General features: G+C 72.6%; 112 protein-coding genes, 3 pseudogenes and 1 riboswitch (2 of these 116 cut by a window edge). Of the genes and pseudogenes, 51 read left to right on the top strand and 64 right to left on the bottom strand.

From position 1 onward, the window contains the following. Nucleotides 1-187, bottom strand: the beginning of a protein-coding gene (locus tag AB0J80_RS25040) for a LuxR C-terminal-related transcriptional regulator (RefSeq protein ID WP_364709241.1). Its footprint begins 848 nt before the window's first position; only the first 187 of its 1,035 coding nucleotides appear in the window; it begins with the start codon at nucleotides 185-187; the stop codon falls past the left edge of the window. Between the two features lie 235 nt (nucleotides 188-422). Here AB0J80_RS25040 and AB0J80_RS25035 point away from each other — a divergent pair, with 235 nt between their 5' ends. After that, entirely contained in the window at nucleotides 423-1,595 is a 1,173-nt protein-coding gene (locus tag AB0J80_RS25035) for a methyl-accepting chemotaxis protein (RefSeq protein WP_364709239.1), read from the top strand. On the opposite strand, the gene AB0J80_RS25030 is transcribed toward AB0J80_RS25035, so the two are convergent. From AB0J80_RS25030 to AB0J80_RS24990, 9 genes are all read right to left on the bottom strand, one after another. Further along, complete coding sequence (locus AB0J80_RS25030) at nucleotides 1,592-2,140, bottom strand: hypothetical protein (protein WP_364709237.1); 549 nt, start codon at nucleotides 2,138-2,140, stop codon at nucleotides 1,592-1,594. The genes AB0J80_RS25035 and AB0J80_RS25030 overlap by 4 nt on opposite strands. Then, a complete protein-coding gene (locus tag AB0J80_RS25025; RefSeq protein WP_364709235.1) occupies nucleotides 2,137-4,233 on the bottom strand; it encodes a galactose oxidase early set domain-containing protein in 2,097 nt (698 codons plus the stop codon). The genes AB0J80_RS25030 and AB0J80_RS25025 overlap by 4 nt, the downstream gene beginning before the upstream one ends. Then, nucleotides 4,230-5,393 (bottom strand): glycosyltransferase family 2 protein, encoded by a 1,164-nt coding sequence (locus tag AB0J80_RS25020; protein ID WP_364709233.1) that lies wholly within the window; start codon nucleotides 5,391-5,393, stop codon nucleotides 4,230-4,232. Before AB0J80_RS25020 ends, AB0J80_RS25025 begins: the two co-directional genes overlap by 4 nt. Next, a complete protein-coding gene (locus AB0J80_RS25015; RefSeq protein ID WP_364709230.1) occupies nucleotides 5,390-6,973 on the bottom strand; it encodes a phospholipid carrier-dependent glycosyltransferase in 1,584 nt (527 codons plus the stop codon). Before AB0J80_RS25015 ends, AB0J80_RS25020 begins: the two co-directional genes overlap by 4 nt. Then, the gene (locus tag AB0J80_RS25010; protein ID WP_364709228.1) at nucleotides 6,970-8,235 is read right to left on the bottom strand and encodes a glycosyltransferase; all 1,266 of its coding nucleotides are present in this window, start codon (nucleotides 8,233-8,235) and stop codon (nucleotides 6,970-6,972) included. The genes AB0J80_RS25015 and AB0J80_RS25010 overlap by 4 nt, the downstream gene beginning before the upstream one ends. A gap of 495 nt (nucleotides 8,236-8,730) precedes the next feature. Next, on the bottom strand, nucleotides 8,731-9,780 hold the full coding sequence (locus AB0J80_RS25005; protein WP_364709226.1) for an aldo/keto reductase: 1,050 nt from the start codon (nucleotides 9,778-9,780) through the stop codon (nucleotides 8,731-8,733). A gap of 51 nt (nucleotides 9,781-9,831) precedes the next feature. Beyond that, nucleotides 9,832-11,214 (bottom strand): hypothetical protein, encoded by a 1,383-nt coding sequence (locus AB0J80_RS25000; RefSeq protein WP_364709223.1) that lies wholly within the window; start codon nucleotides 11,212-11,214, stop codon nucleotides 9,832-9,834. After that, entirely contained in the window at nucleotides 11,211-12,662 is a 1,452-nt protein-coding gene (locus tag AB0J80_RS24995; RefSeq protein WP_364709221.1) for a M20/M25/M40 family metallo-hydrolase, read from the bottom strand. The genes AB0J80_RS25000 and AB0J80_RS24995 overlap by 4 nt, the downstream gene beginning before the upstream one ends. A gap of 53 nt (nucleotides 12,663-12,715) precedes the next feature. Continuing rightward, a complete protein-coding gene (locus tag AB0J80_RS24990) occupies nucleotides 12,716-12,943 on the bottom strand; it encodes a preprotein translocase YidC (protein ID WP_364709218.1) in 228 nt (75 codons plus the stop codon). A 125-nt stretch (nucleotides 12,944-13,068) separates the two neighbouring features. On the opposite strand from AB0J80_RS24990, the gene AB0J80_RS24985 reads away from it, so the two are divergent. Then, nucleotides 13,069-13,257, top strand: a complete 189-nt coding sequence (locus AB0J80_RS24985) for a hypothetical protein (RefSeq protein WP_364709216.1) — start codon at nucleotides 13,069-13,071, stop codon at nucleotides 13,255-13,257. 46 nt (nucleotides 13,258-13,303) lie between these two features. On the opposite strand, the gene AB0J80_RS24980 is transcribed toward AB0J80_RS24985, so the two are convergent. Continuing rightward, the gene (locus AB0J80_RS24980) at nucleotides 13,304-13,774 is read right to left on the bottom strand and encodes a nucleoside deaminase (RefSeq protein WP_364709214.1); all 471 of its coding nucleotides are present in this window, start codon (nucleotides 13,772-13,774) and stop codon (nucleotides 13,304-13,306) included. Nucleotides 13,775-13,776: 2 nt separating this feature from the next. Next, nucleotides 13,777-14,214 (bottom strand): CBS domain-containing protein, encoded by a 438-nt coding sequence (locus AB0J80_RS24975; protein ID WP_364709211.1) that lies wholly within the window; start codon nucleotides 14,212-14,214, stop codon nucleotides 13,777-13,779. Nucleotides 14,215-14,390: 176 nt separating this feature from the next. Here AB0J80_RS24975 and AB0J80_RS24970 point away from each other — a divergent pair, with 176 nt between their 5' ends. Continuing rightward, on the top strand, nucleotides 14,391-15,635 hold the full coding sequence (locus tag AB0J80_RS24970) for a hypothetical protein (RefSeq protein ID WP_364709209.1): 1,245 nt from the start codon (nucleotides 14,391-14,393) through the stop codon (nucleotides 15,633-15,635). 7 nt (nucleotides 15,636-15,642) lie between these two features. On the opposite strand, the gene AB0J80_RS24965 is transcribed toward AB0J80_RS24970, so the two are convergent. After that, on the bottom strand, nucleotides 15,643-17,079 hold the full coding sequence (locus tag AB0J80_RS24965; protein WP_364709206.1) for an amino acid permease: 1,437 nt from the start codon (nucleotides 17,077-17,079) through the stop codon (nucleotides 15,643-15,645). 134 nt (nucleotides 17,080-17,213) lie between these two features. On the opposite strand from AB0J80_RS24965, the gene AB0J80_RS24960 reads away from it, so the two are divergent. Both AB0J80_RS24960 and AB0J80_RS24955 read left to right on the top strand, forming a co-directional pair. Continuing rightward, a complete protein-coding gene (locus AB0J80_RS24960) occupies nucleotides 17,214-17,900 on the top strand; it encodes a hypothetical protein (RefSeq protein WP_364709203.1) in 687 nt (228 codons plus the stop codon). Then, nucleotides 17,897-18,250, top strand: coding sequence for a transcriptional regulator (locus AB0J80_RS24955; protein ID WP_364709200.1), 354 nt, complete (start codon nucleotides 17,897-17,899; stop codon nucleotides 18,248-18,250). Before AB0J80_RS24960 ends, AB0J80_RS24955 begins: the two co-directional genes overlap by 4 nt. Before the next feature lie 224 nt (nucleotides 18,251-18,474). Here the strand turns inward: AB0J80_RS24955 and AB0J80_RS24950 are convergent, their stop codons facing one another. The 3 genes from AB0J80_RS24950 to AB0J80_RS24940 all read right to left on the bottom strand — a co-directional run bounded on the left by AB0J80_RS24950 (nucleotide 18,475) and on the right by AB0J80_RS24940 (nucleotide 20,447). Then, on the bottom strand, nucleotides 18,475-18,678 hold the full coding sequence (locus AB0J80_RS24950) for a hypothetical protein (protein WP_364709198.1): 204 nt from the start codon (nucleotides 18,676-18,678) through the stop codon (nucleotides 18,475-18,477). A gap of 75 nt (nucleotides 18,679-18,753) precedes the next feature. Beyond that, entirely contained in the window at nucleotides 18,754-19,356 is a 603-nt protein-coding gene (locus tag AB0J80_RS24945) for a response regulator transcription factor (RefSeq protein WP_364709195.1), read from the bottom strand. Next, entirely contained in the window at nucleotides 19,353-20,447 is a 1,095-nt protein-coding gene (locus AB0J80_RS24940) for a histidine kinase (protein WP_364709192.1), read from the bottom strand. The genes AB0J80_RS24945 and AB0J80_RS24940 overlap by 4 nt, the downstream gene beginning before the upstream one ends. 108 nt (nucleotides 20,448-20,555) lie before the next feature. Between AB0J80_RS24940 and AB0J80_RS24935 the strand changes: the two genes are divergently transcribed. The 10 genes from AB0J80_RS24935 (at nucleotide 20,556) to AB0J80_RS24890 (ending at nucleotide 29,402) form a co-directional block, all read left to right on the top strand. Beyond that, nucleotides 20,556-21,173, top strand: a complete 618-nt coding sequence (locus tag AB0J80_RS24935) for an ABC transporter ATP-binding protein (protein ID WP_364709189.1) — start codon at nucleotides 20,556-20,558, stop codon at nucleotides 21,171-21,173. After that, the gene (locus tag AB0J80_RS24930; protein WP_364709186.1) at nucleotides 21,170-21,877 is read left to right on the top strand and encodes an ABC transporter permease; all 708 of its coding nucleotides are present in this window, start codon (nucleotides 21,170-21,172) and stop codon (nucleotides 21,875-21,877) included. The genes AB0J80_RS24935 and AB0J80_RS24930 overlap by 4 nt, the downstream gene beginning before the upstream one ends. Before the next feature lie 144 nt (nucleotides 21,878-22,021). Next, complete coding sequence (locus AB0J80_RS24925; protein ID WP_364709184.1) at nucleotides 22,022-22,579, top strand: sigma-70 family RNA polymerase sigma factor; 558 nt, start codon at nucleotides 22,022-22,024, stop codon at nucleotides 22,577-22,579. Next, nucleotides 22,572-23,048: a hypothetical protein gene (locus AB0J80_RS24920; RefSeq protein WP_364709181.1), complete on the top strand. Its 477-nt coding sequence runs from the start codon at nucleotides 22,572-22,574 to the stop codon at nucleotides 23,046-23,048. Before AB0J80_RS24925 ends, AB0J80_RS24920 begins: the two co-directional genes overlap by 8 nt. Continuing rightward, a complete protein-coding gene (locus tag AB0J80_RS24915; RefSeq protein ID WP_364709180.1) occupies nucleotides 23,045-23,194 on the top strand; it encodes a hypothetical protein in 150 nt (49 codons plus the stop codon). The genes AB0J80_RS24920 and AB0J80_RS24915 overlap by 4 nt, the downstream gene beginning before the upstream one ends. Before the next feature lie 45 nt (nucleotides 23,195-23,239). Further along, nucleotides 23,240-23,656, top strand: a complete 417-nt coding sequence (locus AB0J80_RS24910; RefSeq protein WP_364709177.1) for a nitroreductase/quinone reductase family protein — start codon at nucleotides 23,240-23,242, stop codon at nucleotides 23,654-23,656. A 42-nt stretch (nucleotides 23,657-23,698) separates the two neighbouring features. Beyond that, nucleotides 23,699-24,292 carry an N-acetyltransferase gene (locus AB0J80_RS24905; RefSeq protein WP_364709174.1) on the top strand — a complete coding sequence of 198 codons (594 nt, stop codon included), beginning with the start codon at nucleotides 23,699-23,701 and terminating at the stop codon, nucleotides 24,290-24,292. Continuing rightward, on the top strand, nucleotides 24,289-25,536 hold the full coding sequence (locus AB0J80_RS24900) for a saccharopine dehydrogenase NADP-binding domain-containing protein (protein ID WP_364709171.1): 1,248 nt from the start codon (nucleotides 24,289-24,291) through the stop codon (nucleotides 25,534-25,536). Before AB0J80_RS24905 ends, AB0J80_RS24900 begins: the two co-directional genes overlap by 4 nt. A 24-nt stretch (nucleotides 25,537-25,560) precedes the next feature. Then, nucleotides 25,561-27,642, top strand: coding sequence for an NAD-dependent DNA ligase LigA (ligA, locus tag AB0J80_RS24895; RefSeq protein WP_364709168.1), 2,082 nt, complete (start codon nucleotides 25,561-25,563; stop codon nucleotides 27,640-27,642). Beyond that, on the top strand, nucleotides 27,642-29,402 hold the full coding sequence (locus AB0J80_RS24890; RefSeq protein WP_364709165.1) for an acyl-CoA dehydrogenase: 1,761 nt from the start codon (nucleotides 27,642-27,644) through the stop codon (nucleotides 29,400-29,402). The genes ligA and AB0J80_RS24890 overlap by 1 nt, the downstream gene beginning before the upstream one ends. Before the next feature lie 16 nt (nucleotides 29,403-29,418). Here the strand turns inward: AB0J80_RS24890 and AB0J80_RS24885 are convergent, their stop codons facing one another. Together AB0J80_RS24885 and AB0J80_RS24880 are read right to left on the bottom strand one after the other, a co-directional pair. Continuing rightward, on the bottom strand, nucleotides 29,419-30,108 hold the full coding sequence (locus tag AB0J80_RS24885) for a DUF4232 domain-containing protein (protein ID WP_364709163.1): 690 nt from the start codon (nucleotides 30,106-30,108) through the stop codon (nucleotides 29,419-29,421). A 201-nt stretch (nucleotides 30,109-30,309) separates the two neighbouring features. Continuing rightward, nucleotides 30,310-33,597 (bottom strand): BTAD domain-containing putative transcriptional regulator, encoded by a 3,288-nt coding sequence (locus tag AB0J80_RS24880; protein ID WP_364709160.1) that lies wholly within the window; start codon nucleotides 33,595-33,597, stop codon nucleotides 30,310-30,312. 67 nt (nucleotides 33,598-33,664) lie between these two features. Here AB0J80_RS24880 and AB0J80_RS24875 point away from each other — a divergent pair, with 67 nt between their 5' ends. Then, nucleotides 33,665-34,531: an alpha/beta hydrolase gene (locus tag AB0J80_RS24875; RefSeq protein ID WP_364709158.1), complete on the top strand. Its 867-nt coding sequence runs from the start codon at nucleotides 33,665-33,667 to the stop codon at nucleotides 34,529-34,531. A gap of 9 nt (nucleotides 34,532-34,540) precedes the next feature. Then, nucleotides 34,541-35,218 (top strand): NUDIX domain-containing protein, encoded by a 678-nt coding sequence (locus AB0J80_RS24870; RefSeq protein WP_364709155.1) that lies wholly within the window; start codon nucleotides 34,541-34,543, stop codon nucleotides 35,216-35,218. On the opposite strand, the gene AB0J80_RS24865 is transcribed toward AB0J80_RS24870, so the two are convergent. From AB0J80_RS24865 to AB0J80_RS24850, 4 genes are all read right to left on the bottom strand, one after another. Further along, on the bottom strand, nucleotides 35,215-35,823 hold the full coding sequence (locus AB0J80_RS24865) for an HAD family acid phosphatase (RefSeq protein WP_364709152.1): 609 nt from the start codon (nucleotides 35,821-35,823) through the stop codon (nucleotides 35,215-35,217). The two genes, AB0J80_RS24870 and AB0J80_RS24865, sit on opposite strands and share 4 nt — an antisense overlap. Nucleotides 35,824-35,876: 53 nt before the next feature. After that, nucleotides 35,877-36,491, bottom strand: coding sequence for a TetR/AcrR family transcriptional regulator (locus AB0J80_RS24860; protein WP_364709150.1), 615 nt, complete (start codon nucleotides 36,489-36,491; stop codon nucleotides 35,877-35,879). A 45-nt stretch (nucleotides 36,492-36,536) separates the two neighbouring features. Next, entirely contained in the window at nucleotides 36,537-38,117 is a 1,581-nt protein-coding gene (locus AB0J80_RS24855; protein WP_364709147.1) for an MFS transporter, read from the bottom strand. A gap of 119 nt (nucleotides 38,118-38,236) precedes the next feature. Beyond that, the gene (locus AB0J80_RS24850; RefSeq protein ID WP_364709146.1) at nucleotides 38,237-39,157 is read right to left on the bottom strand and encodes an FAD-dependent oxidoreductase; all 921 of its coding nucleotides are present in this window, start codon (nucleotides 39,155-39,157) and stop codon (nucleotides 38,237-38,239) included. Between the two features lie 108 nt (nucleotides 39,158-39,265). Here AB0J80_RS24850 and AB0J80_RS24845 point away from each other — a divergent pair, with 108 nt between their 5' ends. The 8 genes from AB0J80_RS24845 to AB0J80_RS24810 all read left to right on the top strand — a co-directional run bounded on the left by AB0J80_RS24845 (nucleotide 39,266) and on the right by AB0J80_RS24810 (nucleotide 49,286). Further along, entirely contained in the window at nucleotides 39,266-40,159 is an 894-nt protein-coding gene (locus AB0J80_RS24845) for a LysR family transcriptional regulator (protein ID WP_364709143.1), read from the top strand. An 80-nt stretch (nucleotides 40,160-40,239) separates the two neighbouring features. Then, on the top strand, nucleotides 40,240-42,888 hold the full coding sequence (locus tag AB0J80_RS24840) for a phosphoenolpyruvate synthase (protein WP_364709140.1): 2,649 nt from the start codon (nucleotides 40,240-40,242) through the stop codon (nucleotides 42,886-42,888). After that, complete coding sequence (locus AB0J80_RS24835) at nucleotides 42,885-44,528, top strand: hypothetical protein (RefSeq protein WP_364709137.1); 1,644 nt, start codon at nucleotides 42,885-42,887, stop codon at nucleotides 44,526-44,528. Before AB0J80_RS24840 ends, AB0J80_RS24835 begins: the two co-directional genes overlap by 4 nt. Further along, nucleotides 44,525-45,604 carry an SDR family oxidoreductase gene (locus tag AB0J80_RS24830; protein WP_364709134.1) on the top strand — a complete coding sequence of 360 codons (1,080 nt, stop codon included), beginning with the start codon at nucleotides 44,525-44,527 and terminating at the stop codon, nucleotides 45,602-45,604. Before AB0J80_RS24835 ends, AB0J80_RS24830 begins: the two co-directional genes overlap by 4 nt. Then, the gene (locus AB0J80_RS24825; RefSeq protein WP_364709131.1) at nucleotides 45,601-46,584 is read left to right on the top strand and encodes a nucleoside-diphosphate kinase; all 984 of its coding nucleotides are present in this window, start codon (nucleotides 45,601-45,603) and stop codon (nucleotides 46,582-46,584) included. The genes AB0J80_RS24830 and AB0J80_RS24825 overlap by 4 nt, the downstream gene beginning before the upstream one ends. Then, complete coding sequence (locus AB0J80_RS24820; RefSeq protein ID WP_364709435.1) at nucleotides 46,551-47,465, top strand: hypothetical protein; 915 nt, start codon at nucleotides 46,551-46,553, stop codon at nucleotides 47,463-47,465. Before AB0J80_RS24825 ends, AB0J80_RS24820 begins: the two co-directional genes overlap by 34 nt. After that, nucleotides 47,465-48,334 (top strand): LLM class F420-dependent oxidoreductase, encoded by an 870-nt coding sequence (locus tag AB0J80_RS24815; protein ID WP_364709128.1) that lies wholly within the window; start codon nucleotides 47,465-47,467, stop codon nucleotides 48,332-48,334. The genes AB0J80_RS24820 and AB0J80_RS24815 overlap by 1 nt, the downstream gene beginning before the upstream one ends. After that, the gene (locus AB0J80_RS24810) at nucleotides 48,327-49,286 is read left to right on the top strand and encodes a ScbA/BarX family gamma-butyrolactone biosynthesis protein (protein WP_364709126.1); all 960 of its coding nucleotides are present in this window, start codon (nucleotides 48,327-48,329) and stop codon (nucleotides 49,284-49,286) included. Before AB0J80_RS24815 ends, AB0J80_RS24810 begins: the two co-directional genes overlap by 8 nt. On the opposite strand, the gene AB0J80_RS24805 is transcribed toward AB0J80_RS24810, so the two are convergent. Both AB0J80_RS24805 and AB0J80_RS24800 read right to left on the bottom strand, forming a co-directional pair. Next, nucleotides 49,265-50,092 carry an endo alpha-1,4 polygalactosaminidase gene (locus AB0J80_RS24805; protein ID WP_364709123.1) on the bottom strand — a complete coding sequence of 276 codons (828 nt, stop codon included), beginning with the start codon at nucleotides 50,090-50,092 and terminating at the stop codon, nucleotides 49,265-49,267. The two genes, AB0J80_RS24810 and AB0J80_RS24805, sit on opposite strands and share 22 nt — an antisense overlap. A 130-nt stretch (nucleotides 50,093-50,222) precedes the next feature. Continuing rightward, nucleotides 50,223-50,660: a hypothetical protein gene (locus AB0J80_RS24800; RefSeq protein ID WP_364709120.1), complete on the bottom strand. Its 438-nt coding sequence runs from the start codon at nucleotides 50,658-50,660 to the stop codon at nucleotides 50,223-50,225. 39 nt (nucleotides 50,661-50,699) lie between these two features. Here AB0J80_RS24800 and AB0J80_RS24795 point away from each other — a divergent pair, with 39 nt between their 5' ends. Beyond that, entirely contained in the window at nucleotides 50,700-51,521 is an 822-nt protein-coding gene (locus tag AB0J80_RS24795) for an EamA family transporter (RefSeq protein ID WP_364709118.1), read from the top strand. Nucleotides 51,522-51,575: 54 nt separating this feature from the next. Here the strand turns inward: AB0J80_RS24795 and AB0J80_RS24790 are convergent, their stop codons facing one another. From AB0J80_RS24790 to AB0J80_RS24775, 4 genes are all read right to left on the bottom strand, one after another. After that, nucleotides 51,576-53,801: an immune inhibitor A domain-containing protein gene (locus AB0J80_RS24790; protein WP_364709115.1), complete on the bottom strand. Its 2,226-nt coding sequence runs from the start codon at nucleotides 53,799-53,801 to the stop codon at nucleotides 51,576-51,578. Nucleotides 53,802-53,965: 164 nt separating this feature from the next. Continuing rightward, entirely contained in the window at nucleotides 53,966-54,337 is a 372-nt protein-coding gene (locus AB0J80_RS24785) for a hypothetical protein (protein ID WP_364709113.1), read from the bottom strand. Beyond that, a complete protein-coding gene (locus AB0J80_RS24780; protein ID WP_364709110.1) occupies nucleotides 54,334-54,789 on the bottom strand; it encodes a YbaK/EbsC family protein in 456 nt (151 codons plus the stop codon). Before AB0J80_RS24780 ends, AB0J80_RS24785 begins: the two co-directional genes overlap by 4 nt. A 31-nt stretch (nucleotides 54,790-54,820) precedes the next feature. Then, complete coding sequence (locus tag AB0J80_RS24775) at nucleotides 54,821-55,633, bottom strand: MBL fold metallo-hydrolase (RefSeq protein ID WP_364709107.1); 813 nt, start codon at nucleotides 55,631-55,633, stop codon at nucleotides 54,821-54,823. Between the two features lie 117 nt (nucleotides 55,634-55,750). On the opposite strand from AB0J80_RS24775, the gene AB0J80_RS24770 reads away from it, so the two are divergent. Further along, entirely contained in the window at nucleotides 55,751-56,515 is a 765-nt protein-coding gene (locus tag AB0J80_RS24770) for a SigB/SigF/SigG family RNA polymerase sigma factor (protein WP_364709104.1), read from the top strand. Between the two features lie 39 nt (nucleotides 56,516-56,554). On the opposite strand, the gene AB0J80_RS24765 is transcribed toward AB0J80_RS24770, so the two are convergent. Continuing rightward, nucleotides 56,555-56,791, bottom strand: a complete 237-nt coding sequence (locus AB0J80_RS24765; RefSeq protein ID WP_364709101.1) for a hypothetical protein — start codon at nucleotides 56,789-56,791, stop codon at nucleotides 56,555-56,557. 39 nt (nucleotides 56,792-56,830) lie between these two features. After that, nucleotides 56,831-58,483, bottom strand: coding sequence for a phospholipid carrier-dependent glycosyltransferase (locus tag AB0J80_RS24760; RefSeq protein ID WP_364709098.1), 1,653 nt, complete (start codon nucleotides 58,481-58,483; stop codon nucleotides 56,831-56,833). Between the two features lie 35 nt (nucleotides 58,484-58,518). Between AB0J80_RS24760 and AB0J80_RS24755 the strand changes: the two genes are divergently transcribed. After that, entirely contained in the window at nucleotides 58,519-58,788 is a 270-nt protein-coding gene (locus AB0J80_RS24755; protein ID WP_364709096.1) for a DUF2277 domain-containing protein, read from the top strand. Nucleotides 58,789-58,791: 3 nt separating this feature from the next. Here AB0J80_RS24755 and AB0J80_RS24750 read toward each other — a convergent pair whose 3' ends face one another. Beyond that, the gene (locus tag AB0J80_RS24750; RefSeq protein ID WP_364709093.1) at nucleotides 58,792-59,499 is read right to left on the bottom strand and encodes a hypothetical protein; all 708 of its coding nucleotides are present in this window, start codon (nucleotides 59,497-59,499) and stop codon (nucleotides 58,792-58,794) included. A gap of 83 nt (nucleotides 59,500-59,582) precedes the next feature. Here AB0J80_RS24750 and AB0J80_RS24745 point away from each other — a divergent pair, with 83 nt between their 5' ends. Genes AB0J80_RS24745 through AB0J80_RS24735 form a run of 3 tightly spaced genes read left to right on the top strand, consistent with a single transcriptional unit; the run spans nucleotide 59,583 to nucleotide 60,974 of the window. Beyond that, on the top strand, nucleotides 59,583-59,945 hold the full coding sequence (locus AB0J80_RS24745) for a metalloregulator ArsR/SmtB family transcription factor (protein WP_364709090.1): 363 nt from the start codon (nucleotides 59,583-59,585) through the stop codon (nucleotides 59,943-59,945). Further along, on the top strand, nucleotides 59,942-60,574 hold the full coding sequence (locus AB0J80_RS24740) for an SRPBCC family protein (protein ID WP_364709087.1): 633 nt from the start codon (nucleotides 59,942-59,944) through the stop codon (nucleotides 60,572-60,574). Before AB0J80_RS24745 ends, AB0J80_RS24740 begins: the two co-directional genes overlap by 4 nt. Nucleotides 60,575-60,593: 19 nt before the next feature. Beyond that, nucleotides 60,594-60,974 (top strand): VOC family protein, encoded by a 381-nt coding sequence (locus AB0J80_RS24735; protein WP_364709084.1) that lies wholly within the window; start codon nucleotides 60,594-60,596, stop codon nucleotides 60,972-60,974. Between the two features lie 7 nt (nucleotides 60,975-60,981). Here AB0J80_RS24735 and AB0J80_RS24730 read toward each other — a convergent pair whose 3' ends face one another. From AB0J80_RS24730 to AB0J80_RS24720, 3 genes are all read right to left on the bottom strand, one after another. Continuing rightward, complete coding sequence (locus tag AB0J80_RS24730) at nucleotides 60,982-61,731, bottom strand: YcnI family protein (RefSeq protein WP_364709081.1); 750 nt, start codon at nucleotides 61,729-61,731, stop codon at nucleotides 60,982-60,984. A gap of 88 nt (nucleotides 61,732-61,819) precedes the next feature. Beyond that, nucleotides 61,820-63,178: an ATP-binding protein gene (locus AB0J80_RS24725; protein WP_364709079.1), complete on the bottom strand. Its 1,359-nt coding sequence runs from the start codon at nucleotides 63,176-63,178 to the stop codon at nucleotides 61,820-61,822. A 2-nt stretch (nucleotides 63,179-63,180) separates the two neighbouring features. Then, nucleotides 63,181-63,846, bottom strand: coding sequence for a response regulator transcription factor (locus tag AB0J80_RS24720; RefSeq protein WP_364709076.1), 666 nt, complete (start codon nucleotides 63,844-63,846; stop codon nucleotides 63,181-63,183). 189 nt (nucleotides 63,847-64,035) lie between these two features. Between AB0J80_RS24720 and AB0J80_RS24715 the strand changes: the two genes are divergently transcribed. From AB0J80_RS24715 to AB0J80_RS24700, 4 genes are read left to right on the top strand one after another with little or no spacing between them, the layout of a single operon-like run. After that, entirely contained in the window at nucleotides 64,036-65,352 is a 1,317-nt protein-coding gene (locus AB0J80_RS24715; protein ID WP_364709074.1) for a hypothetical protein, read from the top strand. A 17-nt stretch (nucleotides 65,353-65,369) separates the two neighbouring features. Next, nucleotides 65,370-66,557: an ATP-binding protein gene (locus tag AB0J80_RS24710; protein ID WP_364709072.1), complete on the top strand. Its 1,188-nt coding sequence runs from the start codon at nucleotides 65,370-65,372 to the stop codon at nucleotides 66,555-66,557. Beyond that, nucleotides 66,554-66,991: a response regulator gene (locus tag AB0J80_RS24705; protein ID WP_364709069.1), complete on the top strand. Its 438-nt coding sequence runs from the start codon at nucleotides 66,554-66,556 to the stop codon at nucleotides 66,989-66,991. Before AB0J80_RS24710 ends, AB0J80_RS24705 begins: the two co-directional genes overlap by 4 nt. Nucleotides 66,992-66,995: 4 nt before the next feature. Further along, entirely contained in the window at nucleotides 66,996-68,909 is a 1,914-nt protein-coding gene (locus tag AB0J80_RS24700) for a response regulator (protein ID WP_364709067.1), read from the top strand. Here the strand turns inward: AB0J80_RS24700 and AB0J80_RS24695 are convergent. After that, nucleotides 68,906-70,495, bottom strand: coding sequence for a methyl-accepting chemotaxis protein (locus AB0J80_RS24695; RefSeq protein ID WP_364709064.1), 1,590 nt, complete (start codon nucleotides 70,493-70,495; stop codon nucleotides 68,906-68,908). The genes AB0J80_RS24700 and AB0J80_RS24695 overlap by 4 nt on opposite strands. A 113-nt stretch (nucleotides 70,496-70,608) precedes the next feature. Here AB0J80_RS24695 and AB0J80_RS24690 point away from each other — a divergent pair, with 113 nt between their 5' ends. The 4 genes and pseudogenes from AB0J80_RS24690 to AB0J80_RS24675 all read left to right on the top strand — a co-directional run. Continuing rightward, nucleotides 70,609-71,727 carry a hypothetical protein gene (locus AB0J80_RS24690; RefSeq protein ID WP_364709061.1) on the top strand — a complete coding sequence of 373 codons (1,119 nt, stop codon included), beginning with the start codon at nucleotides 70,609-70,611 and terminating at the stop codon, nucleotides 71,725-71,727. After that, nucleotides 71,724-72,656 (top strand): ABC transporter ATP-binding protein, encoded by a 933-nt coding sequence (locus AB0J80_RS24685; RefSeq protein ID WP_364709059.1) that lies wholly within the window; start codon nucleotides 71,724-71,726, stop codon nucleotides 72,654-72,656. Before AB0J80_RS24690 ends, AB0J80_RS24685 begins: the two co-directional genes overlap by 4 nt. Then, the gene (locus tag AB0J80_RS24680) at nucleotides 72,643-73,482 is read left to right on the top strand and encodes an ABC transporter permease (RefSeq protein ID WP_364709056.1); all 840 of its coding nucleotides are present in this window, start codon (nucleotides 72,643-72,645) and stop codon (nucleotides 73,480-73,482) included. The genes AB0J80_RS24685 and AB0J80_RS24680 overlap by 14 nt, the downstream gene beginning before the upstream one ends. Nucleotides 73,483-73,610: 128 nt before the next feature. Continuing rightward, nucleotides 73,611-73,842 (top strand): annotated as a pseudogene (locus AB0J80_RS24675) (LuxR C-terminal-related transcriptional regulator); the annotation flags it as partial. Between the two features lie 8 nt (nucleotides 73,843-73,850). Here AB0J80_RS24675 and AB0J80_RS24670 read toward each other — a convergent pair. Then, nucleotides 73,851-74,438 (bottom strand): TetR family transcriptional regulator, encoded by a 588-nt coding sequence (locus tag AB0J80_RS24670; protein WP_364709053.1) that lies wholly within the window; start codon nucleotides 74,436-74,438, stop codon nucleotides 73,851-73,853. Nucleotides 74,439-74,488: 50 nt separating this feature from the next. On the opposite strand from AB0J80_RS24670, the gene AB0J80_RS24665 reads away from it, so the two are divergent. Beyond that, nucleotides 74,489-75,304 (top strand): class I SAM-dependent methyltransferase, encoded by an 816-nt coding sequence (locus tag AB0J80_RS24665; RefSeq protein ID WP_364709051.1) that lies wholly within the window; start codon nucleotides 74,489-74,491, stop codon nucleotides 75,302-75,304. Here the strand turns inward: AB0J80_RS24665 and AB0J80_RS24660 are convergent. From AB0J80_RS24660 to trpB, 3 genes are read right to left on the bottom strand one after another with little or no spacing between them, the layout of a single operon-like run. Then, nucleotides 75,261-75,944, bottom strand: coding sequence for a GntR family transcriptional regulator (locus AB0J80_RS24660; RefSeq protein ID WP_364709433.1), 684 nt, complete (start codon nucleotides 75,942-75,944; stop codon nucleotides 75,261-75,263). The genes AB0J80_RS24665 and AB0J80_RS24660 overlap by 44 nt on opposite strands. Before the next feature lies 1 nt (nucleotide 75,945). Further along, entirely contained in the window at nucleotides 75,946-76,782 is an 837-nt protein-coding gene (trpA, locus tag AB0J80_RS24655; protein ID WP_364709048.1) for a tryptophan synthase subunit alpha, read from the bottom strand. After that, on the bottom strand, nucleotides 76,779-77,969 hold the full coding sequence (gene trpB / locus AB0J80_RS24650) for a tryptophan synthase subunit beta (RefSeq protein WP_364709046.1): 1,191 nt from the start codon (nucleotides 77,967-77,969) through the stop codon (nucleotides 76,779-76,781). Before trpB ends, trpA begins: the two co-directional genes overlap by 4 nt. A 93-nt stretch (nucleotides 77,970-78,062) precedes the next feature. Here trpB and AB0J80_RS24645 point away from each other — a divergent pair, with 93 nt between their 5' ends. From AB0J80_RS24645 to AB0J80_RS24630, 4 genes and pseudogenes are all read left to right on the top strand, one after another. After that, nucleotides 78,063-78,938 (top strand): hypothetical protein, encoded by an 876-nt coding sequence (locus AB0J80_RS24645; protein WP_364709043.1) that lies wholly within the window; start codon nucleotides 78,063-78,065, stop codon nucleotides 78,936-78,938. Nucleotides 78,939-79,082: 144 nt separating this feature from the next. Beyond that, nucleotides 79,083-79,400, top strand: a complete 318-nt coding sequence (locus AB0J80_RS24640; protein WP_364709040.1) for a transposase — start codon at nucleotides 79,083-79,085, stop codon at nucleotides 79,398-79,400. 93 nt (nucleotides 79,401-79,493) lie between these two features. Then, nucleotides 79,494-79,649: pseudogene (locus AB0J80_RS24635) on the top strand (IS5/IS1182 family transposase); the annotation flags it as partial. A 131-nt stretch (nucleotides 79,650-79,780) separates the two neighbouring features. Further along, complete coding sequence (locus tag AB0J80_RS24630; RefSeq protein ID WP_364709036.1) at nucleotides 79,781-80,095, top strand: hypothetical protein; 315 nt, start codon at nucleotides 79,781-79,783, stop codon at nucleotides 80,093-80,095. A 1,634-nt stretch (nucleotides 80,096-81,729) separates the two neighbouring features. Here the strand turns inward: AB0J80_RS24630 and AB0J80_RS24625 are convergent. After that, on the bottom strand, nucleotides 81,730-82,353 hold the full coding sequence (locus AB0J80_RS24625) for a tyrosine-protein phosphatase (protein WP_364709034.1): 624 nt from the start codon (nucleotides 82,351-82,353) through the stop codon (nucleotides 81,730-81,732). Nucleotides 82,354-82,495: 142 nt separating this feature from the next. Between AB0J80_RS24625 and AB0J80_RS24620 the strand changes: the two genes are divergently transcribed. Continuing rightward, nucleotides 82,496-82,888, top strand: a complete 393-nt coding sequence (locus AB0J80_RS24620) for an SCO5389 family protein (RefSeq protein ID WP_364709031.1) — start codon at nucleotides 82,496-82,498, stop codon at nucleotides 82,886-82,888. A 45-nt stretch (nucleotides 82,889-82,933) separates the two neighbouring features. Here the strand turns inward: AB0J80_RS24620 and AB0J80_RS24615 are convergent, their stop codons facing one another. From AB0J80_RS24615 to AB0J80_RS24600, 4 genes and pseudogenes are all read right to left on the bottom strand, one after another. After that, a complete protein-coding gene (locus tag AB0J80_RS24615) occupies nucleotides 82,934-83,956 on the bottom strand; it encodes a tetratricopeptide repeat protein (protein WP_364709028.1) in 1,023 nt (340 codons plus the stop codon). Continuing rightward, nucleotides 83,953-84,306 (bottom strand): ATP-binding protein, encoded by a 354-nt coding sequence (locus AB0J80_RS24610; protein ID WP_364709430.1) that lies wholly within the window; start codon nucleotides 84,304-84,306, stop codon nucleotides 83,953-83,955. Before AB0J80_RS24610 ends, AB0J80_RS24615 begins: the two co-directional genes overlap by 4 nt. A gap of 6 nt (nucleotides 84,307-84,312) precedes the next feature. Beyond that, nucleotides 84,313-84,663, bottom strand: a pseudogene (locus AB0J80_RS24605) (AAA family ATPase); the annotation flags it as partial. A 12-nt stretch (nucleotides 84,664-84,675) separates the two neighbouring features. Continuing rightward, nucleotides 84,676-85,176: a tetratricopeptide repeat protein gene (locus AB0J80_RS24600; RefSeq protein WP_364709026.1), complete on the bottom strand. Its 501-nt coding sequence runs from the start codon at nucleotides 85,174-85,176 to the stop codon at nucleotides 84,676-84,678. Nucleotides 85,177-85,318: 142 nt separating this feature from the next. Between AB0J80_RS24600 and AB0J80_RS24595 the strand changes: the two genes are divergently transcribed. Further along, nucleotides 85,319-86,761, top strand: a complete 1,443-nt coding sequence (locus AB0J80_RS24595) for a sensor domain-containing diguanylate cyclase (RefSeq protein ID WP_364709023.1) — start codon at nucleotides 85,319-85,321, stop codon at nucleotides 86,759-86,761. Between the two features lie 47 nt (nucleotides 86,762-86,808). On the opposite strand, the gene AB0J80_RS24590 is transcribed toward AB0J80_RS24595, so the two are convergent. The 4 genes from AB0J80_RS24590 to AB0J80_RS24575 all read right to left on the bottom strand — a co-directional run bounded on the left by AB0J80_RS24590 (nucleotide 86,809) and on the right by AB0J80_RS24575 (nucleotide 90,347). Further along, entirely contained in the window at nucleotides 86,809-87,711 is a 903-nt protein-coding gene (locus AB0J80_RS24590; RefSeq protein WP_364709021.1) for an aminoglycoside phosphotransferase family protein, read from the bottom strand. Between the two features lie 76 nt (nucleotides 87,712-87,787). Further along, nucleotides 87,788-88,777 (bottom strand): C40 family peptidase, encoded by a 990-nt coding sequence (locus AB0J80_RS24585; protein WP_364709018.1) that lies wholly within the window; start codon nucleotides 88,775-88,777, stop codon nucleotides 87,788-87,790. Between the two features lie 14 nt (nucleotides 88,778-88,791). Then, nucleotides 88,792-88,926, bottom strand: a riboswitch (cyclic di-AMP (ydaO/yuaA leader). Between the two features lie 135 nt (nucleotides 88,927-89,061). Next, complete coding sequence (locus AB0J80_RS24580; protein ID WP_364709015.1) at nucleotides 89,062-89,982, bottom strand: M56 family metallopeptidase; 921 nt, start codon at nucleotides 89,980-89,982, stop codon at nucleotides 89,062-89,064. Next, nucleotides 89,979-90,347, bottom strand: a complete 369-nt coding sequence (locus AB0J80_RS24575) for a BlaI/MecI/CopY family transcriptional regulator (RefSeq protein WP_364709013.1) — start codon at nucleotides 90,345-90,347, stop codon at nucleotides 89,979-89,981. The genes AB0J80_RS24580 and AB0J80_RS24575 overlap by 4 nt, the downstream gene beginning before the upstream one ends. Nucleotides 90,348-90,423: 76 nt before the next feature. Between AB0J80_RS24575 and AB0J80_RS24570 the strand changes: the two genes are divergently transcribed. From AB0J80_RS24570 to cydC, 3 genes are read left to right on the top strand one after another with little or no spacing between them, the layout of a single operon-like run. Next, on the top strand, nucleotides 90,424-91,806 hold the full coding sequence (locus AB0J80_RS24570) for a cytochrome ubiquinol oxidase subunit I (protein WP_364709011.1): 1,383 nt from the start codon (nucleotides 90,424-90,426) through the stop codon (nucleotides 91,804-91,806). Between the two features lie 14 nt (nucleotides 91,807-91,820). Beyond that, nucleotides 91,821-92,801 carry a cytochrome d ubiquinol oxidase subunit II gene (cydB, locus tag AB0J80_RS24565; protein ID WP_364709008.1) on the top strand — a complete coding sequence of 327 codons (981 nt, stop codon included), beginning with the start codon at nucleotides 91,821-91,823 and terminating at the stop codon, nucleotides 92,799-92,801. After that, nucleotides 92,798-96,004: a thiol reductant ABC exporter subunit CydC gene (gene cydC / locus AB0J80_RS24560; protein WP_364709005.1), complete on the top strand. Its 3,207-nt coding sequence runs from the start codon at nucleotides 92,798-92,800 to the stop codon at nucleotides 96,002-96,004. Before cydB ends, cydC begins: the two co-directional genes overlap by 4 nt. Before the next feature lie 137 nt (nucleotides 96,005-96,141). On the opposite strand, the gene AB0J80_RS24555 is transcribed toward cydC, so the two are convergent. After that, nucleotides 96,142-96,456: an antibiotic biosynthesis monooxygenase gene (locus AB0J80_RS24555; RefSeq protein ID WP_364709002.1), complete on the bottom strand. Its 315-nt coding sequence runs from the start codon at nucleotides 96,454-96,456 to the stop codon at nucleotides 96,142-96,144. 169 nt (nucleotides 96,457-96,625) lie between these two features. Between AB0J80_RS24555 and AB0J80_RS24550 the strand changes: the two genes are divergently transcribed. Then, nucleotides 96,626-97,255, top strand: a complete 630-nt coding sequence (locus tag AB0J80_RS24550) for a helix-turn-helix domain-containing protein (protein ID WP_364708999.1) — start codon at nucleotides 96,626-96,628, stop codon at nucleotides 97,253-97,255. A 162-nt stretch (nucleotides 97,256-97,417) separates the two neighbouring features. Here AB0J80_RS24550 and AB0J80_RS24545 read toward each other — a convergent pair whose 3' ends face one another. Genes AB0J80_RS24545 through AB0J80_RS24525 form a run of 5 tightly spaced genes read right to left on the bottom strand, consistent with a single transcriptional unit; the run spans nucleotide 97,418 to nucleotide 101,581 of the window. Continuing rightward, nucleotides 97,418-97,891: an N-acetyltransferase family protein gene (locus AB0J80_RS24545; RefSeq protein ID WP_364708996.1), complete on the bottom strand. Its 474-nt coding sequence runs from the start codon at nucleotides 97,889-97,891 to the stop codon at nucleotides 97,418-97,420. 34 nt (nucleotides 97,892-97,925) lie between these two features. Beyond that, nucleotides 97,926-98,405: a PQQ-binding-like beta-propeller repeat protein gene (locus AB0J80_RS24540; RefSeq protein WP_364708993.1), complete on the bottom strand. Its 480-nt coding sequence runs from the start codon at nucleotides 98,403-98,405 to the stop codon at nucleotides 97,926-97,928. After that, nucleotides 98,402-99,880, bottom strand: coding sequence for a protein kinase (locus AB0J80_RS24535; protein ID WP_364708991.1), 1,479 nt, complete (start codon nucleotides 99,878-99,880; stop codon nucleotides 98,402-98,404). The genes AB0J80_RS24540 and AB0J80_RS24535 overlap by 4 nt, the downstream gene beginning before the upstream one ends. A gap of 39 nt (nucleotides 99,881-99,919) precedes the next feature. Further along, nucleotides 99,920-100,648 (bottom strand): methyltransferase domain-containing protein, encoded by a 729-nt coding sequence (locus tag AB0J80_RS24530; protein WP_364708988.1) that lies wholly within the window; start codon nucleotides 100,646-100,648, stop codon nucleotides 99,920-99,922. A gap of 60 nt (nucleotides 100,649-100,708) precedes the next feature. Then, a complete protein-coding gene (locus AB0J80_RS24525) occupies nucleotides 100,709-101,581 on the bottom strand; it encodes an SDR family NAD(P)-dependent oxidoreductase (protein ID WP_364708986.1) in 873 nt (290 codons plus the stop codon). A 71-nt stretch (nucleotides 101,582-101,652) separates the two neighbouring features. On the opposite strand from AB0J80_RS24525, the gene AB0J80_RS24520 reads away from it, so the two are divergent. Further along, entirely contained in the window at nucleotides 101,653-102,549 is an 897-nt protein-coding gene (locus tag AB0J80_RS24520; protein WP_364708984.1) for a LysR family transcriptional regulator, read from the top strand. 5 nt (nucleotides 102,550-102,554) lie between these two features. On the opposite strand, the gene AB0J80_RS24515 is transcribed toward AB0J80_RS24520, so the two are convergent. The 10 genes in view from AB0J80_RS24515 to AB0J80_RS24470 are tightly spaced (at most 30 nt apart) and all read right to left on the bottom strand, a layout consistent with a single transcriptional unit that may run on beyond the window. Further along, nucleotides 102,555-103,160 carry an HAD-IA family hydrolase gene (locus AB0J80_RS24515; RefSeq protein WP_364708981.1) on the bottom strand — a complete coding sequence of 202 codons (606 nt, stop codon included), beginning with the start codon at nucleotides 103,158-103,160 and terminating at the stop codon, nucleotides 102,555-102,557. Beyond that, nucleotides 103,139-103,705 carry a GNAT family N-acetyltransferase gene (locus tag AB0J80_RS24510; RefSeq protein WP_364708979.1) on the bottom strand — a complete coding sequence of 189 codons (567 nt, stop codon included), beginning with the start codon at nucleotides 103,703-103,705 and terminating at the stop codon, nucleotides 103,139-103,141. Before AB0J80_RS24510 ends, AB0J80_RS24515 begins: the two co-directional genes overlap by 22 nt. After that, complete coding sequence (locus tag AB0J80_RS24505; protein WP_364708976.1) at nucleotides 103,702-104,262, bottom strand: XRE family transcriptional regulator; 561 nt, start codon at nucleotides 104,260-104,262, stop codon at nucleotides 103,702-103,704. Before AB0J80_RS24505 ends, AB0J80_RS24510 begins: the two co-directional genes overlap by 4 nt. Before the next feature lie 25 nt (nucleotides 104,263-104,287). Beyond that, entirely contained in the window at nucleotides 104,288-104,698 is a 411-nt protein-coding gene (locus AB0J80_RS24500) for a ChaB family protein (protein WP_364708973.1), read from the bottom strand. A gap of 30 nt (nucleotides 104,699-104,728) precedes the next feature. Beyond that, on the bottom strand, nucleotides 104,729-105,697 hold the full coding sequence (locus tag AB0J80_RS24495; RefSeq protein WP_364708971.1) for a DNA topoisomerase IB: 969 nt from the start codon (nucleotides 105,695-105,697) through the stop codon (nucleotides 104,729-104,731). After that, nucleotides 105,681-106,613: a glycosyltransferase family 9 protein gene (locus AB0J80_RS24490; RefSeq protein WP_364708968.1), complete on the bottom strand. Its 933-nt coding sequence runs from the start codon at nucleotides 106,611-106,613 to the stop codon at nucleotides 105,681-105,683. Before AB0J80_RS24490 ends, AB0J80_RS24495 begins: the two co-directional genes overlap by 17 nt. After that, on the bottom strand, nucleotides 106,610-107,290 hold the full coding sequence (locus tag AB0J80_RS24485) for an SDR family oxidoreductase (RefSeq protein WP_364708965.1): 681 nt from the start codon (nucleotides 107,288-107,290) through the stop codon (nucleotides 106,610-106,612). The genes AB0J80_RS24490 and AB0J80_RS24485 overlap by 4 nt, the downstream gene beginning before the upstream one ends. Before the next feature lie 2 nt (nucleotides 107,291-107,292). Next, nucleotides 107,293-108,690: a PfkB family carbohydrate kinase gene (locus AB0J80_RS24480; RefSeq protein WP_364708962.1), complete on the bottom strand. Its 1,398-nt coding sequence runs from the start codon at nucleotides 108,688-108,690 to the stop codon at nucleotides 107,293-107,295. After that, nucleotides 108,687-109,301 (bottom strand): SIS domain-containing protein, encoded by a 615-nt coding sequence (locus tag AB0J80_RS24475; protein WP_364708959.1) that lies wholly within the window; start codon nucleotides 109,299-109,301, stop codon nucleotides 108,687-108,689. Before AB0J80_RS24475 ends, AB0J80_RS24480 begins: the two co-directional genes overlap by 4 nt. Continuing rightward, nucleotides 109,301-109,887: the end of a glycosyltransferase gene (locus AB0J80_RS24470; RefSeq protein ID WP_364708957.1), read on the bottom strand. Its footprint extends 637 nt past the window's final position; only the last 587 of its 1,224 coding nucleotides appear in the window; the start codon falls outside the window, past its right edge — the gene reads right to left on this strand; its stop codon occupies nucleotides 109,301-109,303. The genes AB0J80_RS24475 and AB0J80_RS24470 overlap by 1 nt, the downstream gene beginning before the upstream one ends.

Below are 109,887 nucleotides of genomic sequence, written 5' to 3'. Positions count from 1 at the left end.
AGCTGACCAGAGGGGGCTGACGACGCCGGTCGGGACGCAGCAGCGTGACGCAGGCGGCGTCGATGGCCATGACGGGGCGCAGGGCTCGGAGCACGGCCTCGGCGCGCTCGGCGAGGCCGGTGGCGCGCAAGGCGATCGTGGAGATCTCGGCCGCCAGCGGCGTAGCGGGCGAGGCCCGGTCACGCATGCGAACCTCCGACGGAGGCCTGCCCGCTTGCGGCGGATCCGGACATCATTGCAGGAAGCGTACTCGAGGAGCCGGGATGCGGATGTGCCGCTCCGCATGACCGGCTCCCGCAGAAGTATGCCAAAGTGCTCGAGACCGATAAAGAGGGACGTTCCAGATCAACGATGAACATCTCGTTGCCATCTTGTAGCGCCTTCGGGCTCAACTTCGGCCCGTTGCGGCCGACGGATCTTGCGTGGAGCGCTTCAACCCGTTCCGGATGTTCCCGAGCATCCGGGCCCTCATGATCTTTTTGGCGATCGCGCTGAGCGCCAACGCCTCGTTCTTCCTCACCCTCGGAGCGGCCCTGCTCTACGAGGGACCGGCGCCGTCCGGGTTCGTGACGCGGATGGCCCTGCTCGGGGTGGGCAACGTCGTATTCTGCTTCCTGGTCGTCCTGTGGGCGGCCCGGGCGATCACGCTGCCGTTCCAGCAGATCCGCTCCTTCATGGCGCGCCTGGTCGAGGGCGACCTGCGCGGCAGCATCCAGGTCGCCGGCCGCGACGAGGTGGCGCAGACCGCCCGGTCGCTGAACGAGCTGACCGAGCTGCTCGGCGAGTCCATCGGCGCGCTGCGGACCAACGCCGCCGAGCTCGTCGAGTCGGCCGACCGCCTCGGCACGGTCAGCACCGACCTCGACGGTGACGCCGCCCAGGCCTCCGGCCGCGCCTCGGCCATGGCCGAGTCCGCCGCCCGGGCCACCGCCAGCGTCGCGTCCATCGCCGCCGGCGCCGAGCAGGTCGAGGCCAGCATCGCCGAGATCGCCCGCAGCTCGGCCACGGCCGCCGAGGTCGCCGCGCAGGGCGTGCGGACGGCCACCGAGGCCAACCAGACGGTGGCCCGGCTCGGCGCCAGCACCGCGGCCATCCAGGACGTGGTCCGCGCGATCACCGCGATCGCCCAGCAGACCAACCTGCTGGCGCTCAACGCCACGATCGAGGCGGCCCGGGCCGGCGAGCAGGGCAAGGGATTCGCCATCGTCGCCGGCGAGGTCAAGGACCTGGCTCTGCAGACCGCTACGGCCACCGAGGACATCAGCGCCCGGATCGCCGCCATCGGCACCGACAGCGCCGCCGCGGCCGAGGCGATCAGCGAGATCGGCGAGTTCATCGGCCGGGTCAGCGAGCTGCAGAGCACCATCGCCGGCGCGGTCGAGGAACAGAGCGCCACGTCCCGGGAGATCGGGGCGGGGGTGCGGGGCACCGCCGGCCACTGCGACGCGATCGTGGCCGACGTCAGCGACGTCACGGAGGCGGCAGGCAGCACCGCGACCGGCGCGTCCCAGACCCGCCAGATGGCCGGCACGCTGCGCGAGACGGCACGCAGCCTCAGCGCCATCGTCGACCGGTTCTCCGTCTCCGGCTCCTAGGAGTTGCAGGCGATCCGGTCGCCGTCGGGGTCGAGCCTCTGCCGGTCCCTGCCGACGACCGCGACGTCCTTGAAGCCGTGCTCCGCCAGCCAGGCGCACTTGTCCGTCGTACCCGGCGGGAACACCAGCGGGATGCACTGGTTGCGGTCGCCGTACGCGTGATCGCAGCCGTCGGCGAACGCCGGCATGCTGAGCTTCGCCTTCGGTGAGGGTTTCCGGGGCAACGGCTTGACTCCGGGCTGCCGGGCGAAGTCCTGGACGAAGGGTGCCGCTCCCCCGTCCCGCGGCGCCTCCGGCGTGCCGGCCCCGGCCGCCCCGGTGGCGGCCGGGGCGGCCGGGGACATCGAGGTCCCCGCGGGGGCGGACGGTGCGAGCGGCGGGGCGTTCAGCGGCCAGGTGCTGTCGCTGGGCCGCGGCGCCCCCGCCACCATCGTGCGAGGCGCCGCGGAGTCCGGGCCGGCCAGCGCGGCGACCGCCAGGCCGCCGACGACGACCAGCACGCCGAGCCCGCCCAGGACGCCGAGGATCAGCTTGAGGCGGCTCATCCGACGTGCACCCACTGAGCCACCGACGGCACGCCGTTGGCGCCGGTCACGAAGAGCATGTACCAGCCGGGCGGGGCCAGGTTGGGATTGCTCGTCAGGTTGAGGCCGACGGTGGTGCCGGACACCGACATCGGCAGGTCGACGTACCGCTGGTTGGGGTCGCTGGAGTGGGTGACGGCCTCCGGCCGGATCAGCGCGGCGCGGGTGATGGGCCCGTCCACGGTGATCTGGTTGGTGCTGCCGTACGCCCACTGCCTGGTCGCGACCGTGAGGATCTGCGGCCGGCCGCCCTTGAACAGGTACGGCGGCGAGTACACCGAGATCCGCATGTCGAACGAGCCGTCGCCGGGGTTGTTCCCGACCGCCATGACCCGCCCGTCGGGCAGCAGGAACGCCGACGAGTGGTAGGTACGCGGCACCGGGTCGGTGGCCATGCCCGCGGTGAACTTGTTGGTCACCGGGTCGAACATGGACGCCTCGTACACCGGGTCGGCGCGGTTGTGCAGGCCGCCGCCGGTCTCGAAGACCTTGCCGTCCGGCAGGAGCACCGCGGACACGTACATCTTGCCCTGGGTGGCGGTCTGCGGGACCCCGCCGGTGAGCTTGCCGGTCGGCAGCAGCGGGCCCGGCTGGTAGACCGGGTTGGCCTGCTTGAGGTCGATGAGGTCGGTGAGCCGGCTGGCGTCGGGGTTGCTGTCGATGTTGCCGCCGCCGAGGGTCAGCACCCGCTGGTCCTGGGCCGGGGGCAGCAGCACGCTCATCGACTGGTCGCGCTCGTCCTTGCGCTGCAGCCCGATGACCGGGGTGATCGCACCGGTGCCGTAGTGGTAGATGGAGGCGCCGCTTCCGGGCAGGCCGTTGCCGAAGACGTGGCTGCCGGAGTAGAAGAGCCGGCCGTCCTGCATGAGGATCATCGACGGGTACAGGCCCCAGAAGCTCCAGGTCTGGTTCGCCTCGCCGATGCCCAGCCACCGCTGCTGCGCGGCGTTGAAGTACTGGGTGGCGACGGTGCCGGAGGAGTCCTCGCCGAGCCCGCCCAGCGCGATGACGTCACCGTTGCCCATCACCGTCGCCGACGGGTACCAGCTGCCGGCCGACATGTCGTTGACCTTCTGGTACGCGTTCGTGTCCGGGTCGAAGATGTACGAGTCCTTCAGGCCCTTGTACCCGTGACTGCCGTCGGCGGCCGGGTAGTCCTTGTTGCCGCCCATGATGAGCACCCGGCCGTCGGAGAGCTGGACGTGCCCGGCGCAGAACAGGTCGGCCGGCGTCGCCACGTTCGTGAACGTGCCGGTGGACGGGCGGTAGACCGCCGTCTTGAAGGTGCCCGAGGCGAAGGCGTCCGGGTCGTTGCCGGAGCCGGCCACCAGCAGGACGTCACCGTTCTTGAGCACCACCGCATGGATGCCGCGGACCGGGGAGTCGAACGGCATGACCTGCCACGCCCCGGCGGTGCACGCCGCGCCGGCGCTGCAGGAGGTGCCGGGGGCGGCCTGGGTGGCGTCGGTCAGCGCGTAGTCGTCGGTCTGCAGGGTGCCGACGCCGTAGATGGTGACGCCCCAGACGATCTGGTCGGTGTTCGGCGGGACCGCGGGCGTACGGACGGTCTTCTGCGTCCACGCGCTCGTGACGGGCAGCGTCGCCAGGTCGGTCCAGTACACCCAGCCCTGGGCGACATCGTGGCGGAACACGGTCATGACGGTGTTCGCGGTGGTCGTCTTGTACCAGACCGAGGCGTCGTACTGGTGTCCCGGCGTCACGTTCGGGGCGCAGGACGGGTTCTCCAGCATCATGGCCTTGCGGTCACCGCTGCTGATGGCGCTGACCGTGATCTTCATGGCGTTGCGTCCGCTGTGCGGCGCGGTGTGCGTCACCTCGAAGGTGTGCGCGCTGTCGCCCCAGCCGGACTTCTCCCAGCACACCGGGAAGCTGGTCGCGTCGACACTCTCGAGGCCGCCGTTGCTCAGCAGGTTGGCGGCCGCCGACGAGCGCCCGGGCACCAGCAGCGCGAGCACCAGGGCGAGAACCAGCACCTGCGCGATGCGTACCCGGTCCTTGCGGCTGAACAGCGGCAACGGTCTGGTCCGGCTCATGCCTTCGCCTCCGCGAGGTAGATGACCCTGTCGAGGATGAGAAAGCGCACGACGAACGAGGCGACGAGCGTGACGAGGTTGGCGATCAGGACGCCGACGTGCAGGCCGTCGACGAGCAGCGCCAGCAACGGGATCCGCAGCAGCAGGTCGGCGTTGCCCATGACGAAGAACCGCGCGAGCCGGCCGGCCAGACTGCGGTGCCGGCGGTTGCGGTAGAGCAGGGTGTCGGTGAGCGCGAAGTTCCAGCCGACGGCGATCATGTTGGCCGCTATCGCCGCCGGCACGTAGTGCACGCCGATGACGTGCGCGAGCAGCCAGAGCGCGAGCTGGTTCGGGATGAGGCCGGAGACGCCGATGAGCCCGAAGGCCAGCATCCGGGTCCGCTGCGCCCCGAACCGCAGGATGGCCAGGTGCTTGAGGAAGCGGACACCCTCGGCGACCGTCGACTTCGACTCCCCGGCGTGGCGCTGCTGGAACGTGTACGGCACCTCGACGATGCGCCCCGGCCGGTTGCGCACGACCAGCTCGAGCAGCACCTTGAAGCCCAGCGGTCGCAGCTCGTCCACCTCGAGGGAGCTGGTACGGACCGCGAACAGGCCGCTCATCGGGTCGCTGACGCGCAGCAGCGAGTTGCGGAAGACGAGCTTGGTGAGCAGCGTGGAGCCGCCGGAGACGAACCGCCGGTAGCCGTCGGCGAGCCCGTCGGTGCGGCCGCCGCCGGCGTACCGGGTGCCGACGACGAGGTCCGCCCCGTCGCGCATGCCGGCCGCGATGAGGTCTGGCACGATCTCCGGCGGGTGCTGCAGGTCGGCGTCCATCACCACGACCCACGCGCCGCGCGCCAGCCGCATGCCCTCGACGACCGCGCCGCCGAGCCCGCCGGTGCCGTGCTCGCGGTGGTGCACGGTGATCGGGATCGGGCAGGTCGCCGCGGCGGCGCGGATGACCTCCGGGGTGTCGTCGGTGCTGTCGTCGACGAAGACCAGCTCCGTCTCGTCCGCCGGGAGCACCGCGACGAGGCGCTCCAGCAGGGCGGCGATGTTCTCGCGCTCGTTGAACGTCGGGATCACCACGGTCTGCCGCAGCGTGGCCGGCACCTGGAGCTCACCGAGCTCACCGGCCAGCATGAGCCGGGCGGGACGGGTCATCTCGAGGGTCATGGCTTCTCCTTGTCGACCCGGCGGATCTCGATCGGCCCCGACGCGGGCCCGAACGAGGCGACCACCGTGGAGTTGGTGAGCAGCTTGGCGACTGTCGGCAGGGTGCTGGTGTCCTGGCGCAGAGCCGGGCTGGAGACGATGTAGTCCACGTCGCGCCACCCGGCGGGCAGCCGGGCCGCCACCGCCGTGTCCAGATCGAGCTTGTAGAACCAGATGACGTGCTCCGGTTCGTAGCCGGCGTTCACCGCGTCGAGCCACAGCACGTCGTCCAGAACGATGGTGGTGCGGGCGTGATCCGGCAGCTCGTCGCGCAGATAGGTCGCCGCGGACTGGTATGGAGCGTTGTCGTCGGTGACCAGTGCCCGCCGGTCGCCGACGTACCAGCGCGGCAGGACGACGGCGAGGGCGACGACGACTGCGGCACCGAGGACGGCGAACCGCCACCAGTGCTCGCGCGGCCGCAGCTTGAGCACGCCCGTCTCGACGACACCCGCGATGACGATGGCGAAGAACGGCAGGATCTGCACGACGTACATGGCGGGCAGGTAGCCGCCGGGCCGCAGCGCGACCACGGCCAGGATCAGGGCGGCGAGCGCCGGCGAGCGCAGCCGCCGCACGAAGAGGGCCACGGCGGTGGCCGCCAGACCGGCGAGCAGGATGACCGCGTCGTAGTACAACCAGGAGCCGATCAGCGCCCCCGAGCCGGAGCTGGAGTCGAAGGCACTGCCGGATCCCGAGCGGTTCAGCAGCTGGAACTGCCACGCGCCGATCAGCGAGACGTGTCCCTCGCCGGGGAACAGCTCGCCGCGCAGCATCGCGTACAGCGGGTAGAAGACGCCGACCAGGACCAGGCCGCTGGTGAAGGCGCCGAACGCCCAGGGCCGGGTGGAGGACCGGGCGGCGTTCTGCCACATCGCGACCAGCACGGCGGGCATCGTGATGACCATGGTCTCCTTGGACAGTACGGAGACCGCGGCGGCCGCTCCGGCGGCGGCGTAGTGCCACAGGTGCTTGCGCGGCGACAGCGCCAGGGCCAGCGCCCCGAGCATCCACGTCACGGCGAAGCTGTCGAGGTAGATCTGCCGGTTCATGGTCAGCGACAGCGGGGACAGTCCGAACGCGAGCAGCGCCAGCGCGGAGGCCCACCGGGTGAAGCCGAGCCGCCGGCAGATGACGTACACCAGCAGCAGGGCCGCGGCCTCGATCGGCAGCATCGCGAGCCGGCCGCCCGCCACAGCCAGCAGCTTCGGGGCGAGCAGGGCGGGGATCCACGAGAGTCCGGCGAGCTGCACCCAGGCGAGCGGCGGGTGGTCGTACCAGTAGGTGTAGTGCGCGAGGCCCCGCCCGTGCTGGACCGCCCACGCCTGCGCGAGGTAGGTCCCTTCGTCGTCGGAGGCCATCGGGAAGCCGGTGATGTTCCACGCCAGCAGGACCAGGACCACTGCCGCGAGGCCACCCGCGAGATACCGGTCCGTCCGCGTCGCACGCTGCGGCGTGAAGGCGGCCCGCTTCGACGGTACGGGCGCAGGCGCCTCCGCCGGTGCCGGTGTCCTGGGCTTCAGGAGGTCGATAGTGGTCACGCCGCGACCTCGCTCTTCGCCGGGGTGGTCTGGAGGTGGGCGCCGACGTGGGCGGTCAGCTCCCAGTTGCGCTTGCCGGTGTACTCGCGCCAGACCGCGCGCAGCGCCGCGACGGACAGGACCAGCGCGTAGGGGAAAGCGCCGAGGATGAGGCGGGCGTAGTGGTGCCACCGGATGCGCAGGCCGTACTGCTTGCCGAAGTCGCGCAGCCCGACCGTCTGGAAGACGAGGTTGGCCGCCATCGGCACGACCGGCACGAAGGTGAGCAGCGCGACGAAGACCGGCAGCTGCGCCCAGACCGCGATCGCGATGCCGACCGGGATCACCACGGCGGAGAAGGCCTGCAGGAACGGGCCGGTGAGGGTGTAGCGGGCGAGCATCCGCTGGCCGAAGCCGGGCAGCTTGCGCCACTCCCCCTTGCGGTAGACCTGCAGGAAGCCCTGGTTCCACCGGGTCCGCTGCTTGAGCAGGGCGGTCACGGAGTGCGGCGTCTCCTCCCGGGTCACCACGGAGGAGTCGTACGCGACCACGACCTTCTTGCCGCGGCTGCTGAGCCGCACGCCCAGGTCGCAGTCCTCGGCGAGGCATGTGCCGTCCCACCCGTTCGCCTCACGCAGCACCTCGGTGCGGACGAAGACGGTGTTGCCGCCCAGCGGGATGAACCCCTTGCCGGCGTGCAGGTGCAGCCGGCTGCGGAACCAGAAGAAGTACTCGAGGCAGTTGTGCAGGCTGTACCAGCTGGAGTGGAAGTTGATCAGCTGGACGCCGCCCTGGACCACGTCGGCGCCGGTGGCCCGGAACGCGTGGTCGACGTGCTCGAGCAGCAGCGGGTCGACCTGGTCCTCGGCGTCGAAGACCCCGACGACGTCGCCTCGGCAGTACGGCAGGGCCGCGTTGAGGGCGCGTGGCTTGTTCTTCTGCTCACTGTGGTCGGTCACCACCAGGATGCGGCCGGGCGCGCTCGCGGCGACCCGGTGCGCGACCTCGGCGGTCTCGGGGTCGTCGTGCCCGACGATCACGATGATCTCGAAGCCACTGTGGGTGGACTCGAGCAGGCGGGCGACCGTGTGCTCGAGCACAGCCTGCTCGTGGCGTGCCGGCACAAGCAGCGAGAACGTCAGCTCGTGTTCGCCGTCGGGTGCGGCGAAGCGGGTGGACGCCAGCGTTTCCGGCGTGCGCCAGGCGTGCATCGTCCACCAGAGAGTGACCGCGGCGAAGGCCGCGAGCACCAGGGAGACCAGGATCATGACGGCGGCGGCCAAGGACGTTGCCTTTCGCGATATGGCGGGTCCCATTCGGAGCCCAGCGCGGCAAACCATAGCGGAAAAGCGCGTCGCATATCCAAGCCGACTGACGTCTTTTTTACAGCGTTCGGGGAATCTTTTCCTCGATGGACGGCCCCAGGAAACAGTTGCGTCACATCGACCGCCGCATTAGCGGATAGCCCACGGCAATTGCCGCGGGATCGGACATGGGGTGATCATTGCCGGTATGGCCGGTTCGCCGAGCTTCGTACCAGGGGATACGCGTGGATCATCCGATGTCGACGAACGTACCGCGCGCATCGTACGAACGGTCAATGGCGATGGCCATTTTCCTTGAACCGCGTCCTTTCCGGACGATTACCGGCGCGTCACCGCTCGTGATCCAGACCTTTCGATCGATGACCGTCTCCGGTGGCGAAACACATTCGCATTGCCATTTTCGACGGCCATCGATCTTCCATTGCCGACCATTTGCGCCGGCGTTTGGCGTCGTCAGAGGTGAGGGCCGAGCAAGGTCAGGTCGGCCGGCGAGAGCCGGTCGCGGGCGGTCTTGGCCTGATGCCAGTACGGGTACAGCAACGGCGCGGCACTCGCCTCGTCCAGCCGCGCGCGTTCCTCGTCGCTCAGCCGAAGCTCGGCCGCGGCCAGGTTGTCCGCGAGCTGCTCGGCGTTGCGCGCCCCGATCACGAGCGAGGTGACCGCCGGCCGGCCGAGCAGGTAGGCCAGCGCGACCTGCGCCGCGGACACCCCCCGGTCCTGCCCGATGGAGACCAGGACCTCCACGGTGTCGTAGAGCCGCTCCTGGTCGTGCACGGGAGGCTCGTTCCAGTCGGTGAGCTGCCGCGACCCGGCCGGCGGCCGCTGACCGCGCCGGTACTTGCCGGAGAGCAGCCCGCCGGCGAGCGGGCTCCAGACCAGGACACCGAGCCCCTGGTCGACGGCGGCGGGGATGAGCTCGTACTCGGCGTCGCGCGCCTGCAGCGAGTAGTAGATCTGCTGGCTCACGAAGCGGGGCGCGCCGATGCGCTCCGCCGTGCCGAGCGCCTTCATCAACTGCCAGGCCGCGTAGTTGGAGGCGCCGACGTAGCGCACCTTGCCCTGCCGCACGAGCAGGTCGAGGGCCTCCAGCGTCTCCTCGAGCGGGGTCTGGCCGTCCCACTCGTGCACCTGGTAGAGGTCGATGTGGTCGGTCCGCAGCCGGCGCAGGCTCGCCTCGCACCCGGCGACGACGTGCTGCCGGGACAGACCGGCGTCGTTGGGCCCCGGGCCCATCGGCATGCGGACCTTCGTCGCGACGAGCACGTCGTCGCGGCGGCCCTCGAGCACCTCGCCGACGATCTCCTCGGACATCCCCTCGGAGTAGACGTCGGCGGTGTCGATGAGGTTGATCCCGGCGTCGAGGCACTGGTCCACCTGGCGCCGCGCCTCGTCGACGCCGGTGGCGCCGACGGCGGCGAAGTTCCCCTTGCCGCCGAACGTCATGGTGCCCATGGTGAGGACGGAGACTCTGAGGCCGGACCGGCCGAGCTGGCGATATTCCATACCGCCAACCTATGCCCGGTCGTGGCGCGGCGCCCGGGAAGCAGCGGGACCTCAGCTGACCAGCAGCCCCAGCGCCGCGCCGGTGCTGCTGAGCGCGGCCAGCACCTCGCCGGCCGTCAGCCGGGGCGGCGGCACGGCACCCAGCGGCGACGCGGTGGACAGCACCGCGGACGCATGGGCGGCCGGCAGCGGCACCAGGGGATAGTGGCTCATCGCCAGCGAGTCGACGTGCGGGCGCAGGCGCGCGAAGGCTGCCAGCGACCGCCACTGCGCGCCCGGCGCGTACGCCTCGGACCGTGACCCGGGCGGCTGCGGCAGCACGGTCACCGTGTCGAAGCCCGCGCTCCCCGCCAGCCACCACTCGGCCGCCTCCACCGACGGCCGGGCCGAGGACTCCAGCCAGTACGGCACCAGCCCGGCCGTCAGCGTCAGCCACGGGTCCAGCAGCGTGCCGGAGCTGATGACGCAGTGCTCGCCGCCGCCACGCTCGGCCGCCAGCCAGCGCCGGTAGAGCCCGGCCACGAACGCACTCAGCGCCCAAGGCCGCGCGTAGCGGATCCGCGACGGCGTGGTCGCGCACCGGCGCAGGTCGGTGGCGAAGTCCGGGTCGCCCGCCACCTCGGCGACGGCCCGCGGCACGTCCGGGTACGGCGCGGCCCACCGCACCTCGTCCAGGGCGGCGAGCGTGCGGCGCAGGGCGGGATTGTCCAGCGTGTAGTCGTCCGGCTCCCAGCCGCTGACCGGGCTGCCCAGCTGGAAGCTGTGCCCGGGGGCGAGCTCGAGCACCGGCCAGGTGCGCACGTCGCGGACCATCAGCGCGTGCGCTCCCGGCTCGAGCCGGGAGCGCAGGAAGCTTCGGTACGCCGCCGGCAGCCGTCGCCAGCGCACATGCAGCGTGATGGTGGTGCCGCAGAGGCTGCCGCGCTGCACCGGGTCGTGCACCTGGCGAACCGAGACGTCGGGGTTGGCGGCGACGATGGAGTCGGCCACGACCGAACCCCAGTCCATCGCGGTCTCCCAGTCCCCGACCGCCCCGCCGGGCCACGGCACCGTGACGGTGAAGCCGTCGGGCAGCCACGGCGCCCCGAGCGCGGCGGCGAGGTGCGTGACGGCACCATGCCCCGAGCCCAGCAGCACCCCCGGGTACGCGTCCGCCGGGTACTGCGCGGTGATCCACGAGGCGACCGCGTCGGCGTCGAGCCGGGCCGCCAGCCCCACCGGCAGCGCCTCCTCGGCCGCGTCGTACGCGAGCGCGTCCTGGCGTACGTCCTCACGGACGGTGGGCCGCTGCCCGAGGATCGGCACCCGGTTCATGTCCCGGCAGTCGTGCCCGGCCACCGCCCGTGCCGTGGCCTCCAGCAGGCCGGCGCCGAGGCTGTCAGCGCAGACGACGCGGGTGGCAGCGGGCGTACCTGCGTCCTTGAAGTCCGTCACGGCTGGTCGGCTACCCGCGGCGTACCTCCGGCAACCGTGCCGTTTTCGCCGTAGTCCGGCACTTCGGAAGTCACCCGGGAGTGGGAGAGCCGCTCCCAGAAGGAGGCCATCGTGGCGGCGCCGGCGATGAGAACGTCCAGGCCGGCGCGTTCGTCGCTGTCGTGCCAGCGGTCCTCGGGCAGGCCCGTGCCGAAGAACAGCAGGGGCGCGCCGACCATGCGCACCAGCAGGTCGGCGGGCCCGCCGCCGGCGTTGCCCATCCGCCCGGCGGGCACGCCGAACCCGTCCTCCATGGCGGCGGCGAGGATCTCCACCGCGGGGAGGTCACGCGGCGTCCGGTACGGCTCCTGCCCGCCATCCACGGTCATGGTGAGCTTGTACTCGAAGGTGTCGCTGATCGTGGCCTCGATGTGGCGGCGCAGCTGCTCGGCGACCTCCGGGATCGTCTGGTCCGGCACCGTACGGATGCTCAGCGACGCCGTGGCGACGGCCGGGACCGCGGCACGCGACGGACCCACCGGGTCACCGGCGGCGACGGTCAGCACCTCGACCGACGGCCGGGCCCACAGCCGTTCCAGCACGGTGAAGCCCTCCTCGCCGCCGATGCTGCGGGTGTCGGAGCGGGAAAGCCAGTCCTCGTCGCTGTACGGCAGCGCGGCGAGCTCCGCCCGGGTCTGCTCGGAGGGCTCCACGACCGCGTCGTAGAACCCCGGCAGGGTGACCCGGCCCTTGTCGTCGTGCAGCTCGGCGATCAGGTTCGCCAGCTCGATCACGGGATTCGGCGCCGGGCCGGACACCGCGCCGCTGTGCACGTCCCGGTTCGGGCCGTAGACCTCGAGCTCGCCCAGCATGGTGCCGCGCATGCTCAGGCAGACGGCCGGATGGTCGCGGCGCCACAGCAACGTGTCGGAGAAGACGATCAGGTCGGCCTGCGGGCGGTGCTCCTCGAGCAGGCCCTCCAGGTGCGCGGAGCCCGTCTCCTCCTCACCCTCGACAAGGATCTTGACGTTCACCGCGGGCGCGTCGCGTCCGGTGGCCGCGAGGTGGGCGCGCAGTCCCCAGAGGTGCGCGACGACCTGCCCCTTGGCGTCCGAGGCGCCGCGCCCGTAGACGTAGCCGTCCCGCACGACCGGCTCGAACGGCGCCGTCTCCTCCCACTGCTCGTCCTTCGCGGCCCGCACGTCGTGGTGGCTGTAGATCAGGACCGTCGGGGCGCCGGGGGCGGCGCACCACTCGGCGTACACCGCCGGGGCGTCCCCGGCGGGCCAGATCTCGACGGTCGGGAAGCCGATCCCGCGCAGGGCGCCCGCGAGCCAGTGCGCGGAGCGGTTGACGTCGGCGACATGCTCGGGCATGCCGCCGACCGACGGCAGCCGCAGCCATCCGAGGAGCTCCTCGGCGAGCTGGTCGCGGTGGGCGTTGAGGAAGGAGTGGATCTCGCTGGTCACGGCGGGCCGTCTACCCGCCGGGCATCCGGGCAAACGCCGCCTCCGCCGGGACGCTACCGGGCCGCGTCCGGGTGACCCGGCATCGACGAGCCACCGCCGCTGCCGCCCGACGAGCCCCCCGCGCTGCCGGAACCGTCGTCCTCGGTGACCGTGTCGCTGTCACCGACCGACGGCGGCCGGCGGTCGGCGTCGACCTCTGTCTGCGTCACCGGCACGCCGTAGCCCTCCTCGGCGGCGCCTCGCTCCGCGGGCTGCCCGGTGCTGCGCGTCTCGTCGCCCATGGCGTCCTCCTCAGACTCGGCTGCTCCGCCACGCGGCTACCCGTTTCGCCGCGGGGCTAACGAGTGCGATCGCTGACATATCCGGCGCGGTAGCGGGTACCCGGGTCGCGCCGAAGGGAGAAACCATGACGAACGTCCAGCAACCGGAGATGCGGCGCAGCGAGGAATCGCCGACCAGCAAGCAGCGTACGGAGGACGCGTCGCCGGTCGAGGCGCCGCACGGCAGCCACGACACGTCCGCGGGCCGGCCGGTCCCCGAGGGCCAGGCGTCACCGTACGGCCCGGGCGGCAAGACCGCCGACGACCACTCCTGAGCACGGGTACGCCGCCCGGCGTGGCCCTCGCGGGTCTCGCCGGGCGTCACTGCGCGTTGGCGGCGTGCAGCCGGCGGACCTCCTCCGCCAGCTCGGGCGCCGGACCGTCCACCACCGCACCGGGCACCACGTCCCGCACGGCCAGCGGCAGCACCGGCCCCGGCGGCCGGCCCAGCTCCCGGCGCCACTCGGTGAGCTGGGCGGACGAGGTCGCGTACACGATGCGGCCCAGACCGGCCCACCCGTGGGCCGCGGCGCACATCGGGCAGTGCTCCCCGGAGGTGTAGACCGTCGCCGCGGCGCGCTCGGCCGGATCGAGGTGCTGGGCCGCCCATCGAGCGATCTCGAACTCCTGATGCCGGGTGGGATCGCCCGACGACTCGTGGTTGTGGTCCTCGAACAGCACGGAGCCGTCCGCGCCGACGAGGACCGAGCCGAACGGGTCGTCACCGGCCGCGAGGGCCTGCGCGGCCAGCTCGACGCAGCGGCGCAGATGCTTCAGATCGGTCTCGTCCACGCTCAGGCGCGCTCGCCGGTGATGTAGCCGCTGAGCGCGGTCCGCTCGACCTCCAGCTCGGTGATGCGCTTCTTCACCACGTCCCCGATGCTCACGATCCCCGCCAGCCGGCCGTCGGCCATGACCGGGACGTGCCGGAAGCGGTGCTCGGTCATGAGCCGTTCCACCTCCGCCACGTCGGCCTCGGGGCCGATCGTGCGCACCCGGGTGGTGTGGATGGCCGAGACCGGCCGGGTCAGCACGGCGGCACCGTGCTCGGCGAGGCTGCGGACGATGTCGCGCTCACTGACGATGCCCTCGACGGAGACGCCGTCGGCGGACACGACGGCGGCACCGATGCGATGCTCGGCGAGCGTGCTGAGCAGTTCCTGGACGGTGAGCTGGGGGGTCACGGTCACGACTCGGTCACCCTTGTCGCGCAGTACGTCGCTGATGCGCATCTGTCCTCCCGGGTCCTGCGGAAGTTCCGGCGTTTCCACCCTAGAACGAGAGAACGCTCTCTCCCGAGAGATCGCGGCCATTGATCCGCCGGAGAAGATCAACAGTCTTGCGTACGGTGACGGGGCCGCCCCACGGCGCTAAGTTGCTTCGATGAGCGACTCCCCGAGGAGGCCGGATGAGCCGGGGCGACGGGTCCACCATGGTCACGACGCGGTTCGTGTGGGTGCCGCACGGCAGCGCGGCCGGCTGGCTCCTCCTGCATCGCACGGTCACCGACCGCGCCACCGGTGAGACGACCGACGAGTTCTGGCGCTCGGAGGAGATCTCCCCGGAGGCCGCCACCGCAGGCGCTCTGCAGGAGGCCGACGCGGAATGGCGACGCGTCGTCACGGGCGAGCCGGTGCCCTTCCTGCTCTGGCCGTTCTTCCTCGCCGCCGTGACCGACCGGGAGCTGCCGGCGGTCCGCGAGCAGATCGTCCGCTCCCTGATCCGCCCCCTCGCGGACATCAGCGCCGAGCTGGTCGCCGCGCCCGGCGGCCCCTGCGTGATCACGCCCCGGGTCACGCTGGCAGGTGACCCCTTCGGACCCGCCGCGGCCGACCTCCCGCTCGGCGACGGCTGGGAGTCCGCCGACCTCGACCCCGACGGCCGCCGCGCGGGCCTGCTCGCCGCGGTGGACCGCCGCATCGGCGTCGCCGGCGTTCCCGGCCCGCGGTCACCACGCCACGTGACGGTCAACCGCTTCGTCGCCCGCGCCGGAACCACGCCGGCCGGCCTCGGCGCTGCCCTCGAACGGCAGGACGTCCGGCAGGCGATCGCCGACCTGCTCGCCGACCCCCGCGACCAGGGTCCGCGCGAGGCGCTCACCGGCGACCTGCGAGGCCAAGGCCTCCCGGTCGCCGCGGAACCCCTGCACCTGGCAGGCCTGCCCCGCCCCGGCTTCCTGGGCCGCCTCGTGATCCTCTGCCACGAGGACGCACCCGTCTACCGGATCGCCACCGTGCCGGCCTGCGCGCAGGAGCTGCGGGAACACCCGGACCTCGCCGCGGCGCTGGCGGCGTACGTGTGCCCGCTCGACCCCGCAACCCGCGGCGACGAGCCGGCCCGCGAGTCGCTGCGAGCGGCCCTGGCCGAGCTGCCCCGGGAATGGGACACGCCGTGCGAGCGCGGCGCCGGCCTGGCCCCGCCGGTCTGGGACGAGGTCACCGTCGCCACCCGGCAGGACGGCGTCCCCGCCGGCGGCGGCGGCCCTCGGCGCACCGTCGCGATCAGCCACGTGGAGCTTGTGGACAGTACGGGCGTGCAGAGCTGGCGCATCGACCTGTCGGCGCCGGCCTCCCCCACGGACCTGTCCTCATCGGCCACCCCCTTCACCGACCTGTCGTCGCCGGCGGCTTCCCGGACGGACCCGGACGCCTGAGGGCTGCTCATCGCACGTGGCTGCGGCGCCGCCCGTACCCGACGTAGACGACGAGGCCGAGCACCATCCAGGCGAGGAAACGCAGCCAGGTCTCCACCGACAGGTTCGTCATCAGATAGAGGCAGGCAAGCGCCGACAACACCGGCACGACCGGCGAGAACGGCGCCCGGAACGGTCGCTCCAGGCCCGGCTTCGTGCGCCGCAGAATCGGTACGGCCGCAGACACGATCACGAACGCGAACAGCGTCCCGATGCTGACCAGGTTGGCCAGGGACGACAGCGGCACGAACCCGGCGAGCAGGGCCACACCGACCGTGACCACGACGGTGGTGCGGTACGGCGTACCCCATCGCGGATGCACCGCCCCGGCCGCCGGCGGCAGCAGGCCGTCGCGGGACATCGCGAAGCCGATCCGCCCGATGGCCACGATGTCGACCAGGATGACGCTGGTCAGCCCGGCGACGGCGGCGATCGACACCAGCGCGGAGGCCCACCCGGCCCCGACCGACGAGAAGGCGGAGGCGATGGGCGCGCCCGGGTCGATCTGCCGGTAGTCCACCATGCCGACGATCACGAAGGACACCAGCACGTACAGCAGCGCGGAGATCGCCAGCGTGCCGAACAGCCCCAGCGGCAGGTCCCGCTTCGGCCGGCGCGTCTCCTCGCCGAGATTGGCCACCGCCTCGAACCCGGTGTACGCGAAGAAGACGACGGCGGCGGCGGTCAGCACCCCGGCGATACCGAACGCGGACGGCTCGAGCCCGAACAGGACCTGCGACAGCGGCCGCGTCAGCCCCGACTCCCCCTCACCGGCCGGCCGAGCGGGCGGCACGAAGGGCGTCAGGTTGGCCGCCGTGACGAAGAACGCCCCGGCGACGACGACGAAGACACAGATGGCGACCTTGACGACCACGAGGACGTTGGTGACCCGCGACGACTGCCGGATCCCCACCGTGGCGACACCGCCGAGCACCAGGGTGATGAGCACGGCGCCGAGGTTGACGGTGCTGCTCTCGCCGAACATCGAACCCGGCAGATGCAGCAGCTCGGCGAGGTAGCCGGACCACCCGCGCGCCACGACGGCCGCACCGAGGGCGAACTCCAGCACCAGGTCCCAGCCGATGATCCAGGCGATGATCTCACCCATGGTGGCGTACGCGTACGTGTAGGCGCTGCCCGCGGTGGGGACGCTGGACGCGAGCTCCGCGTAGCACAGCGCGGCGAGCAGGCTGGCGACGCCCGCCAGCACGAACGAGACGATGACCGCGGGGCCGGCGTGGTCGCGCGCCTCGATCCCGGTCAGCGTGAAGATGCCCGTACCGATGACGATGCCGATCCCGAACCCCATCAGGTCGAGCGGCCCGAGCCGCCGGCGCAGCCGCGGCCCGCCGCCCTCGTCGTCACCACCCTGAGCGACGACGTCCTCGATGGGCTTGGTCCGCATGACCGACACTCCGGTGCTCCTCCCACGACATTGATGCGCCGCGGGTGTACCCGTGGGCCGTTGTCCCTAACGCGCCGCCCCTTGGACCCACCAACCCACTAGCGCCAACTGGTTTGTTATGGAAACCTATTGGCATGACAGCAAACGCGCTACCGGCCGGCGACGATCCCCGTCGGCTGCTGACGGACATACGCGCCCTCGCCCACCGCGTCCGGCTCGACCGCCGGGTGACCTGGTTCGCCCTGCTCCTCCTGGCCGCAGTGACACTGGTCGCGATCCCGATCGACTGGCTGTCCCTCGACGCCGACTGCGGGGGCGCGGACGGCCCCTGCCACATCCGGCGCCTGAACCGGGCGTACTACTGGCTGCCGGCGCTGCTGCTGGCATACACGGCGATCGCGGGCTACGCGGTACGGGCCGCCCGGGCGCGAGGGCTGGGCGCCCGGGTCCTGCCATACGTGCTGACCGGCGTCGCCCTGGCCGTCCTGTCCGCCGCAGCCTGGCTGTTCGCCACCCTGTACTGGCGCAGCCACCCGGTCCCGGTGAACCCCTTGCCGACCTGGATGATGGTGATCGACGGCCTCGTGGCCCCGGCCGGCACGATCGGCGTCGCACTGCTGGTACTGGCGTGGCTGGAGCGGCACGTCGCGCTGCTGGTCTTCACCCTCGGATATCTGGCGGTGGTGCTGATGCCGCTCGACGCCGCCTGGGTTCCGCCGTTCGGGTACCTCTCGAGCTTCCTGGTCCCCCAGCTCGTCAACGGCATCGTGCTGCTGCTGGGCGCGGCCTGGTTTGCGATGGCCCACCGGCGGGTCCGATGACCGCGGAGGCCGATGTCCCTGAGTCGCCGGCCCATCCGGTCACCGGGCTGGACGACGTGGTCCACCAGCGGGTTCGGCTGGGCGTCCTCACGATCACCCACGAGGCGCGACGGGTCGAGTTCGGGTATCTGCGGACGCAGCTGCAGCTGACCGCCGGGAATCTGTCCCAGCATCTCGGGGTGTTGGAGTCCGCGGGCCTGATCGAGGTGGAGAAGGGGTATGCGGGCCGGCGCGGACGAACCTGGATCACCCTGACAGCCGCCGGTCAGCAGGCACTCGCGGAGGAGATCGGGCGGTTGAAGGCGCTGATTGCGCGGGTCGAGAGCGGGGAGACCGCGCGGGACAGCTGATCGTTGCAGCCTGCTCGCGAGGATGCGTCGCAAGGTTGACCAGCCACCGAAGCCGGCCGACCGTGGAACCGACCGGCCACCTATTCCGCCCCATCGCGAGGAGCCTCGGAGGCCGCCCGGGAACCGGTCCTCCCGTGGGCCGCCCGGGCGCGACGCCCGTGCTGCCGCGGTGCCCGTGCGGCCGCGGCGGGCTGGCTGCCCGCTGCGGCTTGCAGCTGCCGCCGTCAGCGGCCGAAGGCGAACCGGCGGCGCTTCTTCTGCCGGCCGAAGTGGCCTTGCAGCGTGTCGGCGCCGCGGCGCAGCAGCCGGGTGCCGCGGCTCGGCCCACGCCGCGCCTCCACGGCATCGCTCAGTTTGCGGGCGCCCGCGGCGGCGAGCGGGATCGCGACGGCCATCACGACGTAGCGGCGGAGCAGTGCGAACAACATGTGTCTGATCTCCCTGTGAACTGGGTGCGTGCTCACCTGCTTACCCAGCTCGTGCCGGAACCACCCCCGTCTCCCTCAGATCCATCCCTGCTCCCAGGCGTGATGCGCGGCGGCGTGGCGAGTCGCCGCGTCCAGCTTGGCCATGGCGTTCGACAGGTAGTTGCGCACGGTCCCCGGGGCGAGGTGCACCGTCGCGGCGATCGCCGCCACCGTGGCACCGGTCCGGGCGTGGCGCAGGACCTCGAGCTCCCGGTCGGTGAGCGGGCACGGGTTCTCGGTCATCGCGCTCGCCGCGATCGTCGGATCGACGTAGCGGCGCCCGCCGTGGACCGTACGGATGATCTCCGCGAGCTGCGCCGCCGGCGTCGTCTTGGGCACGAAGCCGGCGATGCCCGCCTCCAGCGCCCGGCGCAGGATCGCGGGGCGGGCGTGCCGCGTCACCAGGACGATCGGGATGCCGAGCCGGCTGCGGATCTCGGTCGCCGCGGTCAGGCCGTCGCCGGGGGGCATCTCGAGGTCGAGGACGGCGATGTCCGGGCGCTCCCGCAGGACGACGCTCACCGCGGCCTGGCTGTCGGCCGCCTCGCCGGCGACCTCGAGGTCGGGCTCGAGGCCGAGCAGCGCCGCGAGGGCCCCGCGAATCAGGTCCTCGTCGTCCGCGAGCACGAGCCGGATCATGCGCTCACCGGAACGGTGGCGTGCACGGTGAAGCCGCCGGGCGTACCGGAGTAGTCCAGGGTGCCGCCCACGGCCGCGAGCCGGTCGGTGAGTCCGGTCAGACCGCCCGCGGGTCCGGGTGCCGGGCTGAGCGGACGGTCGTTGGCGAACCGCAGTTCGGCGCGGGCGTCGTTGCCGGAGACGCTGATCTCGCAGCGCGTCGCTTCGCTGTGCCGCAGCACATTGGTGGTGCACTCGCGGACCACCAGGCCGAACAGGTCCCGCGCCGGCTCCTTGATGCCGTCTGGCTGCGCGGTGACGGAAACCTCGATCCCTGCCGAGCGCAGCACCCGGGCCGCGTTGGCGATCTCCCTGTCCAGGGTGACCTTCCGGTAGCCGTTGACGACCTCCTCGGTCTCCCCCAGGGCCCGCCGCGCCAGGGCCTGAACCTCGCGAAGCTCCGCGGCGGCACGGACCGGGTCGTCGGCGACGAGGTGCCCGGCCAACTCGCTCTTCAGCGCGATCACGTGCAGGCTGTGGCCCTGGATGTCGTGCAGGTCTGACGCGAACCGCAGTCTCTCCTCCGCCACCGCGGCGGCCCGTTCGAGGTGGCGAGCCCGCTCGAGCCGTTCGGCGACATGCAGGACCCAGATCTGCGCGTAGAGTCCGCCGGCGCACAGGGCCGTGGTGGCCGCGTCGACGCATGCTTCGATCACGGAACCGCCCGACCCGGCCAGTGCCGCCAGGAACGCGAGGGCGGAGCCGGCGACGGGCACGGTCGGCCGGGACCAGGTCGGCCAGGCCGCCGCGGTGACACAGCCCAGCGGAAGCACCCAGGGGAAGCCGCCCACATCGTGCGCGCGGCCCAGGGCAACCAATACGGCGCCGGCGAGCGCGCCCACGGCCAGCATGGCGTGGGGAACCGGGCGGGCGAAGAGCACACCCGCCACCGTGAGGGCCAGCGCGGTCGCGGCGAATGACGTCACCGCCGCGAACGACGGCAGCGTCTGGGCGTCCGCGACCACGACGACCCCGACCGCGAGAAGGCAGCCGATAAGCGTCCACCACGTCAGGCGGCGCAGCAGGGGAAGTCCGTCGGGGGGCGCGTTCACGCCACCATCATGCTGCCTGGCCCGGGGTTTGCCGAGATGACATCTGTCATGAAAGGTGCTGAGCTTTCCCACTTCTGGCCAGGGCATCCCGAGCCCGAGACTCGGCTCATGACGACAACGGTGGCCTGCCGCGACGTGAGCTTCTCATACGGTCCCTACGACGCCTTGCAGGGCGTGGACCTCGAGGTGCGGCCCGGCGAGCTCGTGGCTCTCGCCGGGGCGAACGGAGCCGGGAAGACGACCCTGCTCGAGATTCTGCTCGGCCTGCGGCGGCCCGCCTCAGGGACGGTACGCGTCCTGGGCCGCGAGCCTTTCCGCGAGCGGCGCCGGCTCGCCCACGCCGTCGGGGCGGTGTTCCAGGAGAGCGGCTGTGCCCCGGACCTCACCGTGGCCGAGACCGTACGGATGTGGCAGCGCTTGCAGCGGCAGCACTCCAGGGACCACGACCCGTTGGCCGAGCTGAATCTGCGGCACCGGTCACACGTACGGGTGCGGCAGCTCTCCGGCGGTGAGCGGCGCCGCCTGGACCTGGCGGTCGCCCTCATCGGAAAGCCCCGCCTGCTGGTGCTGGACGAGCCGACGACGGGCCTGGACCCGGAGTCCCGGGAGCTGGTCTGGGACCTGCTCCGGCACCGGCGCCACGAAGGGACGGCGGTCCTGCTCTCCACCCATCTGCTCGACGAAGCGTCCGCGCACGCCGACCGCGTCGAGGAGGTCGTCCGATGAGGGCCTTGGCCGGCGCCGAGTTCCGGCTCCTGGCGCGCAGTCCCTTCGCGATCGTGATGGCCGGCCTGCTGCCGGCCGCGGTCGGCATGCTGATCGTCTGGGCCGAGCAGGACACCGGCCGGGCCGGCTGGGGCGGTGCGGCCGGGCTCCTGCTGGTGACGCTGGTGACCTTCACCGCGTACACGGGTGGCACCACGACCCTGGCTGCCCGGCGCCAGCAGTTCGTCCTCAAGCGCCTGCGAATGTCGGGAGCCCGGGACGCGACGATCCTGGGTGCGGTGCTGCTGCCATTGGCGGCGCTCACGCTCGTGCAGACGGCGGTACTCATGGGCATTCTGGTCGCGGCCGGGCGTGGTCCCTCCCGGCCCTGGCTGCTCGTGGCGGCGGCCGTCACCGGTACGGCGGCCGGCTGCGTCCTGGCGGTCGTGACGGCCGTGGTGACGCCCGCCCCGGAGCTGGCTCAGCTCACGACCTCGCCGATTGCGATCGCCTTCCTCGGCGGGGGCTTCTGGGCTGTGCGCACGCCTGCGGACGACGTCTCGTGGGCCATGCTCGCCGTGCCGGGGGTGTCGGTGACCCAGTTGACCCGAGCGGCGTGGGAAGGCGGATCGGGGGTGCTCGGGGCGATCACGGTGGTCGCAGCGCTCAGTCTGGTGGTGGCGCCACTCGCGGTACGGGCCTTCGCCTGGGATCCGCGCCGATGAACCGCCTGTGGGGACGCCTAAGGCGCGGGAGATGCGGCCGCGGTCCAGTTGCCGCTCAAGGTCTCCACCGCGCCGGTTGGAAAGCAGGCCCATTCCGTGCGCGGGTTCGCGAACCTGATGGCGCGCGGACGCGACTGTTGTGAGGTGACCGAAGATGCGGTGGACATGCAGGCAGGCACCGATGCGCTGCTCGTCGTCCGGGCCCAGCTCGGGGAGCGGCCGGCCCTGCACGAGCTGGTCAACCGATGGCACGAGCCGGTGTCGCGGTACGTGCGCAGCATGGTCGGGAGGTCCGGCGCCGCCCAGGACGTGAGCCAGGAGGCGTGGGCAGCAGCGCTGCGGGCATTGCCTCGCCTGGAGCAACCGGAGCGGTTCCGGCCGTGGCTGTTCACCATCGTGCGTCGCGCGGTCCTCAACCACCTGCGCGACCGCTACGCGGAGCCCGCAGCGGCCGAGTCCACCGATGCAGGCTCAGCGGACGAGGTCGCCGCCGTGCTCGACCGGGCGCAGGTCGCGGAGGGGCTCGCAGCGATGCCGGCGGCCGAACGGGATGTGTTGACGTTGTTCTACCTGCAGGACCTAGCGCTGGAGGAGTGCGCCCAGGTTCTCGCCGTGCCGGTCGGAACGGTGAAGTCCCGCCTGCACCGCGCGCGTCGCATGATGCGCGATCAGCTCGTACGCAAGGGGTACACGCATGACTGACCACCTTGACCGGCTGCTGAGCGGCATGTCGCTGCACCGGCGAATCGCTCAAACCTGCACCGGCCTCGCCGGTGCAGCGGGCGCCGCCGTCGTCGCGACCCTGTGGGCGACCGAACCCGCCGGACTGCCGGTTCGCACACAGGCTGCGTTCGCAGTGCTCATCATGATCGGCCTCGGCTGGGCGGCCTGGGCCGGCTGGGTGTGGTCGCGGGGGCCGGTCTTCGCTCTGGACCGCGTGGTAGCCGGCTGGCTCGGCGTGGTCGCTTGCAGCATCACGGCGGCCGGCACCGTCGTCATCGCGGCCGCCCGGGGAAAGATCGGCGTCACCATCGCCGGCGCGGTCGTCGGCATCGCGCTGATCGCCTGTGCCGGCCGGGTTCTGACCAGGGCTCGCGCCCACCGGGCCCGGCTCTTGCGGCAACGCACCGAGCTCGAGCAGCCGTCCCCCACTCCCGAGGAGCCGAGATGAAGTCACGTCGTCCGTTCCCGATCGGCCCGCTGGCCATCGCCCTACGACACCGCGGCGGCGCAACACCACACCGCGTCGTGCTGCTGCTGACCGCGCTGGCGGCGACGACGCTGGCCGCCGGGGCCCTCCTGCTCCCGATAGCATGAAGACTTCGCGACGGCGATTTCCCCCTCGGCGGGAGGCAGACCGGCATGGCATCGTTCAACGACACAGTGATCGAGACGTTCCGTGCACAGAACGGCATCATGGGCGGCCACTGGGAAGGCAAGACGCTGGTGCTGCTGCACACCACCGGGCGCCGCTCCGGCAAGGAGTACGTCAATCCTCTCGTGGCAGCACCGGACGGAGACTCCTACGTGGTCTGTGGAAGCCTCGGCGGGGCCCCGGAGGACCCGCAGTGGGTCACCAACCTGGAAGCCATGACCGAGCCGGTGACCATCGAGCTGGGTGCCGAAACGCTCAGCGCCGACCACACGGTCGTCCGCCCCGGAGAGCCGGAGTGGGAACGCCTCTACGGGATCTGGCGCGACTACTGGCCGGACGCCCTGGAATACGAGAAGAAGACGGACCGCAAGTTCCCTGTGGCCCGGTTGACGGTCCGGAGGTAAACCGTTGGTCGGCCGGCGCGCCCATCACTAGCGTCCGCGGACATGGACGTGCGTAGCGAGGTGCCCGGCGACGACGCCGAGGTGCTCACGGTGCACCGGCAGGCGTTCGGCGACCACGGGACCGTTGTCGCGGGACTGGTCGATGGTCTGCGCCGCGACGATCCCGGTGCCCTGTCACTGGTGGCTGTCGCCGACGGCGCCGTCGCGGGGCACGTCATGTTCAGCCGGAGCCTCCTCGACGCACCGCGCCGGCTCGTCGACGTTCAGGTCCTCAGTCCGCTCGCGGTGCGGCCGGCGTACCAGCGGCGAGGCATCGGGACGGCTCTGGTCGAGGCGGGGGTGCGGCTGTTGACGGAGCGCGGCGTGCCGCTGGTGTTCCTGGAGGGCGATCCCGCGTACTACTCGCGCCTGGGTTTCACCGCGGGCGGCAGTCACGGCTTCCGCAAGCCGTCGTTGCGCATCCCGGACGCGGCGTTCCAGGTGCGGCGGCTGCCCGCCTACCAGCCGTGGATGACGGGCACCTTGGTGTACTCGGCGACTTTCTGGGATCACGACTGCGTCGGTCTGCGCGACACCGCGGCCTCGGAGGGAACGCGTGCCGCCTGCCCGGGAATGCCGGACAATCGACCGGCATGAGGGATCATGACATCGTCGTCTACGGCGCCACGGGTTTCGTCGGCGCGCTCCTCGCGGAGTATCTGGCCGGCCACTCCCCCGACGGCCTCCGCATCGCCTTGGCCGGCCGGTCCGCGGACAGGCTGGGTGCTGTGCGGCGACGGCTCGGTGTGGACTGGCCGGTCATCGTCGCCGACGCGAACGACCCCGACGCCATGGCCGGGCTGGCGTCGTCCGCTCGAGTCGTCGTCACCACCGTGGGACCGTACGCGAAGTACGGCCGTACCCTCGCTCATGCCTGCGCCGCCGCCGGCACCGACTACGCCGACCTGACCGGCGAAGTGCTCTTCGTCCGGCGCAGCATCGACGAGAACCATGAGCTGGCCCGTTCGACCGGCGCCCGCATCGTGCACTCCTGCGGCTTCGACTCCATCCCGTCCGATCTCGGGGTACACGTCCTGCACCAGCGGGTGAGCGCTGACGGTGCCGGTAAGCTGACCGACACCACGCTCGTCGTCACGAGCCTGCGCGGCGGGTTCAGCGGCGGCACGATCGACTCGATGCGTCACCAGCTGGACGCCGTGCGCGGGGACCACGACCTGCGGCGGATCGCGGCGAGCCCGTACTCGCTGAGCCCCGACCGGGCGGCCGAGCCCGACCTCGGCCGGCAGCCCGACCACGGCTCGCTCCGCGGCGCCGACGTCGATCCGGCGCTGCGCGGCACTCTCGCGCCGTTCGTCATGGCCTCCTACAACACGCGGATCGTGCGGCGCAGCAACGCGTTGCGGCACTTCGCGTACGGGCGGAGCTTCCGGTACCGCGAGGCCATGAGCGTCGGCACCTCGCCGTTGTCCCCGCTGATCGCGGCCGGCACGAAGGCCGGTCTGGCCGCCCTGGTCGCCGGCCTGTCGCTGCCGCCGACGCGGTTCGTGCTGGACCGCGTCCTGCCCAAGCCCGGCGAGGGGCCCAGCGAACGCACCCGCCGCGAGGGCCACTTCACGATCGACATCTATACGCGGACCACGACCGGGGCACGCTACACGGCCCGGTTCCGGGCTCAGGGCGATCCCGGGTACGCGGCCACGGCGCTGATGCTCGGCGAGGCGGCGCTGGCGCTGGCGGTCGACCGGGAGACTCTGCCGGCCACCGAGGGCGGGGTGCTGACACCCGCCACCGGGCTCGGCGACGCCCTGGTCGACCGGCTCCGCACCGCGGGCGTCGAGATCACCTCCCGCATTCTGTCGGACCCCTCCGGTAAGAACTGACCCATCACGAGGGGAAGGAACCACATGTCCGCCGTTGACGAGGTCGCGCCGGTGGTCGACGCCGCGCACGCCGAGCCCTATGCCACCCGCGACGAGTACGTGGCGGCCATCGGCCGGATCCGGTCGGCCGCCGAGGCCTACTACGCCGGTGCCGGCCTCGTGATGGACGACGCCATCTATGACGCGCTGCTGGCCCGCGTCGCGGCCACCGAGCGGGCACAGCCGGACTGGGCAGCGGCCGATTCGCCGACCACCACGGTGGCCGCCGGGATCGCCGGCGGTGACATCGTGCACAGCACCCCGATGCTCAGCCTCGACAACGTCTTCGACGGCGAGGGGCTGGCGGCGTGGGCGGCCCGGCTCGAGCGGCTGCTCGGCCGCCCGGCGAACGGGTACACCGTCGAACCCAAGATCGACGGGATGGCCGTCGCCGCCCGGTATGCCGACGGCCGGCTCGCCCAGGTCGCCACCCGCGGCGACGGGCGGGCCGGCGAGGACGTGACGGTCAACGCCCGTTTGGTCGCCGGTCTGCCGCCGCAGCTCGCGCGACCGGTCACCGTCGAGGTACGGGGCGAGGTCTTCATGACCGACGCGGACTTCGCCCGTGCCAACGAGCTGCGGACCGGGCACGGCGGCGCGGCGTTCGCCAATCCGCGAAGCGCGGCGGCGGGCACGTTGCGCGCGCAGGATCGTGCGTACGAGGCGCCGCTGTCGTTCTTCGCCTACGCGGTGCATGACCTGCCCGGCGGTGAGGGCCTGTCCCATTCCGCGGCGATGGCCGCCGTCGCGGAGCTCGGGGTGGCCACCACGGCGGGATCGCCGGCCGGGATGGCGCGGTGCGCCACCATCGACGACGTGCTCGCCGCCATCGAGGCGCTGGGCGCCGCCCGGGGCACCCTGGGGTTCGATATCGACGGGGCCGTGGTCAAGGCCGACGACCCCGCCGACCGGGACCGGGCCGGCTTCTCGAGCCGGGCGCCGCGCTGGGCGATCGCCCACAAGTTCCCGGCCGACACCCGCACCGGCAAGCTCGTCGGCATCGAGGTGCAGGTGGGCCGGACCGGCTTGATCACGCCGGTGGCAGTGCTGGAGCCGGTGCAGGTGGGCGGCGTGGTGGTCACCTCCGCCACCCTGCACAACTTCGACGACCTGGTCCGCCGGGACGTGCGGGTGGGCGACACGGTCTTCGTCCGCCGCGCCGGTGACGTCATTCCCGAGATCACCGGTGCACTGCTCGACGCGCGGCCGGCCGACGCCACGGCCTTCACCCCGCCGGAGGTGTGCCCGCGCTGCGGCGGTGACATCGACCGGTCGCAGAAGCGCTGGCGATGCGTGCGGGGACGAGCGTGCGGCGCGGAGGAGTCGCTGGCCTACTTCGCGGCACGCGACTCCATGGACATCGAGGGCCTCGGCGACAAGGTCATCGCGGCGCTGGTCCGGGCCGGCCTGGTCACCGACCCCGCCGACCTCTACGACCTGGACGCCGAGGCACTGTCCCAGCTCGAACGGCTGGGCCGCACGTCGGCGACGAAGCTCGTCGCCACCATCCAGGCGTCGAAGGCCCAGCCGCTGTCGCGCGTCCTGACCGGCCTCGGCGTGCGGATGACCGGCCGGTCGATGTCGCGCCGCCTGGCCCGGCACTTCGGGACGATGCCGGCCCTGCAGGCGGCGACGGTCGAGGATCTTCAACGGGTCGACGGCGTCGGCCCGGAGCGAGCCGCGACGATCGCCGCGGAGCTGGCCGAGCTCGCTCCCGTGATCGCGAAGCTGACCGCCCGCGGCGTCACCATGAGCGAGCCGGACCTGCCCTCCGCTGCCAGGTCCGCCGGCGCTGCCCGCCTGCCGCTGCAGAAGGACGACGGCAGTCCGATGACGGTGGTGGTGACAGGCTCGGTCCCCGGCCTGAGCCGCACCGAGGGCAACGAGGCCGTCGAACGTCTCGGCGGCAGATCCTCCGGCTCGGTATCGAAGCGCACCGACCTCGTGGTCGTCGGGGACGGGGCGGGTTCCAAGGCCGCGAAGGCGGAAGAGCTGGGCATCCGCATCATGCCCGCCGAGGAGTTCGCCCGGCTTCTCGCCGCGGACGCACCCACTAGGCTCGGCTGATGTCTCGCATCCTGTCGCAGCGCGATCTCGAGTTCCTGCTGTACGAGTGGCTCGACGTCGAGGCGCTGACCGAGCGTCCCCGGTTCGCCGAGCACTCGCGGGAGACCTTCGACGCCTTCCTCGAGGTCTCCGCGCGGATCGCCGAGCGGGAGTTCGCGAACCACAACCGCGAGAACGACCTGCACGAGCCCACCTTCGACGGCGAGCGCGTCACCGTCATCCCCGAGGTCAAGGCGGCGTTGAAGGCGTTCAGCGACACCGGGCTGCTCGGCGGGGCGCTCGACGAGGAGGTCGGCGGGCTGCAGCTGCCCCACGTCGTGCTGCGCGCCTGCTTCGCGTGGTTCCAGGCGGCGAACATCGCCACGTCGGCGTACCCGATGCTCACCATGGCCAACGTGAACCTGCTCCTGGCGTACGCCAAGGAGGATCACGTCAAAGCCTTCGTGCGGCCCATGCTGGAGGGCCGGTTCACCGGCACGATGTGCCTGTCCGAGCCGCAGGCGGGGTCGTCGCTGGCCGACGTGACCACCCGGGCCGTGCCCGTCGGCGAGGGCGTCTACCGGCTGACCGGCAGCAAGATGTGGATCTCAGCCGGCGACCACGAGCTGAGCGAGACGATCGTGCACCTGGTGCTGGCCCGGGTTGCGGGGGCGCCCGCCGGGGTCAAGGGGCTGTCGCTGTTCATCGTCCCCAAGCACCTGCTCGGCCCGGACGGCGCGCCCGCCGAACGCAACGACGTGGTCCTCGCCGGGCTCAACCACAAGATGGGCTTCCGCGGCACGACCAACGCCGTGCTGGCGTTCGGCGACGGCACGCACACTCCCCTCGGTGCGGCCGGCGCGGTCGGCTACCTGGTGGGCGAGGAGGGGCGCGGCCTCGCGTACATGTTCCACATGATGAACGAGGCGCGAATCGGTGTCGGAGCGGGCGCGGTCGCGCTGGGGTACACCGGCTACCTGCACGCGCTGGCGTACGCGCGGGAGCGGCTGCAGGGCCGCCCGGTCGCCGACAAGGACCCGTCGGCGCCGCCGGTGCCGATCATCCGGCACCCCGACGTGCGCCGGATGCTGCTGGCTTCCAAGACCTACGTCGAAGGGGCGCTCGCCCTGATTCTGTACGCGGCCAAGCTGCTCGACGACGACACCCCGGACGCACCACTGCTGCTGGACACGCTGACCCCGATCGTCAAGGCCTGGCCGTCCCAGTGGTGCCTCAAGGCCGACGACTATGCGATCCAGGTCCACGGCGGCTACGGCTACACCCGCGAGTACCCCGTCGAGCAGTTCTACCGCGACAACCGCCTCAACCCGATCCATGAGGGCACCGACGGCATCCAGGCGCTGGACCTGCTCGGCCGCAAGGTCACCATGAACGGCGGGGCCGGCCTCACCCTCCTGCTCCGCACGATCGGCGCGACGATCGCGGCGGCCCCGGCGGAGCTCACCGGCATGGCTCGCACGCTGGAGACCACCTGCTCCCGACTCGCGGACGTGACCCGGAAGCTCTGGGCCACGGGCGACCCCGAGGCGGCCCTGGCGAACGCCACCGCGTATCTCGACGCGGCCGGCCACATCGTCATCGCCTGGATGTGGCTCGAACAGGCGATCGCTGCGGCGGGCAAGGAAGGCGCGTTCTACGACGGCAAGCGCCTCGCGGCGCGGTACTTCTTCGACCACGAGCTGCCGCGCATCGGCCCCTGGCTCGACCTGCTGGCAAGCGGCGACACGCTGCTGGCGGACCTCGACGACGCGGTGCTCTAGGAGGGGGGTGGCACGGTCACGGCAGAGGACCCGGGGATTCCACCGGGTCCGAGGCGGATGCGCCGGGGACCGGCGAGGCGGGCGGGGATGCCGTGGCGCCGGGGTCCGGGATGAGGCGCCACGCGCTGACCGCGATGCGGCCGGTGCTGCCCAGGTCGAGGCCACCTTCAGGACCGACGACCTGGGAGGGGCGGCCGGCCACCGGGGCGATGTCGAGGAAGCGCACCGTCACCGGCGGCTTCCGGATGTCGTCGTAGGTGTTGCGCCAGGCAACGCCCGTACCGGCCGACTGTCCCGGCCGCAGCACCACCGGCTCCGGCGGTCCGTCCCACGGCAGGTCCGTGCCGACGATCTGCTTCACGCCGTGCAGGACCCGGACCTTCAGCGCCGCCCGCAGCTCGTCGAGACACCGCACAGCCGGGTAACCGTTGAGCCGGTAGGTCCGCGACCCGCAGTTGACCAGCGTGATGCTGAGAACCCGCAGCCCCATCGCGGCGTCCCCCTCGCCCACACCGAGGCGAACACCCTCAGGCGGGCACGTCACGGCACTCGCCGACGGCTTGGGGCGCCCGGACGGGAACGGCACCGGATCCGACGGAACCACGGGCGGCTGCGTAACGGGCGAGGTGCCCGGCGCGGCACAGCCTCCGAGCAGCGCCGCCAGCATGAGCGGGACAGCGAAGCGGCGAGCCCGTAATCCGATCATCGGCCCATTCTGCCCGTCGCGGACAAGCCGCAGCTCAGGCGCCCTCTCCACCGGCGAGACGACCCACCAGACCGCCCTGCCCATCGCGGACAAGCCGAAGCTCAGGCCGCCCTCCGCAATCCGACAGACGGCTGCTCAGCCGTCCCCGCCCGATGAGCAACCGCCGCTCAACTGCAAGCCCGTGAGCGGGCGACAGCCGGACTACAGCCCGAGAAGCGGCCGGAGCCGGGCGAGGAAGGCGTCCACCGGACCGAACGACAGGACCCCACTGGCCGCACCCGCAAGCTCACCCGCAGCGGGAAGTAGTTCGGCATACAGGCGAGCGGCAACCTCGCGATCGCCCACCTCGGCAGCGGCGCCCGCCGCGAGGCAGAGACGCGCCTCCCGCAGCAGGTCGTGCGGTGATTCCGGCAGCTCCCGCAGCGCCGCGGCTGCCTCGTCGCCCCGGCCGGCGGCCAGCAGGAGCCCGGGCCGGGCCCAGGGCTCGTAGGGCCCGAGATCGGGGATGCCGGCCGAATCGAAGCCTCCCGCACCGAGACCGTCCGACCCGACACCGCCCGAACCAACACCGCCCGAACGCTGGGCGGCCGGCCGGCCGGAACGGCCGGCTCCGCTGCGGCCACCGCCGTTACGCAGCGACAACAGGCAGAGACCGAGCAGCCCCTCACTCACACCCGGCATCCCGCCGGCCGCAAGACGCGCGCAGGCAGCCCGGTATACCTCCTCCGCCCGCCCGTCCCCCGTCATGGCGAGGCGCAACGCCGCATAGAGCTGGGTGAAGACGCCCACCAACGGCAGGTCGTACCGCTCCGCCAGCCGGTCGGCCGCCTCCGCGTATCCGTCGGCGGCTGCGAGATCGCCGATCGCGCACGCCGACTGGAGCAGGATCAGATGCCCCAGGACCTCGTACGTCACCAGGCCGTTCTCCGCCGCCAGCTCGACCAGCTCCGCCCCGATGCGGGCCCGTTCCGCGGCCATGCCACAGCGCTCGAGCGCGTGCATGTACCGGGCGTTCAGCGCCAGTGCGAGCAGCACCGGGTTCCGGTCCGCGCGGGCGATCGTCTCCGCTTCTTCCGCCGCCCGTCGGCCACGGTCGCCTCGGCTGCCCCGTAGCTCCAGCGCGAGCGTGGTGAGCAGGCGTCCGCGTAGCTGTGGCGGGGCGGTGCCGAGCAGCTCCTCGACCACCGCGACGATCCGGCCGGACAGCGCCGGGTCGTCGTTGCGGGGCCAGACCGCGGGTACGTCAAAAGCGGTCACGACGGTCGCCGCCAGGACCGGATCGCCGAGCCGGCCGACCGCATCCAGCGCCTCGGCGCGAAGGGTGCGGGTCTCCTCGAGATGCCCGGTCACGGCCAGCGCGCGCCCCAAGCCCATGATGGCCACCAGCCGCCCTCGCTCCGCTCCGCCGGAGCTCGTGGTTGCCGCCAGCCGGTCATGGGCCGCGACCGCGTGCCGCCACCAGCTCGCGGCCTCGTGCGGGTTGCTCCGGCGTTCGGCCAGTTCGGCGGCCTCAGTGGCATACCGGGCCGCCTTCTCCGCTGCGCCCGTACCCGAAGCCGATGAGAAGTGGCGGGCCAGCGCGACCGTGTCACCGGGGCTCAGGCGCTCGATCGCGTTCCCGGCCAGTGCGTGCCAGCGCGACCGGCGCAGGACCGACAGGTCGTCGTAGAGGGTGTCCCGGACCAGGACGTGGGTGAACCGCAGTCGCTGATCGTCTTCGGTCAGGAAGCCTGCCTCCAGCGCGGCGTCGAGGGCGTCCGGCGACTGGTCGCCGGCGATGGCGGCCAGCACCTCCGGGTCGATGTCGAGGCCCAGCACCGCGGCTTGCTGCAGGACCGTGCGAGCCGGTTCCGGCAGCCGGTTCAGCCGGTGCCGGATGACGTCGCGGACACCGGCCGGGATGTCGCCGAGCGCCGCCCCGGCCGCCCACAGCCGGGCCAGCTCACGAACGAAGAACGGGTTGCCTCCGCTGCGCCGGTGGATGACGCGTACGGCATCGGCGGGAGCCTTGCGCCGCGCGACGCTGCCGACCAGTTCCGCGGTCGCGGCCTCGCCGAGCCCCGGGAGGTAGACCCGGACCGGCTCGCTGCGGGCGAGCCGCGCCAGGGTCGCGGTCAGCGGCACACCGATCTCTTCCGCCCGGTACGTCCCCAGCACCAGCACCGTCCCCCGCACCGGCGACGCGCCCGTCACCAGGGCCGTCAGCACCTCGAGGCTGTCCTCGTCCATCCGGTGCAGATCATCGGCGACCAGCACGACCGGCGCCCGGGCGGCGAGCCCGGCGGCCACCGCACGATGCCGCCGGAACCGCTCCACAGCCGCATCCCCGGCCCCGGCGGGCGGCACGGTCTCGCCCGTCGTGATCTCACGGCCGTCGCCGTCCCCCGGCCAGGCGACCGGTGCGCCCTCGAACTCCGGGCCGCGCACCCATTCCGCGCCCCATCCGTGGCCGGTGAGCCGATGCGTCAACGCCTCCGCGAGCGCCGTCTTACCCGCGCCCGCCTCGCCCGCCACCAGCGCTACCACCGGCCGGCCGTGCTTCTCGGCGAGCGCGGCCGCAGCGTCGAGCGCCCCCAGCTCGTCGCTCCGCCCGAAAAACGAAGCGGACGCGGGAGGTGATCCGGGCGAAGCGAGAGGCGGTCCGGGCGAATCGAAACCGGAAGCCGGAAAGGCAGTCCCCGCCACGCACGGCCCAGCAGCCACCACAGCCGCCCGGTCCAGACGCGCCCCAGCGACAGACCCGTCGAGGTGCGGGGCCTGAGCGAGAATGTCCGCCTCCAGCCGCCGGAGCCGCGGCCCGGGATCAACCCCCAACTCCGACACCAGAACGTCCCGCGCCCGCCGCAACGCCCCGAGCGCCTCCCCCTGCCGCCCGGACCCGTACAGCGCCCGAGCGAGCAGATGCCACGCGTCTTCACGCAACGGCTGCTCACGGGTATGCGCCTGCAGCTCCGACACCGCCTCACCCGAGCGCCCCAGAGCCAGCAGCGCCTCGGCGCGCCGCTCCACCGCCAGCATCCGCAGCTCGTCGAGCCGGTCGATCTCCGCCCGGGCCCACGGTTCGGCGGCGCATTCCGCGTACGCCGGCCCGCGCCACAACGCCAGCCCCTCGTCCAGCAGCGCCAGCGCAGCGCCTGCGTCGTCCGCGAGCAGTGCACCGGCCCGCGCGACCGCCGCCTCGAACCGCCAGGCGTCCACGGTCTCCGGCGACGCACGCAGCGCATATCCCGGCGGTTCGGTCACGAGGAGCTGAGCCGGCGCGCGCGGGGGCCGGTCGGGTTCGAGCGCCCGCCGCAGGTCCGCGATGAACGTTCGGAGTGCTCCGATCGCCCCCTCCGGCGGGTGCTCCCACAGGTCCGCGACGAGCCGGTCGACCGGCACCACGTGCCCCCGGGCTATCAGCAGCCGGGCCAGCACCGCACGCTGGCGTGCTCCCTTGAGCGCGACGGCTCCGGCGCCGACCGGCCCGAGCACGGAGAACGCCGTCATGCTGGCATGGTAGGCCGCTCATCGAACACTCATCGGCCACTGATCACCGCGCGTCACCCTCGACCGTATGACGATCACCATTCCCGGATTCGCCTACCGTGACGTCCCGGTAGCTGACGGCGTCGTACTGCATACCGCTGTCGGCGGCGGCGGCGAGCCGGTCGTGCTGCTGCACGGCTTTCCCCAGACCCACCTCATGTGGCGCCATGTGGCCGCCGACCTCGCCGCCGATCACACCGTGATCTGTCCCGACCTGCGCGGTTACGGCCGGAGCAGCAAACCCTCCGAGGGGTACGCGAAGCGCACGATGGCGGCCGACGTCGTCTCTCTCGCCCGCGCTCTGGGCCACGAGCGGTTCGCGCTCGCCGGCCATGACCGCGGCGCGCTGGTGGCGTTCCGTGCCGGGCTCGACCATCCGGAGGCCGTCACGCATCTCGCCCTGCTGGACGTCGTGCCGACCCTGGACATGTGGGACGTGCTGCACGGCCGTGACGCCGCGGTCGCGTTCCACCTGTACCTGATGGCGCAGCCGCCGGGCCTGCCCGAGGCGATGATCGGTGGGGCCGCGGACGCGTTCTTCGGCTTCTTCCTCGATGCGTGGTCGCGCGATCCGTCGGCCGTCCCGCCGCCGGTCCGGGCGGAGTATCTGCGGGCGTCGCGGGAGGCGGTGCCGTCGATCGTCGCCGACTATCGGGCGTCGGCCGGTGTCGACGTCGAACACGACGCGGTGGACCGGGCGGCCGGGCGTACGTTGGGCATGCCGGTGTCGGTGCTGCAGCAGGACTGGGGTGCGGCACTGGGGTACGACGCTGCGGCGGTGTGGCGGGCGTGGGCGGACGACCTGGTGCACGAGACGGTGACCTGCGGGCATTTCATGGCGGAGGAGGCGCCCGCCGCGGTCGTGCGGGCCCTGCGCGGCCTGGTGGCGCGATAGCCTCGCGGCATGGACTCGACGATCTTGCCCGTGCCGGGCGTCGACGTGCCGGACCATCGCGGCCGGGTGGGGCTCGACCGGGTGGGGCGGGACCTTACCGGGAATCCCGACGTGGTGGTCCGGGATGTGGAGCTGCTGGCCAGCGGCTGGCATGTGCTGCGCCGGACGACCTTCGACTACCGGCATTCCGACGGCAGCTGGACGACCGAGCAGCGGGAGACGTACGACCGGGGCAACGGCGCCACGATCCTGCTGTACGACGCCGGTCGGCGGACCGTGCTGCTGGCCCGGCAGTTCCGCCTTCCCGTGTACGTCAACGGTCATCCCGACGGCATGTTGCTGGAGACGGCCGCCGGGCTGCTCGACGACGACGATCCGGAGACGGCGATCCGCCGCGAGGCCGGTGAGGAGCTCGGCGTGACGGTCGGCGAGCTGGAGCACGTCTTCGACGTCTTCATGAGTCCGGGGTCGGTGACCGAGCGGCTGCACTTCTACGCCGCGCCCTACACGCCGGAGGCCCGGACGGCCTCCGGCGGTGGGCTGGCGCACGAGGGCGAGGACATCGACGTGGTGGAGCTGCCGTTCGACGAGGCGCTGGAGATGACGTACGACGGCCGCATCGCCGACGCGAAGACCGTCATGCTCCTGCAGTGGGCCGCCCTGCGGGGACCGTTCCGCGGCGCCTAGACCAGCTGGCCGTCGTAGTCGGGGAGCTTGAACGTCCGGTCGGCGTGACCGCCGGAGAGATCGCTGGGGCTGTTGCCGATGTTGGCCACGATCCGGTAGCCCTGCGCCTCGATCGCCTTGCGGGCGTCGGTCTTGAGCTCGGCGTCCGGCTGGGTGTTGAACCAGGGCCGCAGGTAGATGCGCTCGACGGGGTAGCCGACGGACCGCAGGTTCACCTCGGTCTGCCAGCCGAGGATCTCCGGGCGGGCGGTGATGAAGAAGATCGCCGCGCCGTCGTCGCGGGCCTGGCGGGCGAGGTCGAGGATCGGCCCGGTCGCCGGGGACGTCAGGCCCGGCCGGTACGTGGTCTGCAGCGCCGTGTTGTCGATGTCGAGCACGATGGCCGGCCTGGCCGACGGGTTCGGCAGCACGTCGCCGAGGTAGCCCGAGGCCTGGGTCGCGACCGCGGTGACGTCGGCGATCCAGGTCGAGTACGGCGGGAGCGCCTGGGCGACGACGGCGGGGGTGGGTGCCGGTGCGGCCGAGGCGGGTGCCGGGGCGGCGAGGACGAGGGCGACGGTGACGGCAGCGACGGTGCTGAGGCCCGCGCGGGCTCGGAGATTCATGACGCTCAACATAGATAGTCATCCACGTACGGCGCCAGAACGGGATGTGAAGATCAGGCGGCGGCACCCCGCAGGACGGCGTCGACGAGTGCTTCGGCATACCCCTCGACGGGGATCGCGGGGTTCCAGTCGAGCATGTTCTGGGCGATCGACGGGCCACTGATCATCAGCAGGGTGAGCTCGATGTCGAGGTCGGCGCGGAGCTCCCCGGTCTGCACCCCGCGGCGCAGCACCTGGCGCATGACGTCGCGGCGCGGCTCGATCACGGCCTGGTAGACCGCGTGCATCGCCGGGCTCTTCACCATCTCCGGCAACAGGCACGCGGTCACCCGGCCGTACTGCTCCGAGCGCTTGCTGCGGGCGCCGGCGACCAGCATGACCAGGTCGTCGCGGACCGACTCGCCGGCCGGCTCCGGCAACGGGCCCTTCATCCGGGCCACCGCGTCGATGAGCAGCGCCTCCTTGTTGGGCCAGCGCCGGTAGATCGTCGCCTTGCCCACGCCCGCCTTCGCCGCGACCGCCTCGATGGAGAGCGCGTCGGCGCTCTGCCCCTCGCCGAGCAGCGCCGTCACGGCGTCGAGGATGGCCTCCGCGGCCCGGGCATCGCGGGGCCGGCCAGGTGCCTTGCGGCCCTGCCCGGCTCCCGCGTCAACGCTGACCGTCGTCATGAGCTCCATTGTCACCGAGCTTTCACGCCGTGGCCATGGCGACCCTCACGCCTCGACCAGTTCTACAGCCTGCTGCTCGGCGAGGCCCTCGGCGCCGGTGGGCTCGGGTGCCTGCGCGGGCCGCTTGCCGGGCAGCCAGATCACCGCGACCAGGGCGCCGAGCAGCGCGAACACCGTCGTGCCGATGGACGCGTAGTGCATCGCCGAGATGAAGGCGTCGTTGGCGTTCTGGACCAGCGCCGGCCCCGCGGGTCCCGCCTGGGCCGCCACCCCGTACGCGCCGGAGATGCTCTCGCTCGCCGCGTCCCGGGCGGCGGCGGGCAGCGCGGCCGTGGCCCCGGCCATGTCGTCGCGGTAGGCCGCGGAGAGCACGGCACCGAGCGCTGCGACGCCGAGCGCACCGCCGACCTGGCGGACGGTGTTACTCACGGCCGACCCGATGCCGGCCTTCTCCCGGGGCAGCGCGGCCATGATCGCCTCGGTGGCCGGGGGCATCACGTTGGCCATGCCCACGCCCATGACGAAGAACAGCGCGCCCACGATCCAGATCGGGGTGGTGGCGCCGATGAAGAGCCAGCCGGCCAGGCTGACGCCGACCAGCAGCAGGCCGGTCGTGCTGACGGCCTTGGGACCGAAGCGCTTGACCATGGCGGCGCTGCGGGGCGCGAACACCATCTGGCCCACCGCGAACGGGACGAACAGCGCGCCGGAGGCGAGCGGGCCGTACCCGCGGACCAGCTGCAGGTAGAAGGCGCTGAAGAACATCGAGCCCATGGCCGCGAAGAAGATCAGGCCGATCATGCCGGTCGAGGCGGAGAACTGCCGGTTGGTGAACAGCCGTACGTCCAGCGACGGGAACGGGATGCGGCGCTCGTAGAGGACGAAGAGCGCGAGCACCAGGGCTCCCCCGGCGAGGGCGCCCCACGCCTCGGGCCGCCCGAACCCGTTCTCGCCGCCCTCGATCACGCCGTAGGTGACCAGGGTCAGGCCGAGGATGGACAGCAGCACGCCGACCAGGTCGATGCGGCCGGGGCGCGGGTCACGCGACTCCGGGACCAGGACGCTGACCAGCACGATCCCGGCGACGACCACGGGGACGTTGATGAGGAAGACCGAACCCCACCAGAAGTGCTCGAGCAGGATGCCGCCGACGATCGGGCCGATCGCGACGCCGAGGCCGACCGCGCCGGCCCAGACGCCGATCGCCCGGCCGCGCTCGTGCGGCTCGAAGACGTTCGCGATGATCGACAGGGTGGCCGGCATGACCGCCGCCGCCCCCAGGCCCATCAGCGCGCGGGCCCAGATCAGCTGGTCGGGCGACTGAGCGTACGCCGACAGCAGCGACGCCAGGCCGAACAGCCCCAGCCCGACGGTGAGGGTGATGCGCCGGCCGAGACGGTCGGCGAGGATGCCGGCGGTGAACAGCAGGCCGGCGAAGACGAGGGTGTACGAGTTGATCGCCCACTCGAGCTGGCCCTGGCTGGCTCCCAGGCCGGCTCCGGGGTCGGCGATGGTACGCAGGGCGACGTTGAGGACGGTGTTGTCCAGCACGACCACGAGCAGGCTGATCACGAGCACGCCGAGAATGGCCCAGCGCCTCGGGTGTCCCGTTTGCGGAACGTCCATGTGGGTTTCCCCCGAGTCCCAATAGCGATACGGAACTGTTCCGTATCTCTGGACGACCCTACGACCGCCTCCAGCAATACGGAACAGTCTCGTATCGGAAAGTGGCCTCCGCCACTCGTTCACGACCCCGCGAGGTCCGCGACCTCGTCGGCGCAGCCCCACGACATCGTCACGCCCGCTCCCCCGTGCCCGTACGCGTGCACGATCCGCCCGCCCCCGACCTCCTCGGCCTGCACCCGGGGCCCTCCGCGCCGCGCCGGCCGGATCCCGATGCGGTCGCCCAGGACCGGCACGGAGGCGAGCTCGGGCACCAGGGCTGTGCAGCGGCGCACGATGGCGGCCCGCGCCTGCGCATCGGGGGCCAGGTCCGAACGCCCCACCTCGAACGTTCCGCCCAGCACGACGTCGCGGCTGCGCGGGTGGACGTACGCCGGGCCGTCCGGGTGGTCCTCGTCGCGGACCGACTCGCACAGGCCCGGGTTGGCGACGAGCACGATCTGCCCGCGTACCGGAACCATGGCGGGGTCGGCCGCCGCCAGACCGGTCGCGTTGACCACCACCGGGGTGTCCGCCAGCAGCTCCTCCGGCCGGGCGACGCGGCGGTGCACGAACCGGCCGCCCGCCGCCACGATCCGGCGCTGCAGCCACGGCAGGTAGAGGTCCATCTCGGCCAGCGGCGCGGCGAAGCGTAGCTGCTGGGCGTACGGCTCGGGAGCCGCCTGCAGGGACACCTCGCCAGGAGCCCACCACGGCGGCTCGGCGATCGGTGCCCGCAGCAGCATCCGGGTGTGGCGCAGCAGCACCCCGGGCGTTCCCGCCGCCGCCTGGGCCAGCAGCTCGTCGCGCGTACGGGCGACCCAGCGCAGCACCCGCTCGTCGCCATCGGTGTGCGTCGGGTACCAGACCGCCGCGGCGACCGCCGACACCGTGTCGAGCGGGTGCCTGTCGGCCACCACCGTGACCCGGGCTCCGCGTTCCTGCAGGCGTACGGCGGCGGTCAGCCCGATGATGCCGCCGCCCAGCACGGTTACATCCGTCATGCCTCGCATCGTGCGGAGCGGGCCGCGTGCAGGGCCAATAGCCGTTGACGCATCGGCGATAAGAAGCGCCTATGCCACGCGCGCCCGCGCCCGCCTACGCTCGGCGACATGGTGGACGCACGGATGACCGGGGCCGAGCTCGACCGGCTGAGGTCCTTCCGGGTGCTGGCCGAGGAGCTGCACTTCACCCGGGCCGCGGCCCGGCTGCACCTGACCCAGCCCGCGCTGAGCCAGCAGATCCGCGCCCTCGAGCGCCAGCTCGGCACCGATCTGGTACGCCGCGACGCCCGCGGCTGCACCCTCACCGAGGTGGGCCGCCTGGTCGCCGCGGAGGCCGGGCGGGCGCTGGCCGGTGTGGACGCCGCGGCGGCGCGGATCCGCGCGGCGGTACGCGGGCGTGACGGGCGGCTGCGGCTCGCGTACACCCGCTCGGCACGCGGCGGGCGGGTCGACGCGATCGTGGCACGCTTCCGGACGCTGCACCCCCAGGTGGAGGTGGTGCCGGAGACCGCCTGGACGGCCCCGAACGTGGCGGGCCTGCTCTCCGGCCGGTTCGACGCCGCGTTCGTGCGGCCGCCGATCGACGAGGCGTCGCTGGTCTGCCGGCACGTGGACAGCGAGGAGCTGCTGCTCGCCGTACCGGAGAACCACCGCCTCGCCGGGCACCGGCGCATCCAGCGCGCCGACATCCTCGGCGAGCCGGCCGTGATGTGGCCGCGGGAGAACGCCGCGGGCATGTACGACCGCATCATCGCCCAGGTGTGGCCCGGCGGCGGCTTCCACCTGGTCCGGCACGAACCTGACGACGAACAGCTGCTGCGCGCGGTCGCCGAGGGCGCCGCCATCGCGGCCGTGCCGGCGGGCCGGGCCCGCGCGCTCAAGGTGCCCGGTGTGCGGCTGCGCCGCTTCGCCGCGCCGACGCCCACGGTGGACATCGCTCTGGCCTATCCGCGTGACACCACCAACCCAGCTGTGCACCGCCTCGCCGATTTGTTGCACTGATTCACCCTCGCGTGAAACAGGTCATTGTGCGCAAGATCCGCTTCGGCTATCTTCCATCGACGCAGCTCAATGGTGGAGGAATGGTGCCCGTCATCGCCGAGGAAAGCATTGCCGAGAGCCGGCGCAGCGTGGGCGCCAAGGCGTCGAACCTGGCCGCCCTGCAGGAAATGCACGACGTTCCACCGTGGAGTGCCGTTCCCAGTGACATATTCGAAGCATTTCTGAAATATATTGCCGGGCTGGACGCGTCGTTGCTCCTGGCGGCGGACGACCCGGATCGCGCGGCCGCCGAAATCGCCGGCTCGATCCGCGCGACCGCCCTGCCGGCGGACCTCGCCGACGCCATTCGCGCGGCGTACGAGGCGGTGGGCGGCGGCCGGGTGGCCGTACGGTCCTCGGGGCTGGAGGAGGACGGCGGCGAGCACTCGTTCGCCGGACAGTTCGACACGTACCTCAACGTCACCGGGGTGGAGCAGGTGCTGGCCCGCGTCAAGGACTGCTGGGCCTCCGCGTTCTCCGCCCGGTCCCTGACCTACCGCCGGACCCACGGCCTCGCGCTGCGACCGTCCGGCATGGGCGTGCTCCTGCAGCGCATGGTCGCCTCGGAGGTCAGCGGCGTGCTGTTCACCGCGAACCCCACCACGGGCTCGCCCGCCGAGTACGTGGTCAGCGCCGCGTACGGGCTCGGCGAGGGCATCGTCTCCGGTGCCGTCGACGCGGACACCGCGATCCTGGACGCGGCCACCGGCGCGGTCCTCGAGGCCGAGATCGGCGACAAGACCGTGCGCTACGACTACGCGCCCGGCGGCGGCGTGACCGTCACCGAGGTCCCCGAGGCCGAGCGCGACGCCTCCTCACTGGCCAAGATGGACCTCGCGGCCCTGCACGCGGCCGGCCGCACGATCAGCGAGGCGTTCGGCGCGCCGCAGGACATCGAGTGGGCGGTCGCGGACGGCCGCCTGTGGATCCTGCAGAGCCGTCCGGTCACCACGGTCCCGTCCCGGCCGCCGGCCACCGGTGAGCTGCGGATCTGGGACAACTCCAACATCGTGGAGAGCTTCCGCGGCGTCACCTCGCCGCTGACGTTCACCTTCGCATCGATGGTCTACGGCGTGGTGTACGAGAGCTTCGCCCGGTCCCTGCGGGTGCCCGGCAAGCAGCTGCGGCAGATGCAGGCGTGGCTGCCCACGCTGCTCGGCAGCTTCCACGGCCGGGTCTACTACAACCTGGTGAACTGGTACCGCCTGCAGCGGATCCCGCCGTTCTACGACGTCAACCGCAAGCTCCTCGAAGTGGCGATGGGCGTCGACGAGCCACTGCCGGACGAGATCGCCGCGACGCTGTTCCCGTACGAGTTCGACTCCGCCTGGGAGCGGCGCCGGGCCCGGCTCGTCACGGGCGCGACGTTCTTCTGGAAGTACTTCCGCATGGGCCGCGACGTCCGGAGGTTCACGGCGTACTTCTACGAGTCGTACGCGGTCTTCGACAACCAGGACTACGCCGCGATGCCGGCCGACCGGGCGTACCGGGCCCTGCAGGACCTGCAGCGCGACCTGCTGCAGCGGTGGGGGCCCATGCAGATGCTCGACTCCACCATCCTGTTGTCGCTCGGCGTGCTCAGCGCCCTCGGCCGCAGGTGGATGCCGGCCGCGCCGGAGTGGCTGACCTGGGCGGCCGCCCGGCCCGGCGCCGACGTCGAGTCCGCCGAGCCCGCCCGCGCCCTGCGCGCGCTCGCCGCCATGGTCACGGCCGACGACGACCTGCGCCGCATCGTGGTGGAGACGGAACCGGCGGCGGTGCGCGCGGCGCTGGCCGAGGGCGGCCACACCGGGCTGCTGGCGGCGGTCGACGCGTACGTGGCGGCGCACGGCTACCGGAGCCCGGACGAGCTCAAGCTCGAGGTGCCGGACCTGCGCGAGGACCCCGCCAGCCTGTACCTCATGCTGCGCGACGCCCTGCAGGCCCCGCCCGAGACGGCCACGACCGACGAGGCCCAGGAGTACCTGGACCAGCACCTGCGGGGGCCGAAGCGGTGGCTCTACGAGCTGGTCCGCCGCAAGGCGTCCCGGTCGCTGGCCCACCGCGAACGGCTGCGCTTCTGCCGGACCCGCGCGTTCGGCTCCGCCAAACAGATCCTGCGCGCGCTGGGCCGGCATCTGGCGCGTGCCGGGGCGATCGAGCGGTTCGAGGACGTGTTCCTGCTGCGCCTGGACGAGCTGGCGGGTGCGTACGAGGGCCGGATCGCGCACGACGAGCTGCGCGAGATCGTGGCGGTACGCCGCCGTACGCAGCACCGCCAGGAGCAGATGTCGGCGCCGCCGCGGTTCCGGACGTACGGCGCGCCCTACTGGGACGGCAACCTCGAGGCCGCGGGCTGGGTGCCCGGGCAGGCCGCGCGGACCGGAGCCGCCGAGCTGCGCGGCACGGCCTCGGCGCCGGGGATCGTGACCGGCCGGGTCGTCGTCGCGGACCGCCCCCACGACGTGAACGGCGGCATCCTGGTCACCTACAGCACGGACCCGGGGTGGGTCGCGGCCCTGCCGTCCGCCTCCGGACTGATCATCGAGCGCGGCAGCCCGCTCACCCACGTCGCCATCGTGGCCCGCGAGCTCGGCGTGCCGACGGTCGTGAAGGTCAAGGGCGCCACCCGCGAGCTCGAGACCGGGATGACGATCCGGATGGACGGCGGCACCGGCCGGATCACGATCCTCGGGGAGGCCGGCTCATGATCCTGACCGAGGCCCAGGTGGCGTCGCTCGCCGACCGGACCCTCGCCCGGGTGGCTCCCCCACCGGGGTACGCGCTGGTCCTCGAGGGCTCCATCGCCGAGGGGTTCGGCAACAGCCGGTCCGACGTCGACTTCCTGCTCGTCGCCGACCAGGACGCCGACATGCCGACCATGCCGACCATCTTCTTCATCGACGGCCGCCGGGTGGAGATCCGCACCCGGTCGGTCGGCCAGATCGCCGGCCACCTGCGGGAGGTCGCCGGGTACGCCGGCCGCAGCGCGCGGCGCATCGCCACGCTCGACGAGCACCTGCTCAACCGCTGCCAGCGGCTGCTGCACGCGTACGTCGTCCACCGGCCGGAGCTCGTCGCCGAGGTCCGGGGCAACCTGAGCCATGACGACTTCGCCACCGTCATGTCCCGGTGGTGGGCCGAGCATGCCCGGCAGTCCGCGCGGCACGCCGTCCTGCTGACCACCCTCGGTGAGCCGGGCTCCGCCGCGGTGTGGGCGACAGCCGCGCTGCAGCAGGCCGCCAAGAGCTGGGCCGCCCGGCGCGGGGAGACGTATCTCGAACCGAAGTGGCTGTCCCTGCAACTGGAGCGGCTGGACGACGACCCCCTCGCCGGGCGGTGCCGCACGATGCTCGCCGCCGTGCCGCAGGCCGGGAACATCCGGGAACACCTCGACCTCGTCGCGCAGCTCGGCGTGACCGGCTGCGCCGACGACCCGCACCGCCTCGTGGTCGCCCGCGGCAACGAGGTGACCACCTGGCAGATCGACGACCGCGTGCACCTGGTACGCGACCGCCGGGACGTGTTCGTGCTCGGTGAGGACGCCGCCCGCGTGTGGCGACGGGTCGTCTGGGGCCGCCCGGTCGTGGACCTGCTCGCTGACGCGGACCGGCTGGGCGTGCCCGACGCGGGCGAGCTGGTCTCGGCCTTCCACCGCTACGGCCTGCTCCGGGTCACCTGGCAGGGAACGCCGATCGGCCCGAGGCTGCCGATGGCGGCGCCGCTGGGAGCCATCACGCCCGCCCCGTCCACCGCCACGCCGGTGCTGTCCATCGCCGGGGCGCTGCCCGCGCACCGACGCTCGATCGACCTGCTGCCCGTGCCGGCGGGCCGGTTCGCCGCCGCCGCGATGGCGCTGATCTGGGCGAACGTCATGATCGAGAACGCCGTGGAGGACCTGCGCGGCGCCCTCGACCAGCAGCAGTGGGGCGTCGCCGCGCTGACCACCGCCCGTGCCGTCAACGGCGGCCTCCGCGCGCTGCTGAGCGCCCACGGGGTGAGTCCCCTGCCGCCCGACCCGGAGCTGCTGCACCGCCTCGACCTGGTGCCCGTCACGCCCGCCCGGATCCGCGTTCTCGCGGAGCGTCTGTACGCGAGCGCGATGCCGGACATCCGGCTGCTGCAGGACTTCGTCACCGAGGTCCGCGCGGCCTCGGGCGGCGGCGCCTTCCCGTCGTCGTTCGACTCCCCCGACGGCTGGCAGCGCACTCTCGACATCGGCTACGACTGGCTGCGCCTCGGCGCGTACCTGGACCAGGAGCTGCCCCTCGACGAGGCGCAGGACCTGCTGTCCAGCGGCGGCGTGCAGCCCCATGTCGCGGCCGGCGGCCGCTTGCAGGAGGCGTCATGAGCAGACCCAGGACCGTGTTGGTGACCGGCGCCGCCGGCCTCGTCGGCGCCGAGGTCTGCGCCCGCCTCCTGCGGGCGGGCCACCAGGTCCTCGGCCTGGTCCACCGGACCCGGGAGCTGGTCGCCAACGACGGCCGCGCCATCCCCGGCTCCGATGACGGCCGGGCGGGAACGGTACGCCTGGTCAGCGGCGACGTCACCCTGCCACGGCTCGGCCTCGACGACGCGACGTGGGAGCTGCTCGCCGGGCACGTCGACCTGATCGTGCACACCGCCGCCACCACCGACTTCGGCCGGCCCGCGGAGGTCTACGAGTCGATCAACATCAACGGCACCGCCCACGTCCTCGAGCTCGCGAGGCAGCGCCCGGCGCGGCTGGTGCACGTCAGCACCGCGTACGTCTGCGGCGAGCGCGACGGCACCATCCTCGAGTCCGAGCTCGACACCGGTCAGCGCTTCGGCAACCTGTACGAGGAGAGCAAGTTCACCGCCGAGCAGCTCGTGCGCAAGGCCGCCGCCGACGGGCTGCCGGCCGTGACCGTGCGGCCCAGCGTCGTCGTCGGCGCCACGCGCACTGGCGTGACGCGCGACTTCAAGAACATCTACGTGGTGCTGAAGCTGCTGTCGCAGGGCCGGGTCGGCGCCATCCCCGGGTTCTTCGACGCCACGATCGACCTCGTGCCGGTCGACCACGTCGCGGCCCTGATCACCGCCGCCGTCGTCGACTTCGACCGGGCGCGGGACCGCACCCTGCACGCGGTCGGGGCCGCGGTGCGGATGCGGCACATCTCCGACGTGCTGGCCGAGTACCCGTCCTTCCACGTGCCCCGCTACCTCGCCCCGGCGACGTTCGACCCGGAAGACCTGCCGGAGCGCGAACGCAGCTACTGGAACCGGGTGCTGTCGCTCTACGAGAGCTACTTCCGCCGCCGACAGTACTTCGACGACAGCGCCGCCGCCGAGCTGCGTACGCACCGGCGGCTGGCGGCCGGGGAGGCCCACCTGCGGACGATCATCGACCATGCCGTGCGGGCCGGCTACCTCGGCGCGCCCCCGATCCGGGACGTCCGGCGATGAGCGACGCCGCGGCGTACGGGCCGCCCTTCCCGGCGGGGCTCACCCAGGACCCGCAGAAGCAGCGGTACTTCGGCACCGACAGCTACTTCCTGGAGGCGTACGAGCAGCTGGCGGCGCTGACCGGCGACCCGGTGGCGTTCGCGCACCGGCACGCACTGCTGCTGATGAAGCCGGACGCCGTCGCCTCGCGCTCGATCGAGCGGATCGTCGGCTGGCTGCGCGACTCCGGCTTCCGCATCGTGGCGGCGCGGCGGCTGCGGATGGGCCGCGGCGCGGTCCGCGCGATGTGGCACTACCAGCTGAACCGGGCGACACCCCAGCGGTGCCTGCTCGCCGACGCCCTCTGCGGTCAGGGCGACTCGCTGGTGTTCCTGCTCCGGTCCGGCGCGCACACCGACGTGCCCGCGACCGTGGCGCTGAGCGTCCGCAAGGGACCGGCCGACCCGGCCCGGCGGCGGCCCGGGCAGCTGCGTACCCGGCTGGGCGACTTCGGGTTCCTGCTGAACCTGGTGCACGCCTCCGACGAACCCGCCGACCTCGTCCGGGAGCTCGGCATCCTGCTCGAGCACGCAGACCGCAGCGACCTGTGTCACCAGGCCCTGGACGGCACCGACCGCTACGACGAGGCCCTGGGTCTGGCCCACGACCTGTACGCGGACTGTCCGCCGCACGACCTGCGTGTCGGTCCGGCCACCGCGCGCCTGCGCCAGGCTGTCGAGCGCCTGCTCGCGGACGGGTCCACGCTGCCGCACCACGTACGGGCGGCGCTACGGCACCGGCTCGCCGGCACCACCGCGGAACCGGTGAGCTGGGGGCCGCTGATCGAGCTGATCTGGTCCGCCGGGCTGCCGGTGACCGGGTGGGATCCGATCGTCGTGGGCAACGCCGCCCTGCCACTTTCCCGCCCGCAGTACCGGCAGCTGCTGTCCGGCGCCGACCCGCAGAGCTGGCGGTCGCCGGTCGCGGCGGACGCCCTGTGACCGCGATCGCCGGGCACGCGCCGGCTCGCTGTCGCGCTTTCGTCACGGCGGTCTTCGCGCCGAGGGTGCACGTCACCTACGGGGTGCTGTGGGCGTTCGCGTACGAGGCGACGGCGGCCGGCGAGCCGTGGCGCCCGACGGCCTCGTCCGTGATCCGCGCCGCCACGCTCATCGCGATGCTGCTCTTCCTCAGGCTCGTCGACGAACGCATGGACGAGCCGTACGACCGGGTGCACAACCCGGACCGCCCGCTGGTCACCGGGCTCGTCACCGTGACCGAGCTACGCCGCGCCGGATGGGTCGTGGCCGCCCTCGTCATCGCCGCCAACGCCCCCCTCGCGCCGTGGTCGGCCGTCGTGGCGGCGGCGCTCTTCGGGTACGCCGAGCTGCTCGCGCGGCTGGTGCTCCGGTTCCCCGCGCTGCGGGACCGGCCGCTGGCGTACCTCACGGTGGCCTATCCGGTGCAGCTGGCGGCGGGCCTCTACCTGTACGCGTCCACAGTGGGCACCGCATTGGTACGGGCAGGACTGCGGCCGGCGCTGCTCGTGCTGGTGTTCGCCACCGCTTTCCTGCACTTCGAGTTCGCCCGCAAGACGGTCCGCCGGCCGGCCCCGGGCTCCCGGATGTACTCGGCCACCCGGCTGGGCCCGACCGGCAGCGCCGTCGTGACGCTGTGCTGGGCACTGCTGTCCTGTGCGGTGCTGGCGGCGGTCACCCGGCCCCGGGATGCGTCGCTGGTGCCGTACCTGTCGCTGGTCTTCCCGGTATTCGGAGCCGGCGCCTATCTGAGCGGCCGGACCGGCGCCTGGCCCAAGGCGACGGCCATGCTGTTCCTCGTCGTCCTCTATGCGGCGCTGATCCTCGGCGGGGTGCTGGCCTGATGGACATCGGCGTGGTGCTGCCGCAGGGCGAGCTGCACGGCGGCCCGGCGGCTCTGCGTGAGTTCGCGGTCGCCGTGCAGGAGCTCGGGTTCCGGCACCTCATGGCCTACGACCACGTCCTCGGCGCCGACCCGGACGGGCACCCGGGCTGGCGCGGCGTGTACGACGTGGACGACCCGTTCCACGAGCCGCTCGTGCTCTTCGGCCACCTCGCCGCGGTCTGCGACCTCGACCTCGTGACCAGCGTGCTGGTCCTGCCGCAGCGGCAGACGGCACTGGTCGCCAAGCAGGCGGCGGAGGTGGACCTGCTGTCCGGCGGGCGGCTGCGCCTCGGCGTCGGCATCGGATGGAACGCCGTGGAGTACGAGGCCCTCGGCATGCCGATGCGCTCCCGCGGCGACCGGCTGGACCGGCAGATCCGCCTGCTGCGGGCCCTGTGGCAGCAACGCTCCGTCACCGGCGCCACCGACGAGGAACGGCTGGTGGCGGCCGGGATCAACCCGTTGCCGGGGCGCCCGATCCCGATCTGGGTCGGCGGCTCCTCGGCGGCGGCCTACCGGCGTGCGGGCCGCGTGGGCGACGGCTGGATGCCGCGGCTGCAGCCCGGTCCCGAGCTGGACGCCGCCCGCGCCGTGGTGGCGTGGTCCGCCGAGGCTGCCGGACGGTCCCCGGACACGATCGGCCTGCACGGGCGTATCCGTCTCACCGAGGGCGGGCCGGCCGCGGTCGCCGACGCGGCCCGGCGCTGGCGCGACGCCGGCGCCGACCACCTGGCGGTGAGCACGCTCGGCGCCGGCTTCACCTCCCTCGCCGACCACCTCGGCGCACTGACCGCGATCGCTCGGACAGGACTGCTCGCTGATGACTGACACCCGGTTACCGCTGCGCTCCGACAGCCTCGTCGACCCGGTGGTCGTCCACCGCCGGAACGCCGACACCGTCTTCCTCACCGGCGTCCAGCCCAGCGGTACGGGCGGCTACGTCGCGACGGCCGTGGCGCCCGACGACCACCCGTACTACGCGGCGCACACGGCCGAGGGCAACCGGCGGCTCGACCCCATGCTGCTGCTCGAGGCGTGCCGGCAAGGCCTGATCTACCTGGGACACACCGTCTGCGAGGCTCCCTTGGACACGCGCTTCCTGCTCGACACGTGCGCTCTGGACATCTCGGCGGACGCGTACCGGGGCTTGCCCGCCACCGGAGCGTGCGAGCTGACGATGGCCGTCCTGGACGTCGCGGCGCAGCGCACCGGGCGCCGCGTCCGGTCGCTGGCACCGGTGTTCGCGCTGAGCGCCGGCGACGTGCAGATCGGCCGTGTGGAGGTGGGCGCCTCGCTGGCTTCCCCCGCCGCCTACGCCGCCCTGCGACAGCGCGGCCGCAGCGGCCCGCCCTCGTACTCCGACGAGCTGCCGGACCCGGACCGGGCCGGCGCCGTCCCGCCCGCCGAGGTGGGCCGGGTGGATCCCGCCGACGTGCTGCTGGCGGACCTGCGGACCACCGGGGACGGCGCCGAGGCCCGGGTGCTCGTGCCGGGCGGGCATGCCGGGCTGTTCGACCATCCGCTCGACCACATCCCCGGCAGCCTGCTCGTCGAGGCGGCCCGGCAGCTGGGCACCACGATGAGCCCGAAGCCGGCGGACGCGGTGATGACCGGGATGACGGCGGTGTTCCACGCCTTCGCGGAGCTGGAGGTGCCCGTGCAGCTGCGCGCCCGGACGGCCACGGCGGACAACGAAGTGGTGGTGACGGCACGGCAGGGCGACACGGAGGTCGCCACGGTCACGGTGCGGACCCGCGGTCAGCAGGCGTCGTACTTGTAGGTGCCGCTGCCCGGAGCGGTCACCTTCAGGTCGCGCCGGACGACGGACACGGTGGCACCGACGGCCCGGCACGCCTTCCGGAACGTGCTGTCGCTGTACTCGACGTCGATCACGTGGTCGCCGTACACGTCGGTGTAGTCGGTGCATTCGTCCCAGCGACCGCAGTCCTCGGTGATCGCGAAGTCGAGTCCCAGATCCCGCCCGCGGGTGCCCAGGTCGGTGGTGTTCTTCTGGCCGATCGCGAGCCCGGCGGCGTGCGCGTGCGGCGCCAGCAGCGTCAGGTACGCGACGGAGTCCTCGATGTCCAGCTTGCCACCGGAGCGGTCGTACGAGTCGATGTTGTCCGGCTCGACCGCCCGGAAGCCGTCGCGGGCACAGCCGTCGATCCAACCGTTGACGACGGCCGCGACGGCCGTCCGCTTCTCCGGCGTCGAGATGTCCAGCAGGATCTCGTCCCACTCACCGTCCACGACGTACTCGCCGTTGTCGTCGCGCAGCAGCAGGTCGTCGTGCTCAGCCTGCCACCACGCGGCCTCACCAGGCTGAGTCTGGTACGCGTTGACGTAGCAGATGGTGTAGATCCCCGCGGCGACCGGCGCCTCCCTGTCCCGGCTGACGACCGTCACCCCGGACGGCGGCGCGTAGGCGCCGCCGATCTGATAGTCGAAGGCCGCATTCGCCGGCGGCAGCGTGAAACCCGCCTCCGCGGCCGGTACGGAAGCGGCGTCGGCATGCAGCGCGAACACGGTGGTGGCGACGGCCGCAGCGAGAGCGGTGCCGACGGCGAAAACGGTACGCGTGACCACGGCGAACTCCCAGCCTCGAGAACCTGACTGCGCCGATTCAACGGTTCGGCCGAAACGGGGTCAATAGCCGACGCCAGGTACGGCGCTCCCGGCACCCGCACCTGGGCACAACGGGCAACTGTGGCGCCGGTCAGACGCTGGTCAGCAGGTGGGCCGTCGGCGAGTAGTCGATCTTCCAGTCGGCGTAGACGCCCAGGACACCGTCGGCCAGGCAGCGAAGGCCGACGCTCACCCACCGCACCTCCGCGTCGGAGCGGTACGCGAAGCCCACCGCGACTTCGAACCTCTCACCGCCGCACGGGCACTCGCACGGCTGAAGGTCGGCGCCGGCCGCGTACTCGGCGCTGTCCGCCAGGTATGCCGCCATGCCGCAGGTGACGCAGACGCGTTGCACGCAGCTCGCCTCGTCATCAGCCGTGACCCGGAACGTCTCCCCGCCGCAACCGGAGCAGACCGATCCGATGACGTCGCGCACGGGATAGCCCCCGGCCTGGAACTCCCGCAGATAGTCGACCAGGTCCGCCGCGTCTTCGCCACGCCAGTACTGCCCGGTGGTGTCCATGGCCATGCGCGGCACCGTACCCGACGCCTGCACTACGCTGCACCGATGATCGGCGTTCTGCTCGCCCTCGCCGCCTCAGGGCTGTGGGGCAGCGCCGACTTTCTCGCCGGGCAGGCTTCGCGGCGCGTACCGGTACTGACCGTCACGCTGGTCTCCCAGGCCGCCGGGCTGGCCGCGATGGCCGTCGTGCTCGCCGTCCGGGGCGGCGTCTCGACCGGGGCAGCCTGGTGGGGAGTTGCCGCCGGCGTCGTCGGTGTCGCCGCCGTGACGTGCTTCTACCAGGCACTCGCGGTCGGCACGATGAGCGTCGTGGCCCCGGTCGTCGCCACCTCGGCCGCGGTCCCGGTCCTGGTCGGGCTCGTCCGGGGTGACCGGCCCTCGCCCCTGGCCGCGATCGGCATGGGCGTCGCGCTCGCCGGGGTGCTCGCCGCCAGCCGATCACCCGGCACCGCGCGCCCGGCCGACCACGGCCGCAGCCTTGTGCTCGCCGTCGCGGCCGCCCTCCTGCTGGGGCTGCAGCTCGTGTTCCTCGACGGCGCCGGGCACACCGACGCGCTCTCGGGCGTGGCCGCCAGCCGCTTGGCGAGCGTGGTCCTCGTCGGGATGGTGGCGCTGCTGCGCCGGCCGGCCATCGAGCCACGCTGGTTACCCCAGGTCGCCGTGGTCGGGCTGCTCGACACGGGCGCCAACCTGGCGTACGCGCTGGCCAGCGACCGTGGGCTGCTCTCGCTCATCGCCGTGCTCGCCAGCCTGTACCCGGTCCTCACGGTCGCCCTGGCCTACACCCGGCTCGGCGAGAGGTTGAGCCGGACCCAGGCCACCGGTGTGGGCCTGACGCTCATCGGCGTCATCTGCATCGTCGGCTGAACCCGGCAGCCGGATACGAAGGACTCGTACCCGGTCGGGAAGGCGAACCTGGGTTCAGGAGATCTTCACCGTCATGGTGGTCCGCGTTTGCGTGACGACCTTCATCTTCACGCCGGCCTTCGGAAGTTTCACGCCCCACGGCATGCCGTCGAAGTAGTACTGCTGGGTGTCGTCGAACAGGGGTTGGGCCGGCGCTCCCGTGACGGGTGACTCCTTGCCGTCGAGGTGCAGCGTGAGGGAGTCGACTTTCCTGAGCCCGAACGGAGCGTCGTACATCGCGACGCGGGAACCCCAGTTGCTGCCGTCGATCGCCTTCAGTGGCGCGGGATGCGCGTCGATGATCATGTTGTTACCCCCACCTGGGTACATGCCGATGCAGTTACACGGCTTCGACTCATCGTGGTACGCGATCACCAGACCGTGCTGGTACGGGAAGTGCTCCACGAATCGCGGCTTGCTCGACGCCCAACCGGCCTGATGTGGACCGGACGCGAGATTCCTGTCGTACGACACGTCCGCGCGATATCCGGCGATGTAGGACTGGGGAGTCAGCTCCACGCCGGTGTTGTCCTCGACGACGAAGCCCTTGAGTGTCCACGAGGTGTCAGCCTCGGCGCCATCGGTCAGCACAACGGTGTCGTCCTTGGTGATGGTGAGATCGTCGGCGAAGAAACCGGAGCCGATCGTGGCGGCGCCGGAACGGTAGCGCAGCCGTAGCTGCGGTGTACCGCCGGCGTACCTCGTGAGGTCGACGGTGAGGTCGACCCACTTGTCGTCGGTGGACCCGGTCACGGCGGGATGCCCGTCGGCATCCTTACCGAACGCGGCGCCACCGGTTGTGCCGTCCAAGGCGGTCCAGCTCGCACCGTCGTCCGTCGACGCCTCGACGCTCAGGAACTCGAGTTCGCTGTCCAGGTCGTAGCGGGCCTTCATGGCGAGCGTCGCGGCCGACGCGCCGCTGAGATCGACCGTGCGGATCATCGCGGTGTCCGCGTTGGCGTTGTTGCCCGAGAAGTACTGATGTTCCCCGGCCGCGGGACTGCCGATGTCTGTCGGGGTCTGCTTGTCGGGCAGGGTGACGACGACGGCCTGTGGCTTGTCGGTGTGGTAGGCCTGCGGCCCGAGTTCGACAGTGCGTTTCCCGCCGGACTTGACGGTTTCATGATCCAGCCAGCCGAGTTGCAGTTTCTCCCAGGCGCCGAGATCGCCGGGGCGGGTGCCGGGTACCTCGCCCTTGCCGGCGAGTCGGTTGTTGCCCATCAGGCTCCAGAACTCGATGTTGTCGTGGGGGGTTTCGTGGAGTATGTCGTAGGCGTCCGACAGGCCGAGGGAGTGGCCGAACTCGTGCGCGACGACGCTCATGCCGGCGTTCTCCGGTTGGACGGTGTAGTCCTCGATCTTCAGCCCGGTGTCACCGATCTTCACGTCCGCCGACCCGTTGTGCGACCAGATCGCGTCCTCGCCCTGTTGCGGATCCTGGCGGGACTCGCTGCCGCCCGCGTGGAACATCAGGAAGTGGTCGATGACGCCGTCGGGTTCGTTGAACACGCCGTCACCGTCGGCATCGTTCTCGTCGTAGGTGTCGAACGACTGAAGGTGCTGCTTGATCTCAGCATCGGTACGCCCGGTGGCCTTCTGCCCGGCCACCCACTTGTCGATGGCGTCCTTCACCAGAAAGCCCGTGTCCGAATCCGGGCCGCGCCCGTACCGCGCCTCGTTGTAATCCACCTGAACCCAGTCGGCGACCTCGCCTGTCACGCTGTACCGCCCGGAGGACTGCTTCTCGTAGTACGACTTCAGCGAGTTCTCCGAGGAGCCGAACAGTAGATCCTGGTAGAACTCGCGGTTGTAGTCGGCACGCCACAGCGTCGTGTTGTCCACGGCGCGGTCCGGTCGGAGGATCTTGTTGTGCCGAGGCCCGTCGAACACCGTGGGGCCGGGTACGTCGGGTTCGCTGTCGACATCCGGGAAGTCGGGGTGCCGCTTGTCGCCGAACTCCACCAGGATCGCGAAAGCGCGGTCGGTTCTCTCGCGGGCGAGTTCCACATAGTCGCGAGCGCCACCCTTCTTGGAGCCGGTGAGCTCGGCGACCGTGCTTCCACCACGCTGCACCGGCTTGATCTTGCCGCGGAGAACACCGTTGACCGCCTTGTCGCGTAGTGCGCGCCGCCGCTGCTCTCGCGCAGTGGGCCGGTCATCCGGCCGTGTTCGTTCCACGTCTGCGGATCCGGCCACGGGCTTCTGTGGTGTCTCGGCGTACGCCAGGATCGGGACGGTCAAACCGAATCCCGCGACAACCGTGGCTCCCAGCAACCCGACCACTGCTTTTCGCAACGAAACCTCCACGCGTTCGCCTTCGCCCGGCCTGTGCGTTGACGCAGCGATTTTCAACTATTGGTGTGAGGATTCTGTTTGCATCGTTCTTCGCTCGGCGCGCAGATCGCTCAGGCGGCCATGAAGATCAGGCCACCCGCGCAGGAGAGCACCACGCCGGCCGCGGCGGCGGCGAAGCCGGCCCACGCCGGCTTGCTCCACTTGCGGGCCAGGTATCCGCAGAGGGGCACCGTCACCAGCAGGCTCGGGGCCAGGACGAGGACCGCGACCCCGAGGACGCCGCCGACGTCGATCGGTTCCGTGGGGCATCCGAAGTGCCCGGTGCACTCCTGCCACCGGTCGCCGCCGGGCGAGAAGCCGGGCCGGTCGCCCGGGCCGGGGCCATTGGCCAGGACCGCCAGCGCACCCGGCAGGCACCAGAGCAGCGCGTACCAGAACGCGAGCGCCGCGTACGCACGCCGCATCGGACCCGCAGCGCTCACGAAGGGTCGGTCACGTCCGCGTACGTGGCGCCGAGCGCGCCGACCGCCGCGTCGGCCGCCAGCTGCAGGGCGACACCCCGCTCCCCCGCGCCGAGGCTGATCTGCCGGCCGCGCAGGCGTTCGTCGGCGATGACCGGCCACGGGCGGGCCGAGCCGAACGGCGTGATCGTTCCGCGTTCGTAGCCGGTGACGTCCTTGGCCGTCGCCGCGTCCGGCATCGAGAGCCGGTTGACGCCGAGCAGGGCGCGCAGCTTGGGCCAGGAGATCTGGCGGTCGCCGGGCACGAGGACGAACAGGTAGTCGTCGTCGGCGCGGCGTACCACCAGGGTTTTGACCAGGTCCTGGACGGCCACGCCGCGGGCCGCCGCGGCCTCGGCGACGCTGCCGACCGGGCCGTGCCGGACCACCGAGTGGGTGAGGCCGGCGGCTTCCACGGCGGCGAGTGCGGACATGATGATGACGATAGTCGTCGCGGGGAAGGGCTCAGCCCCGCAGCGGATCCGCCCGTACCGGAAGCTCCAACGTCTCCCCGCGCGTGACGGGCCGGATACCGGTGAGGCCCTCCTCGCGGGCGCGCCGCAGGTAGGTGGAGACCGGCATCTTCTGCACCTTGTAGTCGTCGTTGTGGATGGGGATGGTCAGTCCCGGGCGGATCAGCTGCGTGGTGGCGACGCCGTGGCGGTCGTCCATGGTCAGCAGCATGCCGAGCACCTTGGTGCCACCCAGGTGGATGAGCATGGCGTCGATGGCCCCGCACCGCTGGGGGATCTCGGTCAGGTGGGGGCCGTAGAGGGTGTCGCCGGTGATGTAGAGGCGCAGCCGGCATTGCCCGTCGACCTCCAGCTCCGCGACCGTGCCCATCACGTCCGGCAGGAGCTTGTCGATCATGCCGGGGCCGTGCTTGCCGGGTACGGCGGTGACGCGCAGCCGCTGCGGGCCGCGGGTCCACTCGGTGCTCTCCCAGGTGGGCAGGCCCTGCGCCGCGGTGAACCGGCTGCGGCGCAGCCTGCGCTGCGCCTGGACGGTCGTGACGATCGGGAGCTCGTACGGCAGGTCGCGGCGCGCGAACCGGTCGAAGTGGTCGCCGTGCAGATGGGAGAGGAGCACGGCGTCCAGCGCACCGATGTCGAGCACCTCGAGCGCCGGGTCGACCAGGCGCCTGGTCCACATGCCCTTGCCCAGGTAGACCCGGCTGCCCGCCGGGCCGAACGCGGGGTCGGTCAGCAGGGTGAAGTCCCCGAGGCGCAACACGGTCGTCGCGTTGCCGACGAAGGTGACGCTGGCGTGCACGGTCATGGGTGGCGCGTACCCCGGCGGGCCGGGATCATGCTCACACAAGTTGCGTCGATTCTTGCGTCGTTTAGGCCTCGAGGAGGAGGGTAGACATCGTTCGCGTCGGCGAAAGGACGGGCGATGACCACCATGACGAAGCGGGTGCCGCACAACGGTGCCGAGTTGCTGCGGGAGATGGCCTCGGCCCCCGCCGGGCCGCGGCGGGCCGCCTTGCGCGACGCCGCCGTACGGGCGTGGCTGCCCCTGGCACAGCACCTCGCGCACCGCTACGCCGGGCGCGGCGAACCGGAGGACGATCTGCTGCAGACGGCCACGGTGGGGTTGATCAAGGCCATCGACCGGTTCGATCCCGGCCGGGGCATCGAGTTCGCCGGGTTCGCGGTCCCCACGATCCTCGGCGAGATCCGCCGGCACTTCCGCGACCGCACCTGGTCGGTCCGCGTGCCGCGGCGCATGCAGGAGCTGCGGATGGCGATCACCGAGGCGAGCAACACCCTCCTGCAGACGCTGGGCCGCTCGCCCACGGTCGCCGACATCGCCGCCCACCTGAACACCACCGAGGAGGAGGTGCTCGAGGGGCTGGAAGGCGCCCGGGCCTACAGCGCGAAGAGCCTGTCCACCCCGGTGACCGAGGACGGAGCGACGTCGCTGGGCGACCTGATCGGCGAGGACGACCACGACATGGAGCTGGCCGAGCTGCGGGTGGCGCTGGGTCCGGCGATGGCCGCCCTCGACGCGCGGGAGCGGACCATCCTGTCGCTGCGCTTCTTCGGCAACCTGACCCAGGCCGAGATCGCCGAGCGGATCGGCGTCTCCCAGATGCACATCTCACGGCTGATCGCCCGGTCGCTGGCGAAGCTGCGGGCCGACCTCACCGCGGGCTGAATGGGCGCGCCCGCCCCGCGGTCCGGGTCCGAAGCAGCGTCAGTGACGTTCGGGCTCCGGATCACGCGCCGCGAGATCCCGGGCACGGTCCGCGATGTCGCGTGCCGTGTCCGTCATCGAGTCGGCGAGGCGGTGCAGGCGTTCCGCCGCTGCCGGGTTCGCGCGATCCTCGGCGTTGTCGTGCAGGCTCCGCTCGGTCTCCTCCAACGCCATCGCGTTGAGGTGCATGAGGTCCGACGCGCGCTGCCGGCGCTCGTCGGGTCGTTCACCACTCATGACCTCCGGCAGTACCCGGCCGATCTTGCACCAATCCCCTCAGGGGCGCCGGTAGATGCTGATCGAGTGGCCGACCTCGTCGACGGGCTCGCCGCTGGTGCGCAGCAGCGCCGCCAGCCGGCCGGTCGCCTTGGCGACCGAGCTGTCCGAGACCACGAGCAGGCCGTGCACCTCGCCCGGCGGGACGCGCAGCGGGTCACGCGCGCTGATCCCGTACGCGGACGGCACCCCGGCGCCCTTGTAGACCAGCCACACCTGTTCACCCGGATACCGCTCGCGCAGCCGGTCGGCGAGCCGTCCCAGGTCCTGCCCCCAGTCGACGTTCGAGTCGTGCAGCCGCAGGTGGGTGCGGGCCGGCCCGCCGAAGGCCTCGTTCGAGTACGGCAGGTAGTAGGGGAACGTCCGCACCGAGCTGACCGCGACGAACAGTGCCAGCAGCCCCGCGGCGACGGGCGCCCACCGCCACCGGAGCGTCACCACGGCCGCTGCCGCGACGGCCAGGAAGACCGGCATGAAGATCGCGTACCGGGTGCCGAAGTCACGGGCGCCGGTCATCGCCACCGCCAGCAGCAGGGCCGGCAGGACCAGCACGTACAGGGCCGCGGTACGCAGGCGTGGCACGGCGAGCATCGCCACGCTTCCCGCGAGCCACAGCACCAGCATCCCGAGCGGGGTCTTCACCAGCAGGGCGGCGGGCAGGTAGTACCAGAGCGAGCCCTGGTAGTGACGCCCGAACAGGAACCCGCTGAAGGTCGAGTCCTCGAAGCCGAACTGGATGCGCATGCCGTCGCGGTAGGGCTCGGGCAGCGGCAGCCAGCCCGCGAGCAGGCCACGCACGCCGTGGACGACGGGCGTGCCGATGGGCTCGGTCCACCGCAGCGAGGGGTCGACGGCCAGGTAGCTGACCCACACGACCAGCACCGCGACGACCCCCACCCCGGCCACCGCCGCCAGACCGCGCAGCCGGGCACGCATCGGCACGCCCCGGCGCCACGCCGGCGTGGCGAGCAGCGCGAGCAGCAGCACCACCGGCACCGCCGGCAGCACGCTCGCCCGGGTGGCGATGGCTGCACCGAGCGCGACACCGGCGAGCGGCAGATACACCCGCGGACGATCGCGCGCCCGCCAGGTGAGCCACACCGCGGTCAGCAGGAACCCGATCGCGGGTACGTCCAGTGTCGCCAGCGAACCGTGGGTGATGACATCCGGCGAGAAGGCGTAGAGCGCGAGGGCGAGCACTCCGCCAGCGGCGCCGGTGAGGTCGCGGGCGAAGGCGAAGACGACCAGCCCGAACAGCAGCGTCAAAAGGATCATCGGGAGCCGGGCCAGGAGCATCAGCCGGTACGGGTCGTTGCCGGCCTCGTAGAGCACGTGCCGGCCCAGCTGTGTCTGGTCGCCGCGGAAGGCCGGATCCATCCGGGGCGAGGCGAACGCCAGTCCGACGGCGATGAGCTGCTTGCCCAGCGGCGGGTGCTCGGGGTTGTACCGCAGGCTGTGCTGCTCGAGGTAGGTGACCGCGGTGCCGACGTACACCGGCTCGTCGATGGTCGGCGTCTGCTGCACCGCCGTGGTCACCATGGCGGCCGCCATCTGCCCGAGCAGCACCAGCACGAGCAGCGGCACCACCCAGCGCCGGCGGGGTCGGGCGGCGGCCGGCGCGTCGGTCGCGCGCTCCTCGAGGTCCACGGTCACGGGGGAAACCTACCCGGCGGGGATAGGCTCGGCCCATGTGCCGAAACATCCGCCAGCTGCACAACTTCGAGCCGCCGGCCACGCCCGACGAGGTGCACGCCGCCGCGCTGCAGTACGTCCGCAAGGTCGCCGGGTCGACCAAGCCGTCCCAGCGCAACCAGGCCGCGTTCGACAAGGCGGTCGAGGCCGTGGCGGCCGCGACGCGCGTCCTGCTCGAGGAGCTGGTGACCGCGGCGCCGCCGCGCGACCGCGAGATCGAGGCCGCCAAGGCGCGCGAGCGGGCCCGCCAGCGGTACGCCTCCTGAGCCTCACCCGCGCCGCAGCGTCGCCCCCCGCAGCGTGAGATACCACGGCGACGACGTGAAGTCCGGGCCGGTCTGTTCCCCGATGTACGCGTCGACGTGCTTGTCGCCGCCCAGTCCGGGCGTGAACTCGTCGGTCACGGTCCACCGGGCATCCCGCAGCGCCGCACACACCTTGGCGGCCGGGCGCGAACCGTCGTCGGCGTGCCCGCAGTCGGCGATCCTGAACTGCGTCCCCCGCGGCAGCACCCCCGGGTCGGCCGCGGCGGAGACGAAGGGCCGCAGTGCCCGCCCGCCGGCGTCGCGGGGACGGGTGTCGAGCCAGTAGCCGATGTCGTAGGACCAGTTCAGGTACTTGCCTTCGGCCGTCCGCCCGGTGCCCTCCTCCTGCACCGCCTCGACGAAGTCCGCCTTGTACGCCCCGAGGTCCTCGTCGCCGTCGGCACAGTCGAGCCCCGTGCACCCGGTGACGGTCTCGGGCTCGCCGGAGTGGTACTCCTCCACCGCCGTGTAGTACACCGTCACCTCCCAGCCGCCGGTGAACACGGGGACGGTGACGACCGGCAGGCGCAGCGGCGGCCTGGACTTCGACGGCGCCGGAGAGGAGGGCCTGGCTGAGGTGGCACGAGGGGACGCCTGCGGCAAGGGAGGAGGCGCGGACTCCGAGCACCCCGCCAGCAGCAAGCCGCACAGCAGGAGGCCCACCCGTCGCATGCGCCGAGTTTGTCAAGCTTCCGTGGCCGTCCGCGCCGATTTCATGCTTGGCTTATATAAGCTAGACCTGATAGGTTCGCGGTGTGCATGCGTTCGACGTGCTCGGTGATCCGGTGCGCCGCCGCATCCTGGAGCTGCTCGCCGAGGGTGAGCAGTCGTCCGGGGCGGTGACGGAGGTGATCCGCGCCGAGTTCGGGATCTCCCAGCCCGCCGTCTCCCAGCACCTGCGGGTGCTGCGCGACAACGGCTTCGCGACCGTGCGCCCCGACGGCGCCCGGCGGCTGTACGCCGTGCAGGACACCGCCCTGCGCGAGGCCGACGCGTGGCTGGGCCGGTTCCGGCGCTTCTGGACGCCGCACCTCGACGCGCTGGCCACCGAGGTGGCCCGCGGCAAGCGGCAGCGGCGCCTCGCCGCCTCGACCGACGACCCGGAAGGTAACCCATGATCCAGGTGAAGCAGCAGATCAGCGACGTTCGCCGGACGCTCGGCAGCCGGCAGCTCGAGGCGGGCGAGGCGAAGGTGGCGACCATCAGCCAGGTCTACGACACCGGCATCGACGACCTGTGGGACGCGGTGACCAGCGCCGAGCGGATCCCGCGCTGGTTCCTGCCGATCAGCGGCGACCTGCGTGAGGGCGGGACGTACCAGCTGCACGGCAACGCCGGCGGCACGATCACCCGGTGCGAACGCCCGCGCGGCTTCGCCGCCACCTGGGAGTACAACGGGGAGGTCAGCTGGATCGAGGTCCGCCTGACCCCGGAGGGTGATGAGCGCACGCGCTTCGAGCTGGAGCACGTCGCCCATGTCAGCGCCGAGCTGTGGGAGCAGTACGGGCCCGCCGCCACCGGCATCGGCTGGGACTCGGCCCTGTTCGGCCTGGCCAACCACTTCACCGACCCGGCCACGGCGATCCGCCCGGAGGACGGCGCCGCCTGGATGGCGACGCCCGACGGCAAGGAGTTCATGCGGCTCAGCGCCGACGCCTGGATGGAGCTCGCCATCGCCGACGGCGACGAGCCGGAGCGGGCCCGGGCGAGCGCCGACCGCACGTACGCGGCCTACACCGGCGCCTGAGAGGGCTAGCATGAGCCGCGTGATCACCGCGGTGCACACCCTCATCTACGCCGACGACCCCGACGCGGCCCGGGCCTTCTTCCGCGACGTGCTCGGCTTCCCCGCCACCGACACCGGCGGCGGCTGGCTGATCTTCAAGACCGGGCCGAGCGAGCTGGGCGTCCATCCCCGCTCGTGGGAGCACGGCGGGCGCTCCGGCTCGACCGACCAGCGCTTCGACATCTCGCTGATGTGCGACGACCTCGAGGCGACGATGGCCGAGCTGACCGCCAAGGGCGCCCGGTTCGACGGGGAGGTCCGGGACGAGGGCTGGGGCGTCACCATCCAGCTCGCCGTCCCGGGCGCCGGACAGCTGACGCTCTACCAGCCCAAGTACGACCCGCCCGCGACCAGCGGGTGAGATCCGGCTACTTCGCGGCCCCCACGGGCACCGGCTTCGCCGCCTCGGCGCTCGTCTGCGCCCCGGAGCGCCGGTAGGCCAGCAGACCGAGCACGAGGCCCGCGAGCCCGAGCACGATGCCGACGACACCCGCCCACGTACCGTTTCCGTCGCCCTCGGCCTCGCCGGCAGCCGCGCTCGTCACCGTGGGACCGGTGGCGGCCGCGGGAGCCGCACCGGCGGCGGCCGCGGTGAGCTTGAGCACCGGCGCGGGCTTGTCCGGCTCGGTGCCGTCCGTGGTGGGCTCGTCGATCCACCGCACGATGGTGCCGTCGGAGTACGTCTGCAGCGCCTTGAACACGACCTGGTCGACCTTCGGCAGCGGGCCCAGGGACACGTCGAACTCCTGGAACTGGCCCGGCTTGATCGCCGCGTCGCCCGTCGCGGTCCAGGTGATCTTGGAGACCGCCTCGGTGATCGGCGACCCGTGGGCCTCGATCGGCGTGGCCAGCTTCGTCTTGAGGGCGGTCATCGTCCACCCGGCCACCGGCTTGAGCGACACCGACGCGAACGGCGCGTCGGCCGGCAGGGTGACCTCCAGCTTCGTGGTGTTCGCGGAGTCGGTCTCGTTCGGCACCCGGAACGTGACCTTGGTGTAGCCGCCCTGGACGGCGGTGTTCGGGTTCACGGTCACGTGCGCGGCGGCCGGTACCGCCAGGGCGAGGGTCAGCGCGGCAACGGCGCCGCCGACCACGGCCGAACGCTTCAACAGGGACATCTCGGACCTTCCGCTTCGGCCCGGCGGGATGCCGGGACACGGTCATTGGTCGGTACCCGGGGTGGGAAAGTTCCAGGGGTCACGCGGATCAGGCCGCGGGCAGGCGCACCTCGGCGTGCAGGCCCGGCGGCGGGGTGGCGTCGCGCAGGGTCACCGTGCCGCCGTGGCGGCGTACCAGCTCGCGGACGATGGCCAGGCCCAGGCCGGAGCCGCCGGCGTCGCGGGCGCGGGCGTCGTCCAGCCGGGTGAACCGGTCGAAGACTCGCTCGCGGTCGGGCGCCGGGATGCCCGGGCCGTCGTCCACCACCGCGATCCGCTGGTACGCGCCGTCCGCCGCCACCTCCAGGCGCACCGACGAGCGGGCGTGGCGCACGGCGTTGTCCAGCAGGTTCGCCACCACCCGGCCCAGCGCGTCCCGTTCGCCGTGCACCCGCAACGGCACGGCCGGGCGCTCGTACGCGACCTCGGGATAGCGGCCGGCCACCTCGGCGAGCAGCCGGCCGAGCTCGACGTCCTCGGTCTCCGGACGGGCCGGGCGGGTCGTCGCGTCGTCCGCGCGGGCCAGCAGCAGCAGGTCGTCGACGAGGCGGCTCAGCCGGTGCACGTCGGTCAGCAGGTCGCCGGCGAGCTCCGGCCAGTCGGTGGTGTCCGGCAGCCGCTGCGCCACCTCGAGCTCGGTGCGCATGTTCGTCAGCGGGCTGCGCAGCTCATGCGCGGCGTCGGCGACGAAAGCCCGCTGCCGCACCCGCGCGGCGTCCAGGCGGTGCAGCATGTCGTTGAGCGTAACGGCGAGCCGGTGGATCTCGTCGTGGGAATCGGGAACCGGCAGGCTGCCGGGCCGGGCCCCGCCGGTGATCTCCTCGGCACCGGCCCGCAGCGCCTCGACCGGGCGCAGCGCGGCACCGACGACCCGCCACGCCACCAGCGCGAGCAGGGCCACCAGCGGCGGAAACGTCACGAGCAGCGTGGTGCGCAGCAGGTGCACGCTCTGGGTCAGGTCGTCGGTCGAGCGGGCGACCAGCACCGTGACCCGCTTGTCCGCAGGGCCGGCCGCGAGCCGCACCACCCACACCCGCCCCTCGAAGCCGATCCGGGAGCCGTCGATGAACCTGCCCTCGCCGTCGGGCAGCTCCGCCCGCTCCCGTGCGTACAGGATCGGCACCAGCCGGTCGGCCCCGTTCGAGACCGCCAGGATCTGGTCGGCGGCGTTGACGACCTGCACCCGTACGGTGGGAGCAGCCGGCACCGGGTCCGCGAGCGAGCTGGTGTTCACCAGCGACGCCACCTGACGGGCGGTCTGCAGGGCCTCGGTGTCGACGGTGCGCAGCAGCGCGAAGTTCATCGTGGCGACGAGCACGACCCCGCCGCCGGCCAGCCCGACGGCGAGCACGACGACGGACACCAGCAGCAACCGCGCCCGTAGGCTCAGCCGGCGCAGCCAGGGCATCCTCAGCCGCCGGCCACGGCGAGCCGGTAGCCGGCGCCCCGGACCGTCTCCAGCCGGTCCCGGCCGATCTTGCGGCGCAGGTAGCCGACGTACACCTCGACGGCGTTCGCCGCGGTGTCCAGGGCCGCGTCCCACACGTGGTCCAGCAGCTCGGTCTTCGAGACCACCTCGCCCGGGCGGCGGATCAGGTATTCCAGGAGGGCGAACTCTCGGGCGGTGAGCACCACCTCCGCCCCGGCGACGGTGACCTTGCGCACCGCCGGGTCGAGCTCGACGTCGCCGTGGCGCAGCACCGCCGGGCGCTGCGGGGTGCCCCGGCGCAGCAGGGCGCGCAGCCGGGCCAGGAGCACGACGTACGAGAAGGGCTTGGTCAGGTAGTCGTCGGCACCGCAGTCGAGCCCGTCGGCCTGGTCGTACTCGCCGTCCTTGGCCGAGAGCATGAGAACCGGCAGCCATTTCTGCTCGGCCCGCAGCTGCCGCACGACCCGGTAGCCGGAGAGGCGGGGCAGCATGACGTCGAGGATCATCGCGTCGTACTCACCGTGCCGGGCCATCTCCAGGCCGTCGGCGCCGTCCGCCGCGACGTCCACGGCGAACCCCTCGGCCTGCAGCCCGCGCCGCAGGGCGCTCGCGAGCCGCGCCTCGTCCTCCACCACCAGCAACCGCACCCGTCCACCTTGGCACGGGCGGCCCGGATCACGAACCCGATCTCAGCCGCGTCACAGCCAGGGCACGCCGGCAGTCCCTCCTTCCCCATTCGTCACTCGGCTTCCGGGAATGCATCGAATGGGCCCGGGAGAGCGGGCGCAAATATAGCCTCGAATACCGCCCCTACATTTATGAAGGTGGTGGCGACAATGGAACTGCAGCAACTGGGCGCGTGGGTTCTCGACGAGTTGCCGGCATGGAACCGGGCAATTCTGAGCGGGGAGGCGTCAGCGGAGTCGTTCAACGCCGTCATCCGGGAGAATGTGCTTCCCGGGCTGCCGGATCCCGCGCGGCTGGACCCGTCGGAAGCCCGGCGGCAGGTGGTTCATCTGGGGTTGATCGGCGCTTCGACGGCCCGCCACTATCAGGAGCGCATGCCCGACGGGAAGGCGAATCCTGAGCGGGCTTTCGACGGGTTCGCGGCAGGCACCGAGGAGCTGCCCTTCCTCACCTACTTCGCCGCCCTCACCGATCGCACCGGGACCGGACACTGTCACCGGGATTCCTACGCCTCCCTGGTGCGGTGGAACGTCGGCACGGTGGAGGTCCGCCTCGACGGCCGCCCCCTGGCGGTGCTGCCCGGCGAGTTCGACGACGGGCGGGTCCGCAGCTACACCGGCACGGGCGGTGAGGAGCGCTTCTTCGTCCTGGTCAAACGCAGCGAGGCGCTCGAGCTGGCCGTCAACACGCTGCTCGAGCCGCTGGCGGACGGGGACACCCGGCTCGACGGGCCCGACGTCGTGACGCGGGTCCGGCTGGCGACCGGGCTGCTCGACGCACTGCGCCAGGTGTTCGTCGACTTCGCGGCCCAGCCCCCGGAGCGCAGCATGCCGGCGGATCACTTCATGGACGTCTTCCGGCAGTTCGCCGTCCATTGGTCACCCGGCGACGTACCTCCCAGCGGAGCCCTCGATCCGGAGGCGCTCAAACGGGACTTCCTCCTCGGCATCGACATCGAGAACTACGACCAGCACGTCCGGAGACTGTTCCCCGCGCTGCTCGACGACGAGCGCGCCGCACTGGACCGGCTGATGGCTCAGCCCACTCTGCCGGAGAGGCTGCTGGCATCCTGCGCCACCGACGCCGGCCGGCTCGCGACTGCCGGCCCCGCCGACCTTCGCCGGCTGCTCCGGGACAACCCCACGCTGCAGGACTGGTACCGGCTGCTGACCGCGCACGCGCGGGCGGCCGGAGCGCACCTCATGCTGAGCAAGAGGTTCCTGTTCAAGCCGCAGTACCAGCGGGACCTGGCAGGCGTGGGCGACCAGGTGCTGGTGTCCAACCGGGCCGGCACCACCGGCATGACCGAGAGCTTCCTGGAGCGGCTGACGCGGGCCCGGCGCAACCATCCGCTCGCGCCGCTGCGTCGCGTGCTGACCTCCGGAACGCCTGATGACGAACCATTGGACACGGTACCGTCGGATATGTCCCCAGCAGGATCGGTAGCCGTAGCGCTGGTGGCGTGACCGCCAAGGGGTGGCCGGTGGACTCGATCGCAAGCGGCGCGGCACGTGTCGCCGCACCCGACCCGCCCATGATGAGGGTCGGCCACGAGCAGCTCATGGCGCTCGTCGACCACACGTCGGCGGTCATCTACATGCGGGACGCGCTGGGGCGCTATCTCCTGGTCAACCGCGAGTACGAGCGGCTGTTCCAGCTGCACCGCGACGACATCGTCGGGCTCACCGACCACGACCTCTTCCCGCGGGACGTCGCCGACGAGTTCCGGGCCAACGACCAACGGGCGCTGGCCGGAGGCGTTCCGGTGCAGATGGAGGAGCAGGCCCCCGGCGACGACGGGATGCGCACGTACCTGACCGTGAAGTTCCCGCTCATCGACGGCCACGGGCACGCGTACGCGATCTGCGGCATCTCCACCGACATCACCGAGCGCAAGCGCGCCGAGGAACAGGTACGCCGGCTCAACGACGAGCTGGAGCTGCGGGTTCGTGAACGTACAGCCGAGCTGGAGGCCTCCACGCGGGAGCTGGACGCGTTCGCGTACTCGGTGTCGCACGACCTGCGCGCTCCCCTGCGTTCCCTCGCGGGCTTCAGTCAGGTCCTGGTGGAGGACTACGCCGATGTGCTCGACGACGAGGGCCGGCAGTACCTGGGCCGCATCCAGGCGAACGTGGGGCGGATGGCGCAGATGATCGACGACCTGCTGGACCTGTCGCGGGCCACCCGGGTGGAGCTGCGCCGGGAGCGCGCCGACGTCTCGGCGCTCGCCGCCGAGGTGGTCGCCGATCTTCGTGCGGCGCATCCGGAACGCACCGTCGACGTCCGCATCGCGGACGACCTGGTCGCGCACGGCGACCCGGATCTCATCCGCCTGGTGCTGCAGAACCTGATCGGCAACGCGTGGAAGTTCACGATGCACCGGTCCGGCGCCACCATCGCTCTGACGACCGAGCAGCACGACGGCGTGGACGTCTTCGTCGTCCGGGACAACGGCGCCGGCTTCGACATGAAGTACGCCCAGAAGCTGTTCAGTCCGTTCCAGCGCCTGCATGCCGTCACCGACTTCGAGGGCACCGGCATCGGTCTGGCGATCGTGCACCGCATCATCACCCGCCACGGCGGCCGGATCCGGGCGCACGGCGTCCCGGGTGAGGGTGCGACGTTCCGGTTCAGTCTGATGCCGGCACCGGACGGGTGGGAGCTGCCATGAGCGAGGGACCCATTCTGCTCGTCGAGGACAACCCTGATGACGTGATGTTCACTCTGCGCGCCTTCGAGAAGAACCACATCCAGAACGACATCGTGGTGGCGACCGACGGTGAGCAGGCTTTGAACCATCTGTTCCCGGAGGACGGCAGGGCGGCGCTGCGACCGGCGCTGATCCTGCTCGACATCAAGCTGCCGAAGGTCGACGGTCTGGAGGTGCTCCGCCGCATCCGCGGGGCGGACCGCACCGCGGCCCTGCCGGTGGTGGTCCTCACCACCTCGAGCGAGGAACGCGACATCGTGGAGAGTTACCGGCTCGGCGCGAACAGCTACGTCCGCAAGCCGGTGATCTTCTCGGACTTCCTGAAGGCAGCCAACCTACTGGGTATGTACTGGCTGCTGGTCAACGAGCCGGCACCGACGCGGCCCGGAGGCTGACGGCGTGGAAGCGATCTACGCGCTCATCGTGGACGACAACCCCGACGACGCCCTGCTCATCGTCCGCCAGCTGACCCGGGCCGGCCTGCAGGTCGAGCACGTACGGGCGGACACGGCGGCGGGAGTCGCGGCCGCGCTCGAGGAGCGCAGGCCGGACGTCGTCATCTCCGACTACAACATGCCCGGCTTCCAGGCGGAGGAAGCGCTGGAGCTGGTCCGCGCCTGCGACGCCGACATCCCCGTCATCCTGGTGTCCGGCCAGGTCGGGGAGGAGATCGCGACGGCGCTGATGCGCGCCGGCGTACGCGACTTCATCCTGAAGAACCGGCTCACCCGGCTGGCTCCGGCCGTGCAGCGGGAGCTGCGGGAGGCGGCCGACCGACGCAAGCGGCGGGAGGCCGAGGCGGCGCTGCGCGACAGCGAGGAACGGTTCCGGATGCTGGCCGAGCACGCCGAGGACATCATCTTCAGGTACCGGCTGTTCCCCGAGCCCGCCATGGAGTACCTCAGTCCCGCGGTGCGGTCGGTCACCGGATACGAGCCCGAGCGGTTCTACGCCGACCCGGAGCTCATCTTCCGGCTCATCGATCCGGAGGACCGGCCGCTGCTCGAGGAGTCGTGGCAGTCCGGCATCCCGGGGACGCTGACCGTGCGCTGGCGCCGGGACTCGGGCAGTGTCGCGTGGACCGAGCAGCGGGCCGTAGCGGTGACCGACGCCGAGGGCCGGGTGACAGCGATCGAGGGAATCCTGAGGGACACGACCGACCGCGTCATCGCCGAACAGCGGCGCGCCGAGCTGGAGCAGCAGCTCCGTCAGGCGGAACGGCTGGACTCGCTCGGCCAGCTGGCCGGCGGCATCGCCCACGACTTCAACAACCTCCTTGCGGTGATCTCCGGATACGCCGACATGCTGAGCGACGGCATCCCCGAGGACCATCCCTCGTACGCCGACGCGTCCGGCATCAAACAGGCCGCCGCCCGCGGGGCCGCGCTCACCCGTCAGCTGCTCATCTTCAGCAGGCTCGAACCCTCGCAGCCGGAGGTGCTCGATCTCAACGCCATCGTCCTGGACCTGCAGCGGCTGCTGAGCCGCACGCTGGGTGAGGACATCGACGTGAGCACGGACCTGCACCAGGCCCTGCCACCGATCACGATGGATCGCAGCAAGCTCGAACAGGTGCTGATGAACGCGGTGATGAACGCTCGAGCCGCCATGCCGGACGGCGGTCGCCTGACCATCGCCACGACCCTGGCCGGCGACGACACCGGCGCGCCGACGGTCGGCCTCACCGTCACCGACACCGGATGCGGCATGTCACCCGAGGTCGCCGCCCGCGCGTTCGAGCCGTTCTACACCACCAAGGGGCGAGGCCGCGGAACCGGACTCGGCCTCGCCACGGCGTACGGCGTGGTCACCGACGCCGGCGGCACCATCACTCTCGAGTCACGCCTCGGGCACGGGACCACGCTGCGGGTCACCCTGCCGGTCAGTGCCACCGCCGGGCCCGACGAGCGACCGGCGGCGCCGGTGGCGGACGGGGGCGCAGGTGAACGGATTCTCGTGGTCGAGGACGAGGAGGCCGTCCGCGACATCGTCAGCCGCATCCTGCACAAGGCCGGCTACCAGGTCCACTCCGTCGGCGACCCCCTGGAGGCGCTGAAGACGTGTCTCACCGAGGGCCTCGAGGTCGACGCGCTGCTGACCGACGTCATCATGCCCGGCATGTCCGGGACTCAGCTCGCGGCCGAGCTGCGCCGGCACCGTCCCGAGCTCCCCGTCCTGTTCATGTCCGGGTACACCAGCGGCCCGGCGCCCGGGGGCCAGGAGCTTCCGCCCGACGCGCCGCTCATCCGCAAGCCGTTCGACACCCACACGCTGCTGCGGGAGCTGCGTCAGCTGCTGACGCGACCGGCCTAGTGCCGGAAGTCGGCCACCAGTCCGGTCAGCTCGGCGGCCAGGCGGGTCAGGTCGGTCGCCGCCTGCTGGGTCGCGCGGGCGCCGTCCGCGGTCGATCCGGCGACCTCGGCGACGGCCGAGACGGTCCGGGCGACCTCGCCGCTGCTGTGCGCGGCCTCGCCCACCTGCCGGCCCATCTCGCTGGTGGTGGCCGTCTGCTCCTCCACCGCCGAGGCGATGGTCGTGGTGTAGTCGCCGATCTGCCCGATCACGTCGGTGATCTCGCTGATCGCCTGGGCCGCGGAGCCGCTCGACGCCTGGATGTTGGCGATCCGCGCGGTGATCTCCTCGGTGGCCCGGGCGGTCTGCTGGGCGAGCTCCTTGACCTCGCCGGCCACGACGGCGAAGCCCTTGCCGAGCTCGCCGGCGCGGGCCGCCTCGATGGTCGCGTTGAGCGCCAGCAGGTTCGTCTGCTCGGCGATGCTGGTGATCAGCTTGACGACGTCGCCGATCTCCGCGCTGGCACTGCCGAGCTCGGCGACCTGGCTGTTGGTGCGTTCGGCCACGGCGAGACCCTGCTGGGCGAACTCGGCGGCCCGGGAGGCGTTGGTGGCGATCTCGCCGATCGACGCGTTCATCTCCTCGGCGCCGGCGGCGATGGTCTGCACGCCGGCGTTCACCAGCTCGGTGGCGGAGCTGGCGGTGCTCGCCTTCTCCGCGGCGTCGCCGGCACCGGCCTCCAGCTGCGTGCTCACGGCTGAGAGCTGCTCGGAGGCCGCCGACAGTGTCGTGGCGGAACCGCCGATGCTGTTGATCGTGTGCCGCAGGCGGCTGATCGCGGTGTCCAGGGCGGCACCCATCTGCCCCGCCTCGTCGCGCGAGGTCAGTCCCGTGGAGCGGGTCAGGTCGCCCTTCGCGAGGCCGGTGCAGACCTCCTTGACCCGGTTCAGCGACCGGACGATCTGCCGGGCCACCAGCAGGCCCGCGCCCAGGGCCAGCAGCGTGCCCACCACCATGAGGACCAGGGACATCCACCGGCTCTGCTCGTACGCCGACTGGGCGGACTGGGCGGACTGGGCGGACTCGGCCGCCTCGGCCTTGCCGAGCTGCTCCAGAGCCGCGTGGATGTCGGTGATGATCGGCTGGATCGAGGTGTCCCGGACCAGCTGCCACGCGCCGAAGTCGTCACTGGCCCCGGCCGGCAGCTGCTTCTCCTTGGCCACCTTCACCCACGCCCGCCAGTTCGCCTCGAGCCCCGAGACGGTGGCGGGATCACCGGCCGGACCGCTGGCCCGATAGGCGGAGAAGGCGGCGTCGACGTCGCTCAGGTCGTCGGTGAAGGCCTTGGTGTACTGCGCGGTCGTGGGCTCGTCCTGGGAGATCGCCTGGTTGGCCAGGTCCACCCGCGCCTGGCTCATGGCGGCGTTCAGGTGGCCCAGGGCGTCGACGCTGGCCAGGTTGCTGCGGTAGATCTCCTGGGCGGCGTCGCTGGACCGGCTCAGGGCCACCAGCCCGACGACGCCGACCGCCAGGGACACGGCGATGCCGACGAGCACGGCGGCGAGGATCTTGACGTTCACGCTCACGTTGGCGAGGGAGAGGCGCACAGACTATTGATCGGCAGGTTGCGCGCGCCCCTGAGGCTCCCTTAGGGGGCGCTCTCAGCGCCGTCACAGCACCCGCCGAGCACGATGGCTCCAGACAACGGGAGGTGGACATCGTGAGTGTCTTCAAGTCGAGGCCGGCGCTGCGCTGGCTGGTTCCGGCGGCCGCTGCGGTCGTGGTCATCGGGGGCGGCGCTGCGGCCGGCACGATCGCCGCGAGCGCGGACCCGACGCTGCCCGAGCGCAGCGCGGCACAACTGCTGGTGGACGTGCAGACGGCCAAGATCAGCGGGCTGTCGGGCACGATCGTGCAGACCGCGGACCTGGGCCTGCCCTCGCTGCCGGGCGTCACCGGCGGCGCCGGCACCAACGCCGACCTCATGAAGCTGGTCGCGGGCAGCAACACCGCGCGGGTCTGGTACTCCGGCGAGGACAAGGTCCGCCTCGCGGTGCTCGGCACGCTCGGCGAGACGGACGTCATCCGCAACGGCTCCGACGTGTGGGTGTGGCGCAGCAACGACAACTCGGCCACGCACGTCACGATCCCCGCGGACGCGAAGCACGAGCAGAAGACGCTGCCGCAGGGCATCCCGTCGACGCCGCAGGAGGCCGCGGACGCCGCGCTGGCGGCCATCGACCCGACCACGGCGGTCAGCACGACCGGTGCCGCGGAGGTCGCCGGGCGCGCCGCGTACGAACTGATCCTCCAGCCGCGCGACACGGCGTCGCTGGTGGGGCAGGTGCGGCTGGCGATCGACGCCGAGCAGCACATCCCGCTCGGTGTGGACGTCTACGCCAAGGGCGCCACCAAGCCGGCCGTCCGCATCGCGTTCCAGCAGGTCAGCTTCGCCCAGCCGGACCCGGAGCAGTTCACCTTCAACCCGCCGCCCGGCGCGAAGGTCGACACCCCGAGCGGAACCGACCTGGAGAAGCAGCGCGACAAGGCGCGGAAGGAGGCCCCCGGCAAGCCGGAGGCTCCGCAGGGCACGAAGGTCGTCGGCAAGGGCTGGACGTCGGTGCTGGTCACGAAGCTGCCGAAGGGTGACGGCGCCGAGGCCGGCAAGGGTACGCCGGACCTGGACGCGGTCACCGGTGCCCTGCCGAAGGTGAGCGGCACCTGGGGCAGCGGCCGCCTGCTGCAGAGCGCCCTGTTCAGCGCCCTGCTCACCGACGACGGCCGGGTCCTCGTCGGCGCCGTCGCCCCGGAGAAGCTGTACGAGGCAGCGGGCAAGTGACCGACCTCGCGGTCGCTTCCCACGGGCTGACCAAGCGGTTCGGCAGCCAGGTCGCGGTGGACGCCGTCGACCTGGCTGTCCCCCGCGGGGCCGTGTACGGCTTCCTGGGCCCCAACGGCTCCGGCAAGACGACCACCATCCGGATGCTGCTCGGCCTGATCAGCCCGACCGCCGGCGGGCACCACCTGCTCGGCGAGGCCATGCCGGACCGCGCCGCCGGCGTGCTGCCCCGGGTGGGGGCGCTGGTCGAGGGACCCGGCTTCCACCCGTACCTGTCGGGCCGGGACAACCTGCGGCGCCTCGACGCGGCGGACCGCACGGCGCCGCGGCGCACGGCGGAGGCCCGGATCGGCGCGGCGCTGGACCGGGTGGGCCTGGCGGCCGCCGCCGGCAAGCGGTACCGCACCTTCTCGCTCGGCATGAAGCAGCGCCTGGGCATCGCGGCCGCGCTGCTCATGCCGCGGGAGCTGCTCGTGCTGGACGAGCCGACCAACGGCCTCGACCCGCAGGGCACCCGCGAGGTCCGCACCCTGGTCGGCGCGCTCGCCGCCGAGGGGGCCACGGTGCTGCTCAGCACGCACCTGCTCGCCGAGGTCGAACAGATCTGCACCCACGTGGGCGTCATGCACCGCGGCCGGCTCGTGGCCCAGGAACCGCTGGCCCAGCTGCGGTCCGACGCGGCGCCGCAGGCCCGGGTGCTCACCGACCAGCCGGCCGAGGCCGCGCGGGTGCTGCGCACGCTCGGCCTGACCGAGGTCGCCGAGACGGCGTCGGATGCCACCGGCCGGCTCGGCGCGGTGGCCCCGGAGAAGGTCGTGGCGGCGCTGGTGCACGACGGGGTGGCCGTCCGCGGCTTCGCCGTGGAGGCGCCCAGCCTCGAGGACGTGTTCGTCCAGCTGACCGGCAGGGGGTTCGATGTCTCGGACTGACACGCAGGTGTCGCCGCGGTTCCTGCTGTCGGAGCTGCGCCTCATCGCGGTGCGGCGGCGCAACCAGGTCGGGCTGGCGGCGCTGGCGGCCGTACCGGTCGTGCTCGCCGTCGCGATGAAGGTCACCACGCCCGGCGGGCGCGAGGGCGGCCAGGGGCCTGACTTCTTCAACCAGATCACCGGCAACGGCTTCTTCGTCGCCCTGGCGGCGCTCGGCGTCGAGCTCACCCTGTTCCTGCCGATCGCGATCGCCATGCTGGCCGGTGACGCCGTCGCGGGCGAGGCCAACCAGGGCACCCTGCGCTACCTGCTGACCGTGCCGGTGGCCCGGACCCGGCTGCTGGCGGTCAAGTACGCGGGCATCGTCCTGGGCGCATTCGTGGCCCCGCTGACGGTGGCGGTCTCGGGCCTGGTCGTCGGCCTGCTCCTGTTCGGCGGCGGTGACGTCACGACGCTGTCGGGCAGCACCATCGGCTTCGGCCCGGCGGTGCTGCGGCTGCTCGCCGTCTGCCTGTACCTGGGCGTGTGCCTGGCGGCGCTGGGGGCGGTGGGGCTGTTCCTGTCGACGCTGACCGAGCAGCCGATGGGTGCGACCATCGCGCTGACCATGCTCACCGTGGCGAGCGCGGTGCTGGGGCAGGTGCCGCAGCTGGACTGGCTGCATCCGTACCTACTGACGCGGCACTGGCAGGACTTCGGGGAGCTGCTGCGCGATCCGGTGTCGTGGGGGGCGCTCGGGCCGGGGCTGCTCTCGGCGGGCGCGTACATCGCGGTGTTCCTGTCGGCGGCCTGGGCGCGTTTCGCCGGACGCGACGTCACGAGCTGAGCGCCCGGGCAAGCACGGCACGGCGGTCAGCGTGTGCGCCTTCTGCAGCAGCGTGTACTGCGGCACGTCGATCACGATCGGCCGTCATCCGGCAACTGATCGACCACGTGGCCGACCCTGCGGCGGGACCGCGGCGCGACGGTGCTCGCGAGCGCCTGGACCGGCTCACCGACCGCGAGCGCGAGGTGGCCACGGCGCTGGGCAGGGGGGCGGTCCAATGCGGAGATCGCCGCCGAGCTGGGCATGAGCCTGCCGACCGTGAAGGGCCACGTGTCCCGGCTGCCGGCCAATCTCGACCTGAACAACCCGGTCCAGGTGGCGATCCTCGTGCACGACGCCGAGCTGCCCAGCGGCCCCTGACCGCGGGGTCAGCGCAGGGAGCCGGCCAGCACGGTGGTGACGACCCTGCGGACGGCGTCCTGGCCGGGCGGGTCGTCCTTGTGCTCGGTGAACAGCAGGTGCGCGGCGCCGATCACGGTGGGGGCCAGCGTGCCGACGTCCGCCCCGGGCGAGATCCGGCCCAGGTCCCGCTCGGCCGTGAGGTAGCCGGCGACCATGGCCGTGCCCTCTCCGACGAGCGGGAAGCGGGCGGTGCCGGCCGCGCGCAGCCGGGCCCGCAGCTCGTCACGGGCGATGACGAGGACGACGATCGCCACCGTGACCGGGTCGAAGAGGCTGGCCAGGGCGTGGGTCAGGTTGCCGGCGACGGTGCCGCTGCCGGCCGCGTCACGCAGGGCGGCCCCCTGGGCCTCGATCCGGGCGATGCGGTCGCGCACCAGGTCGGCGAGGAAGGCGTCGAAGTCGGCGAAGTGGCGGTGCAGAACACCCTTGGCGACGCCGGCCTCGGTGGTCACCGCCCGGCTCGTCAGGCCGGTGGCGCCGTCGCGGACGAGCACCCGCACGGCGGCGTCGAACAGCTGCTGCCGTGGGTCCTGCAGGGCTACGCCGGTCGGCACCGGGCGCACCTCCGTAGCTTTAGTGGGCAGTCGCCCACTAGAGTGGGCACATGGTCACTCTACCGGAGCCCCCGCACCGGCACCGTCGCGTCGCCGAGTCGTTCGGGGCCGATCCCGCCCGGTACGACGAGGCTCGCCCGGCGTATCCGGACGCCGTGATCGAGCGCATCCTGGCCGCCGCTCCGGGCGGGAACTTCCTCGACGTGGGATGCGGCACCGGGATCGTGGCGCGCCAGTTCCGGGCCGCCGGCTGCACGGTTCTCGGCGTCGAACCGGACCCGCGGATGGCCGGTTTCGCCCGGGCGGCCGGGGTCGAGGTCGAGGTCGCGACCTTCGAGGAGTGGGAGCCTGCCGGACGTGTCTTCGACGCCGTCGTCTCCGGCACGGCGTGGCACTGGATCGATCCGGTGGTGGGCGCGACCGGGGCGGCGCGGGTGTTACGGCCCGGCGGGGTGCTGGCGCCGTTCGGGCATGTGTTCGAGCTCCCGCCCACCGTGGCGCAGGCGCTGGCCGAGGCGTACCGGCGGCTCGACCCGGCCTCGCCGATCGCGTTCGACGGCCGCTCCATCCGGGACGGCTACCGAGCCCTGTACGCCCGCGCCGCCGACGGGATCCGCGAGGCGGGCGGGTTCGGCGAGCCGGAGCTGTGGCGCTACGACTGGGAGCGCTTGTACACCCGCGACGAGCTGCTGCGCCTCGTGCCGACGTCGGGCGGGCTCAGCGGGCTGCCGGCTGAGCGCCTGGCACCGGTGCTGGCGGCCGTCGGCTCGGCGGTCGACGACCTGGGTGGCGTCGTCACGCTCCCATACACGACCTGGGGTCTCACCGCGATCCGCGCCGGGTCCACTGCAGAGAGACGCCCGTAGCGGCGCGTTCCGTGCGGATCTCCATGACCGTGCCGAGGATGGTGGCCCGGTCGAACAGGATGGGGCGGTCGTCGAGGCCGAGCGTGACCCGGTCGGAGACGAACACCGGCAGCCCGGCCGGCTGACGCATCAGCCCGGCGAGCTCCTCCTCGAGCAGGGCCGGACGCAGCGCCTCCGACGCGCGGTGCACCACGACCCCGTGGGCGGCGAACACTGCGTACAGGGAAGCGCCGCTGTAGTCCAGGCCCGCCAGCCCCACCCCGTCGCGATCCGGGGCCCAGGACAGCTGGTGCACCGCGGGCCGGCCGGCCAGCAGGCGCAGCCGCTCCAAGCGCAGGATCCTCCGGGTCGCCGGCACACCGAGGTGCGCGGCCACCCAGGCGGGCGGGCGGCGCAGCTCCTGGCCGAGGATCTGGGTGGTGACCACCTGCCCCTGGGCCTTGAGGTCCTCGGCCAGGCCGCGCAGCGAGTCCAGGCGGTAGGTGAGCCGGGGCGAGGCGACGAACGTGCCGCGCCCCGGCTCCTGGGAGACCAGCCCCTCCTCCTCGAGCCGTTGCAGCGCCTGCCGCAGGGTCGCGAGCGTCACGCCGTACGTGGAGCTCAGGGCCTTCTGCGGCGGCAGCATCGAGCCCGGCGCCAGCTCACCGGCGCGGATCTTCGCGGTCAGGTCGTCGGCGATCGCCTGATACTTCGGCGTACGGCGTTCCAGTGGGCACCCCCAGGTCGAGCGCGGCGCGCAGGGCCGCGACGTCGCGCCGGAGATCATCGGCCGTGGCCCCGCTGAGCACCCTACGCATGAGCGCCGACGCGACGACCACACCGTCCCCGGCGCGTCCCGCCTCGGCGGCCTGCTCGGGTGTCGACACCCCGAAACCGATCAGCACGGGCAGCGCCGTCGTCGCGCTCCGGACGCGGCGGGCGAGCTCGGCGGCGCTGGGCGGAAGGCTCTCCCGTTCGCCGGTCGTGCCCATGACGCTGACGGCGTACACGAAGCCGCGGCTGCGGGCGCAGATCTCCCGGAGCCGGTCGTCGGGGGTGGACGGCGCGGCGAGCAGGATGAGGTCGACACCGGCCGCGGCCGCCTCGGCCTCGAGCCCGGGCGACTCCTCCAGCGGCAGGTCCGGCACGATCAGCCCGGACACGCCGGCCTGCGCGAGCCGGTGCACGCCCACTCGCAGCGCCAGGTTGGCGTAGGTCATCACGATGACCGGCACCCGCAGCCGGTCCGACACCGCGGCCAGGTCGGTGAGGACGCCCTCGGCCGTGGCGCCGCGGGCGAGCGCGCGGTCGGAGGCCTGCTGGATCGTGGTGCCGTCCAGCATCGGGTCCGAGAACGGGAGCCCGATCTCGATCGCGTCCGCCCCGGCCTCCTGGCAGGCGAGGACGTAGCCGGTCCAGTCCGGGGTCAGGCCACCGGTGACGTACGGCACGAGCAGCGGACGCCGGGCGGCCCGGAAGGCGGCCGTGAGCGCGGTCACCCGAGACCTCCCATGTCCCGCAGCTGCGCCATGTCCTTGTCACCGCGGCCCGACAGGGTCAGCAGCACCGTCGACCCGCGGGGCAGGTCCCGCGTGCCGGCCGCCCGCAGCACCCATGCCACGGCGTGCGCGGACTCGAGGGCGCAGATGATGCCCTCGGCCCGGGCCAGGCGCCGGACCGCGTCCAGCACCTCGTCGTCGGTCACGGTGACGTACTCGGCGCGTCCGGCGTCGCCCAGGTGGGCGTGCTCCGGCCCGACGCCGGGATAGTCCAGGCCCGCCGCGACCGAGTGCGCCTCGGCGATCTGCCCGTCGTCGTCCTGGAGCACCATCGACCGCGACCCGTGGACCACGCCGGGTCTGCCGTCGGTCATCGCGGCACCGCCCGCCGCCTCGACCCCGACCAGGCGCGCGCCGGTGTCGACGAAGCCCGCGAACGTGCCGGCGGCGTTGGAGCCGCCGCCGACGCAGGCCACCACGACGTCGGGCGCGCCGGCCGGCAGCTCGGCCGCGCACTGCCGGCGGGCCTCGTCGCCGATCACCCGCTGGAACTCGCGGACCATCCACGGGTACGGGTGGGGTCCGGCGACCGACCCCAGGCAGAAGTGGGTGTCCTCGACGCACGACACCCACTGGCGCATCGCCTCGTTGGTCGCGTCCTTGAGCGTCCGGCTGCCGCTGGTGACCGGCACGACCTCGGCGCCCAGCAGGTTCATCCGGAAGACGTTGAGGGCCTGCCGCTCGATGTCGCGCGAGCCCATGAACACGGTTGCGCGCAGGCCGAACAGCGCCGCGGCGGTGGCGGTGGCGACGCCGTGCTGGCCGGCGCCGGTCTCGGCGATCAGGCGGGTCTTGCCCATCCGGCGGGCCAGCAGCGCCTGGCCGAGCACGTTGTTGATCTTGTGCGAGCCGGTGTGCGCGAGGTCCTCGCGCTTGAGGAGCAGGGTGACGCCCAGCTCGGCGGAGAGGTTCCAGGCGGGGGTGAGTGCGGTCGGGCGTCCGGCGTACACGGCCCGGAACGTGTCGAGCTGCTGCCGGAAGGCGGGATCGGCCCACGCTTCGCGAAAGGCGTCCTCGAGCTCGGCGCAGGCCGGGACCAGCGACTCGGGCACGAACCGCCCGCCGAACGCGCCGAAGCGGCCGCCGGCCGCCGGTGCGCGCATGGCACGGGACAGGGCGAGGGTCATGATGGGCCTCCAAAGTTCTATAACTCTTCCACGAGCATGTCATATCTCCGAGGAGAGTTCTAGAACTATTTCCAGACCGGGGATAATCGCCGGGTGGAGGCGGTCGAGATCGCGTGCGACGAGTCCGGGTACGAGGGCGAGAGGCTCGTGGGCACCACCACCGACGTCTTCGCGCACGCGGGCGTGCACCTGCCCGACGACGTCGCGGTGGAGTGCCTACGGGAGCTGCGGCGGCGGATCCGCTCCCCCGCTACCGAGTACAAAGCCAACCACCTGCTGCGCGAGAAGCACCGCGCGGTGCTGGTCTGGCTCCTCGGGCCTTCGAGCCCACTGTTCCGCAACGCGCACCTGTTCCTCATCGACAAGGTGCGCTACCTCCTCGGCCGGCTCGGCGCGCTCGTGCTCACGGAGGCCGGCGAGCTGCACCACCTGGTCACCGGGAACCGGCTGCTCGTCGCCGCGAACGACCTCCTGCGCGGCAAGGAGCGCCAGGACGTGCGCGGTCCGGTCGACGCCTTCTTCGCCGTGCTCGGGGACGGCATGGGTGCCGCTGCCGCGCGGGACCGGGCGCTGGCTCTGCGCTTACGGATGAAAGAGGATCCTTCGCTGTCGGTCCTCGACCCGTTGATCCCCGCGCTGCTGCGGGCGGTGGCGCGCTGGGGCGGCGACGGGCGTCCGGTGACGATCCTCCACGACCGGCAGACGATGCTGCCCGCCGGGCGGGTGGCAGGGTTGCAACGCACGCTGCGCGAGGATGGGCTGACGCTGCAGCGGGTACGGCTGGCCGCGGCCGAGTCCGAGCCGAGGGTGCAGCTGGCCAACATCCTCGCGGGCACCGTCCGCTCGATCGCGCAGGAGGAGCTGCACGGGCGCGGGGATCCGGAGCTGACCATGCTCGCCGGCCCGTACGTGGACCCATCCTCGATCTGGGGCGACCGTCCGAGCTGGACCCGTCGCAAGCCCTCATGATCCGCTAGGCACCCGCTCAGCCTCCAGCTCCGACCCGAAGCCATCCGGACACGTTCACCGGCGCACCCGCGCCGAATATGCTGTGTGACGCACGGTGATCCAGGCGCGACCGGAACGGTGCAAACCGCGCGTTGTCGGCGGCGGATGAAGACGCCCGATCCGAGGCGTGTTGCGGAAGTGGGTGGCTGGCCCGAAGGTCACGGCGTGACGGTGATCGAGAACCCGCCGGGCAACGGTCGTCCGCCGACGTGGGAGAACGGCAGTCAACAACGGATCCGGTGGCGGATCCGGATCGGCGCACCCTGGCATGACGTCCCGGCCGCGTACGCGCCCTGGCCGACGGTCTACGGGCTGTTTCGCCGATGGCAGCGCGACGGACCCGGGACAAGATCCTCACCGCGTTGCAGGCTCACGGCGACGCCCAATGCCGCATCGACTGGACAGTCAGCGTGGACTCTATGACCAGCCTCGCGCCGGGCCCGGCCGCGTCCGGCACTGATACCAGCCGATAGGGCTTGCACCAACCGAGCCAAGGGCTCCAAGGGAGGACGCCCACCGAAGTTCGACCCCAAGCTCTACCGGCTACGCCACGCCGTCGAGAACGGCATCGTTCGACTCAAACGCCACCGCGGCGTAGCCACTCGCTACGACAAGTTGGCCGTCCGCTTCCAAGCCGTCCTGACCATCACCGTCACCAGCGAGAGGCTCTGACCGGCTCATGAAACACGCCTGAAAGCTCCCAATACAATCTCCTGGCGGGTTGAGTCGGTCAGTCGGCGTCAGCAACTGAGGATGCAGGCGAGACCATGGCGCTTGCCTGCTTGATCGGTCATTGTCGCCCGATGAAGATCTTGCGGTGGTTCGTCGGTAGCTGGATCGCGCGGATCTACCTGACGGCCGTGGGTGCGTCGATCGTGTGGGCTTTCGTGGAGATCGCCAGGTGGGGCCAGCCGACCGCCGACTTCGCCCTCATGTGGACGATGCTCATGACCGCGCCCTGGTCGTATGCACTGTTGACGATCGCTGCGAGATGGGACGGCAACGACGGGGTGTTCATCGGCTGCATCGCGGCGGCCGCACTCGTCAACGCCGCTCTCCTCAACGGTGTGGCGCTTTTAGTACGCGGGCCGGGCTTCCGGAGAACCTCTTCAGACTAGAAGGTATGAGTAGCCCGGTTGACCGAGCCGGGTCCAACTCCCGCAAACCCGATCTACCGAATCGATGTTGATCAGCTCCACTCTATGAAGATCCGTCTCGTTCGACGGGCATGAGCAAGACGTGGATCGTCCATGACGGCCTGCGGGAGTTGATCGAGTCCCTGCTGCCGCCGTGGCCCGACAAGGCTCCGTGACCGCGGCCGGTGCCGGACCGCCTGCGTTCTCATCTGCTGGCGCCGACTGATCAACTGGGCCAGGCCGAGATCTCCGTCGCGTTTTCGTCATGCCGGACATGCTGAGCGTCCAGTCGACTTCGGATCATTTCTGGATATGAAATATCCGCCGCTATTATCGGTGCCTCGGGGAGGCGGCTGGGACAATAGCGGGATGACGCAGCTCGCATTGTTCCCCACGAAGAATGTGCGGGTCCGGGCGCTGCGTCGCAATTACTCGCCGGCGGCTGACGAGTTTCGGCGCGAGCATGAGCGGCACCGCTCGTGGGGCTTGATGCAACGTCATTCCCGACGGTTGCACCGGCTGCGCGTGGTCGCGGATCAGTCCCCGAGCCGTGACCCCTGCCCTGATCACCCCGGCCCCGATGACATCCGCGCCGGAGATCCCCTCCTCGGTGACGGCCACCCCGGGGCGCCAGCCAGGATGACGCATGCGGCTGACACTGCTGATCATCCCGAGCGGCCGGAGAAGCCCGCACAAGACGAGGGGCTGGGGCACGGCCACGTACCTCAGAACGGCAGAGCGGAAAGCGCCAGCACGAATGATCACGGGCCCGAGGCGGTGGCCGCGGAGCAGGCGGCCGGCCCGTCATGTCCCACCGGGAGCGACAGCCGCGGATTCCGCCGGGCGTCCCCCACGACCACAGAGCGGGCGCGGTCGAAGCCTGCCCACCGCTTCCCTGCGTCCGAACATCGCAGGGTGATACAACCCTCGACCATTGCCGAAACGCACCAGCAAGGTGGTCGCCGATCACCCTGGAAAGCCGGACGAGGCCCTCCACGAAAACTGTTACTTGTGGCGCACTGATCTCGGCAGTTCGCGCGTGCCGGCTGCGTCCCCGACATAAAGAGAAAAGACCGTGCTCGTTCCGCTGCCACCGGTCGTCGCCCGATCCTGCGGAACGGTGGTGGCGTGCGGATGGAACGGCGCGCAGCATCTCTGCGCCTCAAGCGGCGGGCCGAAACTGCAGGCATCGTTCTTCCGCGGATGCCCCGCACATGTTGCGGCACACCTTCGTGACCACCACCGCAGCTCGCACTGTGTCACCACGAGGAATGCGCGGGGCCGGACGCTGCGTCACAGCTTTTCACCGACGGCCGAAGACTCCGGCGGCAGTGCGGAAGATCGAAGCGGTGGCCGCGCACCAGACGCGGGCCGATCGGCTTGTCGTGCCGCACCGGCGAGGTAGCCGCCGTCGACCACGGCGGAAAGGGAACGAGGCCCAGGGCGACGCCGGCATGTGCACCTCAATCGCGGCCGCTCTGACTTTCGACGCCAGACGGACTCTCAGATCGGCAGTGCGCCGCTCGTCGCCGCGGGATCTGCCCGGTCACCGACCATGGGCGTAGGCCGACCCGCACCTTGGGCAGAACACCGAGCCGAACTGAGTGGAACGCAAGCTAGGAGGCCGCCGGCTCGCGCAGCCGCTCTCGGACCGCGTCGATCTCGTGCTGGGTGACGCCGATCGTCCGGAGGTACGCCTCGACGCCGCCGTACCGTTCGTCGGCGTACGCCAGCGTGTTGAGCATCGCGACGGCGGGAGTGTCCTCGGTCAGCGCGTAGTCCTCGGCGATCACCTCCGGTGCGACACCGGCGACGGCGAGCGCGAGCCCGACCAGGGCCCCGGTGCGGTCCCGGCCGGCGTTGCAGTGTACGACGACACCGCCGGGCGGCGCGTCGGCGATCGCCCGGAAGGCGCTGGCCACGCGCTGCTGGTTGTGGTCGAGCAGCGGGCCGTACGAGTCCTCGGTGAACTCGTAGCTGATCGGGTCCATCAGCAGCGGCACGTGGACGTAGCCCGGGTCGCCGGCGAACGGGCTGGGGTGTTCGGCGAGCTCGCGCGGCCACCGCAGGTCGAGCACCCGGGCGATCCCGGCCGCCCGGATGCGCTCGACCGTCCCGGGGCTGAGCCGGGCGTGATGGTCCGATCGCAGCAGGGCGCCCGCGCGGATGCGCGAACCGTCCATCGTGGGCAGTCCGCCCAGGTCGCGGGCGTTGCGGCAGCCGGGCCAGTCGAGGATCACGGTGCTCAGCCCAGCACGGCCGCGCCGGGTCGTCAGTTCGGGTCACTCCCGGCGCGGCGTACTTGCTAACGAAAACCGTTGTCAACAAGATGGACGCGTCGCCGGTCGTCCGGCCGGTGACACCCTGTCCGGAAGGAACCGCATGTCCCTGAACGTCTCCCCCGACCTGCTCGCCGTGGCCGAACGTGGCGAGGTCTCCGACGCCGAGTTCGTCGACTGTGTCCGCACCTCGCTGCCGTACGCCTGGGAGGTCGTCAGCTCGGTGATGGCGAACCTGGACCGCGACGGCGGCGAGTTCGCCGACCACGAGGTGCCGCCGCCGTCGGAGACCGAGCGCGGCCAGCTCCTGCGCGCCCTGGCCAGCGACGCCATCCGCGGTGGCCTCGAGCGGCACTTCGGCGCCAAGCTCGCGTTCCAGAACTGCCACCGGGTGGCGGCGTTCCGCTTCGGGGCCGTCGGCGGCGACCGCTACCAGGCGTTCGTGTCGCCCCGGGGGCAGCTGCTGAACCAGTCGCCGGAGCTGCGCAACTGCTGAGCCGCTCCCCTGCCCGGCACCGTCATGCGCGGTGCCGGGCGTGGCTCACCGTCGCTCCCGCTCCACCGCGCGAAGCCCGCCCAGCACCGGCGCCGCCACCAGGGCAGGGATCAAGATCAACCCCAGACCCGTCATCGCGTACGCGCACAGCAGCGCCACCATCGCGACCACGGTGACCGCCCGGCCGACGGTGACCCGGCGCAGCGGCCCGGGCACCAGGCGCAGGCAGCGCCACGGGAGCCGGCCGGCCGGGACGAGCACCCGCAGCGCGAAGCCGGCCACCACGGCGGCGAACAGGGCCGCGAGGAGCCGGCTCGCCCCGGCGGCGGGCGCCCACCACCGTGCCGCGAACGCCACGACCGCCACCAGCGCCACCGCTGCGGGAAGCCAGCGGCGCAGCGCGCTGAGCAGGCTGCGCACCGGCCAGGTCATCGAGATGACGTCCGGGCGGGCCGGATCGTCGCGGGCCACCTCCCGCAGCGCCCGCAGCGAACGGCCGACCCGCAGACGCTCGGCGTCGAGCATCGCCAGCAGCCAGCGGCCGTACGCGCTCTCCGGGTCGATGGCGAGCGCCTCCCGCGCGGCTCGTTCCGCTTCCTGGCGCCGGCCGGCACGGCGTTCCACGTCGGCGACCGTGAGCAGGGCCGCCACCGACTGGGGTGCCAGCGACAGGCCGTGCCGGGCCGCCGCGCGGGCCTCGTCGTGCCGTCCGGCGCCGGCCAGCGCGCGGGCCAGCACGAGGTGGCCGGCGGGCTCCTGCGGCGCGAGCCGAGCCGCCTCCCGCGCGGCGGCGATGGCGTCCGCGTCCCGGACCAGCGCCATCAGGGACTCGGCGCGCTCGGCGTGGGCGTCGGCGAGCGCCGGGCCGGCCGCGATCGCCGCGTCGCAGGCCCGCAGGGCACCCGGATAGTCACAGCGCCGGCGCAACACGTAGCCGAGGAGGGTGAGCAGGTCCGCGTCGCCCGGCTCCTCGGCCAGCGCGGCCCGCAGCTCCGCTTCCGCGTCGGCGTCGCGGCCCGCCTCGGCGAGGTGCCGGGCCCGGCGGTAGGGGTCGTCCTCCCCGGTCACAGGAGCTTGCGCTGCTTCAGGTACGCCGCCAGGTCGTCGTACTCGCCGGCCTGGTTGCCGAACAGCGCGACGTTGCGGGCGGTCGCGAACCAGGCGCCGGTCGACGGGCGGCACTCGCGCACCGCCCGGGCCAGGTCGTCCTGCGTGATCATGCGCGCCTCGCCGGTGGCCAGCGAGTCGCGCATCGCGTACTCGGCAGCGGTCTCGCACACGTGGGCCAGGTCGGCGCCCGAGTAGCCGTCGGTGGCCGCGGCCAGCGTGCGCAGGTCGACGCCGGCGACGGGGCGCTCCCGCAGGTGGTACTCGAGGACGGCGGCGCGGGCCGGCTCGTCCGGGGGCAGGACCAGCACCGTGCGGTCGAGACGGCCCGGGCGGCGCAGAGCGGCGTCGACGTCCCACGGCGCGTTCGTGGCGGCCAGGACGAACACGCCGTCGTTGCCGCCGTCGATGCCGTCGAGCTCGGTCAGGAGCTGGTTGACCAGGGTCCGCATCGCCGAGGAGGACAGCTGGCTGCGCTTGTGCCCGAGCGCGTCGATCTCGTCGAGGAACAGCACGCACGGCGCGTGCGCGCGGGCGGCCGAGAACAGGTCGTGCAGGTTTCGCTCGGAGCTGCCGACCCACATCGCCAGCACGTCGACGATCGACAGGGACAGGAAGGCGGCACCCATCTCCCCCGCCACGGCCCGGGCGAGGAAGGTCTTGCCGCAGCCCGGCGGGCCCTACAGCAGCAGGCCGCCGCGCAGGCTCTTGCCGTAGAGGCCGCGCAGCCGGGGGTTGCGCAGCGGGCCGAGGAACGACAGTTCGAGGCGTTCCTTGACCTGCTGCATGCCGCCGACGTCGGCCAGGGTGACGGCCGGGCGCTCGGCGTCACCGCCCACCGGCCGGGTGGCATCACCGGCCGTCACGAACCGCGGCGGCACGACGCCGCGGAACTCGCTCTCCAGCGCATCCCAGTCCACCCCTTCGGGCGCCGGGGGCACCTGTGCGACGGCTGCCGGACCCCGATCAGTCGCTGCGGGGCTTGGGCCGAGAGCGGCGGCCATCACGCGCCGGGCCGCCTCGTCACCGGGGTGGCGAGCCAGGATGTGGGCGGCGTGCCCGATCGCCTCGGCGGACCGGCCGGCCGCCACGAGCAGCTCCGCCAGGTGCTGCCGCAGCGGCAGGTCGTCGGGCCGGGCACCGACCGCGGCGGTGAGGCTCTCGATCAGGGCGTCGCTCATAACACGCGATTATGCCTCCGGCCGGGCGGCGCTCCCCGGCCCGGCACGGGCCGTCACTTTTCCTTTGGATCCCGGCGGAGCCGGTCGATGGTGGGGCATCGCGCGCCCGACGCGCGGCTCCGGCTCGACAGGCGAGGGCGACGTGAGGAACGGTTACCTGAAGGCGACGCGGTTCGTCCGCAACGGCGTGGAACCCCTGCTCGTGCTGGCCGCCGTCGCCGTGCTGCGCCGTTTCGGGCTGGGCGGGGACGTACCGTTGTGGGTCGTCGCCGTGCCGCTGACCGTGACCACCGTGTGGATGCAGCCGCAGGTCCAGCTCCGGGTCGCCGGCGGTCACACCGGCCGCCGGCTGTGGCTGCGCATCCCCGTGCACATCCTCACCACCACCGCGACGATGTACCTGATCGGGTGGGGCGCGCTGCTGGCCGTCGCGCACCTGCACATCCTCGCCGTGCACCTGCGCCAGTCCGGCTCGCGGGCCTGGAGGCCCGCCGCGGCGGCTAGCATCACCGGCATCGCCGCCGGGCAGCTCCTCGTCGGTCTCGGCGCCCTGCCCAGCTACCTCGGCGGCTACCCGTCGCACGGCCTGGCCCTGCTGGTCGCGCTGGGCGTCGCCACGACGGCGCGGACGCTGGGCGCGTTCGTGTCGGAGCGGGAGCAGGCCGAGGCGGCGACGCGGCTCAGCGAGGACCGCTTCCGGGCGCTGGTGCGCGACGGCTCCGAGGTCATCACGATGAGCAACGCGCAGGGCGACGCCACGTGGGTCAGCCCGGCCGCCCGGACGATGATGGGCTACCAGCCCGAGGAGCTGCGCGGGAAGGTGATGCGCGGGCTGTTCCACCCCGAGGACGAGACGGCGTCGCGGGAGCTCTTCACCCGGCTGCTGGCCTCGGACAGCACCGTCGAGCACTCGGCCGAGCTGCGGGTCCGGCACGCCGACGGGTCCTGGCACTGGCACGAGATCATCGCCCGCAACATGCTGGCCCACCCCGCGGTGCACGCGATCGTCAGCCACCAGCGCGACATCACCGAGCGCCGGGAGGCACAGGACCGGATCGCGTACGCGGCCTCGCACGACGGTCTCACCGGCCTGGCGAACGGCCCGACGCTGCACCGCGACCTGGAACGCGCCCTGGCCCAGGGCACCCGCTACCAGTACCCGGTGGCGATGCTCTACGTCGACCTGGACGGCTTCAGGACGGTCAACGACCTGTACGGCCACGAGGTCGGCGACCGGCTGCTGCAGACGGTCAGCCACGTGCTCAGGCGCATCACCCGCGACACCGACACGGCCGCCCGCATCGGCGGCGACGAGTTCGGCGTGCTGCTGACCCGCGTCCGCAACGCCGAGGAGGCCCTGCAGGTGGCCCGTCGCATCGTCGAGGGCGTGGCCGGCAACGCGGCGGTCGCCGGAGTGCGCATGAACGTCGGCTGCAGCGTGGGGATCGCGCTGGCGTACCCGGGCGGCTCGGACGCCGCGACGATCCTGCGCCACGCGACCACCGCCATGCAGCGCTCGAAGGACCGGGGCCGCAACGGCACCACCCTCTACGTGGAGGAAGAGGTCAGCGCGCCCTGGATGTGAGGCTCCCGTCCGACCTCCCCACCGCCGCCCACAACCGGACTGAAGGCTCAGCGCAGCAGGGGCCGCAGTTTCAGCGCCACGCCGAGGGCCCGCCCGGGAGCCGGGTCACCGTCCTCGGCGTCCCAGACCTCCGACAGCACGGCCTGCGCGAAGCCCCAGGCGACGACGCGGTCGAGCGGGAGGGCGAGGCTGTCGGCGAACTGCTCGACACGGGGCATCAGCAGCTCCAGGGTCGGCTCGTCGCCGTCCAGCGGGTTGTAGAGCACCGGGCCGAGCTCCGCCGCGGGGTCGCCGGCCACGCCGTGCGGGTCGATGACGAGCCACGGCTCGCGTCCGGCGGCGAGGACGTTCTCGTGGTGCAGGTCGCCGTGCAGCACCACACGCTCGGTGGCGGAGGAGCACAGGTCGGCGTACAGGGCCATCGCCTGCTCGACGAGGGACCGTGGGAAGGGATCGTCGCCGGGGTAGCGCCGCAGGTGGCCGGCGAAGTCGGCGGTACGCGCGGCGAGGTCGCCGACCGGCAGGTCCGCGGGTGCCGGGCGGTGCAGCCGGCGCATCAGGGCGATCAGTACGGCCGTGGCCTGCTCGTCGTCGCGGCGCACGAGGCTGCGCAGGGTGGTGCCGGGTTCGGCACGCTCCAGCAGCAGGGCGCCGCGCTCGTCGTCGCGGCCGAGCAGCCGGACGGCGCCGTCGCCGCCGAAGAACGTGAGGGCGGCGGCCTCGCGGCTCAGGTGCCCGGCCCCGGGGACGCCCAGCTTGAGCACCGCCGCGGTCCCGTCGGCCCGGCGTACCGGGGCGACCCAGTTGAAGCTCAGCGGGTACGGCTCGTCCACCGTCAGGTCCCACTCGTGGGCGACCGCCGCGATCAGGTCGGGGAGCTCGGCCAGCCAGGCCTGCCCAGCGGAGCCCCAGGTGCCGGTGACGTTACGGGTGAACGCTGACGGATGCACGAAGATCAGTATCCCGGAACGCGACAAGCCGCCACGCAGGCGTGGCGGCTTGTCGGCGTCGTGCCGGTGGTGAGGATCAGCCCGGCCGGCGGATCCCCGTGATGGCACCGCTGCGATCGATCGACGCCATGCGCACGTGGTCGCCCGTGTGGGGCGCGTGCACCATGGTGTTACCGCCCACGTAGATGCCCACGTGGTGCACCGGGCTGCCGTAGAAGACCAGGTCGCCCGGCTGGATGTCGCTGCGGCTGACCGCCCGGCCCGCATGGATCTGGTCGCCGGTGAAGTGCTCGAGGTGCACTCCCACGGAGGCCCACGCCACCTTCGTCAGGCCCGAGCAGTCGTAGCCGCCCGGCCCTTCCGCGCCGAAGATGTACGGCTTGCCGATCAGGTCGCACGCCTTCTGCGCCGCGCGCCCGCCCTTGTCGTTGGTGTAGGCCACAGGACAGGGGCCGGTGCGCAGCGGGCCGTCGTTCGCACCCGCGGCGCCGTACGCCCTGATCCGCATCTTCTGCAGATCATCGACCTTCTTCTGGATCTCCTTCTTCCGCGCGCCGAGATCCTTGTCGCGGATCGCCACGGCGTCGGTGAGGGTGACCAGGGCGGCCTTGTCCTTCGCGTACTTGTCGCGCAGCTCCGCAGCGCCCGCCACGGCCTGGCGCTGGTGCCGGGCGATCTGGTCGAGGAACGAGAGCTTCTCGGTCAGGCCGGTCGGCGAGCCACTCACGATCATGGCTTTCACCGCGCCGGGCGAGCCCTGCTTGTACGCGTCGGCGGCCATGCCACCCACATGGGACATGGCCAGGTCCACCTCCAGCTGGAGCGGCTCCAGCCGGGCGTTGATCTTCTTGAGCTGTGCACGGTTCTTGATCAGCTGGTTGTGCACGTCGTTGTACTGCTCGATCGTCGACTCGAGCTTGTTCCACTGCTCGTCGATCTGCTTCTCGATGCTCGACGGCGACGGCGTCGCGTGAGCCGCGGTGGGCACCAGCAGAACCCCGACCGCCGCAACCACACCGAGCAGACCGCGCAGAATCGCGGCGCGTCGCGCCCCAACCCGTTTCACGAAGGTGCAGCGTCCTTTCTTCCCTCGGCCGCCGACCGGGTTAGCTGTCGGGTTCGGACGGGAAGAGCGCCCGGCCGCGTCGATGCCGCGGCTTCACCCCAGGTCCTCGGGTCCCCGGTTCGTGATGCACGATTAGGCGGTGGCTCACCGGTTCGCCCGGTCTCGGGCGAGGGGGGACCGACGAGCCGGGCACCACCGTACTCCCGATCTCCGCCGAACTGAACACGGCGGTATCAGGACGACTCACCGCATAACGGTCGTCACTCCTTGTCATTAACGAAGATTTAAAGCGGCCATGCCAGGAGTGCCCGGCCCAGCCAGGGCACCACGACGATCACTGTGGGTAATACCAGCAGGCCGACCGCCATGAGTGCCGCCAGCACCGTCCACATCGACGACCGTGCGTCGGCTCCGGTGAGCCGCTCGAGCCGGCGGTGCCGCTCCATTTCGGCGTCACCGGCAGCCTCCGCGGGCAGGTCAGGGCTGACCGCGTCGCCGAGCACGGCGAGCGCCGTCCGCAACGGCTCGGCCCCGCAGCGGCGCCGGGCCGCATCGTCGGCGACCATCTCGAGCAGCAGATGCACCGCATCGAGCGGCGCCCGGCTGCGCAGCGGCCGCGGGACCGCCCGGTAGAAGGCGGTGAACGACTCCATCACCAGGTCGTGGCGGTGGCGCAGGTGCGCCTGCTCGTGCGCGATGACGGCGGCGACCTGCGCCCGGTCCAGCACCCGCAGCGCTCCCCCGCTGAGCACGACGCGTGGGCTGCGGCCCGGCAGGCAGTACGCGAACGGCAGCGGGCCGTCGAGCACCCGCAGCCCCGGCGGCACCTCGGCCGGCAGCTCGCCGTGGCGCTCCGCGGCGTCGAGCAGGTCCACGAGCATGCGGTGCCGGGAACGCCGGGTCCGCGAGCGGTAGGTCACCCCGACGAGCGAGACGAGCAGCCGGAAGATGATCACGGCCGCCACCACCAGCGCCGCGACCAGGGCCGCCGCACCGACCGGCCGGTCCGAGCCCCGGGCGGCTACCAGCTCCTGCGGGCCCGCCAGGACGACCCCCAGGGCGCAGAGGATGCCGGTCAGGGTCACGCTCTGCCAGAGCGCCACCGCGGCCGCCGGAGCCCGGCCGGGCCAGTCGGCGGCGGCCAGGACGCCCGGCACCACCAGCGACAGCGTCAGGCCGAGCGCGCCGAGCAGCAGGGCGGTCACGATCCGGCGGCCGGTTCCCTTCGGGCCGCCTCGATCGCGGCGGCCAGCACCGACGGGTCGATGCGGCCCACGAACTGGGCCAGCGCGGCGTCGCGCACGCCGTCCGGGGCGGCGCTGAGCGCGTCGAGCATCAGCGCCGCCGTCATCTCCTCGCGCGACTGCGACGGCGCGTACCGATAGGCCCGGTCAGCCTTCTGCTGGGTCACGACGCCCTTCTTGGCAAGCCGGTCCAGCACGGTCATCACCGTCGTGTACGCCAGGTCGCGCTCGCGGGCGAGCCGCTCGTGCACCTGCCGCACGGTCAACGGCTCCGCGGCGTCCCACAACTGCTGCATGACCTCGCGTTCGAGGTCCCCCAAGGCCATGTGACCCACTCTACTGCACGGCGTCGTACTACAGGACGTAGTATCTACTACGAGATGTCGTAGAGGGGATGCCGACGTGGACGTGCTCGACCTGACCCGGCTCCAGTTCGCAGTCGTGACGATCTACCACTACTTGTTCGTACCGCTGTCGATCAGCCTCGCGGGCACCGCCGCCGGCCTGCAGATCGCCTGGCTGCGTACGGGCAGGGAGAGCTACCGCGACCTGACGAAGTTCGTCGGCAAGCTGCTGATCGTCACCTTCGCGGTCGGCGTCGTCACCGGCCTGGTCCAGGAGTTCCAGTTCGGCATGGGCTGGAGCGCCTTCGCCCGCTTCTACGGCGACGTCTTCGGGCCCACCCTGGCCATCGAGGGCATGCTCGCCTTCTTCCTCGAGGCCACGTTCCTGGCGCTGTGGTACTTCGGCTGGGACCGGCTGCCCCGCAAGCTGCACGCCGCCACCATCGTGGTCGTCGCCGTCGGCACCGTGCTGTCCGCGTTCATCATCCTGGCCGCGAACTCGTTCATGCAGAACCCGGTGGCGTACTCGCTGGACCCCGTCACCGGCCGCGCCCGCCTCGACGACTTCGGCGCCCTGCTGCTCAACAAGGTCAACCTCGCCGCCTTCCCGCACACCCTCTCCGGAGCGGTGATGGCCGGCGGGTCGCTGCTGCTCACCATCGGGGTGTGGCGGCTCCGGTCCGGCGGCGAATCCCCGTTCCGTACGCTGGCCCGCCTCGGCGCCTGGCTGACCATGGCCGGCGGGGCTCTCACCGCCCTGACCGGCGACCACCTCGGCAAGGTCATCACCGAGGTCCAGCCGATGAAGATGGCGGCCGCCGAAGCCCTCTACGCCACCACCGCCGGAGCGCCGTTCTCCCTCTTCGCGGTGGGTGGCCCGGACGGCGGCGAACCCTTCCTGAGCATCGAGGTCCCCCGCCTGCTGTCGATCCTCGCCAAGGGCAGCCCGGGCGCCACCGTCCAGGGCATCGACGACCTGCAGGCCCAGTACGCCGCCCAGTTCGGCCCGGGCAGCTACGTGCCGATGATCCCGGTCGCCTTCTGGAGCTTCCGGCTGATGATCGGCATCGGCATGCTCGCGGCCGCCGTCGCCGCCTTCTACCTGTGGAGCACACGCAAGGACCGCCGGGCACACCCGCTGCTCGTACGGTTCCTGCCCCTGATCCCCCTGCTGCCGGCCGCCGCCAACAGCCTCGGCTGGATCTTCACCGAGACCGCCCGCCAGCCCTGGCTCGCCTTCGGCATCTCCCGCGTCGCCGACGGGATCTCCCCCGGTCTCACCCGCGGCGAGGTCATCGGCTCCCTGATCGGGTTCGCCGTCGTCTACGGCGTCCTTGCCGTCGTCTGGCTGCGCCTGGTCCGGCACCTGTCCCGGCAACCACTCACGCCCCCACCCGCCCCGGCCGCGGAGGCCGAGCGCGTACCGCCGCCCGTCTACTGAGGAAGCCGCCACCCATGGTCACCGTCTGGTTCTCCCTCGTCGTCCTCTGCTGGGTGCTCTTCTTCGTGCTCGAAGGGTTCGACTTCGGCGTCGGGCTGCTCGGCCCCGTCCTCGGCCGCGACGACCACGAGCGCGGCGCCATCGTCCGCACGGTCGGGCCGTTCTGGGACGGCAACGAGGTCTGGCTCGTCGCCGCGATCGGCCTCACCTTCGCGGCGTTCCCCGACTGGTACGCCGCCCTGCTCTCGGGCCTGTACCTGCCCATGGCGGCGCTGCTGCTCCTGCTCGCGGTCCGCGGCGTGGCCCTCGAGTTCCGCGGCAAGGGCGACGGCCCGGTTTGGCGGCGCCGCTGCGACACCGCCCTGGCCGCCAGCTCGGCCGGCATCGTCGCCCTCTGGGGCGCCGTCCTCGGGGTGCTCACCCACGGCCTCGCCGTCGGCCCCGGCGGCCAGGTGACCGGCACGGGCCCGGCCCGCAGCCTCGCCCCGCTGGCGACCTGGCCGGCCCTCGCCGGCGCCGCCCTCGCCCTCTTCGCGGCCCTGCTCATCGGCGCCACCTTCCTGGCCCTGCGCACGACCGGGCCCGTGCACGCCCGCGCCCGGCGCTGGAGCGTGCGGCTGGCCACCGCCGGCACGCTGCTGCTGGGCGTGGCCGGCTTCGTGACCGGATCCCGGCTCGTCCTCGCCGCCGCGGTGCTCAGCATGGGCGTCGCCCTGGTCGCCCGCCACGGCCACGAACCGGTCGCGTTCGGCGGCACCGGCCTCGGCATCGCGGGCGCCGTCGTCGCGGTCTTCACGGCCCACGGCGACGTCGTCCTGCGCAGCACCCTCGACCCGGCCTGGTCGCTGACGATGACCGGGGCGGCCGCCACGGACTCGGCGCTGCGGCTGCTCAGCGTGGTCGGCGTGGTGGTCCTCCCCGGCGTCCTCGTCTACCAGGCGTTCTCGTACTGGGTGTTCCGCAAGCGCGTCGCCAGCAAGCGGGTGCCGTCGTGAACCGCGCACCGGTCGATCCGCGGCTGCTGCGGTACGCGCGCTCAGGACGTACCGGAACAGCGGTCCTGTCCCTGATCGGCGCCGGACAGGCGGCCGCCACGGTGACCGTCGCGGTGTCCCTCGCCCGCATCGTCACCGGCCACGACGCGGTCCCCCTGCTGGCCGCGGCGTTCGTGCTGCGGGCCGCGCTGACCTGGGCCGAACAGGTCGTCGCCCAGCGCACCGCCGCCCGCGTCACCGACGAGCTCCGGCGCGCCACCCTCGCCGCCGCCCTCCGCCAAGGCCCCGCCCGGGTGGCGTCCTACGGCAGCGGCCGCCTCAGCTCCGCGCTGACCGGCGGCCTCGACGCCCTGCGCCCGTGGTTCTCCGGATACCTGCCCGCCCTCGTCCTCGGCGTCGCCCTGCCACCCCTGGTGATCATCGCGATGGCCGTCGTGGACCGCACCTCCGCGCTGATCGCGCTGCTCACCCTGCCACTCGTCCCCGTGCTCGGCGCGCTGATCGGCTGGGCCACCCAGCAGCAGGCCCGCCGGGCCTGGGCCGCCGACTCCCGTCTGGCGGGCCACTTCCTCGACGTCGTCCGCGGCCTCGCCACCCTGCGCCTGTACGGCCGCGCCGAACGCCAGACCGACGTCGTGCGCGAGCTCACCGACCAGCACCGCAGCGCCACCGTACGCGTCCTGCGCGTCGCGTTCCTGTCCTCGACGGCGCTGGACCTCGTCGGCACGTTGTCGGTCGGGCTGATCGCCGTCGAGGCCGGGCTGCGGGTGGCGAGCGGCGCACTCGGACTGGGACCGGCCCTGCTGGTGATCCTCCTGGCCCCGGAGGCGTACCGGCCGCTGCGCGAGATGGCGGCCCGCTTCCACGCGAGCGCGGACGCGTCCGCGGTGATCGGAGACGTGGACGAGATGCTTCGTGACGAGGCGGCATACCTGCCCCTGCGGGCCGGCGACGACAACCGGCCGGGCGTGTACGCGACGGCTGTGCGGGTGCGGTATCCGTCGGCGGCGGCCGACGCTCTGGTGTCGGAGGGGCTCGTTGTCCGCGACCACGAGATCGTCGCGGTCCGCGGGCCGTCAGGTGCGGGCAAGACCACGCTCCTGCGGGTCCTCGCCGGGCTGCAACCGCTGACCGCCGGCCGGGTCTCGGTCACCGGCCCGGGGGTGCTGTACCTGCCGCAGCGGCCGTCCCTGCCGCACGTACGCACGGTGGCCGACGTGTTCCCGGGCGCCGATGCGGAGGAGGTCCGGGCGGCGTTGGAGACCGTCGGGCTCGACACGGAGGTCACGGCCTCCACGGTGCTGGGCGAGCACGGCAGCGGGGTGTCAGCCGGGCAGCGGCAGCGGCTGGCACTCGCCGCGCTGCTGCGGGCGGCGGCGCGGGAACCGGTGGTGCTCCTGCTGGACGAGCCGACGGCGCACCTGGACGCGGTGGCGGAGCGGGCGGTGATCCGGCAGCTCCGGGCGGCTGCGGGGCGCGGGTGCGCGGTCCTGGTGGTGGCGCACCGGTCGGCGTTGCTCGGCGAGGCCGACCGGGTGATCGACGTGTTCCCACCCGGCACGGGATCCACTGAGGTCGACCACGATTTCGCGAGCCCCACCGCACACCCCGTAGAGCGTCCTAGGAAGATAGGTAGTTCGCTGCGCGGCGGGACCGCGGCCGTGGTCGGGCTGGGCGGGGCGTCGTGGCTGGCCGGGATCGTGCTGACCGGTGCGGCCGCCTGGTTGCTGGTCCGCGCCTCCTCCCTGCCGCCGGTGCTGAGCCTCTCGACCGCCGTCGTGCTGGTCCGCGGATCGGCCGTCGCCCGGCCACTGCTGCGCTACCTCGAACGTCTCGTCGCGCACGACGTGGCTTTCGCCCGGCTGGGACGGTGGCGCTCGCGGGTGTACGCCGACCTCGTCCCCCGCGTACCGGGTCCCCGGCCGAGGCGGCGAGGCGATCTGCTCACCCGGATCGGCGCGGACGTCGACGCCCGGGTGGACGGGCTGCTCCGCGGCCGGTTCCCCGCCCTGAGCGCCGCGGTCGCCGTGAGCGTCACCGTCGCCGTGGCGGTCCTCGTCGTCCCCGGGCTCGCGCTGCCGCTCGGCGCCGGGCTGCTCGTCTCGGCGGTGCTCGCGCCGGCCCTCGCCACCCGGCTGGCCGGGAGCGTGGAGGCGGCCACCGGACGGGCTCGCGCCGAGCTGCGGGACGCCGTGGTGGAGACCGTGGAGGGGGTCGAGGAGCTGGCGCTGCACGGCGGCGCGGCGCTCGGCGTACCGGATCGGCGCAGCCGGGAGCTGGCCCGGCTCGAAGCACGAGCGGCACGGCGGGCCGGTGCCGCCGCGGCGCTGGGCCTGCTCGGCTGGGGTCTCGCCGTGGCGGGGACCGCGGTCGTGCTCCGGCACACCGGCGGCCTCTCCCCCGAGTGGGCGGCCGTGCTGCTGCTCGCGGTGGTGGCGCTCGGCGAGCCGATCGCCGCGCTGCCCGACGCGGCCGTCGCGCGGACCCGGGCCGCAGCGGCGCGACAACGGCTGGCGGAGATCCGTACGCAGCGCCCCGCGGCCACCCGGGTCCCGTCCGAGTCCGCCGGTGTGGTGATACGGGGGCTGGTGGCCGGATGGGACCCGGGGCGACCGCCGGCTCTCCGTGGCGCCGACCTGGAGCTCCCGCGCGGCGCGAGGGCGGCGGTGCTCGGCCGGTCCGGCGGCGGCAAGTCGACGCTGGCCGCGGTGCTGGCGGGCCTGCTCGACCCGCGGTCCGGAACCGTACGCCGGCCCGCGCGCACGGTGCTGGTCAGCGACGACGTCGATCACGTGTTCGCTTCGACCGTACGGGAGAACCTGCGTCTGGCATGCCCGGCCGCGACGGACCCGCAGCTGCGCGCGGCCCTGACCCGCGTCGGTCTGGGACCCTGGCTCGCCGGCCTGCCGCAGGGACTGGACACGTGGCTGGGGACCGGAGGCAGCACGATCTCCGGCGGGCAGCGGCGCCGGCTCGCCACCGCGCGGGCCCTGCTCGCCGACCCGGAGCTGCTCGTGCTCGACGAGCCGACCGAGGGGCTCGACGAGGCCGGTGCCGCGGCGCTGATGGCCGACCTGCTGGACGCCGCCGGGGATCGCACCGTTCTTCTGCTCACCCACCGCACCGAGGGGCTGGACCGGGTGGACGCCACGTACGAGCTGCGGGACGGACGGCTGTCCGCCCTGGTCGCGGCCGGCCGCTGAGCGCGTCAGCCCGCCGGGCCCGGTAGCGCGGGTACGTCATAGGAGGGAATGGGTGACCTGCAGACCGGCTCCCTGTCCCGGGGCGGCCTTGCGGTGCGCCGGCGTCCGGTGGCCGACGCGACCGAGCGGGAATGCGGTCAGCCGGCGAAAGCTGAGAAGACGGGACGGACCGTGACCCGCATCGGCGGCCCAGCGAGCAGGTCGATGACCTCGTCGTGGCCGGCGTCGACGACGGGGTCGGAGAAGTGGCGTTCGAAGGATGCGTCGTCCTTGTAGAACTCGAACGCCCACAGGGTGTCCGGGTCATCCTCGGCGCGGCACAGAACCCAGTCGGTGGGCCCGTCGGGGTCACCGGTGTAGTGAAGGCTGTTGGTCAGTTCGAACAACCGCTCACCCTTGCCAGGCTTGGCGGTGAACTTCAGAACGGTTCCGGGTTGACGTGCGTCGAGCATGAGATGCCTCCTCGGCGTGCAGTGCCGGAGCGGTGCATGACACCGCTTTGGAACGTTGTTCCAACACCTAGCTTGGAACACTGTTCCACGTGTGTCAACATGAAGCGTGACGACGGATGGGAAGCAGCGAGCAGGGCGCCGCCGGGACGCTCTATCCAAGGAGCGCATCGTGCACGCCGCGATCGAGACCCTCGACGCGGGCGGCGTGGACGCACTGACCTTCCGGTCCCTGGCGTCGCAACTGTCGACGGGTTCCGGGGCTATCTACCACCACGTCGCCAACAAAGAGGATCTCTTGACGGCTGCGGCGGACGCCGTGATGACGTCCGTGCTGGATGGTGCCGCTGCCGCCGCTGGTGCGGACGCGAGTCAGGGCGTCCGGGCAGTGGTGCTGGGCGTGTTCGATGCGATCAGCGCTCATCCATGGGTAGGAACGCAACTCGCAGCCGCTCCGTGGCAGCCGGCTGTCCTGCGGCTCTTCGACCGTGTCGGGGCAGAGCTGGACGCGCTCGGGGTGCCCGAACGTGCCCAGTTCGATGCGGCATCGGTGCTCGTGCACCACGTGCTCGGTGTCGCGAGTCAGTACGACGCGGGAGCCCACCTTGCCAGCGCACAGCCCGGCGGGCGGTTCGACAGGTCGGCGTTCCTGGACGGCGCGACCTCCGCGCTCACCGGCGAGGTCGATGCCGCAGACCTGCCTTTCTTGACCCGCGTCGTCCGCCAACTGCAGAACCACGACGACCGCGAGCAGTTCCGTGCCGGAGTGGAAATCATCTTGGTCGGCATCTCACACCTGTAGGCAGGCGCATGGACCCCAGCCGGCTCCGGCTCTGATCGTCCCCCCTTCAGCGGGCGCCGGCCGCACGCTGAAGCGCGCGGCATACCGTGGAGTCGATCGACACGCCCAGGTGATGATCCGGACCCGCCACCGGATCGCGTTGATCACTGTTCCGAACACTCCCTAGGTGATCGCCGGGCTGCGGCGTTCGATGAGCACGACGTCGCGCCACGTTCCGTGGTGCTTGCCGACGCGTTCGCGGATGCCGACGGTCCGGAAGCCGGACGCGGCGTGCAGGGCAAGGCTGGCGGTGTTCTCGGGGAAGACGCCGGACTGGATGGTCCAGATCCCGGCGGCCTCGGTGGTGGCGACCAGTTCGCCGAGCAGGGCTCGGCCGACTCCGCGGCCGCGGGCGCCGGGGTGCACGTAGACGGAGTGCTCGACGACCCCCGCGTAGACGCGGCGGTCGGAGACGCGGCTGCAGGCGATCCAGCCCAACACCGTCGCGGCGTCGTCGAGAGCGACGAAACGGTGCTCGGGCAGGCGGGTGGTGGTGAACCGGTCCCAGCCGGGTGGCTCGGTCTCGAAGGTGGCATGGCCGGTGGCGATGCCGAGCCGGTAGATCTCCAGGACCTGCGATGCGTGCTGCTCCGTCATCCGGGCGATGATCATCACTGGCCTTCCTGCCGGATCAACGCTGGAGTGGGCGGGCGGTCACCCCGTGACCGACCGTGGAGATCAACATGGGGCCGGCCACGGTCAGCGTGTCCACGGGTCCCGGGGTGGGTGTCGACCACAGCGTGACCCCGGTCGCCGGGTCGAGCTCGTGCAGCACGGAGTCGTAGCCGGCGGCGAAGACGCGCCCGTCCGCGGTCGTCGCGATCACCGGGTTGAGCAGCGGGCGGCGCCAGCGCACCGCCGTGCCGTCGACGGCGGTCACTCCGGAGGAGTCCAGGGTCAGCCGGCTGTCGTGCACGCTCACCACGGCCGCGCTGCCCGCGGCCTTCACGTCGGCGATGTCGATCGGCGAGTCGAGGCCCGGGATGTGCTTCGCCACGCGTACGGCGGGGCCGGGTGCGCCGGTCCGGGCGTCCACCGTGGTCAGTATCCACTCGCCTCCTGCGGCCACCGCGGCGTACAGGTGGTCGCCGGCGCACCAGGGGCCTTTCACCAGGCCCTTGGTGGTGATCCTCGTCTTCCAGGCAACCGTCCCGGTGTCCGGGCGGATGCCGTAGAGCCAGGTGGGGTCGTCGTCGCTGAGGGCGGCCTGACCGTGCAGGAGGCCGCCGGCGCTGGTGGCGTACTGCCAGCCGAAGTCGCCGGCCCGCGCAGCCGCCATTTCTTCCGGCCGGTGCGGCCGTCGTAACCGGTCAGGCTGGACGGTGCCTCGATCGCCAGGAAGAGGCCACCCAGCCCGGCGATGATGCCCTTCGCCGCCGCGGGGCGGCCGCCGCGGGGAGCGCCGGTGGTGCCGTCGAGCACGCGGAACGTGTACTCCTCCTCCACGAGCGCCAGGTTCTCGTCGAAGACCGCCAGGCTCGCCACGCCGCGGACCGGGCGGTTCCAGCGCTGGTCACCGGTGGCCACGTCGACGGCGCGGACTCCGTTGGTGGTCATGCCCACCAGCAACGGTCCCAGCACGATCGGTTCGCGCAGGTCGTCGCGGTGCCAGGCCGGGGCGCCGAGTCCGGGCGTACGCGGAGGCGGCGCCGTGGCCGTGCCCCAGGACATGGCCGTCGTCGCACCCACACCCGCGGCGACGGCGACGGCGCCGCCGGCGAACAGGGCGCGGCGAGACAGTTGGCGGGGACGCCGGACCGGGCCGCCGAGCAAGAGCTCATGGGCCTCCTCGGCGGTGGGCCGCTTGGCGGGGTCGGCGGCCAGGAGGCGCATGAGGGCCGGCGCCAGCGACCCGGCGTGCCACGGCGGGCGGATCTCGTGGCGGGCGTACGCGACCAGCATCGGCAGGTAGCCGTCGCGCTGGAACGGGCCCACGCCCTCGATGGCGAAGTAGAGGGTGGCGCCGAGACCGAACACGTCGGCGGGCGGACCGGGGGTGAGCCCCTTGGCCTGCTCCGGGGCGAGATAGCCGGGGGTGCCCAGGACCGCGCCGGTCTCGGTGAGGGTCTCGGCGTCCTGCATGGTGGCGAGCCCGAAGTCGGTCAGCCGCACCACATCGCCGCCGGAGATCAGCACGTTCGCCGGCTTGACGTCGCGGTGGGTGATCCCGGCGGCGTGCGCGACCTGCAGGGCGGAGAGCAGCTGCAGTCCGATGGGGACCGCCCGTTCGACGGGCAGGGCGCCGTCCTCGCCCACGATGTCCTTGAGCGAGCGCCCGGCCACCAACTCCATGACGATCCAGGGCCGTTCGTCGTGCTCGACGATGTCGTACACCGCCACGATGTGCGGATGGTGCAGCGCGGCCGCGGCGCGGGCCTCCCGCAGGCTGCGCTCGCGTCCCGCCGCCACCGTGCGGTCCGTGCTGCCCCAGCTGTGGCGCAGCTCCTTGACCGCGACGCGACGGCGCAGCACCTCGTCCTGAGCCGACCAGACCACGCCCATGCCGCCGGCCCCGATGCGCTGCAGGAGCCGGTAGCGGCCCGCCAGCAGCACGGCACCCTCGGACTGCTCTGCGGGAGTCGGCACGGCGCCCTACGCTAGCGGAACCCGGCCACGCCGTGGGGGTCACTCATGCCGGCCGAGCACCAGCGTGGTGCGCAGGTCGAGAACGACGGTGCCGCCGAAGTCGTCGACGAGCCGGCCGAGGGTGCTCAGCCCACGCTGTCGCTGCTCCGGCGTCCTGGTCAGGAACGGCCCGAAGGTGCTGACCAGGCCGAGATAGCTCTCCTTGTCGAGGAACAGGTCGCGCCGGAAGACCTTCTTGCGGACGTCGGTGAACTGCCCGCTGTCGACGATGTCCTCGTGGAACCAGTCGGCGGGCCGCTCCCGTGCGGTGGCGTCGATGGCGTCCAGCGCGCAGCGGATCGCCTCCCGTTGACCGGGGTCGGCGTAGTCGTAGCGGTGCCCGAAGACCGCCAGCGTGCCGCCGGGCGCGAGTGCCCGCCGGGCGCGGGTGTTGCGCGTCACCGGATCCAGCCAGTGCCAGGCCATGGCGCAGGCCACCACGCCGGTCCCGTCCGGAGGCGGCGACCAGCGTTCGAAGGTGACGGCGTCGATGCGCACGTCCGGGAATCGCGAGGCCAGCCGCGCCGCCATCTGCGGATCGGGCTCGAGACACGTCAGGGGCGCGCCGATCCGGGCGAGCACCTCGGTTCCCTTGCCCGTGCCGGCGCCGATCTCCACCATGGACGCCGGCGTGCCGCCGTGGAAGGCCACGATCTCGTCGGCGATGCCGGGTGGATAGCCGGGTCGCGCGGTCTCGTACAGGTCGGCCACCGAACCGAAGACGTCCATCGGGGGAATGTAACCGGACGACCGCCGGACGCAGGCGGCGACCACCGCGCCCGGAGGTGCTCAGCGCGGTACGGGGATGCCGGTCCCCCACGGAATGACCATGCCGAACTGGACGAGCTCGCCGTAGTACGTCGCCAGGGCCTCCGGGGCCGTGGGCCCGAGTGCCAGCTGAACCGGCCAGGCCGCTGCCTCGGCCGGTGTCTGCGCGGGGCTCATGTCCGCGAACCAGGGCCGGGAGGCGGCCGTGTCGATCAGGCCGGGGCAGAGCGCGGCGATGAGCGTGCCCCGCGCCAGGTCGGTGCGGCGACGCTGCAGGGCGAGGGCGCGTACGGCGGCGACCTGGGCGACCTTGGACGGGATGTTGAGCCAGGTGCCGTATCCCTGCGCAACGGCGTGGCCGGCGTGGACGGCGGCGCGCCAGTCGGTGACGAGGTCGTCCACGGCGTCGAGGGTGGTTGCGGCGGCGGCCGCGAACCGGGGGCGGGCGCGGTCGTCGAGCTTGTCCAGGGTGCCGAGCGCGCTGGCGACCACCATGAGCCGTCCTCCCGGGCGCAACCGCGGGGCGAAGGCGCGCAGGATGCGGGTCGTGGCCAGGTTGTTCGTCTCGGCCACGGCGTCGACCTGGTCGGCCGGGTCGACGTCCGGGCTCATCCGCGCGGCGGCGTTGGAGAAGACGATGTCGACGGCGCCGAGGCGGGCGGCCAGCGCGTCGATGGATTCCGCGTCGCGGACGTCGAGGACGCACGGTTCGATGCGCGCGCCGCCGGGCGCGGCGGCAGTGAGCTCGGCCGCGGCCGCGTCGACGGCTTCCGGGCGGCGGCCGGCGAGAAGGACCCGGTCGGCGGGAGACATGCCGGAGGCCAGACCCGCGGCGAGCGCGCGGCCCAGACCCTGGTTGGCCCCGGTGACGAGGGCGGTGCGTGCAGCATTCACAACGGGCACGCTACGCGGGGGACTAGCATGCGTGAATCGACAATGATGCACACGTGGTATGCGAGGTTCGCATGGCTGGTGACCTTTCACCGAGCGGTCTGCGGGTGCTGCGGGAGGTGTCCCAGCGCGGATCTTTCACGGCTGCCGCCCGCGCGCTGGGCTATACCCAGTCGGCGGTGTCCCGGCAGGCCGCCGCGCTGGAGACGGCCGCCGGCCGGCCGTTGTTCGAGCGCCGGCGTGACGGTGTGGCGCTGACCGCGGCCGGCTCGACGCTGCTCACTCGGGCGATCCGGATCCTGGACGAGCTCGATGCCGCCGCCGCGGACCTGACCGGCACCCCGGTGACCTCAGGGCCGGTGCGCGTCGGGGCCTTCCCTACGGCGGTGGCAGCGCTGCTGCCCGGCGTCCTGGCGTCGCTGCCCACGGATCTGGTGGTGTCGGTACGGGAGGGCAGCACTCCCACGCTGACCCGGGCACTGCGCGCCGGGACGCTCGACCTCGCCGTTCTCGCTCAGGCACCGCCGTTCCGGCCACTGGACGGCGAGACGCCCGCGCTGCCACTGATCACGCTGGCCGAACGGGAACTGCTCCTGTGCGTCGGAGCCGGCCACCCGTTCGCGTCGCGCGCCGCCGTGGCCGTGGAGGAGCTGGCCGGCCAGATCTGGGTCGCCGGCCGCGCGGACACCGGCGAGGCGCTGCCCGGCGTGTGGCCCGGCCTTCCCGGACGACCCGACGTGCGCTACGTCGTCCGGGACTGGTGGGCCAAGCTCCGGCTGGTGGCCGCGGGCTCGGCGGTCACCGCGATCCCGCCCGTGGCGGTGCGTCTGCTGTCGCAGGATGTTCGCACCGTCGCTGTCCGAGGCGAGTCCCAGGAGTTGCGCCGGCTGGTTCTCGCCCACCGCCCCGGGCCGGCGGCCGACGCGGTGCGCCTGGTCGCGGACGCTGTACGGCGTCAGGCCGGCCTCTGACGCCCTCAGACGCGGGCGGGGATCAGGGCGTCGGCGACGAGGGCGAGGCTTTCCGGCGTACCCGTGAACCTGCGTGCTCTCAGGCCGAGCTCTGCCGCGACCGCGACGTTCTCGGCGCGGTCGTCGACGAAGACGACGTCGCCGGGGTGGGCGCCGAGGACGCCGAGGGCCGCGGTGAAGGCGGCCGGGTCCGGCTTGGTCAGGCCCAGGTCGGCGCTGAACAGGCGGCGGGCGAAGGACCGCAGGGCGGGGTGCCGGTCCAGCTCGCGGGCGAGCTCCCGCGGCGCGTTCGACAACAATGACACCGGTACGCCCGCAGCACGCACGACCTCCAGCATCCGCAGCGTGTCCGGGTTCAGATGCAGCCAGCTGGCCACGTCGAGCTCGACGAGGCGGTGCAGCAGGACGGCGCCGGGGCCCGCGCCCAGGACGTCACGCCAGTAGTCGCGGGCACGACGGCCGCGGTCGTAGCCGGGCCGGTGGGCCCAGTAGCGGGCGGTGAACTCGATCAGGGGCATCCCCGCGGCGGCGGCCATCGCGGCGACGTCGGCCGCGGGCTGCGCGACGCTGACGACCTCGCCGAAGTCGATCAGGAGCTGGGTGGAAGGCACGCTCCCCCATCGGCCGCCCGGGCGCCCGGCTCAAGGGAAATCGGCTTGTAGTAGAAGCTGCAGGGGCGCAGCTCGCCGGTCGGGCCGGCGGCGTAGTCGGGGACGATGCCGTATCGCAGCCAGCCCGCCGAGCGGTAGAGGCGGTCGGCGGCGCTGTCGGTCTCGGTGTCCAGCAGCAGCATGGTGATCCCGGAGGCGGCGGCCGCCTGCTCGGCGGTGGCGAGGAGCCGGCGCCCGAGACCCTTGCCCCGGTGGTCGCGGTGCACGGCCAGCTTCACGACCTCGGCGCGGTGGCGCGCGTTGGGCTTGTCGGCGTAGGCGAGGCTGATCGTGCCCGCGGGACCGTCCGGGCCGGTGACGGTCCAGACCGCCAGGGTCTCGTCGGCGACGGCCGCGGCCCGGTCGTGCCACCACGCGGTGGCCTGGTCGTGGTCGAAGCCGGCCAGGAAGCCGATCGAGGCGCCGCCGCGCACCGCGTCGACGAGCAGTTCTGCGAGGCCGGGCAGCGCCGCGGCGAAGGTCTCGGGGGTCAGCCGCTCGATCATGGCTGCACCATGACCACGGCGTAGCGGACCTCGTCGGTGCCGGTGTTGCGGAAGCGGGTCGCGCCCCAGAGGCGGAACCGCAGGCAGTCACCGGGGTGCAGCTCGTGTGTCGTCCCGCCGTCGGTGAGCGCGAGCGTGCCGGCCAGGACCCATACGTGCTGCTCCAGGCCGGGTACGCCGGGCGCGTCGTACGCGACGTCGGCCCCGGGTTCCAGCACCGCCTCGATCATCTCGCCGCGCAGGCCGGCGTGCGGCGGCGACACGGTCCGCCGGGTGAAGCCCGTGGCGTCGTCGCGCCACACCGCCTGGTCCCCGGCGCGGACGACGGCGGGTGGGGCGGACTCGACGTCGGCCAGCAGGCGCGACATCGTCCACCCGTACGCGGTGCACAGCTTGCCCAGCAGCGACGCGGTCGGGCTGATCTCGCCACGTTCGAGGCGGGACAGCGTGGACCGGCTCACGCCCGTGCGGGCGGCCAGGTCGTCCAGCGACCAGCCGTGCTGCACGCGCAGTCCGGCGAGCCGGGCGGCCAGCCTGTCGTCGAGCGCTTCTCTCACATCTGGGAGACTATCCCAGATATGGTCAGTCGCGCCGCTCGGCCACCAGTGACCTGCGACTCGCCGCCGCGTTCGCCTTCTCGATCGCGCTCACCAGCTCGGCCTTGGTCATCCGCGACCGGCCCGTGACGTCGAGGCGCCGGGCCACCTCCAGAAGGTGCTTCTTGCTCGCGTTGGCGTCGACCCCGCCGGCGGTCGGGCGGTCGGTGTCCACGCCGCCGGCCGCCTGGGCGTCGCTGGGGCCGCGGCGCTCCTTGGGCTCCCAGTGGTCGCCGACCTTCTCGAAGGAGTGCTTGAGGGCGGACAACGCCGTGCGGTGCGCGCGTTCGCCGTCGCCGTACTGTTCGGTCGCGCTGTCCAGGGTCGCGGCGTACGTGTCCTGGGCCTTGCGCGGCGACCGCCGGATGGTGCTGGGCAGATTCTCTCGTGCGGGCATGCGCCCATCAGTTCCCGCCGCGGCGGCCGGTCAATCCGTGAGCAGGTCCAGGACCGCTTCCTCGGTGGGCTCCTCCACCGTCTCGCCCTTCTCGTACGCCTCGACGACCCGCGGGTCGACGTACGAGCTGCGCGCCACCGCCGGGGTGTTGCCGAGCAGCTCGGCCACCTCCTTCATGGCGTGCGACACGGCTTTCTTGCGCGCCGTCTCGCTCTTCTGCGGTCCCGCCTCGGCCAGCTCCTCGGCCGCCTTCACCGTGCCGTGCCACGTGCGGAAGTCCTTGGCGCTCATCTCGTGGCCGCTGATCTCGCGCAGATACTCGTTGACGTCGTCGGCGCGGATCTCCCGCCACCGCCGCGCCTTGCCGTCCCAGTACGCGAACAGCCGGTCCTCGCCCTTGCGACGCCGGCGCAGGTCGCGCAGCACCTGGCACACCTCGCCGTCCTCGACCGGGTTGGCGTGCTCCTTGCCCGACTTGCCGACGAACTCGAGCACCACGCAGCGGCCACGGGTGCGGACGTGCTCCGGGCGCAGGGTGGACAGGCCGAACGACGGGTCCTCCTCGCGCTGGGCGTACTGGTCGCTGCCGACGCGGAACATGCCCATGTCGAGCAGGCGGGTGATCGCGGCGAGGACCCGGTCGCGGGTGAGGCCGCGCCCGCTGAGGTCGGTGCAGAGCCGCGAGCGGATCTCCGGCAGCCGCTCGGCGACCTCCAGCGCGTGGTCGAACTTCTTCTCGTCGCGGGCCGTGCGCCACTGCGGGTGGTAGACGTACTGCTTGCGCCCGGCGGCGTCGACCCCGGTGGCCTGGATGTGCCCGCGCTCGTCGGTGCTGATCCAGACGTCGGTCCACGCCGGCGGGATGACGAGCTCCCTGATCCGGGTCACCGCGTCCTCGTCCTTGAGCGGCTTGCCGTCGGTGCCCAGGTAGGCGAACCCCTTGCCGCTGCGCCGGCGCCCGAAGCCCGGCTTGCTCAGGTCGCTACGCCGTAACCGCATGACGTTCCACCTCGGCCGCCGCCTCCAGCACCTCGTCGACGCCCACGGCGAGCAGCGCCGGGTGGATCTCCGGGCCCGGCAGGTCGCCGCGCTCGGCCCGGGTGCCGTGCCAGATGGCGCGATGGTACGGGCGGTCCGCCGGCGGCCCCCAGCGTCGCGGCGGCATCGGGCCGAACAGCACGACCGACGGCGTCCGGTAGGCCGTGGCCAGGTGCGCGATGCCGGTGTCCCCGCTGACCAGCAGCCGGGCGTGGGCGACCAGCCCGGCGAGCTCGCCCAGGCCCGTCCGCGCGACGGCGTCGGGGCCCAGCCCGGCCAGGTCGGCGACCCGCTGCGCGATCTGGAGCTCCGCGGCCGATCCGGTCACCACCACCCGGTGCCCGGCCGCCGCCAGGCGTTTCGCGACGGCGGCGTACCGCTCGGGAGGCCAGCGCCGCGAGGGCGACTTGGCGCCGGGGTGCACGATGGTCGCGCGGTGCGGCACGTCGGCGTCCGGCACCGCCAGGGACAGATCGGTCGGATCGGCGGGCACGCCGTAGTGGCGCAGCAGCCGGCACCAGCGTCGCACCTCGTGTTCCTCCTCGGCCCAGGTCGGACCGTCGAGATGCCCCGCCTCCGGGCTCGCAAACGCCCACAGTTTCGCGGGCTCCACGGCCTGCAGCAGCCGGTGCGACTCGGGCCCGCTGCCGTGCAGGTTGACGGCGACCTCGACCTGCGGCAGCGCGGGCAGCGGCGCGCCGAGCCCGTCGGCGGTCACGACGCGGTCGACGCCGCCGACCAGGTCGATCAGCGGCGTCAGCCAGGCGGGCGCGACCAGCGCGAGGGTCCGGGCCGGGAAGGCGGCCCGGACCGCCCGCAGCGCGGGCACGCCCGCGGCGAGGTCGCCCACGCCGAGGGCGCGCAGCACCAGGATCACGGGTACGACGTCTCCTGCTCGGCGGCGATGACCAGCTCGCGCACCGCGCAGCCGGCGGGCTGGCTGAGCGCGAACATGACCGCGTTCGCCACATTGGCCGGGTCGTTGAGGATCGCGTCCGGCCCCGGCTTGTACTGCTCGTCGCGGTCGTCGAAGAACTTGGTCCGCATGCCACCCGGGATCACCAGGGTGACGTTGACCTGCCCGGCGAGCTCGGCCGACAGCGCCCGGGTGAAGCCCACGACCCCGAACTTCGCGGCGCAGTACGCGGTCGCGTCGCTGACCGCCTTGATGCCCAGCGTGGACGCGATGGTCACCACCCCGCCGTGCGACTGCTTCAGCGCCGGGATCGCCGCCCGGATGACCGCGGCGGTGGAGAGCAGGTCGATGGTGACGATGCGGTCCCAGGTCTCGCCCGGGATGTCGGCGAGGGCGCCGGGCACGTCCATGCCGGCGGCCGTGACCACGCCGTCGACGCTGCCGCCGGCGCGCTCGATGAGCTCCCGGGTGGCCGCCTCCGCGGCGCGGGTGTCGGCCAGGTCGCACTCGACCCACTCGATGCCGTCCCGCGGCGGCTGCCGGTCGATGACCAACGGGCGCCCACCGGCCTTCACGACGGCGTCGACGACGGCCGCGCCGAGCCCGCTGGAACCGCCGGTGACGATGACTGCGTCCATGCTTACCTCCTGGATGCGGCGGCCTGGGCCGCGGCGATGGTCTTGGTGGTGGAACGGCCGTCGAGATAGGGGACGATCACGGTCTGCCCGCCCCAGCGCTTCATCAGCTCGGCCTCGGGCAGGTCCGGGCCGCCGTCGGCGTAGTCGCCGCCCTTGACCCAGACATCCGGGCGCAGCCAGGTCAGCACCGCCTCGGGCGTCGGCTCGTCGAAGATCACGACCGCGTCGACACAGTCGAGGGCGGCGATCAGCCGGGCCCGGTCGGCCTGCCGCGTGAGCGGCCGGTCGGGACCCTTGAGGGCGGAGACGCTGCTGTCGGAGTTCAGGCACACGATGAGGCAGTCGCCGAGCTTGCGCGCGGCCTGCAGGGTGGCGAGATGTCCGATGTGGAGCAGGTCGAAGCAGCCACCGGTCGCCACGACCGTGCCGCCGCGCGCCCGGACGTCGGCCACGAGCTTGCCGGCGTCGGCGGCGCCGATCCGCTCCGGCTCCTCCGCGTGCCCCCCCGGCGCCAGAGCGGCGGTGACCCCGCCCGCGGCGACGTACGCGGTCGCCGCGGCGACGGCCTCCTGGACCGCCTCCGACACCAGCGCGCCGCGGGCCAGAGCCAGGGCGGCGGTGGCGGCGAACCGGTCCCCCGCCCCGCAGGTGTCCCCGTCGGCCTCCTGCGGTGCCGGTACGACCAGCGGCGTCGGCCCGTTGTGGCACAGCACCGCCCCGGCCGCGCCGACGGTGACCACCACCGCGCCCGCCCGCCAGCGTTGCCGCAGCTGGTGCCCGGCGCGCTGCACGGTGCTGAGCATCGACCCGGCACCGGCGTCGCCGGTGAGCTTGCGGACCTCCGCCTGGTTCGGCGTGACGAGCCGCGCGTTCGGCACCGGCGCGGGACCGTTCGGGTGCGGGTCCCAGACGATCGGGGCCTTCGCCTGCTCGAGGGCCCGGCGCAGCTCCGGGTGCCGGGCCACACCGCGCCCGTAGTCGCTGACCAGGATCGCGGTGGCGGCGCGCAGCACGTCCAGCGCCGCGTCGGGCGCGGCGCCGGGCGGCACCGGGTCGCCTCCGCGGTCCAGGCGGACCAGGACCTGGCCGCCGGCGCGCAGCCGGATCTTCTCCGGGGTCGCGCCGGGCAGCGGTAGCGCGTACACCTGGATGCCCGCGGCCGTGAGCAGCTCGCTCAGCCGGGCCGCGGCGGGGTCGTCGGCCAGCGCGGTGACCAGCGCGACGTCGTGGTCCTGACCCGCGGCCAGCAGGGCGGCGAGACCCGCACCGCCGGGCCGGTCGATGACGGACCGCTCGTCGAGCACCGGCGCCGGCGCGTCCGGCGCGACCCGGTTGACGGCGCCCTCGACGTCGCGGTCGAGGAGGGTGTCGCCGACGACCACCAGCAGCGGACGGCTCATGAGACCAGCACCGCCTCGCGCCGGCCGGCCGCCGCTTTTCCCAGCACCACCGGCAGGGCCAGGTCGAGGTACTCGCACATCACGTGCACCGAGATGAGGTGCAGCTCCTGGACGACCTGGGAGTCGTCGGACGGGCAGCACAGCGCCTCGTCGCAGGCCTCCGCGAGCGGGCTCGGGCCGTTGCCGACCAGGGCCCACGTGCGGACGCCCAGCTCCCGGGCGGCGTGCGCCGCCTGGACCAGGTTGGGGCTGCGGCCGCTCGTCGACATCAGCATGAGCACGTCGCCGGGGCGGCCGTGTGCCCGCACCTGGCGGGCGAAGACCTCGTCGTAGCCGTAGTCGTTGCTGATCGCGGTGACCGTCGAGGAGTCCGGGGTCAGCGCGATCGCCGACAGCGGCATCCGCTCGTCGCGCAGCCGCCCGACGAGCTCGGCGGCCAGGTGCTGCGCCTCGGCGGCGCTGCCGCCGTTGCCCGCGACCAGCAGCCGCCCGCCGGTGCCGAGGTGGTGCGCGAGCTGGGCGCCCCAGCGGGCGAGCCGCCCGGACGCCACCGCCCGGTACGGCCCCAGCGCGGCCGCCATGCCGCGCACGTGGGTGTCCAACGGATCCATCACACAACCGCCTCTCGGGGGGACTCCGTGGTGGTCAAGGTGCGGCCGGCGACCGTGGCGTAGACCGCGGCCAGCCGGGTGGCGATGCGCCGCCACGAGTACGAGTGCGCGGCCCGGTCGGCCGCCGCCGCCGCGTACGAGACGCGGCGCATGTCGTCGCCGAGCAGCCGGCGCAGCGCCACGCCGAGCCCGCGCGGGTCGCGGGCCGGGACGAGGTCGCCGGTGACGCCGTCGACGACCGTGTCGGTGAGGCCGCCCACGGCGGTGCCGACCACCGGTACGCCGCACGCCATCGCCTCCAGCGGGGTGAGCCCGAACGGCTCGTACCAGGGCGCGGCGGCGAGCACGTCCGCCGAGCGGTACCAGCGCGGCATGTCGGCCGAGGCGACCGCGCCGGCCAGCCGCACCCGGTCGCCGACGCGGCAGTGCTCGGCGAGGGCGCGCAGGCGGCGGGCGTACGGGTCGTCGTCGAGCCGGCCGTCGGGCGGGCCGCCGACGATGACCAGCTCGGCGCCGGGCACCGAGGGCAGGGCGCGGATCAGGTCCTCGTATCCCTTGCGCTCCACGAGCCGGCCGACGGTGAGGA

Origin of the sequence: Actinoplanes sp. NPDC049548, from assembly GCF_040676695.1 — a bacterium.
In the GTDB taxonomy this organism is placed as follows: Bacteria; Actinomycetota; Actinomycetes; order Mycobacteriales; family Micromonosporaceae; genus Actinoplanes.
This window is presented reverse-complemented; position numbering and strand designations above follow the sequence as displayed.

What these genes read in the sequence shown, in the direction of transcription:
- AB0J80_RS24715 (WP_364709074.1), top strand. Translation starts at nt 64,036, where the DNA reads ATGGAACTGCAGCAACTGGGCGCGTGGGTTCTCGACGAGTTGCCGGCA.
- AB0J80_RS24860 (WP_364709150.1), bottom strand. Translation starts at nt 36,491, where the DNA reads ATGACGACGGTCAGCGTTGACGCGGGAGCCGGGCAGGGCCGCAAGGCA.
- AB0J80_RS24880 (WP_364709160.1), bottom strand. Translation starts at nt 33,597, where the DNA reads ATGACGGCGTTCTCCGTGCTCGGGCCGGTCGGCGCCGGAGCCGTCGCG.
- AB0J80_RS24885 (WP_364709163.1), bottom strand. Translation starts at nt 30,108, where the DNA reads ATGATCGGATTACGGGCTCGCCGCTTCGCTGTCCCGCTCATGCTGGCG.
- cydB (WP_364709008.1), top strand. Translation starts at nt 91,821, where the DNA reads ATGGTCACCGTCTGGTTCTCCCTCGTCGTCCTCTGCTGGGTGCTCTTC.
- AB0J80_RS24990 (WP_364709218.1), bottom strand. Translation starts at nt 12,943, where the DNA reads ATGGGCGACGAGACGCGCAGCACCGGGCAGCCCGCGGAGCGAGGCGCC.
- AB0J80_RS24530 (WP_364708988.1), bottom strand. Translation starts at nt 100,648, where the DNA reads ATGGACGTCTTCGGTTCGGTGGCCGACCTGTACGAGACCGCGCGACCC.
- AB0J80_RS24840 (WP_364709140.1), top strand. Translation starts at nt 40,240, where the DNA reads ATGGTGCCCGTCATCGCCGAGGAAAGCATTGCCGAGAGCCGGCGCAGC.
- AB0J80_RS24545 (WP_364708996.1), bottom strand. Translation starts at nt 97,891, where the DNA reads ATGACGGAGCAGCACGCATCGCAGGTCCTGGAGATCTACCGGCTCGGC.
- trpB (WP_364709046.1), bottom strand. Translation starts at nt 77,969, where the DNA reads ATGACCCTCGCCCTGTCCCGTGCCATGCGCGCACCGGCGGCCGGCGGC.
- AB0J80_RS24795 (WP_364709118.1), top strand. Translation starts at nt 50,700, where the DNA reads ATGATCGGCGTTCTGCTCGCCCTCGCCGCCTCAGGGCTGTGGGGCAGC.
- AB0J80_RS24835 (WP_364709137.1), top strand. Translation starts at nt 42,885, where the DNA reads ATGATCCTGACCGAGGCCCAGGTGGCGTCGCTCGCCGACCGGACCCTC.
- AB0J80_RS24520 (WP_364708984.1), top strand. Translation starts at nt 101,653, where the DNA reads ATGGCTGGTGACCTTTCACCGAGCGGTCTGCGGGTGCTGCGGGAGGTG.
- AB0J80_RS24680 (WP_364709056.1), top strand. Translation starts at nt 72,643, where the DNA reads ATGTCTCGGACTGACACGCAGGTGTCGCCGCGGTTCCTGCTGTCGGAG.
- AB0J80_RS24985 (WP_364709216.1), top strand. Translation starts at nt 13,069, where the DNA reads ATGACGAACGTCCAGCAACCGGAGATGCGGCGCAGCGAGGAATCGCCG.
- AB0J80_RS24855 (WP_364709147.1), bottom strand. Translation starts at nt 38,117, where the DNA reads ATGGACGTTCCGCAAACGGGACACCCGAGGCGCTGGGCCATTCTCGGC.
- AB0J80_RS24905 (WP_364709174.1), top strand. Translation starts at nt 23,699, where the DNA reads ATGGACGTGCGTAGCGAGGTGCCCGGCGACGACGCCGAGGTGCTCACG.
- AB0J80_RS24740 (WP_364709087.1), top strand. Translation starts at nt 59,942, where the DNA reads ATGATCCAGGTGAAGCAGCAGATCAGCGACGTTCGCCGGACGCTCGGC.
- AB0J80_RS24830 (WP_364709134.1), top strand. Translation starts at nt 44,525, where the DNA reads ATGAGCAGACCCAGGACCGTGTTGGTGACCGGCGCCGCCGGCCTCGTC.
- AB0J80_RS24930 (WP_364709186.1), top strand. Translation starts at nt 21,170, where the DNA reads ATGAGGGCCTTGGCCGGCGCCGAGTTCCGGCTCCTGGCGCGCAGTCCC.
- AB0J80_RS24845 (WP_364709143.1), top strand. Translation starts at nt 39,266, where the DNA reads ATGGTGGACGCACGGATGACCGGGGCCGAGCTCGACCGGCTGAGGTCC.
- AB0J80_RS24950 (WP_364709198.1), bottom strand. Translation starts at nt 18,678, where the DNA reads ATGTTGTTCGCACTGCTCCGCCGCTACGTCGTGATGGCCGTCGCGATC.
- ligA (WP_364709168.1), top strand. Translation starts at nt 25,561, where the DNA reads ATGTCCGCCGTTGACGAGGTCGCGCCGGTGGTCGACGCCGCGCACGCC.
- AB0J80_RS24555 (WP_364709002.1), bottom strand. Translation starts at nt 96,456, where the DNA reads ATGCTCGACGCACGTCAACCCGGAACCGTTCTGAAGTTCACCGCCAAG.
- AB0J80_RS24765 (WP_364709101.1), bottom strand. Translation starts at nt 56,791, where the DNA reads ATGAGTGGTGAACGACCCGACGAGCGCCGGCAGCGCGCGTCGGACCTC.
- AB0J80_RS24935 (WP_364709189.1), top strand. Translation starts at nt 20,556, where the DNA reads ATGACGACAACGGTGGCCTGCCGCGACGTGAGCTTCTCATACGGTCCC.
- AB0J80_RS24620 (WP_364709031.1), top strand. Translation starts at nt 82,496, where the DNA reads ATGTCCCTGAACGTCTCCCCCGACCTGCTCGCCGTGGCCGAACGTGGC.
- AB0J80_RS24890 (WP_364709165.1), top strand. Translation starts at nt 27,642, where the DNA reads ATGTCTCGCATCCTGTCGCAGCGCGATCTCGAGTTCCTGCTGTACGAG.
- AB0J80_RS24755 (WP_364709096.1), top strand. Translation starts at nt 58,519, where the DNA reads ATGTGCCGAAACATCCGCCAGCTGCACAACTTCGAGCCGCCGGCCACG.
- AB0J80_RS24945 (WP_364709195.1), bottom strand. Translation starts at nt 19,356, where the DNA reads ATGATCCGGCTCGTGCTCGCGGACGACGAGGACCTGATTCGCGGGGCC.
- AB0J80_RS24705 (WP_364709069.1), top strand. Translation starts at nt 66,554, where the DNA reads ATGAGCGAGGGACCCATTCTGCTCGTCGAGGACAACCCTGATGACGTG.
- AB0J80_RS24910 (WP_364709177.1), top strand. Translation starts at nt 23,240, where the DNA reads ATGGCATCGTTCAACGACACAGTGATCGAGACGTTCCGTGCACAGAAC.
- AB0J80_RS24575 (WP_364709013.1), bottom strand. Translation starts at nt 90,347, where the DNA reads ATGGCCTTGGGGGACCTCGAACGCGAGGTCATGCAGCAGTTGTGGGAC.
- AB0J80_RS24495 (WP_364708971.1), bottom strand. Translation starts at nt 105,697, where the DNA reads ATGCGGTTACGGCGTAGCGACCTGAGCAAGCCGGGCTTCGGGCGCCGG.
- AB0J80_RS24870 (WP_364709155.1), top strand. Translation starts at nt 34,541, where the DNA reads ATGGACTCGACGATCTTGCCCGTGCCGGGCGTCGACGTGCCGGACCAT.
- AB0J80_RS24750 (WP_364709093.1), bottom strand. Translation starts at nt 59,499, where the DNA reads ATGCGACGGGTGGGCCTCCTGCTGTGCGGCTTGCTGCTGGCGGGGTGC.
- AB0J80_RS24725 (WP_364709079.1), bottom strand. Translation starts at nt 63,178, where the DNA reads ATGCCCTGGCTGCGCCGGCTGAGCCTACGGGCGCGGTTGCTGCTGGTG.
- AB0J80_RS24800 (WP_364709120.1), bottom strand. Translation starts at nt 50,660, where the DNA reads ATGGCCATGGACACCACCGGGCAGTACTGGCGTGGCGAAGACGCGGCG.
- AB0J80_RS24810 (WP_364709126.1), top strand. Translation starts at nt 48,327, where the DNA reads ATGACTGACACCCGGTTACCGCTGCGCTCCGACAGCCTCGTCGACCCG.
- AB0J80_RS24975 (WP_364709211.1), bottom strand. Translation starts at nt 14,214, where the DNA reads ATGCGCATCAGCGACGTACTGCGCGACAAGGGTGACCGAGTCGTGACC.
- AB0J80_RS24955 (WP_364709200.1), top strand. Translation starts at nt 17,897, where the DNA reads ATGACCGCGGAGGCCGATGTCCCTGAGTCGCCGGCCCATCCGGTCACC.
- AB0J80_RS24920 (WP_364709181.1), top strand. Translation starts at nt 22,572, where the DNA reads ATGACTGACCACCTTGACCGGCTGCTGAGCGGCATGTCGCTGCACCGG.
- AB0J80_RS24825 (WP_364709131.1), top strand. Translation starts at nt 45,601, where the DNA reads ATGAGCGACGCCGCGGCGTACGGGCCGCCCTTCCCGGCGGGGCTCACC.
- AB0J80_RS24875 (WP_364709158.1), top strand. Translation starts at nt 33,665, where the DNA reads ATGACGATCACCATTCCCGGATTCGCCTACCGTGACGTCCCGGTAGCT.
- AB0J80_RS24510 (WP_364708979.1), bottom strand. Translation starts at nt 103,705, where the DNA reads ATGATCGAGCGGCTGACCCCCGAGACCTTCGCCGCGGCGCTGCCCGGC.
- AB0J80_RS24915 (WP_364709180.1), top strand. Translation starts at nt 23,045, where the DNA reads ATGAAGTCACGTCGTCCGTTCCCGATCGGCCCGCTGGCCATCGCCCTA.
- AB0J80_RS24600 (WP_364709026.1), bottom strand. Translation starts at nt 85,176, where the DNA reads ATGAGCGACGCCCTGATCGAGAGCCTCACCGCCGCGGTCGGTGCCCGG.
- AB0J80_RS24640 (WP_364709040.1), top strand. Translation starts at nt 79,083, where the DNA reads ATGAAGACGCCCGATCCGAGGCGTGTTGCGGAAGTGGGTGGCTGGCCC.
- AB0J80_RS24630 (WP_364709036.1), top strand. Translation starts at nt 79,781, where the DNA reads ATGAAGATCTTGCGGTGGTTCGTCGGTAGCTGGATCGCGCGGATCTAC.
- AB0J80_RS24900 (WP_364709171.1), top strand. Translation starts at nt 24,289, where the DNA reads ATGAGGGATCATGACATCGTCGTCTACGGCGCCACGGGTTTCGTCGGC.
- AB0J80_RS24500 (WP_364708973.1), bottom strand. Translation starts at nt 104,698, where the DNA reads ATGCCCGCACGAGAGAATCTGCCCAGCACCATCCGGCGGTCGCCGCGC.
- AB0J80_RS24475 (WP_364708959.1), bottom strand. Translation starts at nt 109,301, where the DNA reads ATGGATCCGTTGGACACCCACGTGCGCGGCATGGCGGCCGCGCTGGGG.
- AB0J80_RS24775 (WP_364709107.1), bottom strand. Translation starts at nt 55,633, where the DNA reads ATGACCGTGCACGCCAGCGTCACCTTCGTCGGCAACGCGACGACCGTG.
- AB0J80_RS24865 (WP_364709152.1), bottom strand. Translation starts at nt 35,823, where the DNA reads ATGAATCTCCGAGCCCGCGCGGGCCTCAGCACCGTCGCTGCCGTCACC.
- AB0J80_RS24960 (WP_364709203.1), top strand. Translation starts at nt 17,214, where the DNA reads ATGACAGCAAACGCGCTACCGGCCGGCGACGATCCCCGTCGGCTGCTG.
- AB0J80_RS25005 (WP_364709226.1), bottom strand. Translation starts at nt 9,780, where the DNA reads ATGGAATATCGCCAGCTCGGCCGGTCCGGCCTCAGAGTCTCCGTCCTC.
- AB0J80_RS24850 (WP_364709146.1), bottom strand. Translation starts at nt 39,157, where the DNA reads ATGACGGATGTAACCGTGCTGGGCGGCGGCATCATCGGGCTGACCGCC.
- AB0J80_RS24780 (WP_364709110.1), bottom strand. Translation starts at nt 54,789, where the DNA reads ATGTCCGCACTCGCCGCCGTGGAAGCCGCCGGCCTCACCCACTCGGTG.
- AB0J80_RS24665 (WP_364709051.1), top strand. Translation starts at nt 74,489, where the DNA reads ATGGTCACTCTACCGGAGCCCCCGCACCGGCACCGTCGCGTCGCCGAG.
- AB0J80_RS24730 (WP_364709081.1), bottom strand. Translation starts at nt 61,731, where the DNA reads ATGTCCCTGTTGAAGCGTTCGGCCGTGGTCGGCGGCGCCGTTGCCGCG.
- AB0J80_RS24770 (WP_364709104.1), top strand. Translation starts at nt 55,751, where the DNA reads ATGACCACCATGACGAAGCGGGTGCCGCACAACGGTGCCGAGTTGCTG.
- AB0J80_RS25030 (WP_364709237.1), bottom strand. Translation starts at nt 2,140, where the DNA reads ATGAGCCGCCTCAAGCTGATCCTCGGCGTCCTGGGCGGGCTCGGCGTG.
- AB0J80_RS24485 (WP_364708965.1), bottom strand. Translation starts at nt 107,290, where the DNA reads ATGGACGCAGTCATCGTCACCGGCGGTTCCAGCGGGCTCGGCGCGGCC.
- AB0J80_RS25020 (WP_364709233.1), bottom strand. Translation starts at nt 5,393, where the DNA reads ATGACCCTCGAGATGACCCGTCCCGCCCGGCTCATGCTGGCCGGTGAG.
- AB0J80_RS25025 (WP_364709235.1), bottom strand. Translation starts at nt 4,233, where the DNA reads ATGAGCCGGACCAGACCGTTGCCGCTGTTCAGCCGCAAGGACCGGGTA.
- AB0J80_RS24970 (WP_364709209.1), top strand. Translation starts at nt 14,391, where the DNA reads ATGAGCCGGGGCGACGGGTCCACCATGGTCACGACGCGGTTCGTGTGG.
- AB0J80_RS24480 (WP_364708962.1), bottom strand. Translation starts at nt 108,690, where the DNA reads ATGAGCCGTCCGCTGCTGGTGGTCGTCGGCGACACCCTCCTCGACCGC.
- AB0J80_RS24815 (WP_364709128.1), top strand. Translation starts at nt 47,465, where the DNA reads ATGGACATCGGCGTGGTGCTGCCGCAGGGCGAGCTGCACGGCGGCCCG.
- AB0J80_RS24965 (WP_364709206.1), bottom strand. Translation starts at nt 17,079, where the DNA reads ATGCGGACCAAGCCCATCGAGGACGTCGTCGCTCAGGGTGGTGACGAC.